Raw genomic sequence first — 81709 nt, 5'->3', positions numbered from 1 at the left:
ATCCCTCCTCGAGGTCGGGAAGGGTTGGGTACCGCTTCTTCCGCCCTCCTCGGGTGGGTGGGAATGTGGCCTGGAAAGATAGACTGATGGTTGTGCGCAAGGTGTTTCGAGTCTTGGGAGATGTGCGGTGAGCTCCTTTCTTCGGTACACCGACAACACCGGGCGCCAGCATGAATTGCCGCTGGACCCCGCGCAGCAGCGGATCACCATCGGGCGCAACGTTCAGGCCGACCTCGTGCTCGGTTGGGATGCCGAGGTGTCGCGGTTGCATGCCGCGGTCGAACACCTCGGTGCGCACTGGACGATCATCGACGACGGGCTGTCGCGCAACGGGACGTTCGTCAACGGTGAGCGGTTGGTCGGCAGGCGCAGGCTGAGCCCGGGTGACCGTATTCGGGTCGGCACCACGCTGGTGCATTTCTTCGATTTCGGTGGTGTCGTCGACGACGCCACGCATACCGCCTCCGGTTCCATCCCCACCATGCGTTCGCTGACCGAAACCCAGCGCGCGGTGCTGATCGCCCTGTGCCGTCCGTACAAGCACGGCACCGGATTCGCGACGCCCGCGTCGAACCAGCAGATCGCCGAGGAACTCTTCCTGTCGATCGACGCGATCAAAACCCACCTGCGTGCCCTCTTCGCGAAGTTCGGGGTGGAGAATCTGCCGCAGAACCAGAAGCGCACCCGGCTCGCCGCCCTCGCGATGCAGAGCGGAATGATCTCCGATCACGAGTTGTGACGTCCGGGGCCGACGGTCGAGCGCCTGACGCAGGTGGCTGAGCGCCTGAACCATGTCGGTGGCGGTGGGGACGCGGTTGACTTGTTCCTGTCACCGGAGCGCGACTCCGGATTCGAGTCAGGAGTTGGTTCCCATGTCGGCCATTCGTTTGTCCTCGCTGGTTCTCGCGATGCTCAGCACCGGCCTCGTCGCCGGCGTGTTCTACGCCTACGCGATCTCGGTGATGCCCGCCCTGGCGCGCACCGGGGACCGCACGCTGATCGAGGTCATGCAGAAGATCAACGTGGTGATCATCAACCCGTGGTTCATGTTCGGCTTTCTCGGGACGGTCGGCTTCACCGCACTCGCGGCCGCGCTGCACCTGGGCGGCGATCACCGCGCCACGCTGATCTGGATCGGAATCGCATTGGTGCTCAACGTGATCGCGTTCGCGGTCACCGCCGGGCAGAACGTGCCGCTCAACGACGCCCTGGCCGCGGCGGGCGACCCGGCGACGCTGGCCGACACCGTTTCGGTGCGCGCCGATTTCGAGGCGGCGTGGGTGCGCTGGAACATCCTGCGGGCGATCCTGCACACGGCGGCGTTCCTGGTGCTGGGCGGTGCGCTGTTCGTCGCGGGTGTGCAGCAGGGCGAGTCGAACGCCGCCGCCCCGGTCTCGGGGCAGACCGCTTCGCACGCGCTGGTGCGCTGAATCGCACCGTAGTGCCACGCGACGGCTGGAACGTGTTCCATGATGACTGGAACGCGTTCTAGTCAGGGGTGGTTCCATGCGAAGTAAGTCGATGCTCGTTCTCGCCGTCGCGATGCTGCTGGGTCTCGTGGGGGCAGGCGGTGCGGCCGCCGACCCCTACCCCGTCGACTACAACTTCTTCGCGGGCATCGCGCCCGAGCTGACGAACCCGGGCGGCGCGCTGCCCGGGGCGAACGATCCGAATTGTGTTCCCACGCCCGAACATCCGAATCCGGTCGTCCTGCTGCACGGCACCGGCGGTGGAGCGCAGACGAACTGGGGCGTGTACGCCCCGCTGCTGGCCAACGAGGGCTATTGCGTGTTCACCCTCACCTACGGCGCTTACGCGCTGCCCTGGCCCGTCTCGGCCATCGGCGGGATGCGTCCCATCGAGCAGAGTGCGGCGGAGGTGTCGGCCTTCGTCGACGGTGTCCTCGCGCGGACCGGCGCCGAACGGGTCGACCTCGTCGCCCACTCGCAGGGCAATATCGTCGGCAACTACTACCTCAAGCGGCTCGGCGGCGGTGAGAAGGTCGGCACGCTGGTCGGGATCGCGCCGCCCTGGCTCGGCACCAACGCCTTCGGCGCGGGCGATATCGCCCACTTCAGCCGGGCGCTCGGCGCGGGACCGGTCTTCGACGCCGCCACCGGCTCGCTGTGCCAGGCGTGCGCGCAGATGTTCAGCGGTTCGCCGTTCATGACCGCGCTCAATGCCGACGGGGTGTACGACCCGCGCGTCACCTACGTCAATATCGTCACGGTCCTCGACGAGCTCGTCGTGCCGCACACCTCCGGCCTGGTGCCCGGTCCCAACGCCACCTCGGTCCTCGTGCAGGACGGTTGCGCGCAGGACTGGTCCGAGCACATGGCCATCGCGGGCAGTCCGCGTGCCGCCGGTCACGTCCTCAACGCCCTCGATCCGGCCAGGCAGGCGCCCGTGCCGTGCGAGTTCGTGCCCCCGTTCACCGGCTGAGGCGGGATTTCGCTGTAGGCAAAACTGGAACGGAAACGAATGCCGCGACGTGCGCGTTGTGAGTGAATGACCAAGTTGTCACCGGTCCCCAATAGGGTGGAGCGGCGACGGCGGAATCCCCTGCCAACTAGAGTGGATGGCGGGGGCCGCAACCCCCGGGCTTCATGGCAGGCTGACGGCGACAGTTGTCGCCTCCGGCGCCCAAGGTTGTACCGAGCACACAGCGGCGTCTGTTGCCAGAATGTCGGAGCAGGAGAGTGAGGGAGCGATGTTCGAGAGGTTCACCGACCGCGCGAGGCGTGTCGTTGTCCTGGCCCAAGAAGAGGCCCGGATGCTCAACCACAACTACATCGGCACCGAGCACATCCTGCTTGGGTTGATCCACGAGGGCGAGGGCGTGGCGGCGAAGTCGCTGGAGTCCCTTGGCATCTCGCTGGAGGGTGTGCGCAGCCAGGTCGAGGAGATCATCGGGCAGGGCCAGCAGGCGCCGTCCGGTCACATCCCCTTCACCCCGCGTGCGAAAAAGGTGCTGGAACTGAGTCTGCGCGAGGCGCTGCAGCTCGGCCACAACTACATCGGCACCGAGCACATCCTGCTCGGCCTCATCCGCGAGGGTGAGGGCGTCGCGGCCCAGGTGCTCGTCAAGCTGGGCGCCGACCTGAACCGGGTCCGTCAGCAGGTCATCCAGCTGCTGTCCGGGTACCAGGGCAAGGAGCCCGTCGAGGGCACCGGCTCGCGCGGTGAGGCGGGTACGCCGTCCACCTCGCTGGTGCTCGACCAGTTCGGTCGCAACCTCACGCAGGCGGCGCTGGAAGGCAAGCTCGACCCCGTCATCGGCCGCTCGAAGGAAATCGAGCGCGTCATGCAGGTGCTGAGCCGCCGCACCAAGAACAACCCGGTGCTGATCGGCGAGCCCGGTGTCGGTAAGACCGCCGTCGTCGAGGGCCTGGCGCAGGCCATCGTCAACGGCGAGGTCCCCGAGACCCTCAAGGACAAGCAGCTCTACACCCTCGACCTGGGTTCCCTTGTCGCGGGCAGCCGCTACCGCGGTGACTTCGAAGAGCGCCTCAAGAAGGTGCTCAAGGAGATCAACACCCGCGGCGACATCATCCTGTTCATCGACGAGCTGCACACGCTCGTCGGCGCGGGTGCTGCCGAAGGCGCCATCGACGCGGCCTCGATCCTGAAGCCGAAGCTGGCCCGTGGCGAGCTGCAGACCATCGGTGCGACCACCCTCGACGAGTACCGCAAGTACATCGAGAAGGACGCCGCCCTGGAACGCCGTTTCCAGCCGGTGCAGGTGGGCGAGCCGACCGTCGAGCACACCATCAACATCCTCAAGGGTCTGCGCGACCGCTACGAGGCGCACCACCGGGTCTCCATCACCGATGGCGCTCTCGTGGCCGCCGCGACGCTGGCCGACCGCTACATCAACGACCGGTTCCTGCCGGACAAGGCGATCGACCTCATCGACGAGGCGGGCGCGCGCATGCGCATCCGCCGGATGACCGCGCCGCCGGACCTGCGCGAGTTCGACGACAAGATCGCCGATGCCCGTCGCGAGAAGGAAAGCGCGATCGACGCGCAGGACTTCGAGAAGGCCGCGCGCCTGCGCGACAAGGAGAAGCAGCTCGTCGCCAAGCGCGCCGAGCGGGAGAAGCAGTGGCGTTCGGGTGACCTGGACGTCGTGGCCGAGGTCGACGACGAGCAGATCGCGGAGGTGCTGGCCAACTGGACCGGCATCCCCGTCTTCAAGCTCACCGAGGAGGAGACCACCCGTCTGCTCCGCATGGAGGACGAGCTGCACAAGCGGATCATCGGCCAGGAGGATGCCGTCAAGGCCGTCTCCAAGGCGATCCGCCGCACTCGCGCCGGCCTGAAGGATCCGAAGCGTCCGTCCGGTTCGTTCATCTTCGCCGGTCCGTCCGGTGTCGGTAAGACCGAGCTGTCCAAGGCGCTGGCGAACTTCCTGTTCGGCGACGACGACGCGCTCATCCAGATCGACATGGGCGAGTTCCACGACCGCTTCACCGCCTCGCGCCTGTTCGGTGCCCCTCCCGGGTACGTGGGCTACGAGGAGGGCGGCCAGCTCACCGAGAAGGTGCGGCGCAAGCCGTTCTCGGTGGTGCTGTTCGACGAGATCGAGAAGGCGCACCAGGAGATCTACAACACCCTCCTGCAGGTGCTCGAGGACGGCCGTCTCACCGACGGTCAGGGTCGTACGGTCGACTTCAAGAACACCGTGCTGATCTTCACCTCGAACCTGGGCACCTCCGACATCTCCAAGGCCGTCGGCCTGGGCTTCACCCAGTCCAACGCCGAGGGCTCGAACTACGAGCGGATGAAGCTCAAGGTCAACGACGAGCTGAAGAAGCACTTCCGCCCCGAGTTCCTCAACCGCATCGACGACGTGATCGTCTTCCACCAGCTCACCAGCGAGCAGATCGTGCAGATGGTGGACCTGATGATCAACCGTGTCGCCAAGGCGCTGAAGAACAAGGACATGGCGATCGAGCTGACCGACCAGGCCAAGAGCCTGCTCGCCAAGCGCGGTTTCGACCCGGTCCTCGGCGCCCGTCCGCTGCGTCGCACGATCCAGCGCGAGATCGAGGACCAGCTGTCGGAGAAGATCCTCTTCGGCGAGATCGGCGCGGGCCAGACCATCACGGTCGACGTGGAGAACTGGGACGGCGAAGGCCAGGGCGAAGACGCCAAGTTCACCTTCACCGGCAAGACGAAGCTGACCAAGGCCCCCACGGGCGACGACAAGCCCGAGGTCGTCCTCACCGGAGCAGCCGAGGGCACCGCCCCCGACACCGCCGCCTCCGGCGAGTAACCAGCTGAACGAAAAGCCCACCTTCCGAACTCGGAAGGTGGGCTTTTTCGTTGCCAAGCGGTTATTGGAATTGCGAAACGGCCTGGGAATTCTGTTCGGCGGCGAAGAATGTGCGGAGGGCTTCGTAGTTTTCGCGGAGGAATTCTCGGCAGAAATCGGTGTCCCAGATTTCGGGGTAGACGTCGTCGGCGTCCATGGCTGCCGGGTCGAAATGTCGGTCGAGGACGCTGTAGGGCGTGGCTGTGAGGGTGTGGGCGGCGGTGGTGATCTCGGCGGCTGTCCATATCTTGGTTGCGCCGTCGCCTGCCCAGGGGTCGAGGTCGCCGAAGAGGTCGAGGTCGATGTTCGCGGCCTCGAGTAGGTGGCGCAGGCCGTCCCAGGCTTTGTCGATGTCGCCGGTCGGTTCGCCGGGGCGGTCGAGGTGGTCGATCAGCTCGAGGGCGGCTTCGGCATCGGCGGTGATGCGGGCGGCGTCGGCGTCGGAAATTCGGTGGAATGCGAGAACTGGGCCCATGGGGGCGAAGGTAGGAATGCGAACTTGGAGATATCTTTCGAGCCGCTTTTCGTGGTCTCCGAGAGGTGGATTCGCGGCGTACCGTGGGTTGGGCCAGTCCACACGACACGGGGGTGTTCACGCACATGACTGATTCCGATCGCACGCTCATCGCTGTTCTGCTCGACCGTTCCGGTTCGATGCAGACGATCAAGGCCGACACCGAAGGTGGGTTGGCCGCGTATTTCGAGCAGCAGCGGGAGGTGCCGAAGCGGATCGAGGTGACCTTGGCGCAGTTCGACACCACCTACGAGGTGGTCTATTCGAATGTTCCGCTGGATCAGGTGCCCGCGCCGAATCTGCTGCCGCGTGGTGGGACCGCGCTGTACGACGCCGTCGGCAAACTCGTCACCAGCGTCGGCGAGGAGCTCGCGGCCCGCCCCGAGAACGAGCGGCCCGGCACGGTGATCGTCGTCGTCCTCACCGACGGCCACGAGAACTCCAGCCGCGAATGGACCCATGCGGCGGTCAAGTCCCTCATCACCCAGCAGCAGGAGGTCTACAACTGGACCTTCGTCTTCCTCGGCGCCAACATGGACGCCGTCGAAGTAGGCTCCAACCTCGGCTTCGACCCCGGTTCCTCCATCACCTACGCCCCCGTAGCAGGCGGCGTCCGCGGCGCCTTCGACGCCCTTTCGGCCTACTCGGCCCGAGCCCAAGCCGCCCCCGCCGGAATGGCCCGCCGCGCCCACTTCTCCGAGGACGAACGCCGCCGAGCGGGCACGGACAGCTGATCCGAAGGCGCTCCGGCTACTGCCAGCCGGGGCGGACGAGGCCGGATTCGTAGGCGAGGACTACTAGTTGGGTGCGGTCGCGGGCGGCGAGTTTGGTGAGGATGCGGCTCACGTGGGTGCGGGCGGTGGCGGGGCTGAGGTAGAGGCGGGCGGCGATTTCGGCGTTGGTGAGGCCCTCGGCTACCAGGGTGAGGACCTCGCGTTCGCGGTCGGTGAGGTCGGCGAAGGCGGGTGGGGGTGGTTGTTTGGCGTGGGTGGCGAATTCGGTGAGCAGGCGGCGGGTGACGCTGGGGGAAAGGAGGGCGTCGCCCGCCGCGACGACCCGGACGGCGCGGAGCAGGTCGGCGGGTTCGGTGTGTTTCACCAGGAAACCCGCGGCACCGGCCCGGATCGCCTCGAAGACGTATTCGTCGATTTCGAAGGTGGTGAGTACGACGACGCGCACGTCGGCGAGCTGCGCGTCGTCGGCGATCATGCGGGTGGCGGCCAGCCCGTCGAGGACGGGCATGCGGATGTCCATCAGCACCACCGAGGGCACCAGCGCGCGCGTCATCCGCACGGCCTGTTCGCCGTTCTCGGCCTCGCCGACCACCTCGATGTCGTCCTGGGCATCGAGCAGTGCGACGAACCCGCCGCGCACCAGCGCCTGATCGTCGGCGACCAGCACCCGGATCATGTCTCTGCTCCAGCCGGCCGGGAGGGCAACCGCGCGGCCACCCGGAACCCGCCGGACGGCCGGGGCCCGGCGGTGAGCGCCCCGCCGAGCGCATGCGCCCGTTCCCGCATGCCGATGATCCCGTTCCCGCCGATCCCGCTGCGCACGGCGGTACCGGTCGGGCGGGTGTTGTCGACGGTGATGTCGACCGTTTCGGGCGTGTAGCGCAGGGTGATCATCGCCGTGGACCCCGGCGCGTGGCGTACCACATTGGTCAGCGATTCCTGGATGATCCTGGCGGCGGCCACGTCGATCACGCTCGGCAGCTTCTTGGGGGTGCCGATGACCTTGGTGTCGACGGGCAGACCGGTCGCCCTGGTTCGTTGCAACAGGGTGTCGAGGTCGTCGAGCGTCGGTGCCGGTGCACGCGGCGCGGGTGCCGGGACCGGCTCGGCAGCAGAGGCTTCGGGGTATTCGGGAGCGACGGGTGCGCCGCTGCGGATCGCGTGCAGCAGCGTGTGTACCTCGGTCAGTGCTTCTTTGGAGGTGGTCTTGATCGTGGCCAGCGCGGCGGCGGCCTGCTGTGGTTTGCGGTCGAACAGTTCCAGCGCCACCGAGGACTGCACATTGATCAGCGAAAGGCTGTGTGCCAGTACGTCATGCAACTCACGGGCGATGGCGAGCCGTTCCTCGGACGCGGCCCGCGCCTGCTGTGCCTGTTCATCGCGTTGCGCCGCCTCGGCCCGCTCCCGGCGCGCGAGCACCACCGTGCGCCGCTGGCGTATTCCCTCGGCGATCCCGACCAGCACACCCAGCCAGGCCAGCAGGCCGAAAACCTGCCAGGCGTCGACATCGCGGCCGAGCAGGGCGGGTAGCGGCCACACCATCGTCAGGTAACCGACGACGACCAACGGGTAAGTGCGCCAGCGTGATCCGTGTACAGCAGACGTGAGGAACGCGATGATGAGGGAAAGGAAGACCGGCCCGTACCCGTAGTCGCGCAGCACGTAGGACACGGCGGCGAGCAGGGCCACCACCAGCACCGGCTCGGGGAGCAACCGACGGAAGCCGAGCGCGATCGGCCCGGCCAGCAGCAACAGGTACGCGAACGCGTCGAGCGAACGCACCCCGGTCTGCTGCGCATTCGCCCCGGAACTGCCTGCCAGCTGCACTATCGCGACCACCACCGCCAGCCCCCAGTCCCGGACGGCCGCGTCACGCTCCCACTTCGCTCCCACCCACGCAACCCTATTGCGTCACCCGGGCAGAAGCGTCGGCCTACGCACGTATTTTTCCCGCGGCCCCGCGTACATCGCGCGACGTAGGCCCGATCGAGCCGCGCGACGGATGTGCGGGCACCCCTTCGGCGCGGATCGTCTTTCGCATGAACGAATCAATCGTGGTCACCACCGGGCTGACCAAACGCTATGGCGAACACCTCGCGGTCGACGCGGTGAGTATGCGGGTCAGGACCGGGGAGATCTACGGTTTCCTCGGCCCCAACGGCGCGGGCAAGACGACGACCCTGCGCATGCTGACCGGCCTCGTCCGCCCGAGCGCGGGCACCGCGACGGTCCACGGCAGCGCCCCCGGCGACCCGGAGGTGCTGCGCCGGGTCGGGGTGCTGATCGAGGGCCCCGGCTTCTACCCGTACCTGTCGGGTCGCGACAACCTGCGCGTTCTCGCCCGCTATCGCGGACTCGGCGACCGGGAGGTCACCCAGGCGCTGGCCCGCGTCGACCTCACTACCCGCGCCGACGACCGCTTCCGCACCTATTCCCTCGGCATGAAGCAGCGCCTCGGTGTCGGTGCGGCCCTGCTCGGCGATCCCGATCTGCTCGTCCTCGACGAGCCGACCAACGGTCTCGACCCGGCCGGACTGGCCGAAATGCGTTCGCTCATCGTCGATCTCGCGGCAGACGGCCACACCGTGTTGCTGTCGAGTCATCAGCTCGCCGAGGTGCAGGAAATCTGCCATCGGGTCGGGGTGATCTCCGGTGGACGTCTGCTCGCCGAATCGACGGTCGCCGAACTGCGCGGCACCGCATCGCTGCTCGTTCGCGCCGAACCGGTGGACGTGGCCGTCGAGGCGGTCCGCACGCTGTCCGACGCGCCGGTGCGGGCTGGCGCCGAGGGTATCCGGATAGAGACCACGGCCGCGATGGCGCCTGCTGTGGCGCGAGCTGTCGTGCAGGCGGGTGCGGACCTGCTCGAGCTGCGCGTCGACGAGAAATCCCTGGAAGAAGTCTTCTTCGAGCTGACGGAGGCCGCGAAATGACCCGCACGACAAGAGATCTCACGGCGAGTATCAGGGCGGAGGGTCTGCGTCTCCGGCGCTGGCCCGCCTTCTGGATCGTGCTCGGCACTTGGATCCTGCTGAATCTGACCTTCGCCTACCTGTTCAACTACCTGGCCTACCGCTCCGGAGAGGGCGGTTCCATGTCCGACGGCTTGCCGCGCGACGTGCTGCTCGGCCAGCTCATGCCGGCCGCTGTGCCCGAAGTATTCACCCAGGGTATGGCCATGTTCGGCGGTGCGCTGATGCTTGTTCTCGGTGCGCTGGCGGTGGGCAGTGGGTACGGCTGGGGGACGTGGAAGACCGTGTTCACCCAGGGGCCGGGCCGGGCCGATGCGGTCGGTGGGCTGCTGCTGGGTCTGCTGGTGACAGTGGTAGTCCTGGTGTGTGCCGCGTTCGTCGTCGACCTCGGTGTCGCATCGCTCATCGCGGTGACGGAAGGTCAGCCGGTCACGCTGCCCGCACTCGACCGGTCACTTCTCGGAATCCTCACCGGCACAGCCATTCTGAGTATGTGGACCGCAGCGGGCGCCTTCATCGGCGCCGTAGCGCGCGGCCCCGCTCTCGCTGTCGGGCTCGGCCTGATCTGGGTTCTCGTCGTCGAGAACCTGCTGCGCGGGGTCGCGGGGATATTCGGCCCCATCGAAGCGGTCACCGACTTTCTCCCCGGCACCGCCGCGGGTTCACTGGCAGGGGCGATGCGCACGGTGGACGGCCCGGCCACACCGGGTGTCCTCGACATCCTGACCCGCGGCGAGTCCTGCGTCGTCCTCGCGCTCTATGTGACGGTCTTCGCGACGGGAATCATCTGGCTCACCGCCCGCCGCGACCTCACCTGACCCCGATTCACGACCACCCGGCCGGATTCGACGCCGTCTCCCTGGAGATTCCCGAATTCCGGTCGGGGAAGGTCCCGAACCGGTCGTTGTGCAGATGGGCGAAGAAATAGCCCATCTGCCCACATTCGCCGTGGGATCGCACGGCCCCCGGATCGGCCACAGCCGCGCGGTAGTACTCGCGACCCAGCGCGACGATGAAGCCGCGGCGATAAAGGAACCCGTCGTCGGAGCCGCCGACCAGCGCGTGGATATCGGCACGGTCGATGTCGTAGAGCGCGCGCTCGACCACGCGGTCCAGCGCAGTGAGCTCCTCGCTGGTGAAACCAGCACTGAGCACCCGTAATTCGGCGAGGAACTCGTCGAGTCGCTCCTCGGTTCGTGGCGCGCCGCAGGCCCCCCAGGCGGATTCGATCATGGCCCAGAACCGGTCGACTTCGGCGTCGGTAGGAAGTGTCCTCACCCGCGCGACGGTAGCCGTAGCCACCGACACATCGCGCCTACCCGGCCCCGAGCAGCCGGTGAGCGAGGACCGACAGACCTGCGGTGATCTGCTCCGGGGACAGGCCACGTTCGCGTTGCTGAAGGTAGACCTCGGCCGCCACAGGGGCCAGGACGGTATCGATCAGCGAATCAGGCTGGGGGATACCGGCTTCGACCAGCAGGGCCCGGACATGCAGTGCCCAGAACCCGTAGGCGCCGGTGGCGAAGCGGGCCCCGCCGGTTTCGGCGCCGAGTACCAGATGGGCGTGGGCGCTGAGCAATTCGATCATGGCGGCATAGAACGCGGCGAGCCGCTCGGCGGGGGGAGCGCCGGGGCCGAGTGGGGGTTCGCCGCGGAGGAGCTGTTCCTGGACGGCGCGTTCGTGTTCGTCGAGCAGGGCGACGGCGATGGCGTTGCGGTCGGGGTAGCGGCGGTAGAGGGTGCCCCGGCCGACGCCGGCGGCCTTGGCGATGTCGTCCATGGTGACGGTGCGCGGGTCGCGGTTGGCGAAGAGGTCGGCCGCCGCGGCGAGCACTTTGGCGCGGTTGCGGGCGGCGTCGGTGCGTTCGGGTGGTGGTGCCGTGCCGGTGAGCAGGTCGGATCGAGGCTCCATGGGGTCGACTCTAGCCGAGAAACGTAAATGTGGACAAGGTGTCCACTTGTGTTCTACCGTGTGGATAAGCGGACACAACGTCCGGTTAACGAAAGGTTGGACCATGACGCACCTGCTGCACCTCGACGCCAGTGCCAGGACCAATTCCCTCAGCCGCAAACTCGGCGCCGAATTCGTGCGGGCCTGGCGTGCGGCAGCCCCTGAGGGCGACTACACCTACCGCGACCTCGCCACCGACCCCGCACCGTTCATCGACGAGGGCTGGACCGAGCTGTGCGATGCCGTCCTCGCGGCGGGCAGCACGGACCTCGATCGCCTGCCGGACCTCGCCGTCACCCCCGCCGCCCGCGCCGCGTGGCGCACCGTCGAACCCCTGCTCGCGCAACTGCTGGCCGCCGACGTGATCCTCATCGGCACCCCGATGTACAACTACTCGATCCCCGCCACGCTCAAGGCCTGGCTCGATCAGGTGACCTTCCCGCGTATGTCGCTGGGGCACAGGCGCTTCGTCGTCGTCTCCGCACGCGGCGGCGCCTACTCACCCGGCGCGCCGAAGGCCGCCTTCGACTATCAGGAGCGCTACCTGCGCGACTTCTTCGCGGGCCATTACGCCGTCACCGACACCGTTTTCGTCAATGCCGAACTGGCCAATGCTGTCTCGGATCCCAACCTCGCCCACCTGCGTGCCGAGCACGAGGCGTCACTCGACGCCGCCATCGCCGAAGTGCGCCTGCTCGCAAAGGATTACACGCGATGAACTGGATCCTGCTCGGCGTGGCCGGCCTGGTCGAGATCGCCTGGTCGCAGACCATCAAACCCACCGAGAACTTCACCAGACTCGGCCCGACCCTGCTGTGCCTCGTGCTCGGCTCGCTGGCGGTCTACCTGCTCTCGCGCGCCATGCAGACCCTTCCGGTCGGCACGGCGTACGCGGTGTTCACCGGGATCGGCGCACTCGGGGCGATCGGTCTCGGCGTGCTCGTGCACAAGGACCCGCTCAGCGCGGGCCGGGTCTTCGCCCTGACGCTGATTCTCGGTGGCATCGTGCTCGCGCGGGTCACCAACCCCGAGTGACGCTGTGGCACACCCGATGCGGGCTCGGTGGGCACTTGACCGGTAGAGTCGGCTGATGGACCAGCCAGTTCGCCCCCCGGACCTGTCCACTCGGCCCCACGAGCTCACCGTCGAGCGAGTCATGAAGGCCCAGCCGAGCCTGCTGTACGCGGCTTGGACCCAAGGCCTCGACCTGTGGCTGGCCGTCCCCGGATCGGTCCTGATGCGACCCGCCGTGAACGAGCCCCTCTATTTCGACACCGGCTCGGCCGAGAAGCGCAACCCGCACTACGGCCGCATCCTCACACTGGAAGCGAACCGCCGCATCGAGTTCACGTGGGTCACCGCCGCGACCGAAGGGGTGGAGACCGTGGTCGCCGCCGAGTTCCTGAAACAACCACGCGGCATCAGGTTGCGGCTGCGGCACTCCGGTTTCCCCACCGCCGCCATCCGTGACCTGCATCGGCAGGTGTGGCCGGAGAAGCTGGAACGCCTCGACGAAGTGACGAGTATCCCGGTCTGAGCTCACGTAGGTTCGGTATCGAACACACACTCTTGCTACCGAAAGGAACGTGATGGCGACTCGTAGCGCACGCACACTCTGGGCAGGCGGGCTGCAAGACGGCTCCGGGCAGGTCGAGCTGGTCAGCTCCGGCGTCGGCAAGTACGACGTGACCTTCCCCCGCCGCGCGGCCGACAACGCCGAGGGCACCAGCCCCGAAGAGCTCATCGCGGCCGCGCATTCGTCGTGCTACTCGATGGCGCTCTCGGCCGAGATCGCCAACGTCGGCGGCACGCCGGAGAGCCTCGACGTCACCGCCGACGTGACCCTCGGCCCCGACCCGGCGGGCGGTTTCCGGATCAGCAAGATCAAGCTGACCGTGCGCGCCGTCGCCTCGGGGATCGACGCCGAGGGCTTCTACACCGCGGCGACCGCGGCCAAGAACGGCTGCCCGGTGAGCAAGGCGCTCGCCGGTGTCGCCGAGGTGGAACTGGACGCCGAACTCATCTGAACACTCACCGCTGGGTGAACCAGCGGTGCGCCGCCGGGGTGTACATCGCCGGAATCGCGATCACCACCGCGAGGATGTGCACCGCCCGGCAGGCGACGAGGACAGCCGAATCGGGCGCGAGCCCACCGAACAGGGCGCCGAAGTCGTCGGTGGACAGCAGCACCGCAAGCGGTTCGATGATGAGCGAGACCAACCCGATCATCCCGATACCGACGGTGAGCAGGGCCCGCGAGACCCGGCTGCCGTTGGCCATGTGCATCGCGACCCCGAGCACCACCAGGTAGATGGCCAGCCGGGGGAGCAGACCCGTTGCGGTGGCGCCGAATTCGGTCCCACCGCGCACGGCACGCAGCAGTCCCTCGGCGACACCGGCGGCCAGCGCGGTGACCAGCCCGGCGAAGGCCACGCGCACCGCGCCCGGGCGGGCGACGGAAACAGAGAAGGCAGTGTCGGTCATGATGCCGACACTGCCTTCTCGCGGTACTCACGAGGATCACCCCGAGGTAGCGACCTCGCGTGCTACCGGAGTGCTACGCGCGCTGGACCATTCGGTGAGCGCGGCGAACGCCAGTCCCAAAGCCGCCCACAGGGTGGCGGTTTCGGCCAGCGACGCCACCCGGAACTGCCACAGCAGCGTCGCCGGGAAGTCGTCGGACACCTCGTTCACGCCCGGAAGCAGTACGTAACCGGCCGTGGTGACCAGCACGAACGCGGCTACCGCGGCGATGAGCCGGAACGAGTCGAGCTGCCCGGCAAGCACACGATAGGCCGCGACGGCCGCCGCGACCGCGAGCAGGCCGAGCACGACGACAGCCACCCACAGCCAGGTGCGCTGATCGATGGTTTCCGGATCGCCGACCGCCGGTGGATTGGCCGGGTACTTGAAGAACGGCACCACGACGATCGCCACCCACGCGAGACTCGCTGCGATCAGCGACAACCGGGGCCCGCTCAGCGTCGTGAAACGGCGAGCTGTGTTCACCACAGCGGCGAAGATCGCCCCGAACGCCATCCCGGCAAGGGCAAGCGCGAGGAACTGGCCCGCCTGTTGCCCCGACCGGCTGACCAGCGGTTCTTCGTCGTGTGCCTGGTCCTCGACCGTCCCGTGCGAATGCCCGCCGGAACCGGCCTCCTCGATGGCGATCGCCGCCTCGATATGGGGTTCGCCGATGAAATAACCCACTGTCGCGGCCAGCAGACCGGCGATCAGGCCGGCCAGCAGACCACGTAACAGCAGGGTTTTGAAGGATCCGGTCAGTGGCACGGGACACCGAGCAGGTGACGTCCGTCGTGCATCAGCTCGTGCAGGAACATCCCGCTACGCGAGACGGCCCCCTGATCGAAACCGACCAGGTACAGCGTGAGCAGTGCAAGAAGAACGACACCGACCGTGACCAGCACGGTTGCCAGGGTGTCGAGGCCGGTAGACCGGCTGGGTGAATGTGCGATAGCCATTCGGGTCCTCCTCCGGGATGCGCGTCCCGCGATCGAAGCGATAGGCGAGGGTGCCGATGTCTGGCTGCCCGCACCGGAATCCGGCACGGAATACAGTGGCGCGACCGCTCCGGAATCTCACCGGATTACCGCGCACCCTCGCGTAATTTCCCTCGAACTGTGACAGCCGCTGTCGGCGTGCGTCAATACATCCAGGGAAACGCCCGGATCAGGACTTCGCGGGCACGTCCAGCACGACCTCGAACTCGAGCAGCGACGCACCGGTCGACACCGGCTTGGGCCGCTCGCCGTCGGCACCGTGACCGGCATGCGCCGCGCGGGCCGGGCCGTCGCGCCACGCGGCGAACGACTCCTCCGAATCCCACTGCGTCACCACGAAGTACCGGTTGTCACCGGCCACCGGGCGCAGCAACTGGAAGCCGAGGAACCCGGGGGAGTTCTCCACCGCGTGGGCACGCGCGGCGAACCGCTTCTCCAGCTCCGGGCCCGCGCCCTCGGGAATCTCGATCGCATTGATCTTCACAACAGCCATGGGCTCAGTCTATGGCGGTCGACGCCAGGCCGGTCAGTCCAGATCAAGACGGCTGAAAGCGATGCTCGAGCTGGCACAATCGGCTGGGTGTTGTACGACGAAGGTGGGGTCGGGGTGCCGATTCTGCTGTTGCACGGGCTGATGGGAAGTGCGCGTACCTGGTCGGATCAGGTGCCGTGGTTGCGCGAGTCGGGGCATGTATACACCTTCGATGCCGCAGGTCACGGTCGTGTTCCGCCTGTGGAGCTCACCACCGAGGCGTTCGTCGCCGACCTCGCCGCGCACACGGCGGCGATCACCGAACCGATGATCGTGATCGGGCACTCGATGGGTGCGCTGCACGGGTGGGTGTTCGCGGCGACCCATCCCGAGCGGGTCCGCGCGATCGTCGTCGAGGACATCGCCCCGGACTTCACCGGCCGCACCGCCGCGCACTGGGCCGAACTCATCCACTCCTGGCCGCAACCCTTCCCCGACGAGCAGGCCGTGCTCGACTATTTCGGGCCGGTGGCCGGCCGGTACTTCCTGCGGGCGTTCACCGAGTCGGGCGGCTACCGGCTGCACGGCGAGGTCGACACCTTCCGCGCGATCTCCGAGGAATGGGGAACGCGCGACTTCTGGGACGAATGGAAATCACTGCGCGTGCCCGCCTTGCTCGTCGAGGGCGAGCACACCATCACCCCGGCGGGGCAGATGCGGACGATGGCCGAAGTGCATCCGGACGCGGAGTACGTCCGAGTCCTCGGGGCCGGGCACCTGATTCACGATGAGCGGCCCGAGGAATATCGCGCGCACGTCGAACGGTTTCTGGCACGGTTACGAGCGGCACGCCCGCGCCTGGTCGACAGTTCCGACGTGGGTCCGGAGATCAGGCTCCCTCGCCGGCCAGAGCGAACAGGCCGTCCTCGGTCTGCTCGATGAGGCCGTCGACCAGCAGGGAATCCAGGGCGCGGGCGCGCTGACCCGGGTCACGCGTCCAGGCCATGTCCAGCCGCGCCCGCTCGACCGGCCCCGACGCATCACGCAACACGTCGAGCAGCCTGCCGCGCGCCTGTCGATCGGTGCCCTCGTACTTCTGCACCTTGCGCACCACCTCGGCCGCCGGCCTGCCCGCGTCGACCCAGGCGCAGCGCGGCAGCGGGCAGTTGCCGCAGTCGGGGTTGCGGGCCGTGCAGACCAGCGCACCCAGTTCCATCAGCGCCGCCGAGAACTTCGCGGCCCGCGGCACCGAGGTGGGCAGCAGCGCCTCGGTTTCGGCGAGATCGCGCGAGGACGGATTACCGGGTTCACGGCCGTGCACCGCTCGCGCCACCACGCGACGAACGTTGGTGTCCACCACCGGAACTCGCTGCCCGTACGCGAAACACGCCACCGCGCGCGCGGTGTAGGCGCCGATACCCGGCAGGCTGAGCAGGACATCGACATCGGCCGGAACCACGTCGCCGTGCTCGGCGGCCAGCACCCGCGCGCACTCGTGCAACCGCAGTGCCCGACGCGGATAACCGAGCTTGCCCCACGCCCGCAGCACCTCGGCCTGTGACGACGCCGCCATCGCCGAGGGCACCGGCCAGCGCGCCACCCACTCCCGCCAGATCGGCTCCACCCGGACCACGGGTGTCTGCTGCAGCATGATCTCGCTCATCAGGATGTGCCAGGCGGTCGCCTCCGGCCGCCGCCACGGCAGGTCACGCGCCCGCTCGGTGAACCAATCCAGCAGGACCTCGGCGTCGATACTCACTGTTTCCGTTCCATCTCTGCCAGGCCGACTTTGCCGAGGCGTAACAGCGCAGACTCGCTGGTAACCGATAGCGTGTGCACAATGGTCGGTATGCCTGGTTCTAATCCGATAAGTGCCTGGAAGTCGCTGCGCGAGGGCAACGAGCGCTTCGTCAACGACACTCTGCTGCATCCTAGCCAGGGCGCCGCAGACCGGGCCAAGCTCGTGAACGGACAGCGTCCGCACGCCATCCTCTTCGGCTGCGGCGATTCACGCGTAGCCGCCGAACTGATCTTCGACCAGGGCCTCGGCGACATGTTCGTGGTGCGTACCGCGGGTCACGTCGTCGACTCCTCGGTGCTCGGCTCGATCGAATACGGCGTCGAGGTGCTCAATGTGCCGCTGATCGTGGTTCTCGGCCACGACAGCTGCGGCGCGGTGAAGGCCACGATCGACGCGCTCGACGGCGGCGCTGTCCCCGGCGGCTTCATCCGCAGCGTGGTCGAGAAGGTGTCACCCTCGATCCTGCTCGGCCGCCGCGAAGGGCTCACGACGGTCGACGACCTCGAGGCCCGGCATGTGGTGGAGACCAGCAAGCTGCTCATGGAACGTTCGATGATCATCTCCCAGCGCGTCGCCACTGGTCAGTGCGCGATCGCGAGCGTCACCTACCAGTTGTCGGACGGTCGCGCGCACTTGCGCCGGGTGGTCGGCAACATCGGCGAGACGGTCTGAATCGGGCGGTACGCGCCCGACACGCCGAGGTCATCGAGCGCGCCCTCGCGCGCTGCGCTTACCTTTGAAGCGTGCTGGAACCGAATGGACCGCTGCCACCGGAGATCTACTGGCGTCGTCGCGCGCTCGCGATCGGCGTCATCATCGTCGCGCTCGCGATCGTGGTCTGGCTGGTCACGATGGTGGCGCGCGGTGGTGATTCGTCCGGTTCAGGCGCGGCCGCGTCCTCGACGACGGTCGCGAGCACGTCCCAGACCAGCAGTGCGACCAGTAGCGCGGCGGCAAGCAGCTCGGTGACCAGCACATCGGCGGCGGCGGCGACCACGTCCGCCGCGCCCGAGCCCGCGGCCCAGCCGTGTAGCGATCAGTCGCTGGCGCTGAAGGTGACGGTCAATCAGCCGACCTACCGAGTGGGTGACCAGCCGGGCTTCGGCACCGTCATCACCAACATCTCCACGACCGCGTGCTCGCGCGATCTCGGCGCGGGCCCGCAGTTCCTCGTCTACACCCTCGACGGGCAGCGCAGGCTGTGGGCGAGCAACGACTGCACCCCGGACGGGCCGCCGGAGGTGAAGACCCTGAAGGCGGGCGAACAGCTGTCGTACAAGGGCACCTGGTTCGGCACCACGTCCCAGCCACAATGCGCGGGGGAGCGGTTGCCGGTCCCGGCGGGTGCGTACATGGTTGTCGCACAACTCGGTTCCATCCGCAGCGCGGCCGAACCGTTCAACCTGGCCGACTGAATACCGTCCGACCGGGCATTATGCGGATGCGCTGTAAATCACATGTCCAAGATGGCTGATTTGCAGAATTCGCAGGACGAGCGGCCGTGTCAACGGCTGTTACCGCCGAAATGCCGAATTCGACCGGAAAGCGCGGTTTGCCGGACTTATTCCACGGCCACCGGCTCGCGGGGTGCCCGGGATTTGCGGAGTTCGGCCAAACGCAGCGCCGAACGCAGGTCGCCGACCTCGTGGATGCGCATCGAACCGACCTTGGCCTTCTCCGAACCCGGCGGAACCAGGGCGGTGGTGAAGCCCAATCGCTCGGCCTCGGCCAGGCGCCGACCGAGCCCGGTGATCTTGCGGACCTCGCCCGCCAGGCCGACCTCACCGAGGATCACCCAGCCCGCGGGTAGGGCGATATCGGCCTCGGCGCTGGCGATGGCCAGGGCGATGGCGAGGTCGGCGGTCGGCTCGACCAGGCGCATGCCGCCGACCGTGGCCGCGTACACGTCGTGTTTGCCGAGGAACACCCGTCCACGGCTCTGTAGCACCGCGAGCACCATGGCAACCCGGTTGTAGTCCAGGCCGCTCACCGCGCGACGCGGCTGGGGGATCTCGGTCTTCACCGTGAGCCCCTGCACCTCGGCGACCAGCGGACGTTTGCCGTCCATCGCGACCGTCACCGCTGTGCCGGGCACGGCATCGGTGCGGTGGTGCAGGAACAAGCCGGACGGATCGTCGACGCAGACGATGCCGTCCTCGTGCAGTTCGAAACAGCCCACTTCGTCGGCGCTGCCGAAGCGGTTCTTGATGCCGCGCACCATGCGCAGCGAGGAGTTCTTGTCGCCCTCGAACTGCAGCACCACGTCCACCAGGTGCTCGAGCGTGCGCGGACCGGCCACGTTGCCGTCCTTGGTGACGTGCCCGACCAGCAGCACCGCGATCCCGCTCGCCTTGGCCAGCGAGGTGAGCGCCGCCGTCACCGCGCGTACCTGGGTGACACCGCCGATCACGCCGTCGACTTCGGGGGCGAGCATCGTCTGCACCGAGTCGACGACCAGCAGCGTCGGGCGTACCTGCTCCACGTGCCCGAGCACGATCGACAGATCCGATTCGGCCGCGAGATACACCCGGTCGTGCACGGCGCCGGTCCGGTCGGCACGCAGGCGCACCTGACCCGCCGACTCCTCCGCCGTCACATACAGCGCGGTCTCGTCGCGCTGGGCGGCCCACCGGAACGCGACCTCGAGCAGCAGGGTCGACTTGCCGACGCCCGGTTCACCCGACAGCAGCACCACCGATCCCGGCACCACCCCACCGCCGAGCACCCGGTCGAGCTCGCTCACCCCCGTCGACCTGGCCTGGGTGACCTTCGCGTCGATCTGCGACAGCGGCGCCGCCGCCGTGCTCGGCAACATGGCCCTGCGTCCCGGCGCCGCCGCGGAGGCCGAGACCGCCACCTCGTTCACGGTGCCCCACGCACCGCAATCAGGACATTTGCCAACCCATTTCGACACCTCGTGCGAACACGAGGTGCAACGGAAAACAGCTTTGGTCTTGGCCACACGCGCACCCTACGGATCGGGTCCGACAACAAGAAAAGCCGCCGCGAAAGTTCGCGACGGCTTTCTCGGCAGTTGGTCTCAGTGACCGCCGCCCGCGCCCTCGGGCGCCGGGCCGGACTTCTCGTTCTCGACGCGCTCGGACGTGGCGGCGTCGACCGGAACGGCCACCTGCACGGTGCCCGCGTCCTTGAAGTTGAAGGTGACCGTGTAGGTCAGGCCGGGGGTGATGTTCTCCGTGAGGCCGGTGATCTCGATGCTGGCCGGCTCGGCGGCGGCATCGCTCGCGCTCGAGTTACCGCCACCCGCCGCCGTGGTCGGTGCCGCGGTGGTGGTCGGCGCGGCCGTGGTGGTGCCGTGGTGATCGCCGCTCTCGGCCGCGGCGGTGACGCTCGGCGGGCCGACCAGCACGGTCTCCTGCGGCTTCAACTCGAACTTGCCGCCGGCCGGGCCGGTGATCTTGATCGGGCCGAGGTCGGTGCTCACGCTGGTGAGCTCGTCGGTGACCGTCTCGCTGCCGTTGATGATCGACAGGGCGAGGACGGCCTTGCCGCCCTTCTGGTGCTCCGACGCCGCCTCGGGGTACACGATGTGCACGTTGCGCAGGGAGATGTCGCCGACATCGGCGTGGTTGCCGTTGATCGCGGCGGCCTGCGACGAGGTCTGGGTGTGCTGGCCGGCACTGCAGCCGGTCAGGGCGATGCCCGCGGCAGCGGCGAGCGCGGCAACCGTCACCATGCGACGTCGCGCCGACGGGGCGGTCACAGCTTTCAGGGCAGTCACGGTTTGTCCTCCATGTCGACCGGGCTCACTCCGTTCCACACGGGGACCGGAGGGTAGTAACTAGGCAGCGTAGTAGTTCGCTTCGCGCGCGTGGCGTCGGGGCTCGCGACGCGCGGGTACGGAAGTAACAGTTCGGTGTCCCGGACGTGGTTGCCACGTCGATGCCGGACGGCCGAAGTGCGAATACCGGTCGTTGTGCTGGTGGTTAACCTGTTCTGGCGCAACACAATGCACAACAATTCTTGATTGTCAACCCCTGGGATGTCCTCGTTGTGGCCCTGACCTGCACAGTTGATCGCGCCGTTACCGAGTCGCATGTTAAACTGTGAACATCGAAAGGGGCACGGGACACATGATTTTTAAGGTCGGAGACACCGTCGTTTACCCCCACCACGGAGCGGCGCTGATCGAAGCAATCGAGACCCGCACCATCAAGGGTGTGCAGAAAGAGTATCTGGTCCTGAAGGTCGCGCAAGGCGACCTGACCGTTCGCGTTCCCGCAGAAAACGCCGAATACGTCGGCGTGCGCGACGTCGTCGGCCAGGAAGGTCTCGACCGCGTCTTCCAGGTGCTACGCGCGCCACACACGGAGGAGCCGACCAACTGGTCCCGCCGTTACAAGGCCAACCTCGAGAAGCTCGCCTCCGGCGACGTGAACAAGGTGGCCGAGGTCGTCCGCGACCTGTGGCGTCGTGAGCAGGATCGCGGCCTGTCCGCCGGTGAGAAGCGGATGCTGGCCAAGGCTCGTCAGATCCTCGTCGGTGAGCTCGCGCTCGCCGAGGGCACCGACGACGGCAAGGCCGAATCGCTGCTCGACGAGGTCCTCGCCGCGGCCTCGTAGTGTGCGACCTGTCGTAGCACTGGTTCCTGCCGCCGGTCGTGGCGTGCGCCTGGGTGAACCCACCCCGAAGGCGTTCGTCCCGGTCGGCGGTATACCTATGGTCCGGCTGGCCGTCGATGGGCTGATCGCGTCCGGTGCTGTGCACCGGGTAGTCGTGGTCGTGCCCGCCGAACTGGTCGACGCCGCGTCCGCCTTGCTGTCCACCACTTCGCTGACCGGCGGTTCGATGCCCCCTGTGCCGGTGCAGGTCGTCGTCGGCGGCGCCGAGCGCACGGATTCGGTGCGCGCGGGCATCGCGGCCGCACCCGACGCCGGGTACTACCTCGTGCACGACGCCGCCCGCGCGCTCACCCCGCCCGAGCTCATCGCGCGCGTCGCCGCCGAACTACAGGCAGGCAGCCCGGCCGTCGTGCCAGCCCTGCCCGTCGTCGACACCGTGAAATCGGTCGACGACGCGGGCGTCGTCACCGGCACACCGGACCGCGCCGGCCTGCGCGCCGTCCAGACTCCCCAGGGCTTCGACGCCGAGTTGCTGCGTCGCGCCTACGCCACCGACGTCGGCGCGACCGACGACGCGGGCCTGGTCGAACGCCTCGGCGTCGCCGTGCACACCGTCGCGGGCGACCCACTGGCCTTCAAGATCACCACGCCACTCGACCTGACCCTCGCCGAAGCCGTTCTCGCGGTCGGCGGCTCCGCGCAGCTCGGTCACTCTGCCGTCCGGACCGAGGTCGCTGGATGAGAGTCGGCATCGGCAGCGACGTGCATCCCATCGAACCCGGTCGTCCCTGCTGGATGGCCGGATTGTTGTTCCCGGACGCCGACGGCTGCGCGGGCCACTCCGACGGTGACGTGGCAGTGCACGCCCTGTGCGACGCACTGCTCTCCGCCGCCGGCCTGGGCGACGTGGGCGCCGTCTTCGGCGTCGGCCGCCCCGAATGGGCCGGAGTCACCGGCGCCGCCATGCTCACCGAAGTCCGCAGACTCCTCACCGACGACGGCTATTCCGTCGTCAATGCCGCAGTGCAGGTCATCGGCAATCGTCCGAAGATCGGCCCGCGCCGCGCCGAAGCGCAAAAAGTACTCGGCGAATTACTCGACGCACCGGTTTCGGTATCCGGAACCACCACCGACGGGCTCGGATTGACCGGGCGCGGTGAGGGTGTCGCCGCCATCGCGACCTGTCTGCTGGAGTGTTCGCGGCCCTGACGGGCCACCCCACCCGACCGCCGCACCGTCGCCGCCAGGAATCGCGGCGAGCCACGAACCGGCCGGTCAACCCCACTCTCATCCCACCGACTAGGATCGAATGCCGTGACCTTGCGCCTTTTTGACACCGACACGCGGACCATGCGGGAATTCACCCCGCTGGTCCCCGGCCGTGCCTCGGTGTATCTGTGTGGTGCCACCGTGCAGGGTCAGCCCCATATCGGGCATGTGCGCAGCGGCGTCGCGTTCGACGTGCTGCGTCGCTGGCTGCTGGCGCACGACTACGACGTGCGGTTCATCCGCAATGTCACCGATATCGACGACAAGATCCTGAACAAAGCCGCCGAGGCGGGCAGGCCGTGGTGGGAATGGGCGGCCACGCACGAGCGCGCGTTCGATTCCGCCTACGAAACCCTCGGTGTGCTGCCGCCGTCGGCCGAGCCGCGCGCCACCGGGCACATCACCCAGATGGTCGCCCTGATGGAGCGGCTGATCGAGCGCGGGCACGCCTACGCCGCCGAGGGCGATGTGTATTTCGATGTGGTGAGCTGGCCGAATTACGGTGAACTCTCCGGCCACAAACTCGACGACGTGCACCAGGGCGAAACTCCCACCCGAGGCAAACGCGATCCCCGCGATTTCACCCTGTGGAAGGCCGCCAAACCGGGCGAGCCGAGCTGGCCTTCGCCGTGGGGTCCCGGTCGCCCCGGCTGGCACCTGGAATGCTCCGCGATGGCCGAGTTCTATCTCGGTCCCGAATTCGATATTCATTGCGGCGGAATGGATTTGATCTTCCCGCACCACGAGAACGAGATCGCCCAGTCGAAGGCGGCGGGCGACGGTTTCGCGCGTTACTGGCTGCACAACGGCTGGGTGACGATGGGCGGGGAGAAAATGTCGAAGTCGCTCGGCAATGTGCTCTCGGTGCCGAATGTGCTCACCCGGGTGCGGCCGGTGGAATTGCGTTTCTATCTCGGCAGCGCGCATTACCGTTCGATGCTCGAATACTCCGACAAGGCACTCGACGACGCTGTCGCTTCCTATCAGCGCATCGAGGCTTTCGTGCGGCGGGTGCACGATCGGGCCGGTGCGGTGCCGGTCGGCAAATGGACCGACGCGTTCGCCGCCGCGCTCGACGACGATCTGGCGATTCCCAAGGCGCTCGCCGAGATCCACCACGTGGTGCACGAGGGCAATCGCGCCATGGAATCGGGTGCGCTCGACACGGCGGCCGAACTGGCCGGGCAGGTGCGGGCGATGCTCGGCATCCTCGGCGTCGACCCGTTCGACGAACACTGGTACACCCCCGCCGACAATTCGGCGGCGCTCGACGCGCTCGACGTGCTGGTCCGCTCGGAGCTGGATCGCCGGGCGAGCGCGCGGGCCGACAAGAACTGGGCAGAAGCCGATGCCGCACGGGATCGGCTCATCGCGGCGGGTATCGAAGTCACCGATACCCCGCAGGGGCCGGAATGGTCGCTGGGCGCAGCTAGCGGAAAGGCGAACTGATGGCAGGCAATTCACAGCGACGCGGAGCGATCAGGAAGGGCGGCACCAAGAAGGGTGCTGTCGTCGGTTCCGGCGGCAGGCGCCGTCGTGGCCTCGAAGGGCGCGGCGCGACCCCGCCCGCGGTCGAACGCACCAAGCACCCCGCCGCCAAGCGCGCGGCCGCCGCGGCCAAAGCCAAAGCGGCACAGGGCCGACCGACCGGCAAGTCCGGTGTGCCGCGCGCCGGTCGCAAGTCCGACGACGGTCCCGAGCTGGTGCTCGGCCGCAACCCCGTGCTCGAGTGCCTGCGCGCGGATGTGCCCGCGACCGCGCTGTACGTGGCGGTCGGTACCGAGAACGACGACCGCCTCACCGAGAGCGTGCAGCGCGCCGCCGACCTCGGCATCTCCATCCTCGAGGTGCCACGCACCGACCTGGACCGGTTGAGCGCCAACGGCTTGCACCAGGGTGTGGCACTGCAGGTGCCGCCGTACCGGTACGCCCACCCCGACGACCTGATGGACCGGGTGAAGTCGACCGCCGAGCCCGCACTGCTCGTCGCCCTCGACAACATCACCGACCCGCGCAACCTCGGCGCGGTCATCCGCTCGGTCGCTGCGTTCGGCGGTCAGGGTGTGGTGATCCCACAGCGTCGCAGCGCGGCCGTTACGGCGGTGGCATGGCGGACGAGTGCGGGCGCGGCCGCACGCCTGCCCGTCGCCCGCGCGACCAACCTGACCCGCACGCTGAAGGACTGGGCTGCGCAGGGCATCCAGATCGTCGGCCTCGACGCGGGCGGTGACACGACCCTCGACGATTTCGACGGCAGCGTGCCGACGGTGGTCGTCGTCGGATCCGAGGGCAAGGGCCTGTCGCGCCTGGTCCGCGAGACCTGCGACTCGATCCTGAGCATCCCGATGGCGGGGCCGGTCGAGTCGTTGAACGCTTCGGTGGCCGCTGGTGTGGTGTTGGCCGATATCGCCCGGCAACGCCGCCTGGGCTGAGTTCCGCGTCTGCACGCCACGTCGGCGGCCTAGTTGTGGTTTGCTGACGATGAATCGTGGTCCCACACCGTAGAATTCGGGGTGTGGCGATCCCTAATCAACCGATCGGCCCGACGGTCGAGCACCCGCAGGCGAACATGATTCTCGTGCTCGGGCTGCTCAGCCCGTTCTGCTGCGGGATCTTCGGGCCGGTCGCGTGGACGCTCGGGAAGCGGGCACTCAACGAGATCGACGCTTCCTACGGTGGGCTCAGTGGGCGTCATCAGGTGCTGATCGGGTACATCGGCGGGATCATCGGCACGATTCTGATGATCTGTTTCGCGTTGCTGTACCTTGCCGGTTCCTGCAACGGGAACTTCTGAGCTAGTCGAGGCTCGGGCGTTCGCCGGGGGCGTCCCAGGCGGGCCACTCGTCGTTGACGCTGCCCGACCAGTTCGGCTGACGGCGTTCCTTGAAGGCTGCCATCGCCTCTCCGCCGTCGATGCTCTTGGCCACGTGCGCGTTGAGCTCGGATTCGAGCTGCCCGACCACGGCGGGGGTCATGCCGAGGCTTTCCCAGATGAGCCGCTTGGTGAGGGCCACGGGCAGCGGCGCGGAGCCACCGGCGATGTCCTCGGCGACGGCAAGCGCGGTCGGCAGCACCTCGGCGGCGGGCAGGCTGGCATTGGCCAACCCCATCGACTTGGCTTCGTCACCGTCGAAGGTGCGGCCGGTGAGCATGATGTCGGCGGCGTTGGCGAGCCCGGCCAGGCGGGGCACGGTCCAGTGCGCGTAGCCGTCGGCGAGCACTCCGCGCCTGACCTGGCTGAGGCCGTACACGGCGTCGTCGGCGAAATAGCGCAGATCGCACTGCAAGGCGAGGGCGAGCCCGATGCCGACGGCGTGCCCGTTCACGGCGGCGATCACCGGTTTGCGCACCTGCCACGGTGACGGGTCGAGCGTCGCGCTCGCCCCGCCCGCACCGGCCGAGAGGTCGGCACCGGCGCAGAAGGCGGGTGGGGTGCCGGTGATGACGACGGCGCGGATGGCGTCGTCGGTGTCGCAGCGGCGAAGGGCCGCCCCGAGTTCGGCCGTCATGGTCGCCGTGACGGCGTTGCGCTGGGCAGGACGGTTGAGCGTGAGTACCGCGACGCCCGCGCGGACATCGACCAGCAGTTCCGAACTCATGGGATCGAATGGTACTAGCGGCCGACCAGATGTCTGCCGATCGCGTATTTGTGGACCTCGGTCGGCCCGTCGTAGAGCCGGAAGGCACGCATGTCGCGGAACAGCATTTCCACCACGGTCTCGTCGCTGATCCCGATCCCGCCGAGCACCTGCACACACCGGTCGGTGACCTTGAACAGTTCCTCGGAGACATACGACTTGGCCATCGACGATTCGTGCCTGGCCTGCTGCCCCCGGTCCATCAGCCAGCAGGTGTGCCAGATGGTCAGCCTGCACTGGTGCAGCGCGATCTCGTTGTCCGCCAACATGAACGACACCCCCTCGTGCTGTCCGATGGGTTTGCCGAAGGCCGTGCGGGTGCGCGCGTGGTCGAGGGCGATGCGCTGCGCGCGTTCGGCGGCACCGAGCCAGCGCATGCAGTGCGTGAGCCGGGCGGGTGCCAGGCGCAACTGGGCGTAGCGCAGGGCCTGACCGGTGCGGCCGAGTACCGCGCTCGGCGGCAGCGTCAGATTCTCGAACCGCACCACCGCGTGCCCGCCCACGTAGTTGCGGTCCATCGTGTTCATGATCCGCTCGATGACGATGCCCGGCGTGTCGGCCTCGGTGAGGAACAGTGTCGGCCCGGCGGGCAGGTGCGGGTTCTCGGCCAGGTCGGCCATGATGATCCAGGTCGCGGCGCCGTCGGCACCTGTGATGAGCCACTTCTGCCCGTCGATCACGAAGTTCTCGCCGTCGAAGACGGCCCGCGTGCTGAGTTGGCCGGGGTCCGAACCCGCCCCACCCGGTTCGGTCATGGCGAACACCGAGCGCCGTTCCCCGAGGATCATCGGCATCAGATGCTGGTCGATCTGTTCGGGGTCGGCGATCTTGCCGAGCAGGTACATGTTGCCCTCGTCGGGCGCCGCGCAGTTCATCGCGACCGGCCCGAGCGTCGACCACCCGGCCGCCTCGTACACCAGCGCCTGTTCCACGTGGCTGAGCCCGAGCCCGCCGTACTCGACGGGCGCCTGCACGGTGAGCAGCTTCTCGGCCCGTGCCAGCTCGACCAGTTCGGCCCGCAACTCGTCGGTCGGCCCGTGCGCGGTGAGCCGCGGATCGCGTTCGAACGGCACGATCCGGTCGACGACGAACGCGCGCACCCGATCGCGCAGGGCGGCCAGATCCTCCGGCACCGAAAAATCGATCATGGATGAATCATCGCGCTGCCGCGCGCGGCCCGTGGCGATTTCAGCGCACGGGCGCGAGCTTGCGCTGCCGGTGCCCGACGACCCGGCACACCAGGTAGATGGTGAACGAGATGCCGGTGACGAAGGTCGACACCGGCACACCGGGCGCCAGCGACAGCAACAGCCCGCCGACGGCGGCGACCTCGGCGAAGATCACCGAGAGGACGGTGGCCCGCAACGGACTCGACGTCACCTGCGCGGCAGCGGCGGCCGGGGTGATGAGCAGGGCGAGCACCAGCAGCGCGCCGACGATCTGCACGCCGAACGCGGCGGTGATGCCCAGCAGCACCGCGAACACCACCGACAGCGCCCGCACCGGCACCCCGCGCGCCACGGCGACCTCGGGATCGGCGCTGGCGAACAGCAGCGGCCGGTACACCACGGCGAGCACGGCCAGCACGGCGGCGGTGCAGGTGAGCAGCAGGGCGAGCCCGTCGTAGCCGACGCTGGCGACCTGCCCGGTGAGCAGCGAGAACTTCGATCCGGCGCGGTCGGGGGACAGCCACAGGAACAGCACCGACAGGCCGAGCCCGAACGAGAGCACCACCGCGATCACCGAATCACGTTCGCGCGCACGCGAACCCAACCAACCGAACAGCACGGCCGCGACCACCGAACCGGCGATGGCACCGAACCCGACACCCACACCGACGAGCAGCGCCGCCGCCGCACCGGTGAGCGACAGTTCGCTGGTCCCGTGCACGGCGAACGACATCTGCCTGGCCACGATGAGCGGCCCGATCAGCCCGGCGAGCAGGCCGAGCAGGGCGGCGGCGAGCAGCGCTTGCTGCACGAAGTCGTAGCCGAGCAGGTTCGCGGTGGTGCCGATGTCGAACATCGACGTGAGCACTTTGGTGAGCTTGTCCATCAGGCCAGGGCGTCCATATCGTCACCGGTGCCGACGACCACGAGCCGCCCGCGCACCCGCAGTACCTCCACCTCGGTCCCGTAGAGCTCCGAGAGGGTCTGCGAGGTCATCACCTCGTCGGGTGTGCCGATCCGGAACTCGCCGTCGACCAGGTACAGCACCCGGTCGACCAGCGGCAGGATCGGATTGAGTTCGTGGGTCACGAACAGCACGGCGGTGTCGTGTTCGCGGCGGCGCTTATCGATCAGTTCGGCCACGAGGCGCTGGTTGGCCAGGTCGAGGCTGAGCAGGGGCTCGTCGCACAGCAGTACCGAGGGATCACCGACGAGCGCTTGGGCAACCCGCAATCGCTGCTGCTCGCCGCCCGACAGCGACTCGAGCGGCGCATGCGCGAACTTCTGCGCGCCGACCGCGGCGATGGCTGCCTCGACCTGTTCGGCCCGTTCCCGGCGTTTGCGCCAACCGAGCCCCCAGCGGTGTCCGTCCACGCCGAGCCCGACCAGATCCACGCCGCGCAACAGCACCCCGGCATCGATCGTCTTCTGCTGCGGGATGTACCCGATACCCGGATTGCCCACCCCGGCTCGCCGCCCGGCGATCTCCGCGCTGCCCGCGGTGAGCCCGAGCGTGCCGAGCAGCACTCGTAACAGCGAGGTCTTACCGGACCCGTTAGGGCCGAGCACCGCGATGAACTCACCGGGCGAAACCTCGAGATCGAGGTCGCTCCACAGAGTGCGTTCGCCGAACGACATCGTGGCCGAGCGCAACCGGATCGCCGGATCCGCTTGCGCACCTGCCACGCCTGCGGCAGACGCACCGGTCGTGCCGGGCGCCGACAGGGCGGTTGCGTCGGTCATGAGGTCCTCGATCGGGTTCGAGCGTCAGCGCAGAGCCGCGGCCAGCGCCTTGGCATTGGCCGTCTGCCACTGCACGTAGTCGACACCCTCGGGCAGCGTCTCCGTCACCTCGACCACCGTCACGCCGGCAGCCTGCGCGGCCGCGCGCAGGTCCTGGGTGACCTTGTCCTGGGTCTGGGTGTTGTAGATCAGGGCCTTGACCTGCTTGCCGGTGACGAGGTCGCGGGTGGCGGCGACGGCGGCCGGGGACGGGTCGGTCTCCTGCTCGATCGCTTCCTGGAACTCGTGCGGAGTCTTGTCCTGGGCCTTGGCGGCCAGCAGCAGGTAGTGCGCCAGCGGCTCGGACTGGGCGACGGCCGCGTTCGGCGTCTGCGCCGCGATGGCGCCGGTGATGGTGCTGATGCCCATCAGCTGGTTCTTGAAGGCGACGGCACGCTCGGTGTAGGCGTCCTTGTGCGGCGCGTCGATCTCGCCGAGTTCGGCGGCGATGCGGTCGGCGACGGCGGCGACGGTGGTGACGTCGTACCAGACGTGCTCGTTCTCGTCGCTCTCGTCGGTGCGCTCCTCGAACGCCTCGACGGTCCGCTTGTCCTTACCGGAAATGGCTTGCTCGATGAACTCGTCGTAGTGGCCGCCGTTGAACACCACCAGCTCGGCATCGCTGATCTTCGCGGTATCGGTCGCGGAGGTCTCGAACGAATGCGGGTCGGCGGCCGGATCGGTGATGATGGCGCTGACCTGGGCGTCCGGTCCGGCGACCGCGCCGGCGACCGAGCCCCACACATCGGTGGACGCCACGATCGATGGAGTGCCGGATTCCTCGGAGCCTCCGCCGCAGGCCGTCAGGACGGCGGCGACCGCCACTCCCGCCGTGAGACCGGCACACGCGCGGGCGATTCGACTGTTCATGCGGGACTCCTGGGGCAAACCACGACCCGACCACACACGGTTGTGCGTCAGATCATAATGGAAATCGTTACCGTTTTAGATTAGCAGCAATGATGCTGGCCCGTGAACGTGGCCACCGGACGGCCGTCCCTGTCTCGCAGGTACATGGGTAACTCATCGGGCACGGGCCGACGTTCCCCCTTTGGAGAACGTCGGCCGCCTGCCTATAGCATCCCCGCGCCTAGATCTGGCCTGATGTCACGGGGAGGCGGGCAGCGCTCAGCAACTGAGCACAGCGCAGCAGGCCGAGGTGGCTGTAGGCCTGCGGGTGATTGCCGAGGGAACGCTCGGCGACGGGGTCGTACTCCTCGCTGAGCAGACCGGTCGGGCCGGCCGCGGCGACGAGCTGCGTGAACAACGCTTCGGCGTCGGAACGGCGACCGATCAGCAGGTACGCCTCGACCAGCCAGGCGGCGCACAGGTGGAAACCGCCTTCACCGCCGGGCAGCCCGTCGTCGTGGTGGTATCGGTAAACCGTCGCGCCGCTGCGCAGTTCGGCCTCGGTGGCCACGACAGTCGCCGCGAAACGCGGGTCGGCGGGGTCGATCAGGCCGCTGAGACCGATGTGCAGGGTGGCCGCGTCGAGGTCGGTGCCGTCGTAGGCCGCGGTGTAGGACTGGACCTCCTCGTTCCAGCCCTTGGCCTTCACCTCTTCGGCGATCGTGTCGCGCAGGGTCACCCATTCGGGATCGATGGCGCGATCGAAACGCTGAGCGAGGGTGAGCGCGCGGTCGACGGTGAGCCAGCCCATCACCTTCGAGTACACGTGGTGCCGCGGGTTGCCGCGGATCTCCCAGATGCCGTGGTCGGGTTCGGTCCAGCGCCGCTGCACCGCGGAGACCATGGCGTGCACCAGTTCCCAGTCGGCGTCGGGCAGCGCCTCGGCCGCGTCGGTGGCGCCCTGGCGTTCCCGTTCCTGCGCCAGGGTGGTGATGAGGTCGACGATCGGGCCGAACACATCGAGCTGCACCTGCATATTGGCCGCGTTGCCCACGCGCACCGGCCGCGAACCGGCGTATCCGGGCAGCAGGTCGATGACGGCCTCGGGCGGCAACGTTTCGCCGTAGATCGTGTACAGCGGGTGCAACCGCTCCGGGCCGGGCAGGGTGGCGAGCACCTTGTGCACCCAGTCCAGGAATTCCTCGGCCTCGGTGAGCGAGCCGAGCGTCACCAGTGCCTGCGCGGTGAGTGAGGCGTCGCGCAGCCAGCAGTAGCGGTAGTCCCAGTTGCGCACGCCGCCGATGTCCTCGGGCAGCGAGGTGGTCGCGGCGGCGAGGATAGATCCGGACGGGCGGTGCACGAGCCCACGCAGGGTCAGCGCCGAACGTTTCATCAGATCGGGTTTGAGCGGCGGCAGCTGCAAGCCGCTCGCCCACTCGGTCCAGTACCGCTCGGCCAGCTGACGACGCTGCGACTCCGGCGTCATCGACGGCGCGAGATCGGCCGTACCGCAGCGCAATTCGAGGACGACCGGCGCCACGGCCGGATCGACCACGGCGCGCGCCTGCTCGCTGATGCCGTCGGAGGTGATCTCCCACTGCACGCCGGGGGAGCGGAGCACCATCGGATCGTTGGTGCCGCTCACCCGAAGCCCGTTGTGCACGGCCTCGATTCGCACCGGCACCTGCCCGAACTCCGGCCGCGGCGCGAAGTGCACGACGGCCTTGGCGGTACCGGTGATGACGCGGGTCAGGTCGGTCCGGTTGGGGGTCACGTCGTGAGGCAGGTAGTCGGCCACTTGCAAACTGGCCCACCGGGTTTCGACGGTCATGGTGCCGTCGACATAGCGCTGCGACAGCGGCAGGCTCGGCCGCTCCGGTGCCACCGAGAAGTGACCGGCGGCCGACCCGCCGAGCAGGTGCGCGAACACCGCCGCCGAATCGGGTTCGGGGTGGCAGAACCAGGTGACGGTCGCGTCGGGGGTGAGCAGGGCGACCGAGCGCGGGCTGGCGAGCATGCTCAGCCGCTCGATACGCGGTGCGCTGGCACCGGCGAGCCAGGTACGCCGCTCCTCGACGAGGAAGGCCAGCGCGCGCGCCACGTCCTCGGTGGAGTCGACGCGCAGCTTGGCCAGGCTCTCGCCCTCGCCGACCTTGATGCCCACGTCGGGGCCCGACAGCACCCGGAAGGCCTTCTCGTCGGTGACGTCGTCGCCGAAGAACACTGCGGCCGAGGCACTTTCCTGGTGCCGGATGGTGTCGAGCGCGGTGCCCTTGTCGGTGGGGATCACCGCGAGTTCGATCACCGCCTTGCCCTCGGTGACCTGCACGCCCACCCAGCACGCCGGGCCCTGGCGCGCGGCATTCAGTGCGCGCCTGCCGATTTCGGGGCTGGCGTTGCGCACGTGCAGTGCGGCGCTGGCCGGTTTCATCTCCACGGTGACGCCGGGGTTGTCGGCGGCGATCTCGGCGAAGGCGGCGTGGATCTCGGAGAGCAATTGCTTGGCGTCGTTGTCGATGGCGTGCACGAAGCCGACATCGAACTCGGAGCCGTGACTACCGATCAGTTGCACCTCGACGGGGAGCCGCGACAGCGCGGCGAGGTCGCGCAGAGCTCGGCCGGAGATCACCGCTGCCGTGGTATTGGCCAGCCCCGCGAGCGCGCGTAGCGCACTCACCGATTCCCGTTGGGGAAACGCTTTCGACGGGTCGGACACGATCGGGGCGATTGTCCCGTCGTAGTCCGAGGCGACCAATAGCCGTGGCACTCGTGCGACCGACGCCAGTGCACGGCGGACATCCAAGGGCAGTTCCTGTGCGCTCACGCATCCAACCTAGTGATGGGAGGGGTGGATCAGGGGGCGCCAAAAACAATACTGGGTCAATTCTCGCGCGCGAGCGGCGCGGCGGGTTGTGCGCACGAGTGTCGTCCGGGTAGTCCGCGACCTCGCGGCTAATCCCGTCGGTCCTCGTCCGGCCGTACCGACGGGTAAGCAGGGATTATCCGCGATCGCCCAGCAACAGGTCGACGGTGAGCTCGAGGCGCTCGGTGACGTCGGTCGCAGATGCGCGCCTGGTCAGCCAGGCCACCAGATTCGACAGCCACACATCGGAGATCACGCGGGCGATGGCGAGCTGACGCTCGGTCGGTTCGCCATCGGCGATGGCGCGGGCGAACACCCGGTCCATCACTTTGCCCACGCGGTCCACTTCGGCGGCGGCGGAGGCGTCGGCGAACATGAACGCGCGCGTCATGGCTTCGGTGAGCAGCGGGTCGCGCTGCATCATCCGGGTGATCTGGGTGAGCAGGCCGTGCATGCGCTCGGACGGGCCGTCACCCGCCAGCGGCTTGCGCTTGCTCTCGAACTGCTCGAATTCCCTTGCCAGAGCGGACACCAGCAGGTGGACCTTGGAGGGGAAGTAGCGGTAGAGGGTGCCGACGGCCACGTCGGCGCGTTCGGCGACCGCGCGCATCTGCACCGCGTCGTAGCCGCCCTTGGAGGCGAGCGCGAGGGTGGCGTCGAGGATGCGCTTGCGGCGTTCACGCTGCGCGGTGGAACTCAGCTCCTCTTCGGACAGCGTTGTCACGGTGGGCGTTGGTGCGGGACTGTCCATCGTGGAAACCCTTTCGCTGAGTACGGCAGGAGAACATGGTTGCCGGTGAAGGTCTCTTGACTTACACCCACCCCGGATATTAGAACATGTTCTAGGAGTGGGAGCCACGCCGGAAGGGCGGTTTTTCTTGTGACCATCGCCACCACTGACGAGCATAAAGCCGCCGCGGCCTCCCTGCGGAGCTGGGCGAGCTCGGCGGCGCCGATTGCAACAATGCGGGCGGGCGGTAGCTGGCGCGAGTGCTGGCCCGCACTTGCCGAGTTCGGGTTGTTCCAGGTAGCGCTCGACGACGATCACGGCGGACTGGGCGGCACCGTCGCCGACCTCGCCGTGCTGCTGGAACAGACGGCCGACGACCTGGTGAACGGTCCGGTGCTCGCCACCGCGCTGGCGGGTCTGGTCACCGGCGCGGCCGACGGGACGCCCTGTGGCGTCGCGCTGCCCGATGCGTCGTCGGGTGCGGCGACGGGTTCGGATGCCGGAGGCTGGAAGGTCAGCGGCACTTGGGAATTCGTCTACGGAGCCGATGCGGACACGCAGGTGCTCGTGCCTGCCGAGACCGCCGACGGCACCCGCTGGTTCGTGCTCACCGACGCGACGATCACGCCGCTGTCCGGCAGTGATCCGACGGTGCCGCTGGCCCGGGTGACCGCCGAAAGTGCCACCGCGCAACAGGGTTTCGCGCCGTCGTTCGACGTCACCGATCTGTTCGTCACCCTCGCGGCCGCCGAACTGGCCGGGCTGGCCGGCTGGTGCCTGCGAACGGCCGTCGACTACGCCAAGGTGCGCGAGCAGTTCGGCAAGCCGATCGGCAGCTTCCAGGCGATCAAGCACCTGTGCGCCTGGATGCTGTGCCGCACCGAACTGATCCGCGCGGTCGCCGCCGATGCCGCCGATGCCTTCGATGCCGGTGGCGAGGAACTGCCGATCGCGGCCGCCGTCGCCGCGGCCTGCGCGCTCGACGCGGCCGTCGACACCGCCAAGGACGCCATCCAGGTGCTCGGCGGCATCGGCTTCACCTGGGAACACGACGCGCACTTCTACCTGCGCCGGGCAAGTTCGCTGCGGCAGCTGCTCGGCGGGTCGGCGCGCTGGCGGGCGCGGGTCGCCGAACTCACCCGCGACGGGCAGCGCAGGACCACCGGCGCCGAGCGCGTCCTCGGTGACGCCGACGGCGACACCGCGTTGTCGGCCGAGATCGCCACCATCGCCGCGCTCCCGGCGGCCGAACGCCCGCGCGCACTGGCGGACGCGGGCCTGATCATGCCGCACTGGCCGAAACCCTATGGGCGAGGCGCGGATCCGATGACCTGCCTACAGATCGCCGAACAGCTGCGCCGCGCCGAGGTGGAAACCCCCGACCTCGCGGTCGCCGGCTGGGCGGTGCCCACGCTGCTTCGCTTCGGTACCGAGGAGCAGATCGAGCGCTTCGTCTGGCCGACCCTGCACGGCGAGGTGATCTGGTGTCAGCTGTTCAGTGAGCCGGGCGCCGGGTCCGATCTGGCCGCCCTTCGTACTTCCGCCGAGCGGGTCGAGGGCGGCTGGGTGCTGCGCGGTCAGAAGGTGTGGACCTCGCTCGGATCCACCGCGAACTGGGGCATCTGCCTGGCCCGCACCGATCCGTCCGCGCCCAAGCACCGCGGTATCAGCTACTTCCTCGTCGACATGCGCGCCGCGGGCGTGCAGGTGCGCCCGCTGGTGCAGATCACCGGCGAGGAGAAGTTCAGCGAGGTGTTCCTCGACGACGTGTTCGTGCCCGACAACTGCCTGGTCGGTGCGCTGAACAACGGCTGGAAGATCGCCCGTGCCACCCTGTCGGCCGAGCGGGTCGCCATGGGCGGCGGCGGGATCGGCGGCGCGCTGGAAGCGCTGCTCGCCGGTTTCCCGCCAGGTGGATGGGGAACAGAACTGCGCGAGGATCATTTCGGCGCCCTGATCACCACCTCGATTGCTGGAACTTTGCTGGATCAGCGGATCGCGGCGGCCACCGTGGCCGGAGCCGATGCGGGCGCCCAGGCTGCCGTCCGCAAACTCGTCGGCGTCCGGTACCGGCAGGAGCTCGCTGAATATGCACTGGAACTTTCCGGCCGGGAAGGTTCCCTGGATAGCGACGTTCTGAAAGAATTCTTGCTCACACGCTGTCTCTCCATCGCGGGCGGTACCGAGCAGATCCTGTTGACCGTGGCGGCCGAACGGATTCTCGGCATGCCGCGCGATGCGGACAGTTAGCTCGAAGGAGGACGCCGTGGATTTCACCCGCGACGAAAGTGCCGATGCCGTAGCCGAGGTTGTCGTGAGCCTGCTCGAACGTGAGCCTGCCCGCGACATGGAATTGTGGCCGAGTCTCATCGATTCGGGCCTGCTCGCGGTCCCCGTGCCCGAGCGGTTCGGCGGTGACGGAATGGGCTTGCCCGAGGTGGCGGCCCTGCTGATGGAACTGGCCACCGACGCGGCGGCGGTGCCCGCACTGCCGACCTTCGGGTTCGGTGTGCTTCCGCTGTTGCCGGTGCTACCCGATCACCTGGGCGAACGCGTGCTCGCCGAGATCGGCAAGGGCACCGTGCTCACGGCCGCGCTCAACGAACCGGGCGCGCCGTTCACCACCGCGCCGACGACCAAGGCCGTGCGCGACGGTGACACCGTGCGCGTCACGGGCCGCAAGACCGGCGTGCTCTACGCCGAACAGGCCCGCTGGATTCTGGTGCCGACCGATGCCGGGGTCGCCCTGATCGACGGCGTCGCCCCGGGCCTCGAGGTGGTACCGGTGACCGGTTCCGCAGGCGTTCCCGAGGCCTCGCTCGTCCTCGACGAGGTGGAGATCCCCGCCGAGCAGCTCCTGCCCGACGCGCTGCCCGGCCTGCACCGCTATGCCGTCGCCTGCCTCGGCGCGGTAGCCGACGGCCTGCTCAAGGGCGCTGTCACCCTGACCGCCGAACACGTGCGGACCAGGGAGCAGTTCGGCAGGCCGCTGGCGGAGTTCCAGGCGGTCGCCCAGCAGATCGCCGACCTGTACGTGGTGTCGCGCACCCTGCACGTGGCCGCCGAGTCGGCGTGCTGGGCGCTGGCGCAGAACGACGCCTCGCCCGAGCATCAGGACCGCATCGACGAGGACCTCGCCGTGCTGGCGTATTGGGCGGCGGCCGAGGTGCCGCGCGCCATGCAGCAGTGCCATCACCTGCACGGGGGGCTCGGTGTCGACATCACCCACCCGATGCACCGCTATTACTCACAGGCCAAGGATCTCGCGCGGCTGCTCGGCGGCGCGGATCTGCGGCTCGACCTCCTGGGAGCCAGATGTTCATCGATCTGACCGCCGAGCAGCGGCGGTTGCGCGAGGAATTGCGGTCCTATTTCGCCGATCTCGTCACGCCCGAAGAACACGCCGAGATGGCGATCAATCGGCACGGCGACGCCTACCGCGAGGTGGTTCGCCGGATGGGCCGCGACGGCTGGCTCGGTGTCGGCTGGCCGAAGGAGTTCGGCGGGCAGGGTTTCGGCCCGATGGAACAGCAGATCTTCTTCAACGAGGCGGTGCGCGCCGATGTGCCGTTGCCGCTGGTGACCTTGCTGACCGTCGGCCCGACCCTGCAGAAGTACGGCACCGATGCGCAGAAGAAGAAGTTCCTGCCGGGAATCCTTTCCGGCGACATCCATTTCGCCATCGGCTACTCCGAGCCCTCGGCGGGCACCGACCTGGCCGCGCTGCGCACCACCGCGGTGCGTGACAGCGACGGTGACTGGATCGTCAACGGACAGAAGATCTTCACCACCGGCGCCCACGAGGCCGACTACGTGTGGCTGGCCTGCCGCACCGGCACGGTCGAATCCCGCCACCGCGGCATCACGATCCTCATCGTCGATACCAAGGATCCCGGCTATTCGTGGACGCCGATCATCACCTGCGACGGCGCCCACCACACCAACGCCACGTATTTCGATGACGTGCGGGTGCCCGCCGACATGCTGGTCGGCGAGGAGAACCGAGGCTGGCGGCTGATCACCACCCAGCTCAACCACGAGCGGGTGAGCCTCGGCCCGTCGGGCAAGATCGAACAGCTCTACGACCGTCTGCGTGACTGGTCGGCGGCGCGTGAGCTGCTGACCCGCCCGGATGTGCGTCGCGCCCTCGCCCGGGTGCGGACTATGGTGCGGCTCAACGAGTTGCTGAACTGGCAGGTCGCCGCCGCCGACCCGGCCGCCGCGCAGAACACCGTCATCGCCGATGCCTCGGCGACCAAGGTGTTCTCCACCGAGGCGTTGCAGGAAGCCGGTCGGCTGGTGGAGGAGGTCGTCGGCCGCTACGGCGACCCCGCCGATCCCGACACGGCCGAGCTGCTGGCCTGGCTCGACCGGCGGACCAAACAGAACCTCGTCGTCACCTTCGGTGGCGGCGTCAACGAGATCATGCGCGAACTGGTGGCCTCGGCCGGCCTGGAACTGCCGCGCGTGCCCCGATGAACCAGGAGCGGCGTGTGCCGGAAACTGCTGTGCCCGAGGATATCCAGGCGGGCCTGACCGCGCTGGTCGCGGCGGGGGAGAGCGCTCCCCGCGTCGGCCGCGACCCGGTGAACCAGCCGATGATCCACAACTGGGTGGAGGCCATCGGCGACACCAATCCGATCTATGTCGACGAGGCCGCCGCCAAGGCCGCCGGTCACCCCGGCATCGTCGCCCCGCCCGCCATGGCGCAGGTCTGGACGATGACCGGCCTGCACGGCGAGCGCGCCGCCGACGATCCCATCGGCCGCGTCAACGAACTGCTCGACGCGGCAGGCTACACCTCCGTCGTCGGCACCAACTGCGAGCAGACCTACCACCGGTACCTGCGTCCCGGCGAGGAGGTGACGGTCACCAGCCGTCTCTCGGAGTTCAAGGGGCCCAAGCGAACCGGCCTCGGCGACGGCTGGTTCCTCACCTTCACCACCACCTGGACGGTCGGTGACGAGGTGGTCACCGAGATGCTGTTCCGGATCTTGAAATACGCACCGGCCGCACCCGCCGATGCCGCCGCCACCGTGGCGGACGCGGTCGAGGTCGCGCCCGCCGAGCGGGTGGGTCCGGTGATCTCCCGCGACACCGAGTTCTTCTGGGCCGGAACGCAAGCCGGTGAACTGCGCATCCAGCGTCTGCCCGACGGCACGCTGCGGCACCCGCCGATTCCGGCGCTGTGGCAGGACAAGGCCGAGCCGACCGACTACGTCGTCGCCGCGGGCACCGGCACGGTGTTCAGCTTCGTCGTGCACCACGCGCCGAAGGTGCCCGGCCGGGAGTTGCCGTTCGTGGTCGCGCTGGTCGAACTCGACGAAGGCGTGCGGATGCTCGGCGAGCTGCGCGGCATCGACCCGGCCGAGGTCGCCATCGACCTGCCGGTGCGCGCGGCCTTCGAAAAGCTGGCCGACGGCACCGTGCTGCCGTATTGGCAGGCCGAGCGGTGAGCGCGGCACCTCGTCGCGCGTGATCCGCCCAGCCATCGCGGAACAGTGCGCGTGGTGCGCCGAGTCGACTCGCTCTGCCCGTCCGGAAAGGACCCGCTCGTGACAACCACCATCGATCCCGCCGCTCTCGCGGTGGGAACCACTCTGCCGGAGTTGGTGATCCATGCCGATCCCACCTTCGTGATCAGTACCGCCCTGGCCACCAGGGACTTCCAGGACGTGCACCACGACCGCGACAAGGCCGTGCAGCGCGGTTCCGACGACATCTTCGTCAACATCCTCACCGACACCGGCCTGGTGCAGCGTTTCGTCACCGACTGGGCCGGACCGCGCGCCCGGGTGAAGTCGATCGCGTTGCGTCTCGGGGTTCCGCTGTATGCCGGTGACACGCTGACCCTTTCGGGCACCGTCACCGAGATCGACGACACCCTGATCACCATCGACGTCCGTGGCCGCGACAGCCTCGGTGAGCACATCATCGCCACCTCGGTCATCGCCGTCCCCGATCTGGAGCCGAAATGAGCACGCTGTCCGGCCGCGCGGCCGTCGTCGGTATCGGTGCCACCGACTTCTCCAAGGACTCCGGCCGCAGCGAATTGCGGTTGGCCGCGGAGGCGGTCACCGCTGCCCTGGCCGACGCGGGTCTCAGTCCCGCCGATGTCGACGGTCTGACCACCTTCACCATGGACACCAACACCCAGGCCGCCGTGGCCAGGGCGGTCGGCATCCCGAACCTGAAGTTCTTCAGCCACATCGGGTACGGCGGCGGCGCGGCGTGTGCGACCGTGCAGCAGGCGGCGATGGCGGTGGCCACCGGTGTGGCCGACGTGGTGGTCGCCTACCGCGCCTTCAACGAGCGCTCCGGCGCCCGCTTCGGCCAGTTCTCGCCCGCGCTCGCCGCCGCACCGACATCCTCGGGTATCGATGCGGGCTGGGCCTATCCCCAGGGTCTCGGGACACCCGCCGCGCAGGTGGCGATGGTCGCGCGCCGGTACATGCACGTCACCGGTGCGACCAGCGCCGACTTCGGGAAGGTCGCCGTCGCCGATCGCAAGCACGCCGCGGTGAACCCGAACGCCTTCTTCTACGGCAAGCCGATCACGCTGGAGCAGCACCAGGATTCGCGCTGGATCGCCGAACCCCTGCATCTGCTCGACTGCTGTCAGGAATCCGACGGCGGCGTCGCCATCGTCGTCACCAGCGTCGAACGCGCCCGTGACCTGCCGCAGCGCCCTGCCGTCATCGCCGCCGCCGCCCAGGGCAGCGGCCCCGACCAGTACGTGATGACCAGCTACTACCGCGACGCCATGACGGGCCTGCCCGAAATGGGCCTGGTCGGCGAACAGCTCTGGGCGCAAAGCGGTTTCACCGCCGCCGACATGCAGGCCGCCATCCTCTACGACCACTTCACCCCCTTCGTCCTCATGCAACTCGAGGAACTGGGTTTCTGTGGTCGCGGCGAAGCCAAGGACTTCATCGCCGACGGTGCCATCGAACTCGGCGGCCGCCTGCCCCTCAACACTCACGGCGGCCAGCTCGGCGAGGCCTACATTCACGGCATGAACGGCATCGCCGAAGCTGTCCGCCAGATCCGTGGCACCTCGGTGAACCAGGTCGACGACCTGGGACGCATCGTCGTCACCGCGGGCACCGGTGTCCCCACCTCCGGATTGGTGCTCACCGCCTGAGTTTTCGCGCCGGGGTGACTCAGCGCACCTGTTGAGCACGTCACCATGTCTGTTGCCCGGCTTCCTCGCCCCACTACAACTGGGTGGGACGAGGAGGTCGGTGTGACGGTGGTTCTCGATTCCGGGCAGACGGCGGCGGCGCGGCGGCTCGGGGAGTTGCTCGATCGGAACGGGCGGGTGCGTAAACGGGCGCGCGGGGTGTATCTGCACGGCAGGCCCGGGCGTGGCAAGACAATGGTGATGGATCGATTCTTCGCCTCGGCCGATCCGATTCGCAAGCGCCGCTTTCATTTCCATAATTTTTTCGCCGCATTGCACACCGCGGTACACGAACTGGGTTCGATCGAAAATGCGATAGAACGTTTGCTGGGTGACGCGGATCTGGTGTGTTTCGACGAGTTCCACGTGCACGACATCGGCGATGCCATGCTCGTGGCCCGGCTGCTCGACACCCTGTTCGCCGAGCGTCGCACCCTGGTGGTCACCTCGAACTACCCGCCCGCGGGTCTGCTGCCGAACCCGCTGTTCCACGACCGGTTCGTGCCGACCATCGAGCGCATCCTCGCCCACCTCGAGGTGGTGACCCTCGACGGTCCGCTGGACTACCGCACCCTCGCCACCCGTGCCGACCACGGATTCTGTGCCGGCCGGTACGTGGTGTCGACGGAGCGCACCGCCGGTCCCGGCGTGGTGCTCGACCTGGCCGACGGGCGAACCGTGCGCGCGGAATCCGTCGACGGCGACGCGGTGACCTTCGCCTTCGAGCACCTGTGCGGCACCGCGACCAGCGCCGCCGACTACCTGCGCCTGACCACACGTTTGCGCCGCTGGACCCTGGTCGCGGTACCGCCGCTGCGCGCGGTGCCACCGGACTGGACGATGCGACTGGTGAATCTGGTCGACATCCTCTACGACGCAGACCTGCCGTGCACGATCCACGCGGCCGAACCCGTCACCGAACTGACTACCGGGGTACCAGTCGTGCCGGACCTCGCGCGCACCGCGAGCCGGCTCGGTGAACTCTCACTAACCGGATCTCACACCGTTCGCACTGCGTAGCGTGCCCCTTGCCTCGAGGGAGACAATGAATAGGAGGAAATCCAAAAGAGCCGATTTCCTCCCGAGCGAACCGCCCGGCATGTAACTATGTGGCTGATTTGTGCAGTCTCTGGGGTTTGGTGGTACAGCTGTGATCGGGGTGAATCAGCCCATTACGCGGGCGATCGTCGTGATCGCACTGGTGGCCTGCGCGACTTTCGCGTTGCAGGGCAGCCTCCCCGGCGCCGGACCCGACGAGTCCTCGGGCGCCCCCTCACCGCTGCTCGTCGCGGTGATGCCGGTGCTGCTGCTTGTATCGATCGTCATCCTGGTGGCCGGCGTCGTCGCCAGCCAGCATCGCCTCCCGCTCGCCAAGCCGCAACACGAGGACATCGTGCTGCCGAGAATCCAGTGGCGCAGGCTCGCGGTGCTCCTGCCGATGCTCATCGCCACCGTCGCCCTGATGTTCGCCGCGGGCGTCACCGCCCTGTTCCTGCTGCCCGGCGCCCGGCCGGTGCGCCCGGCCGCCGAGACCCTGTCCGAGGGGTCGGGCCCGGTGCCGACCCCCACCGACGCGCCCGCCCCCGACCCCACCGCGGGCCCAACCGAACTCACCGGCACCGCCCTGCTCATCGCGGCGGGGCTGGCCATCACCCTGATCGCGGTCGCGCTGGCCGGGCTCGCCGCCGTCGCGGTCGCCGCCCGACGCGCCCCCGAACAAGCCGTCGCCGACGAGCCGGCCGCACCGTCCGCGAGCGATGTCGACTCGCTCACCAGGGCCGCCGAGATGGGCCTGGCCGCGATGAACGCGCCGGGCCAGGACCCGCGCACCGCGATCATCGCCTGCTATGTGGCCATGGAACGCGGCCTGTCCACCGACAGCATCGCCCGCCCGAAGGCCTCCGACACCCCGATGGAGGTGCTGGCCAGAGCCTTCGAGAGCGGCGTGCTGCACGATGCTTCCGCCCGCGAACTCGTCGCGCTCTTCGAAGAGGCCAGGTTCAGTCCCCACTCGATGCTCGAATGGCAGCGCATGCGCGCCGAACAACTGCTGCGCATCGTGCTCTCCGACCTGCAGCGACGGGTGGTGCCCGCATGATCGGACCACGTCGGGCGGCTCGTCGCGTGGAGGTCGCGTGAACCCCGGGGAAGAGATCAAGTCCAACCGGACGACCGTGGTCGTGACGGCGGTAATCGCGGTGCTGGTGCTCGAGGTCGTGCTGTTGCGGCTCGACCGCGATCTGCTTCCGCTCGCCGTCGCCTTGCCGGTCGCGGTCGCGCTCGGTGTGCTCGTGTGGTCGCTGCGCTACCGGGTGCGGCGTGAGGAGCCGCTCACCGAGTACATCGACAACGGTCCCGCCGAGATGCTCGGCCGCTGGCATGCCCGCGCCGAGATGCTCGTCGCCCGCGCCGACGGCACCCGCGCCGACTGGGACCGGCACCTGCGCCCGCTGCTGGCCAAAGAGTTCGAATTGTCCACCGGTATGCGGGTATCCAAGAACCGCAGAGCCATCGAGGCGGCCGGTCAGCTGCAGTTCGGTCCCGAACTGTGGCGCTGGGTGGACCCGGCGAATTCGTCGTTGCGCGACCAGACGGGTCGCGCACCGGGTAGGGCGGCGCTGGACGAGATCCTGCGCCGATTGCAGTCGATGTGAGGGGTTAGAGGCCACCGATGACAATGCCGTTGAACGTGACCGTCCAGCGCTCCGACGCAGTACTGCGTGAGCTGGGCCGGGTCGTGGTCGGCAAGCGCGATGAGATGCAACTCATCATGATCGCCGTGCTGTCCGGAGGCCATGTCCTCATCGAGGATCTGCCGGGCCTCGGCAAAACGCTGATCGCGCGTTCCTTCGCGGCCGCGCTCGGCCTGGATTTCACCCGCGTGCAGTTCACGCCGGATTTACTGCCCGCCGACCTGCTGGGATCGACGATCTACGACATGTCGTCCGGGCGGTTCAATTTCCGGCGCGGACCGGTGTTCACCAATGTGCTTCTCGCCGACGAGATCAACCGCACCCCGCCCAAGACCCAGGCGGCGCTGCTCGAGGCGATGGCCGAGGGGCAGGTGAGTATCGACGGCGAAACCTACCTGCTCCCACAGCCGTTCATCGTGCTCGCCACCGACAACCCGATCGAGTACGAGGGCACCTACCCGCTGCCCGAGGCCCAGCTCGACCGGTTCGCCATCCAGCTGCGCCTGGGGTACCTGTCCGAGCAGGACGAGACCCAGATGATCCGGCGCAGGCTCGAACGTGGTTCCACCCCACCGCAGGTGGGCCAGGTGGTGGACGCGCAGGGGCTGATGGAGATGCGTCAGTCGGTCGAGTTCGTCACCGTGCACCCCGACGTGGTGAATTACGTTGTCGCACTTGCCTCCGCCACCCGGAGCCACCCGCAGGTGGAGGTCGGCGCCAGCCCGCGCGCCGAACTCGACCTCGTGCAGATGTCGCGCGCGCGGGCCCTGCTGCTCGGCCGCGACTACGTGATCCCCGAGGACGTGAAGGCGCTCGCCGTTCCTGCCATGGCGCACCGCATCACGCTGCGCCCGGAGATGTGGGTGCGGCGCATCCGCGGCGAGGACGTCATCGCCGAATTGCTGCGCAGGCTACCGGTTCCCCGCGCCACGAGCACATGAAGCACCGCGACGAATCGAAGACCGTCGAGGTCGACCTGCGGTGGCGCCCGGCGCCCTTGGTGTTCATCCTCGCCGGCTGCGCCGCGGCGGCGCTGGTCGTCGCGGTGCTGCGCGGGCAGTGGCAGCTCGTCGTCTTCGCCGCGCCGATGCTCGGGGTGCTCGCCACCGCACCGTGGCAGCAGAACCCGACCAGAATCCAGGTCGACGGCAGCGGCACCGTCCGCTGTTTCGAGGGCGAGGTCGTCACCGCCGTCGCCGCGGCGTTCGTCGAGAGCGGGCACGCGCTGCTGCGGATGGCCCCGGTTCCGCTCACCGGTCTCGACCTCGAGGTGGAGGAATCCCACGATTCCGGTGGCGCACCGGCTGGGATGCGGCTGGCACTCTCGGCCACCCGCTGGGGTCGCTACCCGGTGCAGGCGGCGGTGACCGCACTGAGCCCCGCCGGGCTCGCCGTCGCCACCGCCGAGCTACCCGCGGCGAATCTCTACGTCTACCCGATCGCCGATCCGCAGCGGATGCGCATGCCGCGCACCGAGCTGCCCGATCGCATCGGCACTCACCTCACCCGCAAGCACGGGCCGGGTGTCGAATACGCCGACATCCGCGCCTACGCCCCCGGTGACCAGCTGCGCACGGTGAACTGGCCGGTGAGCGCGCGTCGCGGCAGGCTCTATGTCACCGAGCGGTTCACCAACCGCTCGGCCGACGTGGTCGTCCTCGTCGACACCTCCCAGCAGGCACCCGGCCCCGCCAGCGATTCGCTGGAGCTGTCGGTGCGCGGCGCCGCCCAGGTGGTGCAGTCCACGCTGCAGGCCGGGGACCGCACCGCCGTGGTGTGCCTCGGTGAGTCGCCGCGCTGGTTGCGTCCCGATATCGGGCGCAGGCAGTTCTACCGGATCGTCGACACCGTGCTCGGTGTCGGTGACGAACATGTCGAGCACACCGGCACCCTCGCCCCGCATGCCGCGGTGCCGATCGGCGCCATCATCGTCGCCTTCTCCACCCTGCTCGACACCCAATTCGCGCTCGCCCTCATCGACCTGCGCAAGCGCGGTCACGTGGTGGTCGCGGTCGACGTGCTGCGCGGTACTCCCTTCGCCGACGGCCTCGACCCGACCATGGCCAAGATGTGGCAGCTCGAGCGGGCCTCGATGTATCGCGACATGGGCACCGTCGGCGTCGACATCATCGCCTGGCCCGACGGCACCCGCCTCGACCAGGCCATGCGCCTGCTCCCCGAACACCGCCGGACAGTGCGGGTGCGCCGATGACCAGATTCCTCGCCCTGCTGGCCGGCCTGCTGCTCGTCGCCTCGGTCGCCCTGATCAACCCGATCCTCGGCGTACCGGCCCTGGCTTTCGTCATCGCGAGCTGGTGGTGGCGCCCCGCCTCGGTCGCCGCGGTCCTCACCGCCATCGCCGCCCTCGCCTTCGCCGACGTAGGCGTGATCGCCTCCGCGGCAACAGGTCTGGTAGCTACGACCTACCTTCTCAACGCCGCGGTCCTGCACGCTCCCGAAGGCGTAGTCCCCACCACCATCCCCTCGGTAGGCGGCGCGGTCCTGTTCACCATCGCCGCGACCACCGCGGCCCTGGTCCCCGTCCACCTGGCCTGGGCCCCCTTGGCCGCCCCCATCCTCATCGTCACGATCTACGCCTTCCTCACCACCACCCTCACCCCCCAATCCCCCCACACCACCCTCCCCCCATCCTGACCGAGATCACCACGCCCTGGTGGCGGCGACCTCTCGGCCGACGCCGCCACCAGAGCGTGGTGATCAGGTGTTCAGTTCAGGCGATGCGCAGGGTGACATCGCCGAGGACGGGCGCGTCGTCGCGATCGACGGCCGTGACCACCGCGACGAGCGTGTCGGCCTCCCGCCAGACCTTGGTGCGCAGGGTTTCGCCGGGGTAGAGCACGCCGGTGAATTTCGCGCGAAAGCCCGCGACGCGGGTGGCGTCACCGTCGAGCAGGACATCGGTGAGCGACTTGCAGACCACGCCGTAGGTGCACAGCCCGTGCAGGATCGGCGCGGGAAACCCGGCCGCCTTCGCGAATTCGGGATCGGAGTGCAGGGGGTTGCGGTCACCGCAGAGGCGGTAGAGCAGTGCCTGCTGCGGGAGGGTGGCGGTGGTGAGCTCCGCGTCGGGGGCGCGATCGGGGAGTTCGGCTTTCGTGCTCGGTCCGCGTTCGCCACCGAAACCGCCCTCGCCCTTGGCGAAGATCGACGAGCGCGCCGTCCACAGCGGCTCCCCGTCGGCGCCGGTGACGGTGTGCTCCTGCACGATCACCGCATTGCTGCCCTTGTCCCAGACCTCGGAGATCCGGCCGACGGACACGGCCTTGCCCGACGGGGGAATCGGCTTGTGCACCACCACTTCCTGATGACCGTGCACCACCTTCGCCAGATCGATCTCGACGCCGGGGAAACTCACGCGCGGCGCGGCGGTCTCACCGAGGGTCGGGGCGACGGTGGCGAAGGTTGGCAGCACCTGGGGTTCGCTGTCGTCGAGATAACGCAGCTCGACCGGGTCGGTGCAGCGCGCGCCCGCGCCGAGACCCAGGTGGTAGAGCTGCACATCCGTGGGGGTCCAGCTGAATTCGCGACTGGGCAGCGCCGCGCCGAGCGCGATCTGTGGATCGATGGGCACTACTTCACTTCCTTGGCGGTAGAGGACTTCTTGCCGACGATGTCGAGCACGGACAGGTAGGCGAAGGTGATCGCGGGACCGATGGTCGCGCCGGGACCCGCGTAGGTGTGGCCCATCACCGGCGAGCTGCAGTTGCCCGCCGCGTAGAGGCCGTCGATCACCGAATCGTCTTCCCGCAGCACGCGTCCGGCGGTATCGGTGACGAGGCCGCCCTTGGTGCCCAGGTCACCGGGCACGATCTTCGCGGCGTAGAACGGGCCCTGCGAGATCTCGGCCAGGCACGGGTTGGGCTTCACGGTCGGGTCACCGTAATAGCGGTCGTAGTGGCTGTCGCCGCGACCGAAATCCTCGTCCTTGCCCAAGGCGGCGAAGCCGTTGAACCGCTCGACGGTTCCGGCGAGCGCGTCGGCGGGGACTCCGATGCGGGCGGCCAGTTCGGCGATCGTGTCGGCCTTGACGATGTTGTCGTTCTCCATCCAGCGCTTCGGAAAACGCTGTCCCGGTTGCAGACCCGCGAAGATGTAGCGGTTGCGGTAGCGCTGGTCGAACACCAGCCAGGCGGGCACGTTCTCGCCGGGACCGGGGCCCTGGCCGTACTCGCCGCCGTACATGGTGTGCACGGCCTCCACATACGGAGCCGACTCGTTGCCGAAGCGCACGCCGCGGTCGTTGACCATGATGGTGCCGGGCAGGTTGCGTTCGGCCAGCGCGAACCAGGGCTTGCCGCCCTTGAAGATCGTCGGACCCCACCAGGCGTCCTCCATGAATCCGACCGTCGCTCCCGCCGCCATACCCGCGACGATGCCATCGCCGGTGTTGGCCGCGGCACCGGTTGTCCACTCAGTGGTTATCGGCTGCCGCTGATACTTGGCGCGCATGTCCGCGTTGTGCTCGAAACCGCCGCTGCCGAGGATCACGCCGTAGCGCGCGGTGAAAGTGACCGATTCGCCGTCGACAGTGGCTTTGACGCCGGTGATCCGGCCGTCGGTCTGCACCAGGTCGGTGAGCGGGGTGTTGAGCAGAACCGGAACGCCCGCGTCGAGCAGGCCCTTGCGCATGGCGGCGATGATGGCCTGGCCCATGCCGAGCAGGTGCTTACCGGTGAACTTGGCCAGGTAGGTGCGCGCGCCGACGCGCAGCGCCCGCATCATGCCCTTGGGGTGGCGGCGGATCAGGTTCAGCCGCACGAAATCGGCCTGCATGACGACCACGTTCATCGGCGCCTTGGCATACGGCGGCTCGAGATCGGCCAGCTCCGCGCCGAGCACCTTGCCGTTGAAGGGGGTCGGTTCGCACGAACGGCCCTGGCCTAGGCCACCTGGAGCCTCGGGGTAGTAATCGGAATAGCCGGGCACCCACTTCATTTTCAGCGGCGTGTGGTCGAGCACGAAGTCGAACGCCTCGGCGCCGCGATCGAGGTAGGTGTCGATCTTCTCGGCGGGCACCACGTCGCCGATGATGCTGTGCAGGTAGGTGCGCGCCTCGTCGCGATCGTCGGGGCGGCCCGAGGCGAGCAGCGCCTTGTTCCCCGGAATCCACACCCCGCCCCCGGACCGGGCGGTCGACCCGCCGTAGTGCGCCGCCTTCTCCAGCACCACCACGCTCAGCCCGTGGTGCGCCGCGGTGAGGGCGGCGGTCATTCCAGCGGCGCCACTCCCGACGACCACCACATCGTATTCCCGATCACTCATGTAGAACACGTTATAGAATCGGGGCGCAGTTGCGCTATGTTGTCTGGAAGAAGACCCGATATTCAGTTAAGAAACTGGTTACAGTTTGACTGGCCAGTCGAGCAGATTTTCCCCAGGAGGTACCCGTGCTGTCCGACGCGCAGCGGAGTGAACTCGCCGATGAATTGGCGCGCGCCGAACACGATCGGGTGGCGGTGGCGCCCCTGGTCGACCGGTACCCCGGGATCGATGTGGTCGATGCCTACGAGATCCAGTTGCTGAACATCCAGCGCAGGCTGCGCGACGGCGCCCAGGTGGTCGGCCACAAGGTTGGGCTGTCGTCCAAGGCGATGCAGCAGATGATGGGTGTCGATGAACCCGATTACGGGCATCTGCTGGCTGAGATGGAGGTCTTCGAGGACGTTCCCGTCGACACCTCGCAGTACCTGCTTCCGCGCGTCGAGGTCGAGGTGGGGTTCGTGCTGGGCAAGGATCTGCCCGGCGATGACTGCACCGAAGCCGATGTGTTGGCCGCGACCGTCGCCTACGCGCCGGCGATCGAGTTGATCGATTCGCGGATCAACGACTGGAAGATCGGGTTGGTCGACACGATCTCCGACAACGCCTCCTCGGCCGGGTTCGTCCTCGGTAAACAGCGGGTCGCCCCTTCGGATATCGACATCAAGGCCATCGACGCGGTCCTCACGCGCAACGGTGAGGTCGTCGCCGAGGGCCGCAGCGACGCGGTGCTCGGTGATCCGGTGATCGCGGTGGCATGGTTGGCGCGCAAGGTGGCGACCTTCGGTGTGCGGCTCAAAGCCGGTGACATCGTGCTGCCCGGCTCCTGCACCCGCGCCATCGACGCCCGCCCCGGCGACGACTTCCTCGCCGAATTCACCGGACTCGGTTCTGTCCGTCTGCGTTTCAGCTGAACCTAGGAGTATTTCGTGACAAGTAAAGTCACCGCCGCGATCGTGGGGTCCGGCAATATCAGCACCGATCTGCTGTACAAGCTGTTGCGTTCGGACAAGATCGAGCCGCGCTGGATGATCGGCATCGACCCGGACTCCGAGGGGTTGAAGCGCGCGAGTGGGCTCGGCCTGGAAACCTCCGCCGAGGGCGCGGACTGGCTGCTCGCCCTCGACGAGAAACCCGACCTGGTGTTCGAGGCCACCTCCGCCTACGTGCACCGCGCGTACGCACCGAAGTACGAGGCCGCGGGCATCCGCGCCGTCGACCTCACTCCCGCCGCTGTCGGCCCGGCCGTGATCCCGCCGGTGAACCTGGATTCGCTGCGGGACGCGCCGAACGTCAACATGATCACCTGCGGTGGGCAGGCGACCATCCCCATGGTCGCGGCCGTTTCGCGGGTGGTGCCGGTGCAGTACGCCGAGATCGTGGCGTCGGTGGCGTCGGTGTCGGCCGGGCCCGGTACCCGCGCCAATATCGACGAGTTCACCAAGACCACCTCCAAGGGGGTCGAAACGATCGGTGGCGCCCAGCGTGGCAAGGCCATCATCATCCTGAATCCGGCCGAGCCGCCGATGATCATGCGCGACACCATCTTCTGCTCGATCCCCGAAGACGCCGACCGCGACGCCATCGCCGACAGCATCCTGCGGATGGAGAAGTCCATCCAGGAGTACGTGCCCGGCTACCGGTTGCTCAACGAACCCCAGTTCGACGACCCGTCGGTGGTGTCCGGCGGCATGGCGAAGGTGTCGATCTTCGTCGAGGTCGAGGGTGCGGGCGACTTCCTGCCCCCGTACGCGGGCAACCTCGACATCATGACCGCCGCCGCGACCCGCGTCGGTGACGTGCTGGCCGATCAGATCATCTCGGCTCGGGTGTAAGGAGTTTCCGCAATGAGCACAATCCTGAAGCCCTTCTCGGGCGAACTCGATGTCCGTGTCACCGACACCTCGCTGCGTGACGGGTCGCACCACAAGCGCCACCAGTTCACGGTGGACGAGGTACGCGATATCGTTGCCGCCCTCGATGGTTCGGGTGTCCCGGTCATCGAGGTCACCCACGGTGACGGGCTCGGCGGGTCGTCGTTCAACTACGGGTTCTCCAAGACCCCCGAACAAGAACTCATCAAAGCAGCCGCCGAAACGGCCGAGCAGGCCAAGATCGCCTTCCTCATGCTGCCCGGTGTCGGCGTCAAGGAAGACATCAAGATCTCCCAGGACAACGGCGCCTCGATCTGCCGCATCGCGACGCACTGCACCGAAGCCGATGTCTCCATCCAGCACTTCGGTCTCGCCCGCGACCTCGGCCTCGAAACCGTCGGGTTCCTGATGATGGCCCACTCCACCACCCCGGAGAAGCTGGCGAAGCAGGCGCGCATCATGGCCGACGCGGGCTGCCAGTGCGTGTATGTCGTCGACTCCGCCGGCGCCCTTGTGCTCGAACAGGTTTCGGACCGCGTGTCCGCCCTGGTCGCCGAGCTCGGTGACGATGCCCAGGTCGGTTTCCACGGCCACGAGAACCTCGGCCTCGCCGTCGCCAACTCCGTCTACGCGGTTCGCGCCGGAGCCACCCAGATCGACGGTTCGGCTCGCCGTTTCGGCGCGGGCGCGGGCAACCTCCCCGTCGAAGCGTTCATCGGGGTCTGCGACAAGCTCGGCATCAAGACCGGCGTCGACTTCTTCGCCGTCACCGACGCCGCCGAAGACGTCGTCCGCCCCGCCATGCCCACCGAATGCCTCCTGGACCGCCAGGCCCTGATGATGGGCTACGCGGGCGTCTACTCCAGCTTCCTCCGCCACGCCGAACGCCAAGCCGAGCGCTACAACGTCTCCGCCGCCGAAATGCTCGTCCGCGCGGGCAAGCGCAAACTCGTCGGCGGCCAGGAAGACCAGCTCATCGACATCGCCCTCGAACTCCAACGCGAATCCGCCTCATCCTGACCACCCTCGATCCCGAAACGGCGCGCCCTCCCGGTCGCGCCGTTTCGCTGTCTGCCCCGGAAGCGCGTCACCACTTGAACACGTGATCACCACGCTCTGGTGGCGGCATTGGCCGAGAGGTCGCCGCCACCAGGGCGTGGTGATCTTGGTTTGCGCCGAAACTCGCTGGACACGGGGGATATAAGTGGGGGATGAGTGAAAACGGTCGGGCATTGTTCTGCGGCGGGGACTTGGCGGCACGGATCGAGCGGGTGGAGACCGCGGCGATCGTGGGGGCCACTCGGGTCGGGATCGGGCGGGGAGTCGAGGGGTTCGTCCGGGAGATCGGGGGTGGGGCGGCTTGTTTCGTGGGGGAGGGATCACCGTTGAACAAGGTGGTGGGGGTCGGGTTCGGTGGGGTCCCTTCCGTGGGCGAGTGGGAGGCGATCGAGGCGGCTTACGCGCGGGTGGGGTGTCCGGTGCAGGTGGAGTTGTCGCAGTTGGGGGAGGCGGGGATCGGGGAGGAGCTGACGGGGCGGGGGTATCGGTTGATGTCTTTCGAGAATGTGCTCGGGATGCGGTTGGACGGCGACGAGTTCGCCGTGCCGGACGGCGTGGAGGTGCGACTCGATGCCGGGGAGGATCTCGGTGCGTGGCTCGATGTGGTGGTCGACGGGTTCGCCCATCCCGACGAAGGTCCGAACCACGAGGAATTCCCGCGCGAGGCGATTGCCTCGGTGATGCGAGACATGGCTTCGGCCAACGAGACCCGTCGCTACCTCGCCTACCGTGACGGGGTAGCGGCCGGTGGAGCGAGCCTGCGTACCGACGGTGGGATCGCGGCCCTCGCGGGCGCGGCCACTCTTCCGTCACATCGCCGACGAGGCGTCCAAACCGCCCTGCTCACAACACGTCTCAACGATGCCGCGAAGGCCGGTTGTGATCTGGCGACAGTCACCACCGCGCCCGGTTCCAGGTCGCAGCAGAACGCTCAAGGTCGAGGATTCTCGCTGCTCTACACCCGCGCCATCCTGGTGAAAGAGCTCTGAATACCGCGCTGAGGCGGTCGCGAGTCAGAGTGCGGTGAGGGCTTGGGCGACGCGGGCCGCCCGCTCTTGCGGCGTGGTGGCCTTGAGGATCGGGAGGAACAGTCGATACCGATCCGAACGGCTGAGCGCGGCGTAAGCCGATGCCGCGCGGGGTGATTCGGCGAGTGCCGCAGCCAGCTCCGCAGGGGTTTCGGCGGTGCTCTGCCGTTCGTAGGCTCCTGCCCAGCGCCCGTCGGCGACGGCCTGCTCGATCGCCGCGTAGCCGGCGGGCCGCATCCGGTCGGCCGCGATCAACGCCTCGGCCTTGGCGACATTGACCTGCGACCACCGGCTGCGCGCCCGTCGCGGCGAGTATCGCTGCAGGTAGTGATGCGCGTCGAGGGAACGCCGGTGGCTGTCGATCCAGCCGTAGCAGAGGGCGCCGTCGAGCGTCTCGGTGATCGTCACCGACGGCTCCGGCGCCCCCTTCTTCGCGATCCGTACCCACACCTCGTCCGCCGAAGCGTGGTTCCCGGCCAGCCACGCTTCCCATTCGGCGGCGTCGGCGCAGGTGATGAATTCGATGCTCGCGTTCATGGGAATCATCTTGCTCGCCAAAGTGCTCACCGAATGAGCAGTTTTACGACCGGGGTCGCCAGCTTCCGCGCGGCAACGAAGGCCGTGGTTTCGGGTCGCCACTGGCGTCGCAGACGAGTATCGGCACCCGGTGACGCACCGGCTGCCGGACAGCAGGCGCTGTGGCGGGTCCTATGCGGCGGCGAGGGCGGACAGCAGAGTGTGGGCGCTCTGTTTGGCCTGCTCGGTGCGGTCGGGCTCGTTCACACCTTGGAGATGGAACGCCCAGTGAGCCTCGAACAGGCAGGCCAGGGCGTAGGCGGTGACGGCCACCCGAGCCGGTGACGCGGCGGGGTATGCGGCACTGAGTCGTTGTTCGAGGCCGATCCTGGCCGCCGCCATCGCCGCGGGTTGCGACTACATCGACATCTGCGACGACCCACAGCCCACCGCCGACATGCTCGAACTCGACGCCGAGGCGAAAGCGGCCGGGGTGACGGCGCTGCTCGGCATGGGCGCGAGTCCGGGCGTCGCGAACCTGCTCGCGGTGCGGGCGGCCGCTGAACTCGAGCGGGTCGATTCCCTGGTGACGGGCTGGAACATCCACTCGGCCCACACCGAGGAAAGCGCCGCGGCGACCGCCGCCGTCGTGCACGGCATGCGCCAGATCAGCGGGAGCATCCCGGTGACCAGGGCGGGCGCACGCGTCGAACGCCCTGCGCTGGAACGGTTTCGGCTCGAATACCCGGGACTCGGCACCGGTGAGGGCCGCAGCTTCGGTCACCCGGAGGCGATCACCTTGCCGCTGGCTTTCCCCGGTGTCAAAGACTCGACCTCGGTGGTCGTCGCCGATCGTCCGACCTCGGCCGCGCTACTGGCACTGCGCTGGGCGATGAACCGCCGCCTGCTGACCGTCGATCGCGCGGCGCTCTTGGCTGCCCGCCTCGAACGCCTGCTCCCGGCCGACCCGGCAACTCTCGTCGCGGCCGGTGGACTTCCGCCGCTGTTCGCCATCGCCGAGGGGGAACGAGACGGCTCGCCCGCAAGGGTCGCCACTGCGCTGAGTCAGGTCCCCGGCCTGTCGATGGCCGACAACACCGGCGTCCCGTTGGCTGTCGGCGCGCTGCTGCTGGCCGCGAACCCACGTCCAGGAGTCCACGCACCCGAAACGCTGCTCGACCCGGACCAGTTCTTCGCCGCCTTCGCGTCCCACTGCCTCGGCGCACCGGACCCCGCGGCGATGACGATCACCACCCGAAGCTGGGCCAGCCCCGACAGCAACGCCGCGGCGCTGTCGTCCGCCCTGCTGACGGCCCTGATCGCGGCGCGCTGAGCCCGCGACGCACTGCGTCGGCACGCTCGACTGGCCACGATGACTGTCACGAGACAAGCTGGCCTGTGCCCGAAGCCGACGACAAGGCCTCGTCGTCGGCCCTGATCGCGGCTGAGCCCACAACCGGGCGTCGCCGCTCGTATACGTCGGCGATGCGTGCTCACTCGAGCACCGGCGCCGCTTACAACCAGGTGTCGAGGCTGGTGGTGGTGAGGAAGTGGTCCAGGTCGGCGCGCCAGGGGGCGGGGGTGGTCTTGTCCGGTTCGATGCCGGTGTACTGCCCACGGTAGAACAGCAGCGGACGACCATTCGTCGTCGACTCCGATTCCGTCAGGGCTTGCACCCGCCCGATGACGATGTAGTGGTCACCACCGTCGACCACCGAGTCGACAGTGCATTCGATGGTCGCCAGTGAACCGTCGAGCACAGGAACACCCAGATCCGAGGTGTGCCAAGGGACTCCGGCGAACTTGTCCGGTTCGCGGGAGCCGAAGCGGGCGCACGTCGGCTGCTGTTCCTCGGCGAGCACATTCACACAGAACTTGCCAGCCGCCTCGATCGCCGCCCACGAGCGCGACCCCTTGGTGGGGCAGAACAGCACGAGCGGCGGATCGAGGGAGAGGGCGGCGAAGGACTGACAGGCGAACCCGATCGGCGCACCGTCGGGGTCGAGCGCGGTGATCACGGTGATGCCGGTGCAGAACTGTCCCAGCACATTACGGAATTGCCGGCCGTCGATCGCCGGTGTCTGTTCGGTCATGTCCCTCGCCGCCATTCCCTATTGCTGCTTGAATCCGACGGTGAAGTCGTGACCCCAGAGGCTGACCGCGGTGGATTCGCGGGCCGTCCAGTTGTCGTCGTCGACTTCCAGTCCCTCACAACCGAATTCGATGTCGAATCCGCCCGGCGTCTTCATGTAGAACGACAGCATCTTGTCGTTGATGTGCCTGCCGAGGGTGGCCGACATCTTCACCTTCTTGCGCAGGGCACGGTCCAGGCAGAGGCCGACGTCGTCGGAGTTCTCCACCTCGACCATCAGGTGCACGATGCCGGTGGGGTTCGGTAACGGCAGGAACGCCAGCGCGTGGTGGCGCGGGTTGCAGCCGTAGAAGCGCAGCCAGGCGGGGTCGCCGTCGGCCGGGCGGCCGACCATCTGCGGTGGCAGCCGCATGGAATCGCGCAGGCGGAAGCCGAGCACATCCTGGTAGAACGCCTGCGCCGCAGCATCATCGGTGCAGGTCAGCACCACGTGGCCGAGGCCCTGCTCGGCGGTGACGAACTTGTGGCCGTAGGGGCTCACGAAACGACGACCCAGATACTGCGCGCCGTAGAACGCCTCGAGGGTGTTGCCGGACGGGTCCTGGAACCGGATCATGCCCTCGACGCGGCGCTCGCCCAGCTCGTCCTTGGTCCCCTCGGTGTAGTCGACCCCGGCCTTGTCCAGGGTCTCCCGCAACTGCTGCAGGCCACGCGCGTCGGTGACCTCCCAGCCCGAGACCAGCAGCCGGTCCTGCTCGCCGGGGACGATCACCAGTCGCGCGGCGAAATCGTCCATGCGCAGGTAGAGGGCGTCGGGGTTCAGCCCGGTGCCCTCCATCATGCCGAGCACCTTGAGGCCGTACTCGCGCCAGGCCGCCATGTCGGTGGCCTCGATGCGCATGTAGCCGAGTGCGCGAATACTCATCACTTGCTCCCGAGGAAATCGAGTGTGAGCCGGTTGAACTCGTCGAACTTCTCCAGCTGCGCCCAGTGGCCGCAACCGCCGAACACGTGCAGCTGCACCCGGGGAATCACCTTGGTCGCTACGAGCGCGCCGTCGAGTGGGTTCACCCGATCCTCACGGCCCCAGATCAACAGCACCGGCTGACGCAGTCTGTAGGCGTCGCGCCAGAGCATGCCCTTCTCGAAGTCGGCGCTCGCGAAGGACTTGCCCATCGCGCGCATGGCCGCGAGCGATTCTGGGGTGCTCGCCTGGGCGAACCGTTCGTCGATGAGCTCCTCGGTGATCAGCGACTGGTCGAAGACCATGATCCGCAGGAACTTCTCGAGGTTCTCCCTGGTCGGCTGGTAGCTGAACGCCGAGAGCAGCTTCACGCCCTCGGTCGGGTCGGGCGCGAACAGGTTGGTGCTCAGCCCGCCCGGACCCATCAGCACGAGTTTGCCCGCGCGCGTGGGGTTGTCGAGCGCGAAGCGCACCGAGGTGCCGCCGCCGAGCGAATTGCCCAGCAGGTGAACACGATCGGTGATTTCGAGATGATCGAGCAGCGCCAGCAACGCGGTGGACGCGTGCACGAAGTACTGCGGATGATCCACCGGCTTGTCGGACTTGCCGAAACCCGGCTGGTCCAAGGCGATCACATGGAAGTTCTCGGCCAGCACCGGGATATTGCGGGCGAAGTTCGACCACGCCGAAGCGCCGGGCCCGCCACCGTGCAGCAGCACGATCGTCGGGCCGTTGCCGACGCCTGCCTCGTGATAATGCAGCTTCAATGAGCGGCTGACCTGCGCGAAGCGTGAGGTCGATTCGTAGGTGATCTCAGCGGTCTGGGTCATCGGCTCACACCATGGCGTCGGTGACGGGCAGCCCGAACTCGTGCGTGCCGTACATGACGTAGGCGCGCTCGGGATCGTTGGCCGCGTGTACTCGTCCGGCATGCGCGTCACGCCAGAAGCGCTGCAGCGGAGTGCCGTTGGCCAGCGCGGTGGCGCCGGAGGATTCGAAGAGCTTGTCGATCGAAGCGATCACCCGGCCGGTGGCGCGCACCTGGTCGCGCCTGGCCCGCACACGCAGGTCGAACGGCACTTCCTCGCCCGCGACCAGCAGCGCGTACTCCTCGGCCACATTGCCCGAGAGCTGACGCCAGGCGGCATCGATATCGCTGGCGGCCTCGGCGACGCGCACCTTGGCGAACGGGTCGTCCTTGGCGTTCTCACCCGCGTAGGCCGCGCGCACCCGCTTGCCCTGATGTTCGACGTGCGCCTCGTAGGCGCCGTAACCCATGCCGACGATCGGGGTGGAGATGGTGGTGGGATGGATTGTGCCCCACGGCATCTTGTACACCGGATCGGGATTCTGCGCCAGGCCCGGCGAGCGGCCCTCGCTCATCGCGCGGAAGCTGAGGAAGCGGTGCGTCGGCACGAAGACGTCCTCCACCACAACGGTGTTGGAACCGGTGCCGCGCAGGCCGACCACATTCCACACGTCGTCGATGCGGTACTCCGAGCGCGGAATCAGGAAGCTGCCGAAGTCGACCGGCTTGCCGTTCTTGATGACGGGTCCGCCGAGCACTGCCCAGGTCGCGTGATCGGAGCCCGAGGACCACGCCCACGACCCGCGCACGATGTACCCGCCGTCGACCGCCTGGCCCATGCCCATGGGGGCGTAGGACGAGGAGATCCGCACGTCGGTGTCCTCACCCCACACCTCTTCCTGTGCGGCCTGGTCGAACAGTGCGAGGTGCCAGTTGTGCACGCCGATGATGCCCGCCACCCAGCCCGTCGACCCACAGGCGCTGGCGATGCGGCGCACGGAGTCGTAGAAGACCACCGGGTCGGCGGCATGCCCGCCCCACTGCTTGGGCTGCAGCAGCCGGAAGAACCCGGTCTCCTGCAGTGCCTTCATGGATTCGTCGGGTATGCGGCGCAGGTCTTCGGCCTCCTGCGCGCGTTCGCGCAGCGTCGGCAGCAGCGCCTCGACCCGTTCGGTCACTTCTTGCGTCATTTCGCCAGCCCGTTCCTGCCCTGTCGGAATCGACAAACTGTTCTCGTTCGTCTCTGAGACTAGAACAGGTTCCCATTCCTGTCGAGAAGGGAATAACGCGGACAGCTAGCGTGAACCGGCCGTATTTTGTAACGTGTTCTAGTGAAGAAGGAGGGTTCGGGATGGCAGTCAACCCCAAGGTGAGAGAACTCGATGTCGGTACCACGCCGACCAGGTTCGCGCGCGGCTGGCACTGCGTCGGTCTCGCGAAGACGTTCCGCGACGGTAAACCGCACGCGGTCGAGATCTTCGGAACCAAACTCGTGATCTGGGCCGATACGTCCGGCCAGCTCCGTGTGCTCGACGCCTACTGCAGGCATATGGGCGGCGACCTGAGCATGGGCTCGGTGAAGGGCGACGACATCGCCTGCCCGTTCCACGACTGGCGCTGGGGGGCGAGCGGCAAGTGCACCGCGATCCCCTACGGCCGCCGGGTGCCGCCGCTGGCGCGCACACGCAAGTGGACCACGCTGGAACGCAACGGTCAGCTGTTCGTCTGGCACGACCACGAGGGCAACGAACCGCCGCCCGAGGTCACGATCCCCCACATCGAGGGCGTGTACACCGACTCCGACGGCAATCCGAGCGAAACCCACGACAGCGGCTGGACCGACTGGACGTGGAACTCGCTGCTGATCGAGGGTGCGAATTGCCGCGAGATCATCGACAACGTCGTGGACATGGCGCACTTCTTCTACATCCACTACGCCTTCCCGACGTACTTCAAGAACGTCTTCGAAGGCCATGTGGCGACCCAGTTCCTGGAGACCAAGGGCCGCCCGGATATCGGCATGGCGGCCAAGCACGGCGGTGAGACGCTGCTCAAGTCGGAGGCGTCGTACTTCGGTCCGTCCTACATGATCAATCCGCTGATCAACATCTACAGCGGGTACGAGATGAAGGTCGTGCTGATCAACTGCCACTACCCGGTCACCCAGGACTCGTTCGTGCTGCAGTGGGGCCTGACCGTCGAGAAGCCCAAGGGCATCGACGACGAGACCGCGACCAAGCTGGCCAACACGATGACCACGTTCTTCGGTGACGGCTTCCTGCAGGACGTGGAGATCTGGAAGCACAAGTCCAAGGTCGAGAATCCGCTGTTGTGCGAGGAGGACGGCCCGGTCTACCAGCTCCGGCGCTGGTACGACCAGTTCTACGTGGACATCGCCGATGTCACCGAGAAGATGACCCAGCGCTTCGAGTTCGAGGTCGACACGACCAAGGCGAACGAGGCCTGGGAGGCCGAGGTCGCCGAGAACCTGCGGCGCAAGGCCGAGGAAGCGGGCGTGTGACATGGCCGCCAGCTGGGCCAAGGCACCGGATTTCGCCGATCAGCCCGCCCGCCGGGCGGCGGTGCGGGCCCAGACCGCCCTCGACCAGCAACGGTATCTCGACGAAGGCCTGACGCCGTTGCGGTGTCAGGCCTGCGGCACCGAGGTGCTGGTGCGCAAGTACAGCGCGCACCAGACCTCGGTGCAGTGGACCGAGCGGCCCGACACGCGCTGTCCGGTCTTCGCCGAGCTGAGTTCCCACGGTGCCCGGCCCGGTCGGCCGGACACCTGTCCGTCGCTGCAGAAGACGATCGAGTGGGCGGTCGACGAGGGCGTGCTCGAGGTCCCCGAATAGCCTCAGTCGCCGACGGTGAGCGCCTGGGCTTCCTCGATGCTGTGCGGCGCGGGGTCGTGGTCGTCGATGTGGGCCAGGGCGCCGCGCCCGAGGAACAGGACGGTGACCCCGGCGGCGGTGCACGCCGCGCCGAGCCAGAACGGCAGGGACACGCTGTGCTCGCCGAGCTTGCCCGCCACCCAGGGCGCGGCCGCGCCGCCGGCGAACCGGACGAAGCTGTAGGCCGCCGACGCGGTCGACCGCTCGACCGGCGCGGAGATCATCACGGCCTCGGTGATGAGGGTGTTGTTCACGCCGAGGAACAGCCCGGCGACCACGACCCCGACGATCAGCACGATCTTGTGCTCGGCGTACAGCGCCATGAGCGCCAGGTCGGCGGCGAACAGGCCGAGGGACAGCCCCATCATCGGCAGCGTGCCGAAGCGCGCCTGCAGTCTCGGGGCGAGGAACACCGAGGCCACCGCGAGCATCACGCCCCACCCGAAGAAGATGAAACCGATCGCGTAGGTGCCCATGTCGAGGGGGAACGGCGTGTAGGCGAGCAGAGTGAAGAAGCCGAAGTTGTAGAGCAACGCGGTGATGCTGACGGTGAGCAGTCCGCGGTGCCGCAGCGCCTTGAACGGCGCGCTGATCGAGGTGGGGGTCGCGGGCTTGGGCAGTTCGGGCAGCAGCACGACGATCGCGACGAAGGCGACGGCCATCAGCACGGACACGCCGAAGAACGGCCCGCGCCAGCTGATCCCACCGAGTACCCCACCGAGCAGTGGTCCGGTCGCGATGCCGATACCGAGGGCCGCCTCGTAGAGGATGATCGCCTTGGCGACGCCACCCGTTGCCGCGCCGACGATGGTGGCCAGCGCGGTCGCGATGAACAGGGCGTTGCCGAGACCCCACCCGGCACGGAAGCCGATGATCTCGCCGATGCTGCTCGACATGCCCGCCAGCGCGGCGAACACGATGATGATCGCCAGGCCGGACAGCAGGGTCTTCTTGGCGCCGAAGCGACTGGAGATGACGCCGGTGACCAGCATGGCGATGCCGGTGACGGCCATGTAGCTGGTGAACAGCAGGGAGACCTGCGAGGGGCTGGCGTTCAGCTGTTCGCCGATGGGTTTGAGGATGGGATCGACGAGGCCGATGCCCATGAACGCGATGACGCTGGCGAAGGCGACGGCCCAGACGGCTTTCGGCTGGCCGGTGGAGGTGGCCGCGGCGTCGTTGTCGCGAGTCAACGGAGAGATGCTCATGAGCGCTCCTGGTTGCTTCACTGGTGACCGCGGGCAACCGCGCGCAGGGCTGTCAGCAGGTCGTTCATGTCGGTGTCGAGCCGGATCAGCCGGTCGAGGTCGAAATCGGCGAGTCCGGGCGCCAAGGCGGCCGCGTAGGCGCGTCTGGCGCGGGTGAGGCGGGTCCGGCCCGCCGGGGTGAGTTCGACGCGCACTGCCCGCGAGTCCCTCGGGTCCTTGGTGCGGGTGGCGAATCCGTCGGCGACGAGCCGACCGAGCAGCGCCGTTGCCGCCGGTTGTGAGCATCGATCGATGCGGGCGAATTCGCTGACCCGCAGGCCGTCGTGCTCCTCGAGCACGGCGAGGGCGCGCAGCATCGCGCGGGGCAGGTCGTCGGAGCTGACCGCCCCGGCGAGCCGGGTGAGCCGACCGGCAGTGACCAACAGGTCGACCACGATGTCGTCTGCTGATGGCTGCTGGTTCTGCTGCACAGGAAAATTATTGCATAAGCTAACTATCTAAATCGGGCAGGTGCGTCGTGAAACGGGCCACAACGGACGAAACCCCAGCTCCGGGTGTCTGAGCTGGGGTTGCGGGAGTGCACGATCAAGCGGCGATCGGACGGCGGGCGGTCCCGAACAGTTCCGTGGTGGCGTGTGCCCGCTTGAAGTACAGGTGGGCGTCGTGTTCCCAGGTGATGGCGATCCCGCCGTGCAACTGGATGGTCTCGGCGGCCACCGTGCTGAACGCCTCGGTGCAGTAGGTGCGCGCCACCCACACGTCCTCGGCGGCCGAATCACTGCCCGCCGCCAGCGATTGGGCGGCCAGCAGCGCGGCCGATTCCGCCGATTCGACGAGAACATACATATCGGCCATGCGGTGCTTGAGTGCCTGGAAGCTGCCGATCGGCCTGCCGAACTGCACGCGCGCGCTGGTGTATTCGACGGTCATCTCGAGGCAGCGGCGTGCCGCGCCGACCTGTTCGGCGGCCAGTGCCGCCCACGCGATGTCGCGCAGCCGGGTGCCCGGGTCGCCGAGCCTGGTCGCCGGGGTTTCGGTGAAGGTGATGCTCGCCAGGGCGCGGGTGTGGTCGAGTCCAGGAGTCGGCGTCACAGTGACACCTGCTGCGGTAGGCGAGGTTTCGAACAATCCGTCGGCGGTGAGTACGAGCAGGACGTCCGCCTGGGCGCCGTGCAGCACGTAATGCGCTGTCCCGCTGAGCGATCCGCCTTCCGCGCGAACACCGTAGTCATCCCAACCCTGGGCATCCGCCCAGCACAGCGCGGCCGTGCGAGAGCCTTCGGCGAGACCGGGGAGCAGCCGCTCGCAAGCCTGCTCATCGCCGGTCAGCAGGACGGCTTGGACACCGAGTACGGCCGAACCGAGCATCGGCACGCCGCTCAGCACCCGGCCCAATTCGCCGACGACCATGAGCGATTCGACGAGACTCGCGCCCACCCCACCCCACTGCTCCGGCACCGCGAGGGCCGCGACCCCCACCTGCTCGCACAACAGCTGCCACAACTTCGGGTCGTACCCGAGGTCGCTGTCCATCGCCGCGCGAAGGGCTTCCGGAGTGGCGTGCTTGGCCAGCAGCGCCCGCACCGACGAGCGGAATTCGAGCAGTTCATTCGATGACATGGGATTCCTCGGTGCGAAGGGCGGTGGCGATCCGCGCGCGGTGGAAGTCGGCGGTCCCCCATGCGGTGCGCAGAGCGGCTACCCGGGTGAGCCACAGTGACAGGTCGCATTCGGCGGTGTAGCCGATGGCGCCGTGCACCTGCAGACCCGCCCGCGACGCGCGGTGGGCGGCATCGCCGCAGGCCACCAGCGCTGCCGAGACATCGCGGGCGCGGTCGGTGGAGTCGAGGGTGAGCGCGGCACGGTACAGCAGCGGCTCCGCCAGATCCAGCGCGATCCGCACATCCGCGAGCTGCTGCTTCACGGCCTGGAATTCGCCGATGAAGCGACCGAACTGCTTGCGCTGCTTGGCATAAGCGGTGGTCTGATCGAGGATGGCCCGGCCTGCACCGAGCAGTTGCGCGGCGCAGGCCAGCACACCCAGGTCGAAGGCGAAGTCGACGGCGTCCTCTGCCGCCTCCGCCAGCACCTCGTCGCGCAACGCTGCGAACAGCTTGCGGGCGGGATCGATCGACGCGATCGCCGCCGCACTCTCGAACCGGCGCGCGCCGTGTTCGCCGGAGCGCTCAGCTGCGGCGGCCTGCGTAGGCGCCTCGTCGGGACGTGCGGGTCGACCTGTGGAGACGTGTGCACTACCGGCGACCAACACGAGGTCGGCGGTATCCGCGTCGAGCGCGACAGTGCGGCCGCCGTGCTCGAAGGCGATGGTGCCGAGCAGTTCACCACTCGCCACGGTCGGCAACCAACGCTCGGCCGCATCAGGGAGCTGTCGCAGCAGCGCCGGAATCACGGCGGCCGATTCGATCACCGGACCGGGCACGGCCGCGCGACCCAGCTCGACCAGGGCCACGACGAGATCGACCGCGGTCGCATCGGCGCCGCCGTGTTCCTCATCCACGATCAAGCCGAACACGCCCATGTCCGCCACCTGCCGCAGGATCGCGCGGCCACGGGCGGTGTCGCTCTCGGACCAGGCGCGCACGGCGGCAGGCACCTGCCCCGCATCCAGGATCTTGCGCAGCTCCGCGGCGAAGTCGAGCTGCTCGGTACTGAGGGCGAATCTCATCGCACACCTCCTGTTGTCGGGTGGTCGATCCGATTCGTAGCGCCGGTCATCGCTTGCTCTCCCGTGGCAGGCCGAGGAGGCGTTCGGCGATGATGTTGCGCTGGATCTCGTTGGTGCCCGCGTAGATCGGGCCCGCGAGGGAGAACAGATAGCCGTCGGTCCACGAACTGCGCTGCTCGGCGGCCGCTCCGAGCAGGTCGAGGCCCGTTTCGTGCATGGCGATGTCGAGGTCGGACCAGAAGACCTTGGTGATCGAGGATTCGGCGCCGAGCTGGCCGCCGTCCTGCAGGCGGGTGACCGTGCCGAACGTGTGCAGCCGGTAGGCCTCGGCCCCGAGCCAGGCGTCGACCACGGCGTTGCGGGCGGCGGTATCGGCGGGGTCGCAGGTCTGCTGCCACAGGTCGATCAGGCGTTGCGCGGTGGCGCTGAACCGGCCGGGGCTGCGCAGGGAGAGGCCACGCTCGTTGCTCGAGGTGGCCATCGCCACCCGCCAACCCTCGTTCGGTGCGCCGATCACGTCGTGGTCGGGGACGAAGACGTCGTCGAGGAAGATCTCGGCGAAGCCGGGTTCGCCGTCGAGCTGGGGGATGGGCCGCACGCTCACGCCCTCGGCCGTCAGCGGGAACATCACGTAGGTCAGCCCGTGATGACGCTGGGCCTCGGGGTCGCTGCGGAACAGGCCGAAGGCCCAATCCGCGTAGGACGCACGGGAACTCCACGTCTTCTGGCCGTTGAGTACCCAGCCGCCCTCGGTGCGCCGGGCCGTCGAGCGCAGGCCCGCGAGGTCGCTACCCGCCTCGGGCTCCGACCAGGCCTGCGCCCAGATGTCCTCGCCGCGAGCCATTCTCGGCAGGATCCGGGCCAGCTGCTCCTCGGTGCCGTGCTCGAACAGCGTCGGTGCCAGCAGGAAGATGCCGTTCTGGGCCACCCGGCCGGGTGCGCCCGCCGCGTAGTACTCCTGCTCGAACAACACCCATTCGAGAATGGAGGCGTCACGCCCGCCGTACTCGCGCGGCCACGACACCGCCGAGAGCCGCGCCTCGGCCAGTGTCGCCTCCCATGCACGGTGGGCGGCAAAGCCTTCCGCGGTATCCATGGACGGCAGCGGTTCGCGTGGCACATGGGTGGCGAGGAATTCGCGCACCTCGAGCTGGAACTGTGTGGCTGCCTCGTCGATCTCGAGATCCATCTACTTCGACCCGTTCTGTTCGGCCGCGGCGGTCTTCATCGTCTTGGCGTTCATTCCGCCCAGCGAATCGGCGCCGACCTCGGCATTGTGCGCGTGCGCGAAATGGTGCAGTCCGAAGACCGAGTCCATGCCCGAGCGCATCCCCATGAGATCCTCGGCCTGGTTCACCGCCTTCTTGGTGAGCGCGAGCCCGAACTGCGGCATGGTGGCGATCTTCTCGGCGAGCGCGATGGTCTCGGATTCCAGCTCCGCGCGCGCCACGACCCGGTTCACCATGCCCCACTCCTTGGCCTGCGCGGCCCCGAACCGGTCACCGGTGAACAGGAACTCCTTGGCCGCACGCGGGCCCATCACCCATGGATGTGCGAAGTACTCCACGCCCGGAATGCCCATGCGCACAACGGGATCGGAGAAGAAGGCGTCGTCGGAGCAGACGATCAGATCGCACACCCAGGCCAGCATCAGCCCACCGGCGATGCACGCGCCCTGCACCATCGCGATCGTCGGCTTGGGGATCTCGCGCCAGCGCCTGCACATGCCGAGATACACCTCGGTCTCGCGGGCGAACCGTTGGTCGCCGCCGGCGCGGTCGACGTGGTCCCACCACAGCGCGGCCTTGTTCTCGTAGTGCGCGTCGTGGTCGCGGCCCGGTGTGCCGATATCGTGCCCGGCGCTGAAGTGTTTTCCGTTGCCCGCGAGCACGATCACCTTCACCGCGGCATCCTCGACCGCGCGCACGAACGCGGCGTCGAGGGCGTAGGTCATCTTCGAGTTCTGCGCGTTGCGGAAGTCGGGCCGGTTCATGGTGATCACAGCCACCGGTCCGCGCACCTCGTAGGTGACGACCTCGGTTTCGGAACTCACGACTTCTCCTCACGTAGCTCGCGCTTGAGCACCTTGCCCGCCGCGCTGTAGGGCAGCCGGTCGCGGAACTCGACGAACCGGGGCACCTTGAAATTGGCCAGATGGGCGCTCGCATGGGCGATCACCTCGTCGGCGGTCAGGTTCGTGTCCGGCTTGCGGACGACGAACGCCATGCCGACCTCGCCCATCCGCTCGTCGGGCACCCCGATCACGGCGGACTCGGCGACACCGTCGAGGCGGGCGAGGGTCTGCTCGATCTCGGCGGGATAGACGTTGAATCCGCCGGTGATGTACATGTCCTTGAGCCGGTCGGTGATCTTGAGGTAGCCGCGGTCGTCCACCACGCCGATGTCACCGGTGTGCAGCCAGCCGTCGGCGTCGATCGCCTCGGCGGTGGCCTCGAGATCGTCGAGGTAACCGAGCATCACATTGGGCCCACGCAGCAGAACTTCACCGTTGTCGGCCAGGCGCAGTTCGAAGCCGGCGATGGGCTTGCCGCAGGTGTTGGCGATGGTCTCGGCGTCGTCGTCGGGGTCGCACATGGTGCCGAAGCCTGCGGTCTCCGACAGTCCGTAGGCGGTAATGACCACCTCGAAGTCGAGGTCGTCGCGCATCCGCTCGATCAGCACCACCGGCACGGTCGCCGCGCCGGTCACCGCGACGCGCAGCGAAGAGAGGTCACGCTCGCCGCGCTCGGGGTGGTCGAGGATGGTCTGGTAGATCGTCGGCGGGCCGGTGAGCACCGTGATCCGCTCGGACTCGACGAGGCGCAGCGCGGCCGGGACGTCGAATGTCGCCTGCGGCACGATCGTGGCCCCGGTGACCAGGCACGCGAGGATGCCCGCCTTGTATCCGAAGTTGTGGAAGAAGGGCGGAATCACCAGGTAGCGGTCACCCGCGCGCACGGTCGAGCAGGCGCACCAGGCACGCACCACATCCAGGGCCTGCCGATGGGCGACCAAGGTGCCTTTGCTGCGGCCGGTGGTGCCCGAGGTGAAGAGGATGTCGGAGATGTCGTCGGGAAAGACCTGCGCCGCGCGCGCTTCGCCGTCGGCCTCGGTGACCAGCTCGGCCTCGGCGAGGAAATCGTCCCAGGTGAGCGAGCCGGTCCCGGTGGCCGCGCCCGGCTCGACCGGGATGACGACAACCGTCGCGATGGTCGATTCCGGTGCTTCGGCGAGCAGTTCGGCCACCCGGTCGCGACCGAGGAACGGCCCGGCGACGAACAGCGCCTTCGCATCGACCCGGTGCAGCACGTCGACCGCCTCGGCCGCCACGTACCGGGTGTTCAGCGGCACGAGTGCGGCACCGGCCGAATGCGCGGCCAGCGCGGCCACCACCCAGTGATGGGTATTGGGTGCCCACATGGCGACCCGGTCGCCGGGTTCGATGCCGCGGGCGATGAGCGCGCGCGCCGCGATCCGCACCTGGTCGAGCAGCTCTGCCCATGTCAGGCGGGTTTCGCCGTCGACGATGGCAGGCTCGTGCGGATACGCCGCGGCGGTCTGGCGCAGCGCCTGCGGGATGGTCTGTGCAGCGGGTGTCACGGGGTCCTCACCGTTGTGCGGTTCGCTGATCTTTACGAAGCAGCTAACAAAGCAAGTGCTTGGTAGGTTACTCTACCGTGGTGGGCGTGATCCAGACCGCAGATTCAGTTACCTCCGACGCGGAGTTCCGCGCGGAGATCCGGGAGTGGCTTGCCGAAAACCTGGCGGGCGAGTTCGCCGACCTGCGCGGTACCGGCGGGCCGGGCCGAGAACACGAGCACTTCGAGCGACGGCTGGCCTGGGATCGTCATCTCGCCGCCGCCGGCTGGACGTGCCTCGGCTGGCCGGTGGAGTACGGCGGCCGCGACGAGAGCGTCGCCAGGCAGGTGATCTTCCACGAGGAGTACGCCAAGGCCGACGCGCCCGCGCGGGTCTCGCACGTGGGTGAGGAACTGCTCGGGCCGACCGTGCTCGCCTTCGGCACCGAGGAGCAGAAGAAGCGCTTCCTGCCCGGCGTCCGTTCGGTCGGCGAGCTGTGGTGTCAGGGCTACTCCGAGCCGGGCGCGGGTTCCGACCTCGCCGCCGTGTCGACGACCGCCCGCCTCGACGGCGACCAGTGGGTGATCAACGGCCAGAAGATCTGGACCTCGCTGGCCCATGTGGCCGACTGGTGCTTCGTGATCGCCCGCACCGAACGCGGGTCCACCCGTCATCACGGCCTGTCCTACCTGCTCGTCCCGATGAACCAGCCGGGCATAACCGTTCGCCCGATCCAGCAGCTCACCGGCACTTCGGAATTCAACGAGGTGTACTTCGACGACGCCCGCACCGACGCGGACCTGGTCGTGGGCGCGCCCGGCGACGGCTGGCGAATCGCCATGGGCACCTTGACCTTCGAGCGCGGCATCTCCACTCTCGGCCAGCAGATCCGCTTCGCCCGCGAACTCACCGACATCGAAGACCTCGCCCGCCGCACCGGCGTCGCGGACGACCCGCTGATCGCCGCGCGTTTCGACCGCGCCTGGGTGGGACTGCGGGTGCTGCGCGCCCACGCGCTGCGCACCATGAGCGACGAGAACGACGCGGGCGGGGCGTCGGTGTCGAAGTTGTTGTGGGCCAACTGGCATCGCGATCTCGGCGAGCTGGCCATGGCAGTGCAGGGCGCCGCCGGTCTGGTGATCCCCGACGACGACATGACCGCCTGGCAGCGGCTGTACCTGTTCAGCCGCGCCGACACCATCTACGGAGGTTCGAACGAAGTGCAGCGCAACATCATCGCCGAGCGGGTGCTCGGTCTGCCGCGCGAGGCCCGACCGTGACCGGCCCGCTCGCCACCCCGCCCGCGCCCATCCCCGGCCACGGTCTGCTCACCGGCCGCAAGGGTGTCGTCACGGCCGCCGCCGGTACCGGCATCGGCTCGGCCACCGCCCGCAGGCTCCTGTCCGAGGGTGCCGATGTGGTGGTATCCGATTGGCACGAGCGGAGATTGGGTGAAACCGCCGAACTGCTCGCCAAGGAATTCCCGGAGCGCACCGTCGGTGCCGTGGTGTGCGATGTGCGCGACACCGCCCAGGTGAACCAGCTGCTCACCGCCGCTGCCGCCGAACTCGGTCGCATCGACATCATGATCAACAACGCCGGCCTCGGCGGCGAGACCCCTGTGGTCGACATGACCGACGAGCAGTGGGACCAGGTCCTCGACATCACCCTCACCGGCACCTTCCGCTGCACGCGCGCGGCGCTCGGCTACTTCCGCGACGCGGGCCACGGCGGCGTGATCGTCAACAACGCCAGCGTGCTCGGCTGGCGAGCCCAGCACGGTCAGGCGCACTACGCCGCGGCCAAGGCGGGGGTTATGGCGCTGACCAGGTGTAGCGCGATCGAGGCCGCCGAGTTCGGGGTGCGCATCAATGCCGTCGCGCCGAGCATCGCGCGGCACCCGTTCCTGGACAAGGTGAGCTCATCGGAACTGCTCGACAACCTCAGCGAGCGTGAGGCTTTCGGGCGCGCGGCCGAGCCGTGGGAGGTCGCGGCGACGATCGCCATGCTGGCCAGCGACTACACCTCGTACCTGACAGGTGAGGTGGTTTCCGTGAGTAGTCAGCGCGCATGACGGCAGCCGCATGCCAAGCAAGTGCTTGGTTGTACGATGTCTAGGGTGACCGCACCCGACACCGCGAAACGCACCCGCCGCGACGAACTGCTCGCCCTCGCCGCCGACCTGTTCGCCGAGCGCGGCCTGCGTGCCACCACGGTGCGCGATATCGCCGATTCGGCGGGCATTCTCTCGGGCAGTCTCTACCACCATTTCGATTCCAAGGAATCGATGGTCGACGAGATCCTGCGCGGCTTCCTCGACGACCTGTTCGGCCACTATCGCGAGATCGCGGCCGCCGGGCTCAGCTCGCGGGCGACCCTCGAGGCCCTGGTCCTCGCCTCCTACCAGGCGTTCGACCGTCATCACGCCGCCGTCGCGATCTACCAGGCCGAAGCCAAGAACCTGCGTGACGTGGAACGTTTCGGCTACATCCGTGACTTCAACACCGAGTTCCGCGACCTGTGGCACCGGGTGCTCGCCGCCGGTGTCGCCGACGGCAGCTTCCGCCCCGAACTCGACGTGGAATTGGCCTTCCGCTTCCTGCGCGACACCGTGTGGGTCGCGGTCCGCTGGTACACCCCCGGCGGCCCCATCACCGTGAAAAACCTTGCCTCGCAATATCTGACCATCGTGCTCGACGGGCTCACCGTGCCCGCGAGCGACGCGCCTTAGGAGTACCCCATGACCGCACCCGCCGAGCGCCGCCCCTACACCCCGTTGCGGGAGGCCTATGTGATCGATGCGGTGCGGACCGCCGTCGGCAAGCGTGGCGGCGCGCTGGCCGGTGTGCACCCGGCCGACCTCGGCGCCGCCGCACTGCGCGGACTCGTCGAGCGCACCGGTATCGATCCGGCTGTCGTCGATGACGTGATCGTCGGCTGTGTCGACAACATCGGCCCGCAGGCGGGCAATATCGGTCGCACGATGTGGCTGACCGCGGGCTTCCCGGAGGAGGTTCCCGGTGTCACCGTCGACCGGCAGTGCGGTTCGAGTCAGCAGGCCATCAATTTCGGCGCCCAGGCGATCATGAGCGGCACCGCCGAGGTGATCGTCGCGGGCGGCGTACAGAACATGAGCGCGATCCCGATCTCGGCGGCCATGCTCGCGGGCAAGGAGTACGGATTCGACTCGCCCTTCGTCGGCGCCACCGGCTGGGATCAGCGCTACGGCACCGGCGAGGTCTCGCAGTTCCGTGGCGCCGAGCTCATCGCCGAGAAGTGGGGCATCACCCGCGAGGACATGGAGCAGTGGGCGCTGCGCAGCCACCAGCGTGCGCGGGCGGCCATCGCCGAGGGCCGCTTCGAGGCCGAGATCGTGCCGGTCGGTGACTTCGCCGTCGACCAGGGCCCGCGCGAGACCAGCCTCGAGAAGATGGCCACGCTGCAACCGCTGAGCGAGGGCAGCCCGCTCACCGCCGCCGTGGCCAGCCAGATCTCCGACGGTGCGAGCGCGACGTTGCTCGCCTCCGAGTGGGCCGTCGAGGAGTACGGGCTCACCCCTCGGGCGCGCATCCATCACGTCAGCGCGCGCGGCGCCGACCCGATCTTCATGCTCAGCGCGCCCATTCCGGCCACCCAGTGGGCGCTGGAGAAGACCGGGCTCACCATCGACGACATCGATGTCATCGAGATCAACGAGGCGTTCGCACCGGTGGTGCTGGCCTGGATCAAGGAGATCGGCGCCGATCCGGCGAAGGTCAATGTCAACGGCGGTGCCATCGCACTCGGTCATCCGCTCGGCGCGACCGGTGCGAAGCTGTTCGCCACCCTGCTGCACGAGCTGGAGCGGGTGAACGGCCGCTACGGTCTGCTCACCATCTGTGAGGGCGGCGGCACCGCGAACGTCACCATCATCGAACGGCTCGGCGCGAGCGAGTAGTTCGCCGCGACGCCGACGACGGCCCGGTACCGGACACTCCGGTACCGGGCCGTCGTGCGTCGGCGGACTTGCGGGTGATGGGCCGGTCGTCGAGACTGAACGGTTGCTCTCCCGGCGCCACCGCGATAACACGTTGGCGCAGTGGGTAAGCCATGTGCTGAAGCGGTGCCGGTCAGGTACTGCTCGTGGAAACAGGGAACAGGAATTTCGAATGGGTTACCCACAACCGCCCAACCCGTATCAAGGTCGGCCAGGTCAGCCGATGCAGCCTGGTCAGCCGTATCCGGGCCAGCCGATGCCGGGTCAGCCCTACCCGCAAGGTCAGCCGATGCCGGGCCAGCCCTACCCACAGGGTCAGCCTTACCCGCAGGGACAGCCCTACTCGCAGGGGCAGCCGTACCCGCAGGGGCAGCCGTACGGCGCGCCCGGTGGTTACGGGCAGCCGCCGCGCCGGTCGGGTGGCGGCGGCAAGATCGTTCTCATCGTCGGCGGTCTGGTCGTACTGGTCGCGATCGCGGTCGGCGCGATCTACATGTTCGCCGGTGGTGGCGGTCCCCTCGGCGGTGGCGGTTACGACACCCCGCGCGCGGCAGCGCAGGCCTGGGTCGACAAGGAGGGCGAACTCGAAGACCTGGTGTGCGCCTCCGATCGTGACGAGATCGCGAAGTACGAGAACCAGGCCACGCCGACCAAGGCACCGTCGGGCGGCGGGGCACCGAGCGTCACGACGACGCTGAAGAGCGTGGATGTCGCCTCCGGCAGCAAGTCCGGGACGTTCACCACGGCGATGAGCATGACCATTCTCGGCCAGAGCACGACTTCGACCGCGACGTACAAGCTGGTCGAGGAGGACGGCGGCTGGCGGGTGTGCGGAATCCTCAACCCGACCATCGAAACGGAGTGAGTGCGGCGGGTCGGTCCCAACGGGCCGACCCGGTCGCCGCCTCTCCTACTCCGAGGGCATCGGGCACCGGGCCTACGATGGGAGCGGTGAAGGTGCTCGGCGCGTGCCCACTCGACTGTCCCGATGCGTGCTCGTGGGTGGTGACGGTCGAGGACGGCGTCGCCACCGGCCTGCGCGGCAACAAGGAACACCCGGTCACGCGGGGTGCGCTGTGCGTGAAGGTGAACCGTTACCTGGAGCAGGTCGGCGCGCCGGACCGGCTCAGGTATCCGCTGCGCCGGGTGGGTCCCAAGGGTTCCGGACGGTTCGAGCGGATCAGCTGGGACGAGGCGCTCGACGAGATCGCCACCCGGCTCACCGGCATCATCGACGAATACGGAGCCGAGGCGATCTGGCCGTTCCACGGCACCGGCAGCCTCGGCTACCTCCAGGGCCTCGAGGGGTATCCCGGCCGCCGCATGTTCAACGTGCTCGGCGCCTCCCACCATGCGGCGACCATCTGCTCGGTCGCGGGCAGCGCGGGGCTGAGCTACACCCTCGGCACCTCCGGCGGCATGGACCCGGAGGACTTCGCGAAGTCGAAGCTGATCCTGCTGTGGGGCACCAACCCGCTCACCTCCGGTCATCACCTGTGGAAGTTCGTGCAGGACAGCGGCGCCTACCTGGTCGCGATCGACCCGGTGCGCACCAAGACCGCCGAACGCTGCGACGAACACCTCGCCCCCCTGCCCGGCACCGATGCCGCCCTGGCGCTCGGCTTGCTGCACGTGGTGGTCTCGCTGGGTGCCGAGGACACGGAGTTCATCGCCGAGCACACCGAGGGCTGGCCCGAATTCCGTGAGCGCGTCATGGAATTCACCCCGGAGCGGGTGGCCGCGATCACCGGCCTCGAGCGCGAACAGATCGTCGCGCTCGGTGAACGGATCGCGGGTACCAGGCCGACCGCGATCCGCGCCTCCCAGGGCATGCAGCGCCACGCCGGTGGCGGGATGGCGCTGCGGGTGCTCGGCTGCCTGCCCGGCGTCACCGGTGACTGGGCGATTCCCGGTGGCGGCCTGCACTATTCGACGAGCGGGCACTTCGAACTCGACCTGCCCGCCCTGGTGCGCGACGATCTGCTGCCGCACCCGGTGCGCACCTTGTCGATGACCAGGCTCGGTGCGGCCTTGCTCGACGTCGACGACCCGCCGGTGCGGGCGCTGTTCGTGATCGGCGCGAATCCGGTCGGCTCCAATCCCGATCAGCGCCGGGTGATCGAAGGCCTGTCACGCGAAGACCTGTTCACCGTGGTGCTGGAGCATTTCGCCACCGACACGGTCGATTACGCCGACATCGTGCTTCCCGCGACCATGCAACCCGAGCACCTCGACGTGATCGCGGGCTACGGCCACCTGTACCTGGTGTGGAACGAGCCCGCCGTCGAGCCGCCGGGCGAATGTCTTTCCACCACAGAGGCTTTCCGTAGACTGTCCCGTCGCCTCGGACTCACCGAACCGGCGCTGTACGAATCGGACGAGGAACTGGCCCGTCAACTGCTGAAGGGTCATGATCTGGACCGGTTGCGCGCCGACGGCTTCTTGAAGGTGCAGCCGGGGCCCGTCCCCGCGGGAAAACTTCAGTTCGTCTCTCCACGAGCGCAATTCGCAGGTCACGACCCGCTACCCACCTACACCCCACCCGCCGACCCAGGCGACGGACTCGTGCTGATTTCCGCCGCCTCGCACTACTTCCTGAACACCACCTTCGGTGCCAACCCCGAATTGCGCCGCCGCGCAGGCGAAACCCGGATCACACTCCATCCCGATGACGCCGCCGCGCGCGGAATCGCCGACGGCGCCCCGGTGTCGGTCGTCAACGCTCGCGGTTCCTTCGAGGCGATCGCCGAGGTATCCGACCGTGTCAGACCCGGCGTAGCGGGTACCACGAAGGGACGCTGGGCCAAGGATTCCGGCGGCGCGACCGTCAACGCCACGATCGCCGAACGCGACGCCGACTTCGGTGGCGGCGCGGTCTTCCACGACAACCGGGTGGAGGTGGTACCCCGCTGACACGAACCGGACGCGATCACCGAACGAAAGGCACGCAGTGATGTGGAAGTACACCGGCCGCGCGACGCTCGTCGCGACGGCAACCGCAGGACTCCTCCTCGGCGCGACGACCCCCGCCTCGGCAATGACTCCGTTCAAACCCACCTACACCCTCGCCACCGGCTGGACCTGCGCCGGTGAGATCGACGCGACGGCACTGTCCGGCCAGGGCATCACCAGGTCCGGTGAGGCCCAGATGCGGCTGCGCGGCACGTTCTGGAGCGCTACACCCGGTTCACATCAGAGCGGCTGCACGGTGACGACGACGGTCGAGTGGCGCAATCTCGACACCGGTGCGGGCGGTTCGGCGGCGACTGTCGTGGCAGGCGGTCCGAGCGGGCAGCCGGGCCCCGAGGTCGGCCTGACGCTCGCGACGGGCGCCGGGCGGATCGAGGCGACCATCCGCACCACGCCACTGGCGCATCTGCCGAGCACCGGGGAGTTCGCGGTCTCCGAATTCTGAGTGGGAGAACACCGAACCGGATGCGCGCCTTGTGAGTACCGCGTCCGGTTCGGTGTCCTGTTCGCCCTTTCGACGGGAGGCTCAGACCCGTCGGGCGGCATCCCGGCGCACCGCTGTGGGGGGCTCGCCGGGATGGGTCTTGGTCAGCTCTGCTCGGTGACCGGTGTGTCGACCAGCGTGCCGACGGCCTCGATGCGCGTGAGCGCGTCGGTGACGATGCCGTCGATCAGCTCGGCCACCGTCGGCAGGCTGTCGATGATTCCGGTGACCTGGCCCGCGGGCAGCACACCCGCATCGGTACGGCCCTCGACGAGACCGGCCTTGGTCAGCATCGCTGAGTTCGCGGCCATCACGACCTGCGACCAGCTGAGGTCCTTGGTCTTTCGCATGGCGAGCCCGTCGCGCATCAGCGTCGACCACTTCATCCCGGTCATGCTCTTGAACTTGGCGGCGTTGCCGACGGCCGCCGACAGTCCGCGCCAGCCGCCCGAATGTTCCAGGCGCTCCACGAGTTCGGTGTTGAGCATGCGGTGCGGCATGCCGTCGACCTTCACCGAAACCACGGTGTCGCCCAGTCCGCGCGCCAGATACTCCTGCTTCACGGCGTCAGGGACGGTGCTCTCCTGGGTGAGCAGGAACCGGGTCCCCATGGCCACCCCGGCGGCACCGTAGGACAGTGCCGCCGCGAGGCCGCGCCCGTCGAAGAAACCGCCCGCCGCGACGACCGGGATGTCGACGGCATCGAGCACCGAGGGCAGCAGCAGCGTGGTGGCCACCGGTCCGGTGTGCCCGCCGCCCTCACCGCCCTGCACGATCACCGCGTCCGCGCCCCAGGAGGCCACCTTCACCGCGTGCTTGGCGGCACCGATCGACGGAATCACCACCACGCCCGCGTCTTTGAGCCGGGCGATCAGTTCCTTCTTCGGAGCCAGCGCGAACGAGGCGACCCGCACCTGCTCACGGATGAGCAGTTCGATGCGCTCGGGTGCGTCGGTGGCGTCGGCGCGGATGTTCACACCGAACGGCTTGTCGGTGAGCGACTTCGTCTTGGCGACAGCCGCTTCCAGCTCCTCGAAGGTCATCGTCGCCGAAGCGAGGATGCCGAGCCCGCCCGCGTTCGCGGTCGCGGCGACCAGCCGCGGCCCGGCCACCCAGCCCATTCCCGTCTGCACGACGGGATGCTCGATGCCGACCAGCTCGGTCAGCGGGGTACGCAGGCGGGCGCTCATGCGGCCACTTCCTTCTCGCGGAATCCCTTGGGGTCGAGCACGGTCCGGATGAGCCGCAGCTCCTCCTCGGTGGGCAGCCTGGTTTCGCCCGCGTCGGCCAGCCCGGCGATCTCGAAGGAGGTGTTCTCGGCGACCTCCTCGGCCGTCACACCCGGATGCAGCGACAGCGCGCGCATGGTGTGCTCGGGACCGCCGAAATCGAAGACGCCCAGGTTGGTCACCACCCGGTGCAGGTGATGGAAGCGGAAGGCGGGGTTGGCCGGGTCGATCTTGTCGTAGCCGACGCCGCTCACGATATCGACCTGCTCGCAGAACACCCGCGTGTTGTGCTTGGGCACGAAGTAGCTGGTCGCGTGGTTGATCGTATTGCCGGGCGCCCCGCGCACACCGAACATCTGCCTGCGCGGCTGCTGCAACGGGCCGAACGCCGAGAGGTTCTGGTTGCCGAAGCGGTCGAGCTGATTGGCGCCCATCACCACGTGCCGCCTGCCCGAGGCCACCACGTCGAACACCTTGGAGAACGGAATCCAGCCCTCTACCGGTGCTTTCGCGCCGATCGCCGGCACCTCGGCGAAGAACAGCGCCTCACCGTCGGACAGCAGCAGGTCGGGTTCGAAGGTGAGCCTGGCCAGTCGCGCGCCGATGGTGGTGATCGTCGACATCGGGCTGGCCATGATCTCGCCCGCGCCACGGAAGATTTCCGCCGCCGCGACGACACACACCTCCGCGCGCGTGATCTGACCGGTCGCCGGTACTGCGTTCATCGCTGCTCCTCCGCGAAAGCCTTGACGGCGGACTGGTATTCGTCTTCGTTCACGTCGAGATAGCGCGCCCTGAACTCGGCCCACGAGTCCGGTGACTGCGCGGCCGCCACATAGTGCTTCTGGAACTTCTCGTCGCGTCCGTAACTGCCCGAGAAGGTGAAGTGCGCGCCACCGGGTGACTCGACGACGCCGTCGACCATCATCCGGTTGAGGATCAGCGCCTGCGACGGAACGGCTTTCACCAGCTCGTCGGTGTCGACGAGGCGGTCCACCGAGACGTAGCGTCGCTCGGCCGCCAGGCAGTAGAGGTCGTCGAAGTACGGATCGACACCGGTGTAGGCGGCGTTGCCGTGCTTGTCGCCCAGGTCCAGATGCACCAGCGCCGCATCGAGATTCAGTGCCGGCATGGCGATCAGGGTCTCGGTCCGGCCGTCGGCATGCGGGTACGGCGAGACGACGGTCTTCAGCTCGCCCTCCCAGAACTCCGGCACCGCCGAACCGAGCCCGGCCCGGATCGGCAGGAACGGCAACCGGGCGGCGGCGGCCTGCAACCCGCACTTCACCATGCCCTCGTCCATCTCGCGCACCGTGATCGCACCCTCGGTGCGCGCCTTGGCGAACCACGGGTCGTAGAACGGTGCCGAGTCGAGGGAGACGAAGCCGTAGTACGCCTTGCGCACCTTGCCCGCCGAACACAGCAGGCCGAGGTCCGGCCCGCCATAGGTCACCACGGTCAGGTCGGTGACATCCGAGCGAAGCAGCGCACGGACCAGCGCCATCGGCTTACGCCGGGATCCCCAACCGCCGAGGCCGATCGTCATGCCGCTGCGCAGCTCGCCGACCACCTCGTCGAGCGTCATTCTCTTGTCGCGCATAGCTTTTCCTACTTCCCCTTCTTCTGCGCGGCGAGGTCGTCGTCGAAACGCGCTCTGATCTCGTCGGCCACCCCGGCCAGGTTGAGCTCCATCGTGAAGCCCTGCTCGTAGCGATAGGAGCGGTGCACGTCCTGCACGTCGATGCCGTTGAGCGCCCGCTTCGCGGCCCGGATCACCCGGCCGTCCTTGTTCGCGATGTTCTTCGCGACCTCCATGGCCGCGGCGTCGAGTTCGGCGCGCGGCACCACCTTGTACACCGACCCGTAGTGGTGCAGCTGCTGGGCGGTGAGCTTGCCCGCGGTGTAGAACATGGTCCGCATCAGGTGCTGGGGGACCAGTCGCGACAGGTGGGTCGCGGCGCCGAGCGCACCGCGGTCCACCTCGGGCAGGCCGAAGGTGGCGTCGTCGGAAGCCACGATGACGTCGGAGTTGCCGACCAGGCCGATCCCGCCGCCGAGGCAGAACCCGTTGACGGCGGTGACCACCGGAACCTCGCAGTCGTACACGGCGGCGAAGGCGTCGAAACATCCGTGATTCGCGCGGATCAGGGCGGTGTGGCCGGCGTCGGCGTTCATCTCCTTGATGTCGACGCCCGCGTTGAAGCCGCGACCCTCCGCGCGCAGCACGACCACGCGGGTGCCGGGGTCGCGTCCGGCGGCGCGCACGGCGTCGGCGAGCGCGAACCAGCCGTCCGACGGCAGCGCGTTGACCGGCGGATAGTCGACCGTGACGACCTCCACCCCCTCGGTTTCGGTATGCCGGTCGATTCCCATGGCAACTGTCCTATCGGTGCGTGCCCGGGCGAACCCGAGACAAAGCAAGCAATTGCTTGGTAGGTTAACACGGTGGCGATAGAAATCGACCTTTCCGGCCAGATCGTTCTGGTGACCGGCGGAGTGCGCGGCGTGGGCGCGGGCATCACCCGCACCTTCCTCGCGGCGGGCGCGACAGTGCTCACCTGCGCGCGCAGGCCCGCCGACACCCCGATCGACGGCACCGAGCACTACTCCTGCGATGTCCGCGACGACGGCGCGGTCGCCGCCATGTTCGACGAGATCCTCGCCGCGCACGGGCGGCTCGACCACGTCGTCAACAACGCCGGCGGGGCGCCCTTCGCCCTGGCCGACGCGGCGAGCCCGCGCTTCCACACCAAGATCATCGAGCTGAATCTGCTCGCCCCCCTGGTCATCGCGCAGCAGGCGAATGCCGTGATGCAGAAACAGGATTCGGGCGGTTCGATCGTGATGGTCTCGAGCGTCAGCGGGCACCGGCCCTCGCCCGGTACCGCCGCCTACGGCGCGGCCAAGGCCGGACTGGACAACCTCACCACCTCCCTCGCCGTGGAATGGGCGCCGAAGGTCCGTCTCAATTCCGTGGTGGTCGGACCGGTGGAGACCGAACTGAGCCACCTGCACTACGGCGACGCCGACGGTGTCGCCGCCGTCGGCGCGACCATCCCGCTCGGCCGCCTCGCCGCCCCCGCCGACGTCGGCAATGCCGCCCTCTTCCTCGCCTCCCCGCTGGCCGCCTACGTCAGCGGCGCGAGCCTGCTGGTGCACGGCGCGGGGGAGCGGCCCGCCTTTCTCGATGCCGCGAATACGAACCACGGATAACTAGGAGTTTCGATGGACCAGCAGTTGATCTGCGCCGACCGCACGGTGATCGTCACGGGTGCGGGTCGCGGGATCGGGCGCGCGCACGCGCTCGCCTTCGCCGCGGCAGGTGCGCGCGTCGTCGTCAACGACGTGGGCACCGCGCTCGACGGCGCACCAACCTCGGAGACGCCCGCGCAGCAGGTCGTCGACGAGATCGTCGCTGCCGGTGGGCAGGCGGTCGCCAACTACGACGACGTGGCCGACTGGGACGGCGCGCGCCGGCTCGTCCGCCAGGCCGTCGACACCTTCGGTGGGCTCGACGTGCTGGTCAACAATGCCGGTTTCGTGCGCGACCGCATGCTGGTGAACCTGAGCGAGGAGGAGTGGGACGCGGTGATCCGCGTGCACCTCAAGGGCCACTTCGCCACCATGCGTCATGCCGCCGAGTATTGGCGCGGTGAGGCCAAGGCCGGGCGCGCGGTCGACGCCCGCGTCATCAACACCAGCTCGGGCGCCGGCCTGCAGGGCAGCGTCGGCCAGGGCAACTACGGCGCGGCCAAGGCGGGCATCGCGGGCCTCACGCTCACCGCCGCGGCGGAGTTCGGGCGCTACGGCGTCACCGTCAACGCCATCGCCCCCGCGGCCCGTACCCGGATGACCGAAACGGTCTTCGCCGACACCATGGCCGCCCCCGATGCCGGCTTCGACGCCATGGACCCGGCGAACATCTCGCCGCTGGTGGTCTGGCTCGGCAGCAGCGAGTCCGCCGAGGTGACCGGGCGGATGTTCGAGGTGGAGGGTGGCAAGGTCGCGCTGGCCGAAGGCTGGCGGCACGGCATCGCGGTCGATCGCGGTGCGCGCTGGGATCCGGCCGAGCTCGGTCCGGTGGTGGCGCAGCTGATCGAGAAGGGTGCCGAACCGGAGCCGGTTTACGGTGCATAGCTAACTTCGCAAGAGGGCACTGAGCAAAGCCGCCGGGCCTGCGGTTTTGCCATGTCATAGGCGTCCAGGGGGCTGGACGGCTCTTGCGCTCTCCTGCGGGGTTCTGCGCCTGGGTTTACTATGGGCTACTGTTCGTCGATCCCGGAATGTGTCGCGACCGGGGGTAATGCTGCGCGGAATTACTTAAAGGGGATGACAGGCGCATGGCCGTTGGTCGCATGTTGCGCGTTCTTGCCGCTGCGAGTGTCTTGGCCGGCTGTGCCCTATTGGGCCCCGTCGCCGCATTCGCCGCGCCGGAAAAGCCGCCGACGCCCGCCGCGCAACCGTCCGGCAGCGGGAGCACCGGCATCGGGGGTAGCGGCGGTGAACCGGCCGAGGACCCCGCCCAGGGCAACGGCAAGCCGATCGAACTCACCCTGCCCGGTACGGGCAGCGGCGCCGACCCGGCACCGGCGAATCAAGGCGATCCACCCCAGACCGGTGCGGAAGTCGCCGAAGAGACCGAGTGGACCTCGCTGAACATCCCCGGCCAGGACACCACCGAACTCCCGACCAAGGAAGTGGCCGGTCCGGCCTCCGGCTCCGCCGTCCTCGGCGCGGGCTCGGCCGCCGCCGGGCTGGTGCTCGGCACCGGTTCGGCGGGCCTCGGCGTGCTCCTCGGCACCGGCTCCGCGGGCCTTGGCGCCGTGCTCGGCACGGGCTCGGCGGGCGCCTTCGCGATCCTCGGCACCGGTTCCGCCGGTGCCGCCGCCGTACTCGGCACCGGTTCGGCCGGTGCGGCCGCGGTGCTCGGTACCGGTTCGGCCGCCGTCGGTTCGGCCGCGGCGGGGACGGGCTCGGCGCTGGCCGGTACCGGCTCCGCGGCCGTCGGCTCGGCCGCCGTC

Annotated in this window: 86 protein-coding genes and 1 pseudogene; 49 read left to right on the top strand and 38 right to left on the bottom strand. The window is 68.4% G+C overall.

The genetic code is table 11. The features are described from left to right. Nucleotides 1-127 precede the first annotated feature (127 nt). The 4 genes from NI2_RS25940 (at nucleotide 128) to NI2_RS25925 (ending at nucleotide 5278) form a co-directional block, all read left to right on the top strand. Nucleotides 128-739 (top strand): FHA domain-containing protein, encoded by a 612-nt coding sequence (locus NI2_RS25940; protein ID WP_067495714.1) that lies wholly within the window; start codon nucleotides 128-130, stop codon nucleotides 737-739. Between the two features lie 133 nt (nucleotides 740-872). Beyond that, entirely contained in the window at nucleotides 873-1430 is a 558-nt protein-coding gene (locus NI2_RS25935) for an anthrone oxygenase family protein (protein ID WP_067495711.1), read from the top strand. A gap of 76 nt (nucleotides 1431-1506) precedes the next feature. Further along, complete coding sequence (locus NI2_RS25930; protein WP_067495708.1) at nucleotides 1507-2442, top strand: esterase/lipase family protein; 936 nt, start codon at nucleotides 1507-1509, stop codon at nucleotides 2440-2442. Nucleotides 2443-2710: 268 nt separating this feature from the next. Beyond that, on the top strand, nucleotides 2711-5278 hold the full coding sequence (locus tag NI2_RS25925) for an ATP-dependent Clp protease ATP-binding subunit (RefSeq protein ID WP_067495751.1): 2568 nt from the start codon (nucleotides 2711-2713) through the stop codon (nucleotides 5276-5278). A gap of 61 nt (nucleotides 5279-5339) precedes the next feature. Here NI2_RS25925 and NI2_RS25920 read toward each other — a convergent pair whose 3' ends face one another. Then, entirely contained in the window at nucleotides 5340-5792 is a 453-nt protein-coding gene (locus tag NI2_RS25920; RefSeq protein ID WP_067495705.1) for a DUF1877 family protein, read from the bottom strand. 125 nt (nucleotides 5793-5917) lie between these two features. On the opposite strand from NI2_RS25920, the gene NI2_RS25915 reads away from it, so the two are divergent. Then, nucleotides 5918-6565, top strand: a complete 648-nt coding sequence (locus NI2_RS25915; protein ID WP_084476795.1) for a vWA domain-containing protein — start codon at nucleotides 5918-5920, stop codon at nucleotides 6563-6565. Between the two features lie 16 nt (nucleotides 6566-6581). Here the strand turns inward: NI2_RS25915 and NI2_RS25910 are convergent, their stop codons facing one another. Further along, a complete protein-coding gene (locus NI2_RS25910; protein ID WP_067495702.1) occupies nucleotides 6582-7241 on the bottom strand; it encodes a response regulator transcription factor in 660 nt (219 codons plus the stop codon). Further along, on the bottom strand, nucleotides 7238-8458 hold the full coding sequence (locus NI2_RS25905; protein ID WP_067495699.1) for a sensor histidine kinase: 1221 nt from the start codon (nucleotides 8456-8458) through the stop codon (nucleotides 7238-7240). Before NI2_RS25905 ends, NI2_RS25910 begins: the two co-directional genes overlap by 4 nt. Nucleotides 8459-8604: 146 nt before the next feature. Between NI2_RS25905 and NI2_RS25900 the strand changes: the two genes are divergently transcribed. Both NI2_RS25900 and NI2_RS25895 read left to right on the top strand, forming a co-directional pair. After that, nucleotides 8605-9498, top strand: a complete 894-nt coding sequence (locus tag NI2_RS25900) for an ABC transporter ATP-binding protein (protein ID WP_067495696.1) — start codon at nucleotides 8605-8607, stop codon at nucleotides 9496-9498. Then, on the top strand, nucleotides 9495-10355 hold the full coding sequence (locus NI2_RS25895) for an ABC transporter permease subunit (protein WP_067495693.1): 861 nt from the start codon (nucleotides 9495-9497) through the stop codon (nucleotides 10353-10355). Before NI2_RS25900 ends, NI2_RS25895 begins: the two co-directional genes overlap by 4 nt. Nucleotides 10356-10362: 7 nt before the next feature. Here NI2_RS25895 and NI2_RS25890 read toward each other — a convergent pair whose 3' ends face one another. Both NI2_RS25890 and NI2_RS25885 read right to left on the bottom strand, forming a co-directional pair. After that, a complete protein-coding gene (locus tag NI2_RS25890) occupies nucleotides 10363-10815 on the bottom strand; it encodes a DUF4240 domain-containing protein (protein WP_067495690.1) in 453 nt (150 codons plus the stop codon). 37 nt (nucleotides 10816-10852) lie between these two features. Beyond that, nucleotides 10853-11449 (bottom strand): TetR/AcrR family transcriptional regulator, encoded by a 597-nt coding sequence (locus tag NI2_RS25885; protein WP_067495687.1) that lies wholly within the window; start codon nucleotides 11447-11449, stop codon nucleotides 10853-10855. A 103-nt stretch (nucleotides 11450-11552) separates the two neighbouring features. Between NI2_RS25885 and NI2_RS25880 the strand changes: the two genes are divergently transcribed. Genes NI2_RS25880 through NI2_RS25865 form a run of 4 tightly spaced genes read left to right on the top strand, consistent with a single transcriptional unit; the run spans nucleotide 11553 to nucleotide 13515 of the window. Next, nucleotides 11553-12206: an FMN-dependent NADH-azoreductase gene (locus NI2_RS25880; protein WP_067495684.1), complete on the top strand. Its 654-nt coding sequence runs from the start codon at nucleotides 11553-11555 to the stop codon at nucleotides 12204-12206. Then, nucleotides 12203-12523 (top strand): DMT family transporter, encoded by a 321-nt coding sequence (locus NI2_RS25875; protein WP_067495681.1) that lies wholly within the window; start codon nucleotides 12203-12205, stop codon nucleotides 12521-12523. The genes NI2_RS25880 and NI2_RS25875 overlap by 4 nt, the downstream gene beginning before the upstream one ends. A gap of 55 nt (nucleotides 12524-12578) precedes the next feature. Next, entirely contained in the window at nucleotides 12579-13025 is a 447-nt protein-coding gene (locus NI2_RS25870; protein ID WP_067495678.1) for an SRPBCC family protein, read from the top strand. Nucleotides 13026-13077: 52 nt separating this feature from the next. Next, entirely contained in the window at nucleotides 13078-13515 is a 438-nt protein-coding gene (locus NI2_RS25865) for an OsmC family peroxiredoxin (protein ID WP_067495675.1), read from the top strand. Between the two features lie 4 nt (nucleotides 13516-13519). On the opposite strand, the gene NI2_RS25860 is transcribed toward NI2_RS25865, so the two are convergent. The 4 genes from NI2_RS25860 to NI2_RS25845 form a co-directional block, all read right to left on the bottom strand. After that, nucleotides 13520-13972: a hypothetical protein gene (locus NI2_RS25860; protein WP_067495672.1), complete on the bottom strand. Its 453-nt coding sequence runs from the start codon at nucleotides 13970-13972 to the stop codon at nucleotides 13520-13522. Between the two features lie 36 nt (nucleotides 13973-14008). After that, nucleotides 14009-14779 carry a CbtA family protein gene (locus NI2_RS25855; RefSeq protein ID WP_067495670.1) on the bottom strand — a complete coding sequence of 257 codons (771 nt, stop codon included), beginning with the start codon at nucleotides 14777-14779 and terminating at the stop codon, nucleotides 14009-14011. Next, nucleotides 14770-14970 carry a CbtB domain-containing protein gene (locus tag NI2_RS25850; protein ID WP_067495667.1) on the bottom strand — a complete coding sequence of 67 codons (201 nt, stop codon included), beginning with the start codon at nucleotides 14968-14970 and terminating at the stop codon, nucleotides 14770-14772. The genes NI2_RS25855 and NI2_RS25850 overlap by 10 nt, the downstream gene beginning before the upstream one ends. Before the next feature lie 208 nt (nucleotides 14971-15178). After that, on the bottom strand, nucleotides 15179-15502 hold the full coding sequence (locus tag NI2_RS25845) for an antibiotic biosynthesis monooxygenase family protein (protein ID WP_067495664.1): 324 nt from the start codon (nucleotides 15500-15502) through the stop codon (nucleotides 15179-15181). 87 nt (nucleotides 15503-15589) lie between these two features. On the opposite strand from NI2_RS25845, the gene NI2_RS25840 reads away from it, so the two are divergent. Further along, nucleotides 15590-16423 carry an alpha/beta fold hydrolase gene (locus NI2_RS25840; RefSeq protein ID WP_084476787.1) on the top strand — a complete coding sequence of 278 codons (834 nt, stop codon included), beginning with the start codon at nucleotides 15590-15592 and terminating at the stop codon, nucleotides 16421-16423. Here NI2_RS25840 and NI2_RS25835 read toward each other — a convergent pair. Further along, nucleotides 16371-17240 carry an iron-sulfur binding domain-containing protein gene (locus NI2_RS25835; RefSeq protein WP_067495661.1) on the bottom strand — a complete coding sequence of 290 codons (870 nt, stop codon included), beginning with the start codon at nucleotides 17238-17240 and terminating at the stop codon, nucleotides 16371-16373. The genes NI2_RS25840 and NI2_RS25835 overlap by 53 nt on opposite strands. A gap of 90 nt (nucleotides 17241-17330) precedes the next feature. On the opposite strand from NI2_RS25835, the gene NI2_RS25830 reads away from it, so the two are divergent. Both NI2_RS25830 and NI2_RS25825 read left to right on the top strand, forming a co-directional pair. After that, nucleotides 17331-17954 (top strand): carbonic anhydrase, encoded by a 624-nt coding sequence (locus tag NI2_RS25830; RefSeq protein WP_067495745.1) that lies wholly within the window; start codon nucleotides 17331-17333, stop codon nucleotides 17952-17954. A 71-nt stretch (nucleotides 17955-18025) separates the two neighbouring features. Then, on the top strand, nucleotides 18026-18697 hold the full coding sequence (locus NI2_RS25825; protein WP_067495658.1) for a hypothetical protein: 672 nt from the start codon (nucleotides 18026-18028) through the stop codon (nucleotides 18695-18697). A 146-nt stretch (nucleotides 18698-18843) separates the two neighbouring features. Here the strand turns inward: NI2_RS25825 and radA are convergent, their stop codons facing one another. Further along, nucleotides 18844-20244 (bottom strand): DNA repair protein RadA, encoded by a 1401-nt coding sequence (radA, locus tag NI2_RS25820; protein ID WP_084476785.1) that lies wholly within the window; start codon nucleotides 20242-20244, stop codon nucleotides 18844-18846. 78 nt (nucleotides 20245-20322) lie between these two features. Then, a complete protein-coding gene (locus tag NI2_RS25815; protein WP_243749831.1) occupies nucleotides 20323-21024 on the bottom strand; it encodes a copper chaperone PCu(A)C domain-containing protein in 702 nt (233 codons plus the stop codon). Between the two features lie 352 nt (nucleotides 21025-21376). Between NI2_RS25815 and carD the strand changes: the two genes are divergently transcribed. The 6 genes from carD to NI2_RS25785 all read left to right on the top strand — a co-directional run bounded on the left by carD (nucleotide 21377) and on the right by NI2_RS25785 (nucleotide 25928). Continuing rightward, entirely contained in the window at nucleotides 21377-21865 is a 489-nt protein-coding gene (carD, locus tag NI2_RS25810) for an RNA polymerase-binding transcription factor CarD (protein WP_019044685.1), read from the top strand. A 1-nt stretch (nucleotide 21866) separates the two neighbouring features. Continuing rightward, complete coding sequence (gene ispD, locus NI2_RS25805) at nucleotides 21867-22607, top strand: 2-C-methyl-D-erythritol 4-phosphate cytidylyltransferase (RefSeq protein WP_084476783.1); 741 nt, start codon at nucleotides 21867-21869, stop codon at nucleotides 22605-22607. Beyond that, on the top strand, nucleotides 22604-23074 hold the full coding sequence (ispF, locus tag NI2_RS25800; RefSeq protein WP_067495655.1) for a 2-C-methyl-D-erythritol 2,4-cyclodiphosphate synthase: 471 nt from the start codon (nucleotides 22604-22606) through the stop codon (nucleotides 23072-23074). Before ispD ends, ispF begins: the two co-directional genes overlap by 4 nt. 105 nt (nucleotides 23075-23179) lie before the next feature. Next, nucleotides 23180-24583 (top strand): cysteine--tRNA ligase, encoded by a 1404-nt coding sequence (gene cysS / locus NI2_RS25795; protein WP_067495651.1) that lies wholly within the window; start codon nucleotides 23180-23182, stop codon nucleotides 24581-24583. After that, the gene (gene rlmB, locus NI2_RS25790; protein WP_067495648.1) at nucleotides 24583-25566 is read left to right on the top strand and encodes a 23S rRNA (guanosine(2251)-2'-O)-methyltransferase RlmB; all 984 of its coding nucleotides are present in this window, start codon (nucleotides 24583-24585) and stop codon (nucleotides 25564-25566) included. The genes cysS and rlmB overlap by 1 nt, the downstream gene beginning before the upstream one ends. A gap of 83 nt (nucleotides 25567-25649) precedes the next feature. After that, entirely contained in the window at nucleotides 25650-25928 is a 279-nt protein-coding gene (locus tag NI2_RS25785) for a hypothetical protein (protein WP_067495645.1), read from the top strand. Between the two features lies 1 nt (nucleotide 25929). On the opposite strand, the gene NI2_RS25780 is transcribed toward NI2_RS25785, so the two are convergent. From NI2_RS25780 to kstR, 7 genes are all read right to left on the bottom strand, one after another. Beyond that, complete coding sequence (locus NI2_RS25780; RefSeq protein ID WP_067495642.1) at nucleotides 25930-26733, bottom strand: enoyl-CoA hydratase/isomerase family protein; 804 nt, start codon at nucleotides 26731-26733, stop codon at nucleotides 25930-25932. Nucleotides 26734-26747: 14 nt separating this feature from the next. After that, nucleotides 26748-27920 (bottom strand): acyl-CoA dehydrogenase family protein, encoded by a 1173-nt coding sequence (locus NI2_RS25775; protein WP_067495640.1) that lies wholly within the window; start codon nucleotides 27918-27920, stop codon nucleotides 26748-26750. A 40-nt stretch (nucleotides 27921-27960) separates the two neighbouring features. Beyond that, nucleotides 27961-28827, bottom strand: coding sequence for a metal ABC transporter permease (locus tag NI2_RS25770; RefSeq protein ID WP_133733942.1), 867 nt, complete (start codon nucleotides 28825-28827; stop codon nucleotides 27961-27963). Next, nucleotides 28827-29579 carry a metal ABC transporter ATP-binding protein gene (locus tag NI2_RS25765; RefSeq protein ID WP_067640838.1) on the bottom strand — a complete coding sequence of 251 codons (753 nt, stop codon included), beginning with the start codon at nucleotides 29577-29579 and terminating at the stop codon, nucleotides 28827-28829. The genes NI2_RS25770 and NI2_RS25765 overlap by 1 nt, the downstream gene beginning before the upstream one ends. A 129-nt stretch (nucleotides 29580-29708) precedes the next feature. Beyond that, complete coding sequence (locus NI2_RS25760; RefSeq protein WP_067495635.1) at nucleotides 29709-30593, bottom strand: metal ABC transporter solute-binding protein, Zn/Mn family; 885 nt, start codon at nucleotides 30591-30593, stop codon at nucleotides 29709-29711. A gap of 220 nt (nucleotides 30594-30813) precedes the next feature. Further along, nucleotides 30814-33396, bottom strand: a complete 2583-nt coding sequence (gene otsB, locus NI2_RS25755) for a trehalose-phosphatase (RefSeq protein WP_067495632.1) — start codon at nucleotides 33394-33396, stop codon at nucleotides 30814-30816. A gap of 175 nt (nucleotides 33397-33571) precedes the next feature. Continuing rightward, nucleotides 33572-34186, bottom strand: coding sequence for a cholesterol catabolism transcriptional regulator KstR (gene kstR / locus NI2_RS25750; RefSeq protein ID WP_067495630.1), 615 nt, complete (start codon nucleotides 34184-34186; stop codon nucleotides 33572-33574). A 129-nt stretch (nucleotides 34187-34315) separates the two neighbouring features. Between kstR and NI2_RS25745 the strand changes: the two genes are divergently transcribed. The 12 genes from NI2_RS25745 (at nucleotide 34316) to NI2_RS25690 (ending at nucleotide 46696) form a co-directional block, all read left to right on the top strand. Further along, a complete protein-coding gene (locus NI2_RS25745; RefSeq protein ID WP_067495627.1) occupies nucleotides 34316-36415 on the top strand; it encodes an acyl-CoA dehydrogenase family protein in 2100 nt (699 codons plus the stop codon). A gap of 16 nt (nucleotides 36416-36431) precedes the next feature. Continuing rightward, a complete protein-coding gene (locus tag NI2_RS25740; protein ID WP_067495624.1) occupies nucleotides 36432-37496 on the top strand; it encodes an acyl-CoA dehydrogenase family protein in 1065 nt (354 codons plus the stop codon). Continuing rightward, complete coding sequence (locus NI2_RS25735) at nucleotides 37481-38644, top strand: acyl-CoA dehydrogenase family protein (protein ID WP_067495621.1); 1164 nt, start codon at nucleotides 37481-37483, stop codon at nucleotides 38642-38644. Before NI2_RS25740 ends, NI2_RS25735 begins: the two co-directional genes overlap by 16 nt. A 14-nt stretch (nucleotides 38645-38658) precedes the next feature. Further along, the gene (locus NI2_RS25730; protein ID WP_067495730.1) at nucleotides 38659-39621 is read left to right on the top strand and encodes a bifunctional MaoC family dehydratase N-terminal/OB-fold nucleic acid binding domain-containing protein; all 963 of its coding nucleotides are present in this window, start codon (nucleotides 38659-38661) and stop codon (nucleotides 39619-39621) included. Between the two features lie 99 nt (nucleotides 39622-39720). Then, nucleotides 39721-40143 (top strand): MaoC family dehydratase, encoded by a 423-nt coding sequence (locus NI2_RS25725; RefSeq protein ID WP_067495618.1) that lies wholly within the window; start codon nucleotides 39721-39723, stop codon nucleotides 40141-40143. Beyond that, a complete protein-coding gene (locus tag NI2_RS25720; protein WP_067495615.1) occupies nucleotides 40140-41309 on the top strand; it encodes a lipid-transfer protein in 1170 nt (389 codons plus the stop codon). The genes NI2_RS25725 and NI2_RS25720 overlap by 4 nt, the downstream gene beginning before the upstream one ends. Nucleotides 41310-41411: 102 nt before the next feature. Continuing rightward, nucleotides 41412-42368 carry a cell division protein ZapE gene (gene zapE / locus NI2_RS25715; protein ID WP_067495612.1) on the top strand — a complete coding sequence of 319 codons (957 nt, stop codon included), beginning with the start codon at nucleotides 41412-41414 and terminating at the stop codon, nucleotides 42366-42368. Between the two features lie 139 nt (nucleotides 42369-42507). Then, on the top strand, nucleotides 42508-43446 hold the full coding sequence (locus NI2_RS25710) for a DUF4129 domain-containing protein (RefSeq protein WP_067495727.1): 939 nt from the start codon (nucleotides 42508-42510) through the stop codon (nucleotides 43444-43446). A 37-nt stretch (nucleotides 43447-43483) separates the two neighbouring features. After that, a complete protein-coding gene (locus tag NI2_RS25705) occupies nucleotides 43484-44002 on the top strand; it encodes a hypothetical protein (RefSeq protein WP_243749832.1) in 519 nt (172 codons plus the stop codon). Between the two features lie 17 nt (nucleotides 44003-44019). Beyond that, nucleotides 44020-44982 carry an AAA family ATPase gene (locus tag NI2_RS25700; protein WP_067495609.1) on the top strand — a complete coding sequence of 321 codons (963 nt, stop codon included), beginning with the start codon at nucleotides 44020-44022 and terminating at the stop codon, nucleotides 44980-44982. Next, nucleotides 44979-46253 carry a DUF58 domain-containing protein gene (locus NI2_RS25695; protein WP_067495606.1) on the top strand — a complete coding sequence of 425 codons (1275 nt, stop codon included), beginning with the start codon at nucleotides 44979-44981 and terminating at the stop codon, nucleotides 46251-46253. Before NI2_RS25700 ends, NI2_RS25695 begins: the two co-directional genes overlap by 4 nt. Continuing rightward, nucleotides 46250-46696 (top strand): hypothetical protein, encoded by a 447-nt coding sequence (locus NI2_RS25690; protein WP_067495603.1) that lies wholly within the window; start codon nucleotides 46250-46252, stop codon nucleotides 46694-46696. The genes NI2_RS25695 and NI2_RS25690 overlap by 4 nt, the downstream gene beginning before the upstream one ends. 76 nt (nucleotides 46697-46772) lie before the next feature. Here the strand turns inward: NI2_RS25690 and chsH3 are convergent, their stop codons facing one another. Together chsH3 and kstD are read right to left on the bottom strand one after the other, a co-directional pair. After that, nucleotides 46773-47633, bottom strand: a complete 861-nt coding sequence (chsH3, locus tag NI2_RS25685) for an enoyl-CoA hydratase ChsH3 (protein ID WP_067495600.1) — start codon at nucleotides 47631-47633, stop codon at nucleotides 46773-46775. Then, nucleotides 47633-49324, bottom strand: coding sequence for a 3-oxosteroid 1-dehydrogenase (kstD, locus tag NI2_RS25680; protein ID WP_067495721.1), 1692 nt, complete (start codon nucleotides 49322-49324; stop codon nucleotides 47633-47635). The genes chsH3 and kstD overlap by 1 nt, the downstream gene beginning before the upstream one ends. Before the next feature lie 125 nt (nucleotides 49325-49449). On the opposite strand from kstD, the gene NI2_RS25675 reads away from it, so the two are divergent. The 4 genes from NI2_RS25675 (at nucleotide 49450) to NI2_RS25660 (ending at nucleotide 53243) form a co-directional block, all read left to right on the top strand. Then, a complete protein-coding gene (locus NI2_RS25675) occupies nucleotides 49450-50235 on the top strand; it encodes a 2-keto-4-pentenoate hydratase (protein WP_067495597.1) in 786 nt (261 codons plus the stop codon). A 15-nt stretch (nucleotides 50236-50250) separates the two neighbouring features. Beyond that, nucleotides 50251-51156: an acetaldehyde dehydrogenase (acetylating) gene (locus NI2_RS25670; RefSeq protein WP_067495595.1), complete on the top strand. Its 906-nt coding sequence runs from the start codon at nucleotides 50251-50253 to the stop codon at nucleotides 51154-51156. Nucleotides 51157-51168: 12 nt separating this feature from the next. Next, nucleotides 51169-52215, top strand: a complete 1047-nt coding sequence (dmpG, locus tag NI2_RS25665; RefSeq protein WP_067495593.1) for a 4-hydroxy-2-oxovalerate aldolase — start codon at nucleotides 51169-51171, stop codon at nucleotides 52213-52215. Between the two features lie 191 nt (nucleotides 52216-52406). After that, entirely contained in the window at nucleotides 52407-53243 is an 837-nt protein-coding gene (locus NI2_RS25660; protein WP_067495591.1) for a GNAT family N-acetyltransferase, read from the top strand. 24 nt (nucleotides 53244-53267) lie between these two features. On the opposite strand, the gene NI2_RS25655 is transcribed toward NI2_RS25660, so the two are convergent. Further along, complete coding sequence (locus NI2_RS25655) at nucleotides 53268-53819, bottom strand: YdeI/OmpD-associated family protein (RefSeq protein WP_067495588.1); 552 nt, start codon at nucleotides 53817-53819, stop codon at nucleotides 53268-53270. Nucleotides 53820-53990: 171 nt separating this feature from the next. After that, nucleotides 53991-54131: a hypothetical protein gene (locus tag NI2_RS25650; protein WP_157104680.1), complete on the bottom strand. Its 141-nt coding sequence runs from the start codon at nucleotides 54129-54131 to the stop codon at nucleotides 53991-53993. On the opposite strand from NI2_RS25650, the gene NI2_RS25645 reads away from it, so the two are divergent. Beyond that, nucleotides 54121-55131, top strand: coding sequence for a saccharopine dehydrogenase family protein (locus tag NI2_RS25645; RefSeq protein ID WP_133733943.1), 1011 nt, complete (start codon nucleotides 54121-54123; stop codon nucleotides 55129-55131). The two genes, NI2_RS25650 and NI2_RS25645, sit on opposite strands and share 11 nt — an antisense overlap. Before the next feature lie 181 nt (nucleotides 55132-55312). Here NI2_RS25645 and hsaB read toward each other — a convergent pair whose 3' ends face one another. The 4 genes from hsaB to hsaA are packed head-to-tail and all read right to left on the bottom strand — an operon-like array spanning nucleotide 55313 to nucleotide 58852. After that, nucleotides 55313-55891, bottom strand: coding sequence for a 3-hydroxy-9,10-secoandrosta-1,3,5(10)-triene-9,17-dione monooxygenase reductase subunit (hsaB, locus tag NI2_RS25640; RefSeq protein ID WP_133733944.1), 579 nt, complete (start codon nucleotides 55889-55891; stop codon nucleotides 55313-55315). Nucleotides 55892-55909: 18 nt separating this feature from the next. Next, nucleotides 55910-56818, bottom strand: a complete 909-nt coding sequence (gene hsaC, locus NI2_RS25635) for an iron-dependent extradiol dioxygenase HsaC (protein WP_133733945.1) — start codon at nucleotides 56816-56818, stop codon at nucleotides 55910-55912. Next, entirely contained in the window at nucleotides 56815-57684 is an 870-nt protein-coding gene (gene hsaD, locus NI2_RS25630) for a 4,5:9,10-diseco-3-hydroxy-5,9,17-trioxoandrosta-1(10),2-diene-4-oate hydrolase (protein ID WP_067495575.1), read from the bottom strand. The genes hsaC and hsaD overlap by 4 nt, the downstream gene beginning before the upstream one ends. A gap of 4 nt (nucleotides 57685-57688) precedes the next feature. Further along, nucleotides 57689-58852: a 3-hydroxy-9,10-secoandrosta-1,3,5(10)-triene-9,17-dione monooxygenase oxygenase subunit gene (gene hsaA / locus NI2_RS25625; protein WP_067495573.1), complete on the bottom strand. Its 1164-nt coding sequence runs from the start codon at nucleotides 58850-58852 to the stop codon at nucleotides 57689-57691. Between the two features lie 161 nt (nucleotides 58853-59013). Between hsaA and NI2_RS25620 the strand changes: the two genes are divergently transcribed. Then, nucleotides 59014-60183, top strand: coding sequence for a 3-ketosteroid-9-alpha-monooxygenase, oxygenase component (locus NI2_RS25620; protein ID WP_067495571.1), 1170 nt, complete (start codon nucleotides 59014-59016; stop codon nucleotides 60181-60183). A 1-nt stretch (nucleotide 60184) separates the two neighbouring features. Beyond that, nucleotides 60185-60517, top strand: a complete 333-nt coding sequence (locus tag NI2_RS25615) for a hypothetical protein (RefSeq protein WP_067495569.1) — start codon at nucleotides 60185-60187, stop codon at nucleotides 60515-60517. A 2-nt stretch (nucleotides 60518-60519) separates the two neighbouring features. Here the strand turns inward: NI2_RS25615 and NI2_RS25610 are convergent, their stop codons facing one another. The 7 genes from NI2_RS25610 to NI2_RS25580 form a co-directional block, all read right to left on the bottom strand. Continuing rightward, the gene (locus NI2_RS25610) at nucleotides 60520-61764 is read right to left on the bottom strand and encodes an MFS transporter (protein WP_067495552.1); all 1245 of its coding nucleotides are present in this window, start codon (nucleotides 61762-61764) and stop codon (nucleotides 60520-60522) included. A 17-nt stretch (nucleotides 61765-61781) separates the two neighbouring features. Continuing rightward, nucleotides 61782-62234, bottom strand: coding sequence for a MarR family winged helix-turn-helix transcriptional regulator (locus NI2_RS25605; protein WP_067495549.1), 453 nt, complete (start codon nucleotides 62232-62234; stop codon nucleotides 61782-61784). A gap of 115 nt (nucleotides 62235-62349) precedes the next feature. Then, a complete protein-coding gene (locus NI2_RS25600) occupies nucleotides 62350-63384 on the bottom strand; it encodes an acyl-CoA dehydrogenase family protein (RefSeq protein ID WP_067495546.1) in 1035 nt (344 codons plus the stop codon). Then, entirely contained in the window at nucleotides 63371-64450 is a 1080-nt protein-coding gene (locus tag NI2_RS25595) for an acyl-CoA dehydrogenase family protein (RefSeq protein WP_067495542.1), read from the bottom strand. Before NI2_RS25595 ends, NI2_RS25600 begins: the two co-directional genes overlap by 14 nt. A gap of 46 nt (nucleotides 64451-64496) precedes the next feature. Continuing rightward, nucleotides 64497-65639 (bottom strand): acyl-CoA dehydrogenase family protein, encoded by a 1143-nt coding sequence (locus NI2_RS25590; protein WP_067495539.1) that lies wholly within the window; start codon nucleotides 65637-65639, stop codon nucleotides 64497-64499. Continuing rightward, nucleotides 65640-66503 (bottom strand): enoyl-CoA hydratase, encoded by an 864-nt coding sequence (locus tag NI2_RS25585; RefSeq protein WP_067495536.1) that lies wholly within the window; start codon nucleotides 66501-66503, stop codon nucleotides 65640-65642. It abuts the gene before it with no gap. Beyond that, nucleotides 66500-68050 (bottom strand): FadD3 family acyl-CoA ligase, encoded by a 1551-nt coding sequence (locus NI2_RS25580; RefSeq protein WP_067495534.1) that lies wholly within the window; start codon nucleotides 68048-68050, stop codon nucleotides 66500-66502. The genes NI2_RS25585 and NI2_RS25580 overlap by 4 nt, the downstream gene beginning before the upstream one ends. 80 nt (nucleotides 68051-68130) lie before the next feature. On the opposite strand from NI2_RS25580, the gene NI2_RS25575 reads away from it, so the two are divergent. The 7 genes from NI2_RS25575 to NI2_RS25545 all read left to right on the top strand — a co-directional run bounded on the left by NI2_RS25575 (nucleotide 68131) and on the right by NI2_RS25545 (nucleotide 75420). Further along, the gene (locus NI2_RS25575) at nucleotides 68131-69309 is read left to right on the top strand and encodes an acyl-CoA dehydrogenase family protein (RefSeq protein WP_067495531.1); all 1179 of its coding nucleotides are present in this window, start codon (nucleotides 68131-68133) and stop codon (nucleotides 69307-69309) included. Then, entirely contained in the window at nucleotides 69306-70103 is a 798-nt protein-coding gene (locus tag NI2_RS25570; RefSeq protein WP_067495528.1) for an SDR family oxidoreductase, read from the top strand. The genes NI2_RS25575 and NI2_RS25570 overlap by 4 nt, the downstream gene beginning before the upstream one ends. Before the next feature lie 36 nt (nucleotides 70104-70139). Continuing rightward, complete coding sequence (locus NI2_RS25565) at nucleotides 70140-70760, top strand: TetR/AcrR family transcriptional regulator (protein ID WP_067495525.1); 621 nt, start codon at nucleotides 70140-70142, stop codon at nucleotides 70758-70760. A 45-nt stretch (nucleotides 70761-70805) separates the two neighbouring features. Further along, nucleotides 70806-71966: an acetyl-CoA C-acetyltransferase gene (locus tag NI2_RS25560; RefSeq protein ID WP_067495719.1), complete on the top strand. Its 1161-nt coding sequence runs from the start codon at nucleotides 70806-70808 to the stop codon at nucleotides 71964-71966. 211 nt (nucleotides 71967-72177) lie between these two features. After that, nucleotides 72178-72870, top strand: coding sequence for an Rv0361 family membrane protein (locus NI2_RS34685; protein ID WP_176579803.1), 693 nt, complete (start codon nucleotides 72178-72180; stop codon nucleotides 72868-72870). Nucleotides 72871-72956: 86 nt separating this feature from the next. Further along, the gene (locus NI2_RS25550; RefSeq protein ID WP_443093647.1) at nucleotides 72957-74918 is read left to right on the top strand and encodes a molybdopterin-containing oxidoreductase family protein; all 1962 of its coding nucleotides are present in this window, start codon (nucleotides 72957-72959) and stop codon (nucleotides 74916-74918) included. Between the two features lie 40 nt (nucleotides 74919-74958). Beyond that, complete coding sequence (locus NI2_RS25545; RefSeq protein ID WP_067495517.1) at nucleotides 74959-75420, top strand: hypothetical protein; 462 nt, start codon at nucleotides 74959-74961, stop codon at nucleotides 75418-75420. 143 nt (nucleotides 75421-75563) lie between these two features. On the opposite strand, the gene NI2_RS25540 is transcribed toward NI2_RS25545, so the two are convergent. Genes NI2_RS25540 through NI2_RS25525 form a run of 4 tightly spaced genes read right to left on the bottom strand, consistent with a single transcriptional unit; the run spans nucleotide 75564 to nucleotide 79061 of the window. Then, nucleotides 75564-76649: an NAD(P)H-dependent flavin oxidoreductase gene (locus tag NI2_RS25540; RefSeq protein ID WP_067495514.1), complete on the bottom strand. Its 1086-nt coding sequence runs from the start codon at nucleotides 76647-76649 to the stop codon at nucleotides 75564-75566. Further along, nucleotides 76646-77413, bottom strand: a complete 768-nt coding sequence (locus tag NI2_RS25535) for a CoA-transferase subunit beta (protein WP_067495511.1) — start codon at nucleotides 77411-77413, stop codon at nucleotides 76646-76648. The genes NI2_RS25540 and NI2_RS25535 overlap by 4 nt, the downstream gene beginning before the upstream one ends. Next, nucleotides 77410-78288, bottom strand: coding sequence for a CoA transferase subunit A (locus NI2_RS25530; RefSeq protein WP_067495508.1), 879 nt, complete (start codon nucleotides 78286-78288; stop codon nucleotides 77410-77412). Before NI2_RS25530 ends, NI2_RS25535 begins: the two co-directional genes overlap by 4 nt. An 8-nt stretch (nucleotides 78289-78296) precedes the next feature. After that, nucleotides 78297-79061 (bottom strand): enoyl-CoA hydratase family protein, encoded by a 765-nt coding sequence (locus NI2_RS25525; RefSeq protein WP_067495505.1) that lies wholly within the window; start codon nucleotides 79059-79061, stop codon nucleotides 78297-78299. A 72-nt stretch (nucleotides 79062-79133) separates the two neighbouring features. Here NI2_RS25525 and NI2_RS25520 point away from each other — a divergent pair, with 72 nt between their 5' ends. The 3 genes and pseudogenes from NI2_RS25520 to NI2_RS25510 form a co-directional block, all read left to right on the top strand. Further along, nucleotides 79134-79901: an SDR family oxidoreductase gene (locus tag NI2_RS25520; protein WP_371852010.1), complete on the top strand. Its 768-nt coding sequence runs from the start codon at nucleotides 79134-79136 to the stop codon at nucleotides 79899-79901. Between the two features lie 12 nt (nucleotides 79902-79913). Beyond that, complete coding sequence (locus NI2_RS25515; RefSeq protein WP_067495502.1) at nucleotides 79914-80825, top strand: SDR family oxidoreductase; 912 nt, start codon at nucleotides 79914-79916, stop codon at nucleotides 80823-80825. 203 nt (nucleotides 80826-81028) lie between these two features. Then, a pseudogene (locus NI2_RS25510) lies at nucleotides 81029-81709 on the top strand (hypothetical protein); the annotation flags it as partial.

It is taken from the genome of Nocardia ignorata NBRC 108230 (assembly GCF_001612905.1).
In the GTDB taxonomy this organism is placed as follows: domain Bacteria; phylum Actinomycetota; class Actinomycetes; order Mycobacteriales; family Mycobacteriaceae; genus Nocardia; species Nocardia ignorata.
Note: the sequence above shows the minus strand (reverse complement) of the source record. Positions and strands in the feature narration are given on the sequence as shown.

Excerpts from the sequence above, each read along its gene's own strand:
- NI2_RS25935 (WP_067495711.1), top strand. The coding sequence starts at position 873 with ATGTCGGCCATTCGTTTGTCCTCGCTGGTTCTCGCGATGCTCAGCACC.
- NI2_RS34685 (WP_176579803.1), top strand. The coding sequence starts at position 72,178 with ATGGGTTACCCACAACCGCCCAACCCGTATCAAGGTCGGCCAGGTCAG.
- NI2_RS25615 (WP_067495569.1), top strand. The coding sequence starts at position 60,185 with ATGGCCGCCAGCTGGGCCAAGGCACCGGATTTCGCCGATCAGCCCGCC.
- hsaD (WP_067495575.1), bottom strand. The coding sequence starts at position 57,684 with ATGACCCAGACCGCTGAGATCACCTACGAATCGACCTCACGCTTCGCG.
- kstR (WP_067495630.1), bottom strand. The coding sequence starts at position 34,186 with ATGGACAGTCCCGCACCAACGCCCACCGTGACAACGCTGTCCGAAGAG.
- kstD (WP_067495721.1), bottom strand. The coding sequence starts at position 49,324 with ATGAGTGATCGGGAATACGATGTGGTGGTCGTCGGGAGTGGCGCCGCT.
- NI2_RS25600 (WP_067495546.1), bottom strand. The coding sequence starts at position 63,384 with ATGTCATCGAATGAACTGCTCGAATTCCGCTCGTCGGTGCGGGCGCTG.
- NI2_RS25860 (WP_067495672.1), bottom strand. The coding sequence starts at position 13,972 with ATGACCGACACTGCCTTCTCTGTTTCCGTCGCCCGCCCGGGCGCGGTG.
- NI2_RS25885 (WP_067495687.1), bottom strand. The coding sequence starts at position 11,449 with ATGGAGCCTCGATCCGACCTGCTCACCGGCACGGCACCACCACCCGAA.
- hsaB (WP_133733944.1), bottom strand. The coding sequence starts at position 55,891 with ATGACCGAACAGACACCGGCGATCGACGGCCGGCAATTCCGTAATGTG.
- NI2_RS25515 (WP_067495502.1), top strand. The coding sequence starts at position 79,914 with ATGGACCAGCAGTTGATCTGCGCCGACCGCACGGTGATCGTCACGGGT.
- NI2_RS25695 (WP_067495606.1), top strand. The coding sequence starts at position 44,979 with ATGAAGCACCGCGACGAATCGAAGACCGTCGAGGTCGACCTGCGGTGG.
- NI2_RS25690 (WP_067495603.1), top strand. The coding sequence starts at position 46,250 with ATGACCAGATTCCTCGCCCTGCTGGCCGGCCTGCTGCTCGTCGCCTCG.
- NI2_RS25620 (WP_067495571.1), top strand. The coding sequence starts at position 59,014 with ATGGCAGTCAACCCCAAGGTGAGAGAACTCGATGTCGGTACCACGCCG.
- NI2_RS25925 (WP_067495751.1), top strand. The coding sequence starts at position 2,711 with ATGTTCGAGAGGTTCACCGACCGCGCGAGGCGTGTCGTTGTCCTGGCC.
- NI2_RS25720 (WP_067495615.1), top strand. The coding sequence starts at position 40,140 with ATGAGCACGCTGTCCGGCCGCGCGGCCGTCGTCGGTATCGGTGCCACC.
- NI2_RS25760 (WP_067495635.1), bottom strand. The coding sequence starts at position 30,593 with ATGAACAGTCGAATCGCCCGCGCGTGTGCCGGTCTCACGGCGGGAGTG.
- NI2_RS25700 (WP_067495609.1), top strand. The coding sequence starts at position 44,020 with ATGACAATGCCGTTGAACGTGACCGTCCAGCGCTCCGACGCAGTACTG.
- NI2_RS25530 (WP_067495508.1), bottom strand. The coding sequence starts at position 78,288 with ATGCGCGACAAGAGAATGACGCTCGACGAGGTGGTCGGCGAGCTGCGC.
- NI2_RS25655 (WP_067495588.1), bottom strand. The coding sequence starts at position 53,819 with ATGAACGCGAGCATCGAATTCATCACCTGCGCCGACGCCGCCGAATGG.
- NI2_RS25920 (WP_067495705.1), bottom strand. The coding sequence starts at position 5,792 with ATGGGCCCAGTTCTCGCATTCCACCGAATTTCCGACGCCGACGCCGCC.
- NI2_RS25930 (WP_067495708.1), top strand. The coding sequence starts at position 1,507 with ATGCGAAGTAAGTCGATGCTCGTTCTCGCCGTCGCGATGCTGCTGGGT.
- carD (WP_019044685.1), top strand. The coding sequence starts at position 21,377 with ATGATTTTTAAGGTCGGAGACACCGTCGTTTACCCCCACCACGGAGCG.
- rlmB (WP_067495648.1), top strand. The coding sequence starts at position 24,583 with ATGGCAGGCAATTCACAGCGACGCGGAGCGATCAGGAAGGGCGGCACC.
- NI2_RS25900 (WP_067495696.1), top strand. The coding sequence starts at position 8,605 with ATGAACGAATCAATCGTGGTCACCACCGGGCTGACCAAACGCTATGGC.
- hsaA (WP_067495573.1), bottom strand. The coding sequence starts at position 58,852 with ATGACGCAAGAAGTGACCGAACGGGTCGAGGCGCTGCTGCCGACGCTG.
- dmpG (WP_067495593.1), top strand. The coding sequence starts at position 51,169 with ATGAGCACAATCCTGAAGCCCTTCTCGGGCGAACTCGATGTCCGTGTC.
- NI2_RS25875 (WP_067495681.1), top strand. The coding sequence starts at position 12,203 with ATGAACTGGATCCTGCTCGGCGTGGCCGGCCTGGTCGAGATCGCCTGG.
- NI2_RS25895 (WP_067495693.1), top strand. The coding sequence starts at position 9,495 with ATGACCCGCACGACAAGAGATCTCACGGCGAGTATCAGGGCGGAGGGT.
- NI2_RS25565 (WP_067495525.1), top strand. The coding sequence starts at position 70,140 with ATGTCTAGGGTGACCGCACCCGACACCGCGAAACGCACCCGCCGCGAC.
- NI2_RS25845 (WP_067495664.1), bottom strand. The coding sequence starts at position 15,502 with ATGGCTGTTGTGAAGATCAATGCGATCGAGATTCCCGAGGGCGCGGGC.
- NI2_RS25610 (WP_067495552.1), bottom strand. The coding sequence starts at position 61,764 with ATGAGCATCTCTCCGTTGACTCGCGACAACGACGCCGCGGCCACCTCC.
- NI2_RS25870 (WP_067495678.1), top strand. The coding sequence starts at position 12,579 with ATGGACCAGCCAGTTCGCCCCCCGGACCTGTCCACTCGGCCCCACGAG.
- NI2_RS25775 (WP_067495640.1), bottom strand. The coding sequence starts at position 27,920 with ATGATCGATTTTTCGGTGCCGGAGGATCTGGCCGCCCTGCGCGATCGG.
- NI2_RS25915 (WP_084476795.1), top strand. The coding sequence starts at position 5,918 with ATGACTGATTCCGATCGCACGCTCATCGCTGTTCTGCTCGACCGTTCC.
- NI2_RS25595 (WP_067495542.1), bottom strand. The coding sequence starts at position 64,450 with ATGAGATTCGCCCTCAGTACCGAGCAGCTCGACTTCGCCGCGGAGCTG.
- NI2_RS25525 (WP_067495505.1), bottom strand. The coding sequence starts at position 79,061 with ATGGGAATCGACCGGCATACCGAAACCGAGGGGGTGGAGGTCGTCACG.
- NI2_RS25865 (WP_067495675.1), top strand. The coding sequence starts at position 13,078 with ATGGCGACTCGTAGCGCACGCACACTCTGGGCAGGCGGGCTGCAAGAC.
- NI2_RS25735 (WP_067495621.1), top strand. The coding sequence starts at position 37,481 with ATGTTCATCGATCTGACCGCCGAGCAGCGGCGGTTGCGCGAGGAATTG.
- NI2_RS25910 (WP_067495702.1), bottom strand. The coding sequence starts at position 7,241 with ATGATCCGGGTGCTGGTCGCCGACGATCAGGCGCTGGTGCGCGGCGGG.
- NI2_RS25660 (WP_067495591.1), top strand. The coding sequence starts at position 52,407 with ATGAGTGAAAACGGTCGGGCATTGTTCTGCGGCGGGGACTTGGCGGCA.
- NI2_RS25540 (WP_067495514.1), bottom strand. The coding sequence starts at position 76,649 with ATGAGCGCCCGCCTGCGTACCCCGCTGACCGAGCTGGTCGGCATCGAG.
- NI2_RS25880 (WP_067495684.1), top strand. The coding sequence starts at position 11,553 with ATGACGCACCTGCTGCACCTCGACGCCAGTGCCAGGACCAATTCCCTC.
- NI2_RS25780 (WP_067495642.1), bottom strand. The coding sequence starts at position 26,733 with ATGAGTTCGGAACTGCTGGTCGATGTCCGCGCGGGCGTCGCGGTACTC.
- NI2_RS25830 (WP_067495745.1), top strand. The coding sequence starts at position 17,331 with ATGCCTGGTTCTAATCCGATAAGTGCCTGGAAGTCGCTGCGCGAGGGC.
- NI2_RS25850 (WP_067495667.1), bottom strand. The coding sequence starts at position 14,970 with ATGGCTATCGCACATTCACCCAGCCGGTCTACCGGCCTCGACACCCTG.
- NI2_RS25765 (WP_067640838.1), bottom strand. The coding sequence starts at position 29,579 with ATGTCGTTCGGCGAACGCACTCTGTGGAGCGACCTCGATCTCGAGGTT.
- NI2_RS25545 (WP_067495517.1), top strand. The coding sequence starts at position 74,959 with ATGTGGAAGTACACCGGCCGCGCGACGCTCGTCGCGACGGCAACCGCA.
- NI2_RS25590 (WP_067495539.1), bottom strand. The coding sequence starts at position 65,639 with ATGGATCTCGAGATCGACGAGGCAGCCACACAGTTCCAGCTCGAGGTG.
- ispF (WP_067495655.1), top strand. The coding sequence starts at position 22,604 with ATGAGAGTCGGCATCGGCAGCGACGTGCATCCCATCGAACCCGGTCGT.
- NI2_RS25770 (WP_133733942.1), bottom strand. The coding sequence starts at position 28,827 with ATGGACAAGCTCACCAAAGTGCTCACGTCGATGTTCGACATCGGCACC.
- NI2_RS25535 (WP_067495511.1), bottom strand. The coding sequence starts at position 77,413 with ATGAACGCAGTACCGGCGACCGGTCAGATCACGCGCGCGGAGGTGTGT.